This window comes from Rhodococcus sp. AW25M09, from assembly GCF_000333955.1.
In the GTDB taxonomy this organism is placed as follows: Bacteria; Actinomycetota; Actinomycetes; order Mycobacteriales; family Mycobacteriaceae; genus Rhodococcoides.
Genome location: NZ_CAPS01000040.1, coordinates 1 through 113083 on the forward strand (window position 1 = coordinate 1; position 113083 = coordinate 113083).

The window sequence follows — 113083 nt, forward strand, 5'->3', positions numbered from 1 at the left end:
GCCGATCGCTGACGACAGCACCGCTGCACCGGTGTCCGGTAGATGAGATCCGATCCGACCCCCGCACCGACCCCCGCACGACCCCCGTACCGTCATCGGATACCGCTGGCGAATCCCCACCGACATCAGCCAACCGTCCGGATTCACACCCACGCCCAGCTGCGGGGACCTCCGGTGACGACTCCCCTCAGCGGCGCCTGCAATCACTGACCTCCGCCGCAGCCCTGTTCTGCACCCACACACCCGTCGGCCGGGGCACACGGCACAGCTCTGCCCTCGACCTCGGAGCACTGACGGCAGCGGCGAGCAACCACACCAAGCCCGCAGTCCACGGCCTCTACCTCGGCAACGCATCACTCGCCGCGGCCCTCGAAGCCGCCATCGCCGCCGACCCCACCCTCGGAAAATCCGTCGACCGCGACCCGCTCACCGACCGAGCCCTCATCTACCGACCCGACGCCCTCACCACCGCAGCCGTCCGACTACGCGACCGACACTGCCGATTCCCCGGCTGCCGCCGACCCGCCGCACGCTGCCAACTCGACCACATCGTCGCCTTCGACCACGCCAACCCACTCGGCGGCGGCTGGAGCACCCTGGGCAACCTCCAATGCCTCTGCGAATACCACCACACCGTCAAAACCGCCGGCTACTGGAAAGCCACCATGCTCCCCGGCGGCGCGATCCTCTGGCGATCGACCTCCAACACCCGAATAACCCTGCCCACCAACGGAACCAGCGTCCCCATTCTCGGCAACGACCTCAGGCCGCACATCCCCACCCAACCCCGACGATCCGGCATCATCGCCTACCCCAACCCACCCGACAACGAACAGCCCGAGACAGACGACTCGGCAGCACCGCCGTTCTAGGTGATGCTGCCGAGGGGGCCCGAGTCGCGAAGCAGGTTCGGTCAGATCAGGTGCTGGATATGGTCGCGCGTGAATTCGATGCGCTCGTCGACCCGGCCGTCGCCGACCTTGTTCACCCACTCCGGATCGGACAGCAATGCGCGGCCGACAGCCACCAGATCGAACTCGCCGCCCTCGAATTGACCGACGAGCGCGTCCAATCCGGTGACACCCGACGCGGCGTCTTCCGACCATGCCGAAGTGAACACCGAGTCGAGACCGACCGATCCGACGGTGATCGTCGGAACTCCGGTGAGCTTGCGCGTCCAACCGGCCAGGCCCAGTTTTCCGTCGCTACCGTCCAATTCCGGAAACGCTGGATCCCAGTGGCGCCGGGTCGAGGCATGCAGTACGTCCACTCCGGCGTCGACGAGGGGCGTCAGGACACGTCCGAGCTCCTCGGGGTTCTGCGCGATCCGAGCGTCGAAGTGGTTGCTCTTCCACTGCGAGAATCGGTACACGATGGCGAAGTCCTCGCCGACCGCCGCGCGGATAGCAGCAACGACCTGCGCGGGGAAGCGGGTCCGGGCCTCGAGCGAGCCGCCGAACTCGTCGTCGCGCACATTTGTTGTTGCCCAGAGGAATTCGTCCAGCAAGTAGCCGTGTGCGCCGTGTAGCTCGAGGCCGTCGAAGCCCGTGTTCTTCGCATTGACCGCGGCCTGCACCCACTGTGAGGTCAGTTCGTCGAGGTCGGCGTCGGTGAAGGCTCGACCCACGGAGGAGCCGTCGAGTGCAATTCCCGACGGGCTGACGGTGGTGACGTCAGGGAACAGGCTCGGCTCGGTGCCGCGCTCGACCCCGAGATGCCACAGCTGCGGGATGATCGCGCTTCCCTCGGCGTGCACTGCGTCGACGACGCCCTTCCAGCCCTCGAGGCTGGCGTCGCCGTAGATCCGGGGAACGCGGGTGTGGGGACCTGCGGCTGGGTCGGGGATGTAGGTGCCCTCGGTGATGATGAGGCCGGTGCCGCCGGCGGCGCGCTTGCGGTAGTACTCGGCCACCTCCGGGCCGGGGATGCCGTCGGGCGAGAAGGCGCGCGTCATCGGGGCCATGGCGAAGCGGTTACGCAGCTTCAGCGACTTGACCTCGAACGACTCGAAGAGCCCCGCGGTGGACAGATGCTGGGTTGTGGATGCAGTGTCGGTCACGCCTGCGCACAACCTGGACGAACACCGAGCTATTCCCGCCATGATATTTCGACAGTGGTCCTGTTAGCGTCGGAGGCTTATGAGCCCATCGCCGCTGATTTCCGCCGCCGAATTGCACGATCTCTTCCAGATGGGACGGGCTCCGATCGTCCTCGACATCCGGTTCACGCTGCAGACCGGCAGCGACAGAGCAGCTTACGAGGCCGGGCATGTCCCGACCGCACAGTTCGTGGACCTCGATGCCGAACTGGCGGCTCCGCCGGATCACCGCGGCCGCCACCCACTGCCCGACGCGGAGACGTTCGTTGCAGCAATGCGCGGTGCCGGAGTGGACGACGACTCCTCGGTGGTTGTGTACGACGGAGGACCCGCGACAGCAGCTTCGCGTGCCTGGTGGTTGCTTCGCTACTACGGACACCGCGACGTGCGGGTCCTCGACGGCGGCTTGGCCCGATGGGTTGCCGAAGGCTTCGTCACCGGAACGGAGCCGTCGATCATCGCAGCTGGATCGTTCACTGCCCGGCCCTCCCTGGCACGTGTTGTCGACGTCGACGATGTGCTCGATTTCGCACGGGACAACGTGCTGCTCGACGCCCGCGCACCCGAACGCTTCCGTGGGGAAGTGGAGCCGGTGGACCCCGTGGCCGGCCACATCCCTGGAGCGGTCAATCGACCGACGACCGAGAACGTCGATTCGGACGGACGATTCCTGGCTCCGGAGGTACTCGATGGCACATTCGGTGGACTTGTGCCGGACGGGAAGGACGTCGCCGTCTACTGCGGATCCGGGGTGACCGCCGCGCATCAGATTCTCGCGCTCGAACTGGCCGGCATCGATGCTGCGTTGTACCCCGGCTCGTGGTCGGGATGGATCACCGATCCGACGCGTCCGCGCGCCTGACGCATGGCCTCCGACCAGCGAGTCCATGTATAGAGGGTTGAACTTGAATCTGACTTCAACTATACCTGGGGGATGAAGGTTGAAGGCAAAGTTGCCATCGTCACCGGCGGTGGTGGCGGAATCGGCGGGGCCATCGCCGCCCGACTCACCGAGCACGGCGCACGCGTCGTCGTCTCCGACCTCGACGGAAACACCGCCGGATCCGTGGTCGACGCCATCGAACGAGACCGGCCGGGGACGGCCGTCGCCGCTGCCGCGGACGCGTCGAGCATCGCGGATATCGAGCGGCTGATCGCGCTGGCCGAGGACTCGTTCGGCCCGGTCGATCTCTACTTCGCCAACGCCGGCATAAGCGGCGCCCCCGGGCTCGACGCGGCCGAGAAGGACTGGGACCTCTCGTTCGACGTCAACGTGCGTGCGCACATTCGTGCTGCGCAGCTGTTGGTGCCGGGTTGGCTCGAACGCGGTGAGGGCTACTTCGTCAGCACTGCGTCCGCGGCGGGGTTGCTCACCCAGATCGGTTCGGCGACATACGCGACGACCAAGCATGCCGCCGTCGGATTCGCCGAGTGGCTCAACGTCACCTACGGCAACCGGGGCATTCGCGTCAGCTGCCTGTGCCCGATGGGCGTCAACACCAAACTGCTCTACGAGGGACGCGAATCCGGGGATGCGTTGGGGGCGGCGGCCACTGCTGCGGTGCTCAGTGCCGGTGCCGTACTCGAACCTCTCGACGTCGCCGATGTCGTGTTGGACGCGATGGATCGCGAGCAGTTCCTGATCCTGCCGCACGAAAACGTACTGGACATGTACCGCAACAAGGGTGCCGACTACGACCGGTGGCTGCGCGGCATGCGTCGCTACCAGGACAGCTTGCTCGACAGTCAGCCGCTCGACAACCAACAGGGGAATTGAACCGTGGCATTTTTCGAGACCAGTGACCGGGCAAAGAAGTACGAGTCGGATCTGTTGGAGTTCATGGACTCTCACGTCTATCCGGCCGAGGCCGTGTACGAGCAGCAGATGCTCGAAGCCGGGGACCCGCATTTCCATCCGCCGATCCTCGAGGATCTGAAGAAGGAAGCGCGCTCGCGTGGACTGTGGAACCTGTTCCATCCGCACCCCGAATGGGGTCCGGGTCTGACCAACCTCGAGTACGCGCCGCTGGCCGAGATCATGGGCCGCAGCATGCTCGCCCCCGAGGCCTGCAACTGCAACGCACCGGACACCGGCAACATGGAGGTGTTCACGCTCTTCGGCACCGACGAGCACAAAGAAAAGTACTTGAAGCCGTTGCTGGACGGCACCATTCGTTCCGCCTTCGCGATGACCGAGCCCGACGTTGCCAGTTCCGACGCCACGAATATCGCGATGAAGATGGACCCCGATGGCGACGACTTCATCTTGAACGGGCGCAAATGGTGGACGTCGAATGCGATGCACAAGAACTGCAAGGTTCTCATCGTCATGGGCAAAACCGATCCCGAGGCAGCGACGCACCGTCAGCAGTCGATGCTGGTGGTGCCCATCGATGCACCCGGTGTGACCGTCCTGCGCAACCTGCCGGTGTTCGGCTACGTCGATCGCGAAGGCCACGCCGAGGTGCTGTTCGAGGATGTGCGGGTGCCGGCGAAGGACGTGTTGAAGGGGCCGGGTGAGGGCTTCGCCATCAGTCAGGCCCGCTTGGGGCCGGGCCGTATTCACCACGCCATGCGCACCATCGGTGTGGCAGAACGTGCGCTCGAATTGCTCTGCCGCCGTGCGGCATCGCGAGTGACCTTCGGCAAGCCGGTGGCAATGCGCTCGAACATTCAGGACTGGATTGCCGAAGCGCGCATCGAGATCGAGAAGACGCGATTGCTCACGTTCAAAGCGGCTTACCTGATGGACACTGTTGGGAACAAGGAAGCGCGCACGGAGATCGCAGCCATCAAGGTGGCCGCACCGGAGATGGCGCTGAAGATCATCGACCGTGCTATCCAGGTGCATGGTGGCGGGGGCGTGTCCAACGACTTCCCGCTCGCGATGATGTACGCACACATACGGACGCTGCGGCTCGCGGACGGTCCCGACGAGGTGCACAAGATGTCGATCGCGAAGATGGAGCTGAAGAAGTACCTCTGAACGTGGGTTACCGACCCGGCCGCCAGGCCGGGTCGCGGCCGATGAAGGCCACGAATCGGTCCTGCGCAGAGGCGTTTTCGGGGACGGGGACGGCGGGGCCGTACTGTCCGCTGCTGCGCAGCATCTGTTCGATCGGTCGCATGGCCTCGAGAGCTGCAGCGCAGCGTTCCCGACCCAGATCGAGCTCTCGGCCAAGGGCTTTCGCCAGGTCCCAGGAGTGCATCCAGATGTCGGCGGTGTAGAACATGTCGATCGCCTTGTCCACCGGCATGTCTCCGGTGTGTGGGTTGCTCAGTATCCGGCCGGCCGGGTCATCGAGGGTCGCTTGGATGTCGGCGACGTGCTGCTTCCACGCGGCGAGCGGGTCGGCGTCGATGTCCAGGGTCTGGAACTCGATGCCTGCGCCGCCGGCGAGAAAGCCGCGGGACCACTCGATCAGGTGCCGGACGACATCCAAGGCCGTCCACTCTGCGACCGGGCTCGGGCGCGACCAGTCTGTTGGGGAGGCGGACTGGACCAATGCGGTGAACGCGGCGGCATCTCGGGCATGTCGGCCGGCCGGTCCCGAAAGCAGCGCCTCGAGTTTCTCGTAGCCCTCCTTCACTCCGATGTCCATACCGCTCGACAGCATGCCGTCGCGGGTAGCGAAGTCCGCGTGAACACTCAACACTCGTAGTCGCGTACCGCCGCCGTCGCTGGTCTCGAAGGAGAGCGTCTCGAGTGCAACGGAATCGGGCTGGCCCTCGTAGGTGAAGGTCCACACGATCCTCTCGTTCGCCCGGACCTCGTGGAAGCTGCCGTAGAAGGCAGCGATCTCGTCACCGTCTCGGTCGCTGGCGAACGCCCACGCACCGCCGGTATGGGCCTCCCACTTCACAATTCGCGTGGTCAGCGACCGTGGACCCACCCATTGCCGATACAACTCGGCGTCGACGTGGGCGCGGAACACCTGCTCCGGTGTCGCGTCGAACCCTCGGATGATTTCGATCGTGGGCACTTTCTCGTCCGCAACGATCTCGGTTTCGTGTGCGGTCATGACACTTCTTTCGTCTGGGTTGTCTTGTCGACTGCGATGGTTCCCAACAGGGCGTCGAGGCGTCGATAACGTTGCTCTGCCTCCTGGCGATAGCGCTCGATCCATTTCGTCATCAGGCCGAATACCTCGGCATCGAGATGCACCGGGCGCCGCTGGGCATCCTTGCTGCGCGTGACCAATCCGGCCTCCTCGAGCACCTTGACGTGTTTGGAGACGGCTTGCAGGCTCATCTCGTACGGCTCGGCCAGGTCGCTGACGTTCGCGTCACCGCCGGCGAGGCGGGCGACTATGTCACGTCGAGTGGGATCGGCCAGGGCCGAAAACGTTCTGTTGAGCTGCTCTGTTCGATCGTCCATGAGGTTCCTCGCTGTGCGTTGTTGCCGAGAATAGGCTCGGTTATCGGCGTAGTCAACCATTTGGTTGAATACGTCCAGTGGCTTACTCTCGCCGCATGGGTGCAGGCAACGACATGGTGGGCGACGTGCTCTCGCGAGATCCGGGGCATCCGCTACGGGTCGCGATCGACGGTGTGACCGCGTCGGGAAAGTCCACCTGCGCTCGGCGGCTGGTGGACTCCATTGCAGTACAGGGACGTCCGGTGGTTCACGTATCGATGGACGGTTTTCATCACCGGCGTGATCATCGGTATCGACAGGGCCGGACATCGGCGATGGGCTACTACCGAGACGCGTACGATTTCGAGGCGCTGCTTGCGAATGTGCTGATCCCGTTGGGGTCGAACGGAAGTAACGCAATTCGACGTCGGATCATCGATCTGGCTTCGGATGAGCCGGTGGACGATCTGCCCGAAGTAGTGGCCGCCGATGCGATCGTCGTGGTGGATGGAACGTTCCTGCATCGTCCGCCGCTGCCCGACTATTGGGACTACTCCGTCTTCGTCGACACTCCCTTGGACATTGCGCGAGCCCGCGGTATCGCCAGGGATGCGGATGCGCTCGGTGGCACGGAGGCGGCAGGTAGGGCCTTCGACCAGCGCTATCACGCGGCATGTCGGATCTATCTCGACGAGGTGGATCCGCGCGCAAAGGCAACGCGAGTGCTGTCGATCGACTCGAGTGCTATCGGATGACCATCATCGTTCGTGCATTCAGATGTACGGGCGGTGTCACCGACGACTTCCCGCGCGCGACGGTGCGGTCGAGTGCCATCCAGCGCACTCGACCGCATCGCTGCCTGCAACTTCAGAAATGAATCACCCCGCGCATGTTCTTACCGTCGCGTAGGTCCTGGTAGCCCTCGTTGACCTGCTCCAGGGAGTAGGTCGTGGTGATCAGTTCGTCCAACTTCAACTGGCCGGCGTCGTAGAGACGCAGGAGGCGCACGATGTCGTACTGCGGGTTCGCAGAGCCGAACAGTGTGCCCTTGATCGTCTTCTGGTTCAGCACCAGATCGGTGCCGGACAGGTGGACCGTCAGCTTCTCCGGATCCGCGAGGCCGGTGATGACGACGGTGCCGCCCTTGCCGATCGCGGCGGTGGCCGCCTGTACGACTCCCTCGTCGACGGTTCCGACGAGTATCAGTGCCTGATCGGCTCCCTGGCCCCAGGTCAGCTCGGTCAGCTTCTCCTGAGCGGACTCGTAGTCCGCAAACGCGTGAGTCGCCCCGAACTTCAGGGCCTGGTTGCGCTTGAACTCGAGCGGATCGACGACGAGTACATACTTCGCACCCGAATGCACTGCTCCCTGAACGGCATTGATGCCGAGGCCGCCGATGCCGTAGATGATCACGGAGTCGCCTGCGCGGACACCGCCCGTGTACACCGCGGTACCCCAACCGGACGGGACGCCGCAGCCCACGAGAACTGCTGTCTCCAAGGGCAACCAGTCGTCGACCTTGACGACGGAGTGCTGCGAGATGGTGGCGCGCTCCGAGAAGGTGCCGAGCATGCACATCGCTCCGAACTCGGTGCCCTTGCTGTCCCGGCGACGGAAGGTGCCGTCCGGCATGCAGCCTTCGAGGATCGTTGCGCCCATGTCGCACAGGTTCTGTCGGCCGGTGGAACAGTAGCGGCAGGTGCCGCAGTTCGGGATGAACGAACAGACGACGTGATCGCCGGGCTTGACCTTGGTGACGCCGGGACCGACCTCCTCGATGATGCCGGAACCCTCGTGGCCGCCGACGATCGGGAAGCGCGGTGGAAGGTCGCCGTCGAGCAGATGTAGATCCGAATGACACAGCCCTGCCGCCACATACTTGATCAGGACTTCGCCGGGGCCGGGGCCGTCCATCTCCAGTTCGATGATCTCGAACGGCTTGTGCGGCTCGAACAGTACTGCTGCTTTGGTCTTCACAGAGATTCTCCTCGGGTTGATTCAGCGGTAGATGTGATTCAGCGGTAGATGGATTTGACGTGTTGGAAATTTCCGATGGCGTCGGGTCCGAGCTCGCGCCCGATTCCGCTGTCCTTGACGCCGCCGAACGGGGACGACGGATCCACCATGTAGTGGTTGATGCCGATGGTCCCGGTGTGGATTCGTTTGGCCACGTCGAAACCTCGCTCGTCGTCCGCGGTCCAGACGGATCCGCCGAGCCCGAAATCGGAGTCGTTGGCAATGCTGATCGCCTCGGCTTCGTCGCCGTACGGGATGATCGACAGGACGGGACCGAAGATCTCTTCCTGCGCGATGGTGTGGTTGTTGTCGACGTCGGCGAAGATCGTCGGCTGAACGAACCAGCCGCGGTCGAGGTCTGCGGGCCTACCGCCGCCGGTGACGAGCCGAGCGCCGTCGCCGCTGCCTTTGGCTATGTACCCCTCGACGCGATCTCGCTGGCGCTCACTGGCCATCGGCCCGATCTGGGTGGCTGGATCGAGTGCGTCGCCGACGGCCAGTGAATTCGCGAACGCTTCCATCATGCCGACCACCTCGTCGTAGCGGGAGCGCGGCGCGAGAACTCGGGTGCCAAGGAAGCACGTCTGGCCGTTGTTGAGAAACGTTGCCCCGAAAAGGTTCTCGCCGATCTCGGCAAGATCGAGGTTGGCGTCGTCGAGGATGATCGACGCGGACTTCCCGCCCAGTTCGAGAGTCACCGGGCGCAACAGTCGACCACATGTTTCGGCGATGGACCGCCCGGCTGCGGTGGAGCCGGTGAACGCGACCTTGTCGACGCCTCGATGCGAGACCAGATGTGCGCCGATCTCCCGCCCACCGGGGACGATGTTGATGACACCGGGCGGCAGCCCGGCAGCAATGACGGCCTCCGCCAACACAACCGAGTCGAGCACCGTCTCCGGAGACGGCTTGAGTACGACGGTGCAGCCGGCTGCGAGGGCCGGTGCGTACTTGAACGCGGCCAGGGTCTGGGGAAAGTTCCACGGTGCAATGGCTCCGACGACGCCGATCGGCTCTCGTCGAACCGTTGTCGTCCCGCCCAGCAGGTGGGGGTGTGATTCCTCGAACTGCGCAGTTCTCGCCAGCCCCGAGAAGTACCGCATCACTGCGACCGGGAAGCCACCTTCGAGCTGTTGCGCAATGGAGATCGGCATGCCGTTCTGTGCAGACACGAGCCGGGCGAGCTGGTCCCCTCTCTTCTCGTACTCGTCGGCGAGTCGATCGATCGCGTCGGCGCGCCTCGACGGCTCCCACCGACTCCAACCGCTGGGGTCTTCGAATGCGCGACGGGCAGCGGCCACTGCGGCATCGACGTCGGCTTCCTGCGCCTCTGGTACCGATCCGATGCGTTCTTCGCTACTCGCCGAACGGACTTCGATGCGCGCGGACGAGCTGGGTTCCACCCACTCGCCGCCGATGAAGAGCGACTGTGCGTCGAGCTGCTCTCGTATTGCTGTCTGTGCATCCATGCATACGAGTGTGACCCCGATCACGGGCAACGAGTGTTCAGAAAGTGGACAACCTCAGCCGAGGATGCCGAACTCGCGCATCCGCTTGTACAGCGTTGTTCGGCTGATTCCGAGGCTCTCCGCCGTCGTACGTTTGTTGCCGCCCTGCCGCGCCAGCTCGTGCACGATAGCGTCGCGCATCGCGGTGTCGAGTGTGCTCATCCGAGTAGTCGACGCGTTCTTGTGCGGTCGGACCAGTTCTCGCTCGGTGATATCTCCGACGGATCGACGCGACGCGGCCTCGGTGACCTCGGCTCGGAGTTCGCCGATGTTGCCCGGCCAGTCGTAGTCGATCAACGCCGACAACGCTGCCGGCGTGAAGTGCGCGCGCGATTCGAGCTCGGCCATGATGGCGCGAACCAAGTCCGGGATTTCGTGTCGGCGAGAGCGCAACGGCGCCAATTCGATGGTCTCGGCGCACAGTGAGAGAAGCTGGCGGTGTTCGAGATCGACCGAGTCGGTGGCCGAACTGGACAGCGCGTACCACCCGGTAGCGGACGACAGTATCGAATGCAGTCGGCTCGACACCGGGCCCGTGAGAAAGTGCACGTTCTTGACCACCACATCGTGTGCCGCCCCGACCTGATGTTCGACGCCTGCCAACCACTCGGCCGGAGTCGTCCCCACCAGGTCTGTTGCGTTGAACCAGTGCGGTGACGCCGATGCTGTCAATCGGGCGAGGGTGGTCGATTTCCCGGTGCCGGGTTCACCGATGACGCACAACGGCTTTCGCACCTTCGGTGCGGGCGTAAGGGTGTGCACGGTGTCGTGAGGATCGATTTCGATGACGATGCCCGCGGCCGATACCGGACGTTCCCAGCGCACGGTCGCGTGCCGTCCGGAATTGAGGATCACATCGTGGACGACGCCACTGCGCCGGACCGAATCGTCGGTGAGCGAGCGCAGTACGGCGTGATCCACGGTGTCGACCATCGCTGCAGCGCTGGTGTTTTCGAGCAGAATCTCGTCGGCTAGCGCGATGACGGGCGCACCGCGGCGCTGCGAGGATGCGCACTGAAATGCCTGGAACAGTCGTTGTTCGCCGGAACGGGTTTCTTCGAGGAGCCTGCCCTGAATGTCCTGTGCGGCATGGACGAGCATCGGTTTGAGAAGCGGGTTGTCGCCGGAGGCAAGGAAGGTGATGTCGAGGACGCCCTCGATGCGGCGTGTGACGGGATGAATCAGGGGGTGGCCGTAGCAGCTGAAGGTTTTCATCGACTCGATGTAATGCTCCTCGGCATGCACGGCGCAGGGAGCGCGCATCTCGAAAGTCGTCGAGATCGAATTTGTGCCCGACGACTGTTCGGTGAACGAACGGCCGACAACCGCGCCGACCGAGGACACCGCATCTCGCAGAGAATGGGTTCCGAAGCGGAGATCGACCAGCCGGGCATCGCGGTCCGCGAGCAGGACGCAATACCCGGAGCCGTCGAGCACGCTCTCCATCCGATCGAGGATGGGATTTGCTGCGGCGAGGAGGCGGCTGCGACGGTCGACGTCACGCAAACTTGCCTGCTCGAGGGTATCCGCCGGTGCGAGGCCGCTCTGGGCTGATCGTTGCCAAGACTTCGCAATGGAGTCTCGGAGTTTCTCGGCACCGCTGTACATCGCGCATACCTCCGTTGGCCGGCGCAGGATAGTTGTGACGCTAGCGCCGACTGCTCTGATCGACGGACGTTTCGACAGAACCTGCCCGATTGGGTAGGGCAGCATTGACAGTGTGCTGTCATCTACGCAAAGATGACAGCACACTGTCTGATTCTGGAGGCTCTGAAATGACAACCATCGCTCTGTACGCCTCCGACACCATGGCCGACTGGGAGTACGGATATCTCACCGCAGGCCTGGCCATGGCTCGTGAACAAGACCCGGACGCCAACCGGTTGGTCGTCGTGTCCGACACGGGGGAGACCGTCACGACGATGGGAGGGTTGAGAATCGCTCCCGACGTCTCACTCGCCGGTCTTTCCACCCTCGATGCATTGATTCTGCCCGGAGCGGCCAGTTGGAACGTCGGCCACGACGCGGCTCTCGGTCTGGCCGCGGATCTCATCGCGGCAGGGACACCCGTTGCGGCGATCTGCGGTGCCACGTACGGGCTGGCCCGAGTCGGCCTGCTCGACGACCGTCCGCACACCTCGAATGCGGCCGAGTTCCTCACGCAGGCAGCCGATTACCGTGGTTCAGAGCATTACCGAGACGAGAAGGCAGTCTCCGACGGCACGGTCATCACCGCTGGGGCTACGGCACCCATCGAATTCGCCAAGTTGGTGTTCGAGCGTCTGAACGTATTTCCGCAACCCATCGTCGACGCGTGGTACGGCCTCTACACCACCGGTGAACGCAAGTACTACGACCAGCTGACGGGCGCATGATCGAGCGAAGCCCGGCGGGTGATGCGCTGACTTCGGTAGTACTGCCTGTCTTCGAGCTCAACGGTGAGTTTCTCGCTGCCGCACAGGACATCACAGCCCCGACGGGTCTGACACCGGCCTGGTGGCAGGTTCTCGGGGCTACTCTCGACGAGCCGTTGTCGGTCGCCGACATCGCGCGACGCGTCGGGCTGGGATTGGCACGGCAGAGCGTGCAACGCACCGCAAATCTGTTGGTGGACAAAGGGTGGGCGGTCTATACCCACAATCCTCACCACAAGCGGGCCAAGCTACTCGAACCCACGCCGAAGGGTCGCGATACCGTCGCTGCACTGCGGAATGCGCAACACGCGTGGTCCGACGCCGTGGGGGCTGTAGTGGGAGAGGACGAATTGCGCTCCTTCGCAGCAACCCTGGAGAAAATCCTCGTAGCATCCCGGCAGTACCGAGGCGGCAGTGCATAATTCGGGCATGTCTGCGCTCGCGATTGTGTTGTCCGGACTTCTGGCCGGGTTGTTGTCGCAATCCGACGGGGTCGATGTCTTCGGGAACGCCGGTCTCGGTGGTGGGCTGTTCTTCAGCGTCGGCGGGGGAGTCGCGATTGCTGTGATCGTGGCGTCGGCTCTCGCGATGGTCGTTCGTCGGCACAGCATTCTGGCGGGACTGTCCATCGCCGCGGCCGCAGTCGCCGGAGTGATGGCGGCGCTGTTTCCGTCCGATGTCGCGGCGGTGTTCGCAGGCGGGGTGCTGCTGGGATGCACCGCTGTGTGGGCGAGCAGCGAGCGAGTTCTGCAGGCAGTGCTGACGGCATCGTTTCTACTCGGACTGCTCAGCGTCGGAGCAGTGGAGGCCCTGCAATACGGAGATGTTCCGCGGCGCTACGCGGACTACCTCACCGAACCCGATGTAAGTACACCCGTGGTCATTCCGGTGCTCTGCGCCCTCGTGGTGCTGGCGACGGCGTGGGGAGTTCGAGGAGGCCCCGGCCGGCAGGGTCCGCCGCCCGATCGCGATATCCGCACGATCGGGGCGATACTGCTGGTCCCTATCGGTGGCCTGCTGCTCAATGTTCTGTTCGTGCACAATCTGTTTCAGAGCTCGTACGGGTTCGGTGGACACTGGTACTTCGGACTCTTCGTCGTACCCGTCCTGTTCGCGGCCGCCGCTCTGTTGCCGGGACGCGGCGGCACCATGGTGCTGGCCGGGGTGGCCGTCCTGCTCACCTCGACCACTGTCGCCCGGGTAGGTATCGAGGTGTCGGACGGAGTCTGGGTGCTCGGCCTCGTGGCAGTCACCGCGCTCGCCGTGGCAGCCGGTGCCGCACTCGGGGTGCGGTGGGGTCGTCCCCTCGCTGGCTTCACGATCCTGGCGGTGGTCTGCGTGACGGCACTGTTCGAGAGCCCACCGCTGGACAACGTGAACTACGTGGCAAGTCTGGTGCTCTTCCCGGCTGCCGCGGCCTACCTGTACGTCGCGTGCACGTCTGCCGACCCGACGCCCACGACACTCGGGCTCGCGGTGCCGGTAGCGATCACGGTGCCGATGGTCGTCACCTATGGATGGACGGCCTACACGCCGCTGACCTCGATCGACACCAGTGCATATTCGCCCAGCGTCGACCTGTGGCTCTCGACGGGCGCGGCATTCGCAACGGTCGTCCTCGCCTGCGTCGGTACCTGGTTTCTCGGTCGTCGGCCGCTACCGAGCTCGGCTGTAGACGACGTGTAGCACCTGGTCCGATCCCTCTACTTCGGTCCGCTCCAACGTAGTGCGATCCCAGCCGTCGTAGATCGGTTCTCCGCCGCCGAGGATCACCGGCGAGACTGCAAGGTGGAGGTGGTCGACCAGTCCTGCGCTCAGGTACTGCCGAACCGTCGACGCTCCGCCGCCCAAGCGTACGTCCTTGCCTGTGGCCGCCTCATGAGCACGATCGAGCACTGATTCGATGGGATCGTCGGTGAAGTAGAAGGTGGTGCCGTCCATCTGGAGCGGCGGGCGCGGATGATGGGTGAGCACGAAGACCGGATGATGGTACGGCGGTTCGTCTCCCCACCAACCGCGCCAGTCGTAGTTCGGCCATTCGCCCCTGACCGGGCCGAACATGTTGCGGCCCATGATGGTTGCGCCGATATTCTCGGTGCCGAGGTCGAGCATTCGTTGATCGGCGTCCGAGTGCTCGGCGAACACCCACTGGTGCAGCGCCATGCCGTCGACCCCCATGGGGTCGCTTCGGCTCTGATCGGGACCGGCGGCGAAACCGTCCAACGAGACGGACAGATTGTGTACGCGAAGTGTCATACTCGAGTAGACCAGCAGCGGTTCCGAAAGTCATCGGAGTAACGTTTTTTCCATGGCTTACAGATACCTCGGAAACAGCGGACTCAAGATCTCGGAGATCACGTACGGCAACTGGCTGACGCACGGATCGCAGGTCGAGAACGACATCGCCACCCAGTGCGTGCGCGCGGCCCTCGATGCCGGCATCACCACATTCGACACCGCCGACGTCTACGCCAACGGAGCCGCCGAAACCGTCCTCGGCGACGCGCTGAAAGGGGAGCGTCGGGAATCGCTCGAGATCTTCACCAAGGTCTACTTCCCGGTCGGACCCAAGGGCCCCAACGACACCGGACTCTCTCGCAAGCACATCCTCGAAGGGATCGACGCGTCACTGCGTCGGCTCGGTACCGACTACGTCGACCTCTACCAGGCACATCGCTACGACGTCGAGACTCCGCTGGAGGAGACCATCGCCGCCTTCGGTGACGTCGTGCGACAGGGGAAGGCGCTCTACATCGGCGTCTCCGAATGGACCGCCGATCAGCTGCGCGCCGGGCAGGAACTCGCCCGTCAAAACGGCTTCTCGATCATCTCGAACCAGCCGCAGTACTCCGCACTGTGGCGCGTCATCGAGGATCAAGTGATCCCGACGTCGAAGGAATTGGGCATCTCGCAGATCGTTTGGTCTCCCATCGCCCAGGGCGTGCTGACCGGCAAGTACCTGCCCGGCCAGCCCCTGCCAGACGGCTCGCGCGCCAAGGACGACAAGGGCGGCGACAAGATGATCGCGCGCTACCTCAACGACGAGACGCTCACTCGGGTGCAGCAATTGAAGCCGATAGCCGACGATATGGGAATCACGATGGCGCAGTTGGCGGTCGCGTGGGTCTTGGCGAACGACAACATCGCCGCGGCCCTCGTCGGGGCCTCGCGTCCGGAGCAGATCGCCGAGAACATCAAGGCCTCCGAGGTCACACTCGACGCGGATGTGCTCGCCAAGATCGACGACGCCCTCGGCGACTCGGTCGAGCGTGACGCCGGCAAGACGGGCTCGCCGGAAGCACGTCTGGTCTAGTGCCTGCGGCAGTGGTGCGGTCGAGTGCCGCAGAGGGCACCCAGGAGTGGAGCCTGCGGAACGACCCGAGGACTCAGTCGCGCCACTGCCGAAGGCCCTGTAGTAATGAGTTATGGACACGATCACCGTCGATACACCTCAGGGCCAGGTTCGCGGTCGGACCGACGCAGGCGTCACTTCGTTCCTCGGAGTGCCCTATGCCGACGCACCGTTCGGGACCCGTCGATTCCAAGCACCCTCACGGCCGCCCACCTGGGACGGAGTGCGCGACGCACTCGAGTTCGGGGCCACCGTTCCCAAGGTGGGCTATCGGCCGCCGACCAGCGAGATACTCAGCGAGCCAGTGGTACCCGGTGAGGACTGCTTGAACGTCAACGTCTTCACTCCCGATGTCGGCGGGTCGGCACCGGTGTTCGTCTGGATCCACGGCGGCGCATTCGTCAACGGCAGCAACGCTATCGCCACCTACGACGGTTCCGCGTTCGCACGAGACGGTGTCGTGGCCGTGGTCATCAACTACCGGCTGGGAGTCGACGGTTTTGCGCTGATCGACGGTGCCCCGGCCAACCGCGGGATGCTCGACCAGGTCGCGGCTCTCGAATGGGTACGTGACCACATCTCTGCCTACGGCGGCGACCCGGCCCAGGTGACCATCGCGGGTGAGTCCGCGGGGGCGATGAGCGTCGGCACCTTGATGTCGATGCCCCGTGCCGAGGGCCTCTTCCAGCGCGCGATTCTGGAGAGCGGAGCGGGGCACCACGTCATCACCGCCGAGACCGCCGCGAAGGTCTCCGCCGCGATGGCGTCCTCGCTGGGCGTCGAGGCGACGGTCGACGGTTTCGCGTCGGTGTCGGTGGACGCGTTGGTCGACGCGCAACGCGAACTGTCCGATCGCATCACTGCCGAAGCCCCGACCGGCGTATGGGGTGAGCTGGCCCTGAACGTGATGGCGTTCGAGCCCTACATCGACGGTGATGTCGTTCCGGCGCTCCCGTTTTCCCGGATCATCAGTGACGGCGCGAGTGCGCAGGTCGACGTATTGATCGGAACCACCAGCGAGGAGCATGCGTTCTTCATCGTTCCGGCCGGGCTCGTCCCGCATCTCACCGAGGACTACGTGAAGATGGTCCTCGCCGGGTACCGGGCCGATCCCTCGGCGCTGGACCGGTACCGCGAACAGCTGCCCGACGCCTCGGCGGGCGAGCTGATGATCGCCGTCATGACCGACTGGTTCTTTCGCATCCCGGCCACGCGATTGGTCGAGGCCCGCTCCGGCAACGCGTTCGTCTACGAATTCACTTGGCGCTCCTCGCTGTTCGACGGCGCTCTCGGTGCCTGCCACGCGCTGGAGATCCCGTTCGTGTTCGACATGCTGCACAAGCCCGAGACCGCACGCATCACGGGCGCCAATCCGCCCCAGCAGGTCGCCGACCAGATGCACCGCTCCTGGGTCGATTTCGTGCGCGACGGCTCTCCCGGCTGGGACCCGTACGGCTCCGACCGTGCGGTGATGATGTTCGGCAACGAACCGGGCGTCACCTTCGACCCGAGGCCGGCAACCCGCGAGGTGTGGGACGGGGTGCGCTGACCTGTGAACGGTTGACGGCGAGGTCCGTTTTCTTCGGTGAGTTCCCCACAGCGGCAGCGACGGTTCCATGTCGCGCGCTAGGGTTGAGATATGCGCAAATTCGGTCGTAGTTTCCGCACAACCGCCCCGCTACCAGCGACTCCTGCCAGAGTGGTGGTGGTCGGCGGAGGCTTCGGTGGGTTCTACGCGCTGCGCAAGATGCAGAAGCTGTTGGGACCGGAGCGCGCATCCTTCACGCTCGTCGCGCCGAACGACTACCTGCTCTACAGTCCGCTACTACCCGAGGTGGCGACCGGCGTTCTCGATCCCCGGGACATCGCGGTCTCCACCCGGCAGACGCTCCGGCGTACCAAGCTCGCCCTGGGGCATGTCACCTCGGTCGACTTCGAGCAGCATCGCCTGAAGGTCTCCGGGCCCGAGAGTGACACCGAGTTATCCTGGGACAAGCTGATTCTCGCACCCGGTTCGGTTACCCGTCAGTTCGACATACCTGGTGTCGCTGAGCATGCACACGGACTCAAGACCCTCAGTGAGGCCGTGTTCATCCGCAACCACGTTCTCGCACAACTCGACGCGGCAGACGAGCTTCCCGATACCGAGGCAGGTCGCGCCGAGCGTAAGGAGCGGCTGACCGTCGTCGCGGTCGGTGCCGGATACACGGGCACCGAATTCGTTGCGCAGATGCAGAATTGGATCCGCGGTATCGCCACGCGCTGGGCGAGTATCGACCCGAGTGAAATTCGTTGGCTGCTGATCGACCTCGCGCCCGCGGTCCTGCCGGAGCTCGGTGAGAAGCTGGGCAAGGAAGCGATGGACGTTCTCGCCGAGCGAGGTGTGGAAGTGCGTCTCGGCGTGACGGTGGCGTCGGCCACCGCAACCTCGGTGACGCTGACCGACGACGATGTGGTGCCTGCCCGCACGCTGGTGTGGGGTGCCGGTGTAGCCCCGAGTCCGTTGATCGCGCAACTCGAATTACCGACCGAGAAGGGTCGTCTCGTCGTCGATCCCGATATGACGGTTCCCGGGGTTGCGGACGTCTGGGCGATAGGCGACGCCGCCGCCGTGCCCGATCTCGCCGCAGATCCCTCGAAGCCGACGCCGCCGACCGCGCAGCACGCGCAGCGCCAGGGGATTGCGGTGGCTCGCAAGTGGCCGCCTCTCTCGGCGTCGGAGACGGACGCCCGTACAAGCACAAGGATCTGGGTCTGGTAGCTGACCTCGGCGGATTCGACGGTGTGGCAAAGCCTTTGGGGATCCCTCTGACCGGACCGGTCGCGAAGTTCGTCGCCCGCGGCTATCACCTGTACGCGCTGCCCACCGTCTCGGCCCGAGTGCGGGTGGCCACCGATTGGTTGTACTCCTCGGTGCTCGCGACGCGAGTGGTCAACCTCGACCAGGTGAGGTCCGAGGATGCCTTGATCTCGAAGGCTCAGTCGACGGGCGTGTACGACTGAGTGCCTGCGCCAGCGGTGTGGTCGAGCCCCTCAGAGGGCGCTCGACCACACCATTGCGTCACCGAAGGTGGTGCACTTCCTGCAGCCCGTAGACCGGGGTCTCGATGCCCTCGTAACGCGCCTTGATCTGCAGCGCGAGGTACAGCGAATAGTGGCGCGACTGGTGCAGATTGCCGCCGTGGAACCAGAAGTTCTCCTGCTGAGTCGGCTTCCACATGTTGCGCTGTTCGCCTTCCCAGGGACCGGGATCCTTGGTGGTGTCCGAGCCGAGGCCCCAGCACTTGCCGACCTTGTCGGCGGTCTCCTGATCGATGAGGTCGGCGACCCAGCCGTTCATCGAGCCGTAGCCGGTGGCGTAGACGATGAGGTCGGCCGGTAGCTCGGTACCGTCCTCGAGCACCACGCCGGTCTTGCTGATCCGGTCCACCTGCCCGGCAACGAGTTTGATCTTGCCGTCCGCGACCAGCTCCGAGGCACCGACGTCGATGTAGTAGCCCGAGCCGCGCCGCAGATACTTCATGAACAGGCCGGATCCGTCGTCGCCGAAATCGTGTTGGAAGCCGGCCTTCTCGAGGCGATCATAGAAGTCCTTGTCCTGCTCCGCGATCTGCTGGTACACCGGAATCTGGAACTCGTGCATGATCCGGTACGGCAGTGAGGCGAACGTGAGATCGGCTTTGGCCGTGGTCATTCCGGATTCGACGGCTCGCTCGGAGTACAGATCGCCCAACGCGATCTCGCACAGCGAATCGGACTTGACGATGTGCGTCGACGAGCGCTGCAGCATCGTCACATCGACACCCGTCTCGTACAGCGCCTTGCAGATGTCGTGCGCGGAGTTGTTGGAACCGACCACCACGACGCGCTTGCCGACATAGGCGTCGGGGCCGGGGTGTTCGCTGGAATGGTGCTGCTCGCCCTCGAATTCGTCCATGCCGGGGAAGTTCGGAACGTTTTTCTTGCCCGACATTCCGGTGGCCATCACCAACTGCTTGGGCCGCAGGATCACTTCCTCACCATCGCGATCGACGACGACGGTCCACTCCTTCGCAGTCTCGTCGTACGTAGCGGACTTCGCGGTGGTCTTGCTCCAGTACGGAACTTCCATGACCTTGGTGTACATCTCGAGCCAGTCGCCGATCTTGTCCTTCGGGGCGAACACCGGCCAGTTCGGCGGGAACGGCAGGTACGGGAGGTGGTCGTACCAGACCGGGTCGTGCAGGCACAGCGACTTGTAGCGTCCGCGCCACTGATCGCCGGGGCGTTCGGCGCGGTCGACGACGATCGCAGGCACACCCAGCTGCCGGAACCGAGCCCCGAGCGCGATACCGCCCTGACCGCCGCCGACGACGAGGACGTACGGCTGCACGGTGTAGCCCAGTTCGGACTCCTCGATCTCCTTCTTCTCCGCCCAGTTCTGGGTATCGGCGTTCGAGCCGTGCACTGCGCCCTTGATGCGAGTGCTGCCCTGGCGCTCCTCGTGGCCTTTGAGCTCTTGCATCGTGGTGAGCAGAGTCCACGCGACATCGTCGCCGGTATCGGCGTCCGTGGTCAGGCGGAGATGTCCTTTGCCGCGGCTCATCGCGGTCTCGAACTCGATCCACGCCGATACGACGCCGTCGGTCTCGTCGGGAACCTCGGTGGTGTGAAAGCCCGTCGGGTCGGTGTCATCGAGGCGCTCGGCGAGCATGTCGGCGACGCCGTCGCGACCCTCGACCGTCTTGAGATTCCAGGTGAAAGTAACGAGGTCACGCCAGAAACTGCTGACGGCGAACATGCCGGCCGCGCGAGGAATGTCTCGGGCGACCAGCGCGTCCTCGAATGTCGCCAGCCAGGCGTCGACCCTCTCCTGTGGGGTTTTCGGGCGGGTGATCGTTGTCGGCTCGATGGTCTGGGTCATACCAACTCCTTGCGATGAAAGTGCGCTCGTTCTGTGACCCAGCACACTCTCTTGGGGTGCTGGGGTCGAGAGTTGCAGTGGGTTGCACGGTGAATGCAGCCGCGCCGGATTCGGCTCAGGCCGGTGCGAGCTTCTTCAATCCCAACGACTGGAAGCCGACGACGTAGATCAGCGTCCACAGCACCAGCCAGTCGACGAAGCCCAGTGCGTTCCCGGAGATACCGGCGGCAACGACGGGCTCGTGCAGGGTGTGCTCCGCGACGACGAAGTAGTAGGCCAGAAACGTGCCGATGGCCAAAGCGAAGGTCAGCAGCGCTCGCCCCGCTGCGGGGAAGCGGTTGCCGAAACCATTGGCCCAGAAAATCATCCAGAATGCCCAGCAGACGCCGATCTGCGCGGGGAACTGGTTGATCACGCTACCGAGCTCTGCGGTGGCTTCGGACCCGAGGAGCAGCTTGGCCAGTGGAACCATCAGGAAGTAGATCGCGGTACCGAGAACTGCGTTGCCGACGGTGGCAGCCAGAGCGGTTCGCCCGCCGCCCCCGGCCAGCTTCCACGGCCAGTTGTCGAGTGTCTGGCCGGTGAGTATTACCGAGACGACTATGGAGTAGAACCAGCCCAGGACGGTGTCGACGGACATCAGTGGATCGGTGGCCGAGAGCGAGACCGACGGTAGCCCGAACACGAAGTACAGCGCGAGGGTCGGAACGGCGACGAACGCGATCTCGCACATCCCGATCAGCGGTTGCTTCATGCGCAGGACCGTCCACGGCCAGTGCTGCCAGTTGAGAACCACCATCACCCAGGTGCCGAAGCCGAACAGCACGAACAGTGCTCCGGCGAAATAGCCGAGTCCACCCTCGCGAGAGCCGGCGAAATCCGGATACAGCGCGCCGAGCCCGCTGCCGAGTATCCAGGTCACTGCGACAGCGAATACTGCCGTCGAGACCAGGATGGCGAGGCCACGAGTCGGTTGCTTCAGGGAGTCGAATCTGGCGAATTCGCAATCGAATCCGATGAATACGATGAAAAGAATTGCCCAGAACAGGGCGGCGTTGAACGGCAGCGGATAGAAGTTCCACGGGCTGGTGATGGGGTCTGCCAGCAGATACCACGTCGCCAGTGAGATGACAGCGACGACAACGAGGTTGGCGACTCCGACCAGAATCCAGTTGCCGTCGGGTGCAGCGACTTTCGGCTTCTTCAGTGGGCGATCTGCGGTTGCGGTCATGGGTGCTCGATTCGAATGAGTGGCGAGGTGACGCCGTCACTATGAGCTGAATCACACCCGGCCGTCAGGGTTGCCGGAGGTTGCAACCATGCCGACACAGTGCAACGCGCTGCAACCCTGGCGGTTGTGCTCCGGGTCACATAAACCTGTGTGCATCCAATCGATCAGGAGTGAACCGATGCGTGCAGCTGTCTACTACGGCCCCAACAAGGTGGAGATCACCGACGTTCCCGAGCCCAATCCCGGTGCAGGCCAGGTCAAGGTCAAGATCGGCTTCAACGGAATCTGCGGAACCGACCTGCACGAGTACTACGCGGGCCCCATCTTCATCCCCACCTCGCCGCACCCACTCACGGGCCAGGAGATGCCGCTGATCCTCGGGCACGAGTTCTCGGGAACCGTCACCGAGCTCGGCAGCGGCGTGACCGGCATCGCGGTCGGCGACCGGGTGGCCATCGAGCCGCTCTACCGCTGCGGCCATTGCGGACCGTGCCGGGCCGGCAACTACAACATCTGCGCACAGATCGGTTTCCACGGACTGATGTCCGACGGCGGAATGGCCGAATACACCGTGGTCCCCACCGACATGATCCACGCCTTGCCGGACAACGTCTCGCTCGAGCTCGGCGCGCTCGTCGAACCGATGTCGGTTGCCTATCACGCTGCAACACTGGGAGATCCGAAGCCCGAGGACACCGCGATGGTGTTCGGGGCCGGCCCCATCGGGATCGGACTGTGGTTCGCGCTGCGCGGCAAGGGTCTCGACAACGTCTACGTCGTCGAACCGTCGCCGACGCGTCGAGCATCGATCGAAGCCCTCGGCGCGAAGACTCTCGATCCGACGGCCCTCGACATCCCCGCCTACATCGCCGATCTCACCGACGGCAACGGTGCCGACGCCATCTACGACGCGGCCGGAGTGCAACCGGCCGTCGAGGCTGCGCTCGGATGCATCGGAGCGCGCAAGCCTCTGGTCAGCGTCGCGATCTACGAAAAGCCTTTGACCACACCGCTGCAGAAGCTGGTGATGAACGAATCTCGAATTCAGGGCTCGCTGTGCTACACCTCCGCCGACTACGAGGCCGTGATCGACCTGATGAGCCAGGGCCACTACGACACGGCCGGGTGGGTGGACAAGATCACCCTCGACGGCGTCATCGACGATGGTTTCGAGGCATTGCACGCCGGTACCAAGATGAAGGTCCTGGTGGACCCGTCCACCGGAGCAGCGTCATGAGCGCGGTGTTGGTGACCGGTGCCGGTCAGGGTATCGGCCGGGCCATCGCGTTGCGGTTGGCATCCGACGGGCACGACATCGCCCTGGCCGACCTGAACGAGGACAAGATCGCCGGCGTGGCCGAGGAGGTTCGTGAACGTGGCTCGAAAGCAACGACATTCGTGGCCGACGTCAGTGATCGTGATCAGGTGTTCGCGGCCGTCGAGCATACTCACGAGAAGCTCGGTGGTTTCGACGTCATCGTCAACAATGCCGGAATTGCGCAGGTCGCCCCGCTCGACGACGTGCGGCCCGAGGACGTCGCGAAGATCTGGGCCGTCAACGTCGACGGTGTGCTGTGGGGAATACAGGCTGCCGCAGCGAAATTCAAGGCCCTCGGCCAGAAGGGCAAAATCATCAACGCGTCCTCGATCGCCGGTCACGACGGGTTCGCGATGCTCGGGGTCTACAGCGCAACGAAATTCGCCGTCCGGGCACTGACTCAGGCTGCGGCCAAGGAGTACGCCGCCGAGGGGATCACGGTCAACGCCTACTGCCCCGGCGTCGTCGGCACCGACATGTGGGTGACCATCGACAAGCGCTTCGCCGAGCTGACCGGTGCTGCGGAGGGTGAGACCTACGACAAGTTCGTCGGCGGCATCGCTCTCGGTCGCGCGCAGACGCCCGAGGACGTCGCGGCCTTCGTCTCGTATCTCGCCGGACCCGACTCGGACTACATGACGGGCCAGGCACCGTTGATCGACGGCGGTTTGGTCTATCGCTGAGTTGGTTCGATCGGACCCCCGTCGATATCGATTTGTGAGCTGAAGCACACTTGACTGTAATGACGCAGTCGACAGGCCCTGAACCTGCGCTGGCGGCCGGTGAAGACCCGCGCCGCTACGCGCAGATTCTCACGGCCGTGTACGACGCGACCATGACCGGTGGCAAGTCGCCTGCCCGTCCCCGCGAGGTCATCGGTGACTCGTGGCGACGGTTGCAGACCTTGGGCATCGACCACGAACTGGGTAACCCCGGCGAGACGCAGATGGACATCTCCGACCTGGAGCTGAGCCGTCGGGAATCGGGATTGTTCGACATCCTGGACGATCTGGCCCGCGGCCTGGAATCGGTGGTGCAGGACGGCGACAACATTCTCGTCGTCGCCGACCGGCACGGCCGAGTGTTGTGGCGCAGTGGATCGACCGCGGTGCTCGATCGTGCCGACGACCTCGGCTTCGTGGAGGGCGCGAACTGGGCCGAGGACTCCGTCGGCACCAACGCCATCGGCACGGCGCTGGTCTCGCGGCGCGCGGTGCAGATCTTCTCGGCCGAACACTATGTGCGCAGCCATCATTCGTGGACCTGCGCCGGTGCACCCATTCGCGACCCGCGGACCGGTCGGGTACTCGGGGCCATCGATGTGAGCGGTCCGGCGAAGACAGTGCACCCCACCACCATCGCATTGGTCGACGCAGTGGCGAGGTTGGCGGAATCTCAACTGCGCGAACTGCACCGAGGCACTCTCGATCGACTGCGTTCGGTGGCCGCACCGATGCTCGCTCGGCTGCAGTCGCCGGCACTGGCGGTCGACGCGAACGGATGGGTCGCGGCCGTCGAATCGGTGGCGCTGCGCAATCGCATTCTGTTGCCCGAGGATCTTGCGACGGGGCGTTTCTGGTTGCCGACCCTCGGCGTCTGCGACTTCGAGCCGCTACCCGGTGGGTGGCTAGTCCGGCCCACCACTACCGCAGACCCCGGCGTCTCCGACGTGGGATCCACCAGAATCAGTATCGACCTTCGGCAGTCGCAGACCCGCGCATCGAGGTGCGAAGCGAAGTGGGGGAGTGGACTCACGAGCCGACACCCCGGCACGCGGAGATTCTGTACCTGCTCGCCACGAATCGGCAGGGGCGCACCGCCGCCCAGATGGCTGCCGATCTGTTCGGTGACGACGGCCGCGCCATCACGGTGCGGGCCGAGATGTCGCGGCTGCGCAAGCACCTCGCCGGGATCATCTCCACCCAGCCGTACCGACTGGACGAGTCGGCGACGGTCGAGTTGCTCATGCCGTCGGACATGAGTCGATTGCTGCCGCATTCGTCGGCACCGGCCATCCGCGCAGCACGAGAGACCGCCTCGTAGCGCAGAATCGGGGAATGAACCGCCTCGCCCGCATTCTCGACGCCTCGGATCCGGGGCAGGTACGGCTGCGCGGCGCGTCGGCGACGACTCTGACGGTGTTGCTGGCGATGGTGGTTCTGTTGCTGATCACGCGCGCTATCGGTCAGCCGGTCACGGTCGCGATGCTCGGCACCGTGGTGGCGATGCAGGCATCGGCGGCGGTGAAGGACAAGGATCAGCACGCCAGGTTGATCACCACCGTCCTGATGGCGCTGCCGGCCTCGGCGGCAGTGACATTGGCGGCGTTGCTCTCCACACTCGGCAAGGTGGCCGACATGGGATTCATCGCGGTGCTGTTCGCGGCTGTATGGGTGCGCAGATTCGGCCCCCGCGGCACTGCGCTGGGAATGGTCGCGTTCATCTCGTACTTCTTCGCGCTGTTTCTGCGTGCGACTCCGGGTCAGCTGCCGATGCTCATCGCGGCGATCCTGGGCGGTTTGGCGATCGCATTGTTCGTACGAGCAGTCATCTTTCCGGATCGGCCCATCGTGGAAGTCCGTCGGCTGCTGTTCGCCATGCGGGCGGTGTCGGTGTCGGTGCTCGAGGTGGCGTCGGGGCGAGAGGATCGCGACCTGAACCTGTTGCGCCGCAGACTCGACCGGCTCGGTAACACCGCATTGATGATCGACGACTGGCTCGACCGACACGATGCCGGGCAGCTGCTCAGCGTCACCAGTACCGACCTGTCACTCCGCGTGTTCGACGCCCAGATCGCGACCGAACAGCTCGTCAGCTCACTGTGGGCTCTGGATCCGGCCAAGCCCTGGCCGACGGCACTGGGGCAGGCGACGACGGCCCTCGGATCCGTCCTGCAGAACACACCGTCCGCGGAACAGCTGCGGGCAGCCCGGCGCCTGGCGACGACGGCGGCCGAGCGGGCCGACCCGTCCACCCCGGCGGGAATCGCAACGGTCTCTGCGCAGCGAGCCGTCCAGGCTCACATCGCCATTCATCACATCACCACCAATGCGGTCTCGGTTGCGGCCGGCCCTCGGGCGTCTGCGCCTGAGCCTGCGACCAAGGACGAGCCGAGTGGACTGAACCCCAGCACCAAGGCTGCCATCCAGGTCGCCGTCGCCACCAGTGCGGCGACGGTGCTGGGTGAACTGGTCTCGCCGGACCGCTGGTACTGGGCGGTGCTGACGGCATTTCTGGTGTTCACGGGAGCGTCGACCCGGGGTGAAATCCTCACGCGCGCAGGCCAACGCGTCCTCGGCACCATCGCAGGTGTTCTCGCCGGAGTGGTGATTGCAGCATTGGTGGGCAGCAATCAACCCCTTCAGTTGGTCTTGATCGTCGTCTGCGTCTTCTTCGCGTTCTACCTGGTGACGGTGGCGTATGCGCTGCTGTCGTTCTTCGTGACCATTCTGCTCGCGATGCTCTACGGGCTGTTGGGCACGTTCAGCATCGCGGTACTCGAGCTTCGTATCACCGAGACCGTCGTCGGCGGTGTCGTCGGCATCGTCTCGGCCTACTTCATCTACTCGACGGGTACTCGAAAAACTTTGGTGGACAAGGTCGACACGTACCTCGAACAGTTGGATGCGCTGATCGGCACCAGCGTCGAAGCGGTCATCGCGCCGGGAAGCGAGACCGACCTGGTGGCGTCGACACGCGCGCTCGACAACGCGTTGAAGGAGGTCGTCACGGCCGGGAAGCCGCTGGTGCTCGGGCCGACCACCCGCAGCAGGCGAGGCGCGAAACGACTGCTGCGAGTGTTGGCGGTCAGCGGCCGGTCCGCACACGCGCTGGCCCGAGCCGGCGTACTGGCCTCCCGCGCCGATGCACAGACGGCTCCCTCGGTCGCTACCGCGCTGGCTCTGCGCGACGCGGCGGCACTGGTTCGCGAGACCGCACGCGACGTGGAGGCGGCCGTTGCCGGAAGGTACGTCGAGCCGCCGGAAAAAGTCACCGAGACAACGGTATTGGACGTGCTGCTGACCTCGACCAATGCGCCCGGTCCGCTACGGGGTGCGGTGCGCGCACTGAACACGATGAATCGCACCCTCGCCGATGTATTGAGTAGGGCTTGACCTGGAGCTGCCGCTGATCTCGGCCCCGGCAAACGCGCGCGCATTCGCCAGATGCTCGCGGATTTGTCTTCGATCGCCGGCAATTCTGCACGCATCTGACAGACGCGCGCGCGTTTGCCAGATGCGGCCACGAAGTTGTGAAGAAGCTTGACCCTCACACAGTGACAAGGTCTTGGCTGAACCGTATGAACGCCGCACTCGAACACAGCAATCCGTCGGCTCGGTTGCGGGCCGCGCTCGATATCGGAACGACGCCGGATCCACGGCTTCTCGGCGCACTGCTGCAGCGGTGCGCCGTCGAACCGGACTTTCAGGTGCGTGAGATGTTGACGTGGGCGCTGACTCGGCTGCCCACGTCGCTGACGGTTCCACGACTGATCGATCAGGTGCGATCCGGTGGCGCGCAGGCACGCAGCCAGGCGCTGCATACGTTGTCCAAGGTCAAGGATCAGGCGGCGTGGCCGGCGATCACCGAACAGTTGATCTCCGACAGCGACGACGAGGTGGCGCGCAGCGCGTGGCGGGCCGCGGTGGTTCTGGTTCCGGCGGGTAGCGAAGGGCAGCTGGCTCGGATGCTGGCGACCCAACTCGGGCGAGGCGAACGGGAGATCCAGCGCAGCCTGAGCCGAGCGCTGGTGACGCTCGGATCGGTGATCGAGCCTCTGACGCGCGAGGCCGCGTCGAGCAAGAATGATCGTGTTCGCGCGCACGCACAGGCCACCGAGGCGATGCTGCTCGACCCGGATGCGGGGTTCGCAATTTCCGAGGCCAAACGTGTAGATGCGCTTGGTGTCGAGGGCTCCGCGGGGTGAGATGGTCGGATGTTGATCGGTGACGTAGCGCGCAGGTCCGGAGTCAGTGCGCGGATGCTGCGGCACTACGACAGGATCGGGCTGGTGCAGCCGACTTCCCGCAGCAGCACCGGATACCGCGAGTACTCCCCGGTCGATGTGCGACGCCTGTTCCACGTCGAGTCCCTGCGCTCACTCGGGCTTTCGTTGCACGATGTGGGGCGGGCGCTCGACGATCCGAGTTTCGCGGCCTCGGGACTCGTGGACGAGCTCGCGACCCGTGCCGAAGAGCGCATCGCGCGAGATACCGAGTTGCTTGTGCGGTTGCGTCGTATCAGCGGTGTCCGACCCGAGGACTGGGAGGACGTACTCGGCACCGTCGCGATGCTCGGCGATCTGGGGTCGGTGAGTGCCGGAAAGCGGCAGTCTGCGGCGCTGTCGTCCGTGGGAGATCGGTCGATCCCCGCGGATGCCCTCGCCGAGGCAGTGCTCAGTGAGCCGGCCACCAACGTGGCCGGCGCACTACGGTGGGCCCTCGCCCAGACGGGCGGCGACGCGATTGCTCCGCTGCGGCAGGGCCTGAACTCACCGGACCCCGAGGTCCGCCGCCGCGCCGTCGACACCGTCGTCGAGATTTCGCACCCCGACGCCACCGAAGTACTGCGGGAGGCGCTGATCCACGACGATCAGCAGGTCAGGCGTGTCGCTGCGCTGGAACTGGCGGCCCGAGGGAAGGCCGATGCCATCCCGACGCTCATCGAGATGGTGCACGACGGAACCAACGATGTGGATGCCGCAGATGCACTCGGAATGCTGGGATCCGACGCGTCGACAGTTGCCGCGTTGATGAACGAAGCCGACGACTCGGCTGTGCGACTACGAGTGACGCAGGCGTTGGCGAGCATCCCGGGGCCGGCGGCAGTGCAGGCTCTGCAGGAACTGACCCACGATGCAGACCGGTCGATTGCAGTGACGGCCGACTACATCCTCGGTCGGAGGGACTGAGCGATGTGGGTACCGTCGGAGGTATGAAGGCATTCGGACTGCTCGCGGCTCTGCTCATCACACTCACCCTGACTGCCTGCTCCACAGCTACCACCCCGGCCGCACCCGCCGAACCCGTCGCCGCTAATCAGGTCACCGTCGCCGACCGGATGTATTCGCCGAAGATGTTGACGATCTCGGTGGGGGACACCGTCACCTGGGTGTTCGCCGACCGAGGCATGGCCCACAACGTGGTCGCCGACGACAACTCGTTCCGCAGCCAGGTGATGCCGACGGGGCAGTTCACCCACACCTTCGACACCGCGGGCACCTTCACCTATCACTGCACCCCGCACCCGGACATGACCGCAACGATCGTCGTCGAGCCGTAAAAGCTTCTAGGCTCACGGGTATGACGGCACCGACCCGAGGACGCAGCATTGCCGCACCCCTCGGTGCTGCTGCTGCAGCGGTCGGCGGAGCCGTGATGCTGCACGTTCGTGATCCCCGTACCTCGACATACCTTCCGTGCCCGTTCCACGCCCTCACCGGACTGTGGTGCCCGGGATGCGGTGCCACCCGGGCTCTCGGTGACCTCACTCGCGGTGACCTCGCGGCGGCCGCGTCGAGCAATATTTTTGCCGTAGGTCTCGCCGTCGTTGCGGTCGCGGTGTGGGCGCTGTGGCTTCGAGCGCGCTGGACCGGCCGATTGCTTTCGCTGCCGCGCATCAACCGTCCGACGACCATCGCCCTGATCGCTGCCCTGACCGTCTTCACCGTGGTGCGCAACACCCCGTGGGGCACCGCGATCGCCCCGACCTGACATCCCCCGAGCCGAGATCCCTAGGAGTGGCAGTGTTACTGGAAATCTTCTCGATCATCGTGCTGCTGGGCGTTCTCATCGCGCTCATCCCCACGGCCCGCCGCGTGTTCAAGAAAGGTGACGACGAATGAGCGACTCCCTGAGGGACCGGGTGCGGGCGAAGCTGCTCGCGCAAATCGCCGACGACGGTGGGACCGCCGCCGAACAGGCAGAGGGAGACGACCCGCGCCTGAACGCTTTGCACGACGACCTCGAAGCTCTCGACGCGGCGCAGGACGGCGATCCGGTGATCGACGACATCGCAGCACGACACTGGGTGCCCTGACTTCGTTCGCCCCTTCGGCCGCCTCGGGTAGTCAATGTGACGTTCAGTGGACCGGAGTGGAGCCTGTGGAACGACCCAGAGGCGCAGTTCGGGGGTCAATGTCACGTCGAGTGGACTTCCTGATGGGCTGAAATTGGTGCACACTTTAGGTGCATCTAGTATCTATGTTGTGTCCGAGACGAAATCTGCCGCCGATACGGCGTATGTGACGGTCAAGGAGCTCATTGTCTCGGGTGATCTGCCCGGCGGTGAGCTCGTCAGTGAGGGCGAGATCGCGTCTCGCCTCGAGATCAGTCGCACTCCAGTACGCGAGGCGTTTCTGCGTCTGCAGGTCGAGGGTTGGATGCGGCTGTATCCCAAACGCGGGGCCCTGGTGGTGCCGATCGCGGTGGGCGAGGCGGAGAGTGTCGTCGACGCGCGTCGGCTCGTCGAGGCAGGCAGCGTCCGCGCGTTCATCTCGGACGAGGGGGCTCGCAATACGGTCGTGCAAGAACTGCGCGAGAACCTGCAGCTGCAGGAGACATTGGCGGTCGACGGCACCGCCGCACAGTTCAGTGCCGCCGACGCCGACTTTCATCGCATCGTCGTGCGCGCCGGTGGCAACCCCTTGCTCGACGCGTTCTACGACGGACTTCGTGAGCGTCAGCGCCGGATGACGGCAGCCTCGGTCACGCGTGATCCGGGCCAGATCTCACGCATCGTCGACGATCATCGCCGCCTCGCAGACCTGATCGAATCGGGAGATGCAGACGGATTCGAGCGGGACGTCGAGCAACACATGATCGGTGTGCACGGATTGCGTTCTGGCAAAGGGGAAACACGATGAGCGAGACGATGACCAACGATCGAGATGTCGAGACGACAGCGCGACGCTGGCTGCTGGTGGCGTCGGGCATGTTCGCCGTGGCCTGGGGCGGTAACGAGTTCACGCCGCTGCTGGTGATGTACCGACTCGATCACGGCTTCTCGGCCGTGGTGGTCGATACGTTCCTGTTCGCGTACGTCCTGGGCATCATTCCGGCGATGCTGATCTGCGGGCCGCTCTCCGATCGGCTCGGCCGACGCCCGATCATGTTGCCCGCCCCCGCAATTGCCGCGGCGGGGTCGATCCTGATCGCTCTCGGACCCGACAACGCCTATCTACTCTTCGGCGGCCGGGTGCTCAGCGGTATCGCACTCGGTATCGGTATGGCCGTCGGCGGAAGCTGGGTCAAAGAGCTTTCGAGCCGCGACGCCACTGCCAAGCCGGGTGCCGGAGCTCGTCGAGCTGCGATGTCACTGACTGCGGGATTTGCCCTCGGTGCCGGAGTGGCGGGTGTACTCGCACAATGGGCACCCTGGCCGACGCACCTCGCCTACAGCGTGCACGTACTCATCTGCATCGTCGCCAGTGTCGGCATGCTTTCGGTGCCCGAAACCCGCACTGCTGCAACGGAGAGCAAGCGGCTGCTCGACGACCTGAGGATTCCGTCCGCATCGCATCGGCGATTCCTGTTCGTCGTGTTGCCGTTGGCGCCGTGGGTCTTCGGTGCCGCCAGCGTCGCCTATGCAGTGTTGCCGTCACTGATGGCAGATGCTCTCGCCGACGAGCCAGGGGGCGGCTACCCCGTTGCGCTTTCTGCCGCGATGGCGGTGATCGCTCTCGGCTCCGGCTTCGCGATCCAGGCCGTGGGGCGTCGGATCGACACTCCCGCCAACGCGCGAGGCGCACTGGTCGCGCTGACCCTCCTGGTGCTCGGCATGGGTGTCGCGGCATGGGCGGCGTCGGTGTTGACCATTGCCGCAGCCCTGATTGCGGCGGCCGTTCTCGGGTGTGGTTACGGAATGGCACTGGTGTCGGGTTTGCAAGAGGTGCAACGCATTGCGGGTCCAGACGACCTGGCCGGACTCACCGCGGTGTTCTACTCGCTGACGTATCTCGGCTTCGCGGTGCCGGCTGTGCTGTCGGCGCTGACCGAGACGTGGCCCGGCGTGGTCACCTATCCGATCATCTTCGGTGTCGGAGCAGTGGTGGCCGCAGTCTGTGGGCTCGTGGTCCGGTCGAAGACGTCGGCTCACCTGCCCTAGGGGTCGTGCGCCTTTTGCACCCCCAGAGGGGCGCAAAAGGCGCACGACGGTAGGGGTAGGTGCCACGCCGTTTGGTTCGACGAAGCTCTGGGTAGCCCTCAGTGCATGACTACGAACGGACGTGCTCCCGCTGGTCGGCGTCGCCTCGTCGGCTCAGATTCGATGAAGACAGCATTTGCGGCTCTTGCGACGGTCGGCGCTCTCGTCGGCTGCTCGAACGACCCGGCCACTACGCAGGACTCCGGCGCAGCGGACGAAGTCGGCAACATCGAGTTGCAGAACGTCGTGGTGCAGGCCGAGCTGACCGGTGCGACGCCCAACAGTTCGGCCTCGGCGTACGGCAACGCGACGCTGGCATTCACGGCTGTGAACGTCGCCGCGACCGGCACCGACCGACTACTCGAAATATCCTCTCCTGCTGCGTCTTCGGTGACGATCGACGCCACCGCGGAACAGCTCGTCATCGAGCCCTCGACATCCATCGCGGCCGGTCAGGCAGTCGAGAACCTGGACAGCGGAGACGACGGAGCCGACCGGCCGTTCACCGTGGCGCTCGAGTTGGCCGATGGAGAACTCGCGCCGGGAACCTTGATTCCCGTGACCTTCGAGTTCGAACGCGCTGGATCTGTTGCTTTCGACGCACCGTTCGACGTGTACGAACCAGGAGAGTTGACCGAGACGGCGCGGCCGCTTCCCCCGGAGGTCACCCCCTCGCCGTGATCCATGACGGTCCGACCCGAGTAGACCGCTGCGATCGGATCGGTTCGGCTCTAGGATCAGCGGCATCATGCTGCAGTCCGCGCGCACTGACCCGCCGCATCGGGTACCTCCGACGGTGGCGCTTGCCGGTGCAACCGTATGGAATCGGCGCGAAGCCTGTTGGTTTCTTCTCGCGGTGATCGTGCCGGCCGCATGTTGGTCGAGCCATTCCGCCCTGGTGCCGTACGTCTTTGCTGTCGTCCTACTGGGGGCTCTGGTGCTCCGCGTCGGGACGGTCATGAAGTGGGTGTCGTTGCTGCGCTGGGGAATGATCGCCGACATCGAGAGCGTCGACACCGCGCTACGCGGCGAGAGCAACCTACGCCTCGCACACGCCACCGGATGGACTGTCCAACGGCGTTGGTACACAGGCGTTGTGACAGAGTCCGCGGTGAGGTACCGGGCCGGGGAAGCGCGCGGTCACCTGTTCGTTCGCGGTCTACCGTTCACCACCGGTGTAGTGCTCGCGCACTCGAAACAGCCGACGTTCGCCATGGCTATCAGCGATTTCCCCTGCGATCTGCGACTGGACGGCAAAGGTCGTTGGGCGGCCTCGTTCCCGACGGGCTTCTGGCGTCAGACACTGGCGACGGCGGCGATGTACGCCTACGCCGTGGTCGGCCTGATCGTCTCGCTCGGGTATCGCTGAGGCTCCGACGGCGATCGGCTCCCCGGACTTGGATCCAGGCCTCCGATTGCAGGCCGATATCCGAAACCGAGGAGCCGATCAGCGGTGCGGGGCTACGGCAACGACGGCAATTGCTTGTCCACCAGCCATGCGTCCCAAAAGCTTCGGGGGCAACCGAAACGGGAGGCGAGGTCGGTGAAGTCGGCGGTCGCCACCGTCGAGTAGCGGTACTTGGAGGTCCATTCCTGGATCAGCCCGAAGAAACTCTCGTCACCGATGGTCCGTCGCAGTGCGTGCAGGGCCAGAGCCCCGCGCTTGTAGACGCGGTCGTCGAAGATGTTCTCGGGCCCGGGGTCGGTGAGTTGCAGGTCCATCTCCAGGTCGAGCTGCGTGGTGTGCGCCCGTTTGGCCTTGTCGTGAGCCGTTGCGCCGCCGGAGTTCTCGGTCCAGATCCACTCCGAGTAGCAGGCGAAGCCTTCGTGCAACCAGATGTCGGCCCATTTACCGAGGGTCAACGAATTGCCGAACCACTGGTGTGCCAACTCGTGCGCGACCAGGCGCTCGTAGTGCCGGGAACCCGAACAGTGATTGGCTCCGAAGATCGACAGCCCCTGCGCCTCGACCGGAATCTCCAGATCGTCGTCGGTGACCACCACGGTGTACGACGCGAAAGGGTACGGGCCGAAGAGCCGCACGAACGTATCCATCATCTGCGGTTGACGGCCGAAATCGTGATCGAACTGATCGCGCAACCGCGGCGGGGTGATCGCATTCATCGGCACCGGCCCCGTGCTGACGACGCGGTGCTCGTACGGACCGATCTGAATGGTGGCGAGATAGGTCGCCATCGGCTCGGGCTGCTCGTACACCCAGGTGGTGCGGCTGGAGCGAGTCTGCTTACGTACCAACGTTCCGTTGGCCACTGCGTAGTACGGCGAATCGGTGGTGATGGTGATGCCGTAGCTGGCTTTGGACACCGGATGGTCGTCGCACGGGAACCACGATGCGGCACCGTTCGGTTGACTCGCGACGATCGATCCCTCGGTGAGCTCTTCCCAGCCGACCTCACCCCAGAGTCCGTCGATGGGCTCGGGAGTTCCGTTGTATGTCACCGCCACCACCAGGGCCGCACCCGACGCGATGGGCTTGGCGGGAGTGATCTTCAGCTTGCCTCGCTGTTGGCTGAACTTCACCGAGCGTGAACCGTTGACCGATACCTTCGTCACGTTCATCGCGGGACCGAGATCGAACTCGAACTTCGACACCGTGGCCGTGGTGACGGCGGTGATCTTCGCTTTGCCGGCCAGCCGGTTGCTCTCGACCTTGTACTCGAGGTCGAGTTCGTAGCGCGAGACGCGATAGCCGCGGTTGCCGTTCTGTGGAAGGTACGTATCGATCGGATTGTCACTGGATTCGACGTCGAACACCGGTTCCACGAGCTTGTCTGGCACGGAAGATCACCCCTCGCTTCGGTCGTCGCGAATTCGCGGAAAGGGATCGCCCTTGGCCCACGGCGCGATCGGATTGCCCTGCCAACGAGTATGCGCGGGAACCGTATCGCCGCGCATCACCAGGGAAGCAGGCCCTACGGTCGCACCGTCACCTATACCCGATGCAGGCAATGCGACACAGTGCGGCCCGAGGGTTGCGCCTTCGCCGAGATCGACAGTGTCCATGGACATGATCCGATCATGGAACAGGTGTGTCTGCACAACGCACCCTCGGTTGACCGTCGCACCGTCGGCCAACGTCACCAGATCTGCCTCCGGAAGCCAATAGGTTTCACACCACACACCTCGGCCGATGTCCGCGCCGAGCCACCGCAACCACATGTTCAACACGGCGGTGCCCTCGGCAGCGCGCGCGAACCAGGGCGCGGCGACGGTCTCGACGAACGTGTCGGCCACCTCGTTGCGCCACACGAACGAACTCCACAGCGGATGGTCGGTCTTGCCGATTCGGCCCACCCACAGCCACTTCGCCGCTGCAGACACTGCCGCAGCCACGAAACCGGCGATGAGCAACACGACTCCGCTGAGCAACGCCGCCAGCCAGTACCCGACGGAGTCGGCCAAGGCGGTGAGACCGAACAACACTGCGAGCCCGATGCCGAACGTGACGACGACGGGAATCAACCGGCACGTCTCGACGAGCGACCGAGCGACCTTCAATTTCGTCGGCGGATCGAACGTGCGTGACGAGTCCGCGCTACCGGCGGCCCGGCGCAATCGCACCGGCGGGCTGCCGAGCCAGGAGGAGCCGGACTTGGCCTTGTCCGGCGTCGCGGACAGCACAGCGACGAGACCGTTCTTCGGTACGGTTCGCCCGGGTCCGGTCATTCCGGAGTTGCCGAGGAACGCCCGCTTGCCCACTTTGGCGTCGCCCAGATGCATCCAGCCACCGCCGAGTTCGTAGCTGGCGACCATGGTGTCGTCGGCCAGGAAGGCACCGTCGGCGACCGTGGTGAACTTGGGGATCATCAGTACCGTCGACGCCTCGACATCCTTGCCGATCTTCGCGCCCAGGAGCCGCAGCCAATGGGGCGTCAGCAGCGAGGCGTAGAGCGGAAACAGGAACGTGCGGGCCGAGTCCATCAGCCGTTCGGTGGCCCAGACCTGCCAACCGATTCGGCTGCGCACCGGGTGGTAGCCGCCGACGAGTCCGATGCTGAGCAACCGCACCGCGACGACGGTGATCAGTGCGAACACAGCCAGTGAGACCAGCGTGGCGACGGGCAACATCACCAGGCCGCGGTCGAAGGCGTCGAGCACCGAGTCGGCGGTGTGGATCCACCAACCCATCAGTACCAGGCTGACGCCGATGGAGAACAGTGCCATGCCGGACAGGAACAGCGACGCGACGCCGTATGCGAACACCCATCGGGTGGCGCGCGGCGGTGCTTCGGCGGGCCACGGGTGATCGGCCTTGCCGACCTTCTGGGCCGGCGAACCGGACCACATCTGCCCGGCTTTGACTCGTCCGACGACGGCCGACCCGGCGGTGACGACCGAGTTCTTGCCGACTTTGGTGCCGGGCAGCAGGGTCGAGCGTGCGCCCACGGTGGCACCGGCACCGATCTCGATGCCGCCGATGTAGACGAGATCTCCGTCGATCCAGTGCCCGGACAGATCCACCTCGGGCTCGATGGAACAGCCGTCGCCCAATTCGAGCATGCCGGTCACCGGCGGCATCGTGTGGAGGTCGACGCCCTTGCCGATCTTCGAGCCGAGGGCGCGCGCGTAGTAGACCATCCACGGCGCACCGGAGAGGTTCGACGCACCGCTGGCATCGGTCAATCTGGTTGCCGCCCAGAGTCTTATGTGCATGCTCCCGCCGCGCTTGTACGCACCGGGTTGCAATCCAGCCAAGAGGATGCGAGATCCGATCACCGAGATCGCCATCCGTCCGACCGGAGTGATGAACAAGACGAACGCGACGAGAATCCACCACCACGACAGCGTCGGAGCCCAGGACACGTCGCCGAACCACGACATGACGTTGAACAGCAAACCGAGCCAGGTGACCCACTGCAGACCGGTCAAGGTGGTCAACGGAACCGTCGCCAGAATCTGCGCCCATTGCGCGGTGCGCGAGGTGGGGGCCACGTCGCGCGGAATTGCTTCGACGACCGGCTTCAAATCGTCGAGGTACCGCGCCAGCGAACCCAATCGTGGATGGTCGTACAGCTGCGCGACGGTCACCTCGGGGAACCGCTCGCGTAGTGCCGTCACCAACTGCGCGGCCGAGAGCGAACCACCCCCGTTGGCGAAGAAATCGGCGTTCTCGTCGGTGACCTGCGCACCGAGGATGTTGGCCCACAGTTCGGCCACCCATCCCGCCGTCCCGCCGAGCGACGAGGCCCCGGCCGAACCGGGCAGGGGCCACGGAAGGGCATTGCGGTCGACCTTTCCCGAAGTACGCGTAGGCATCTCCTCGACCAACGCCAGTCGGGGCACCAGCGCCGACGGCAGTTGCTGCGCCAGCAACACGCGAGCGGCCTCGAGATCGAAATCGGGATCGGTGCTGGCGAGATAGCCGACCAGAACCGAGTTGCCGGCACCGGTCTTCCGAATGGCCGCAGCCGCACCACTGACACCCGGAAGTGCTTGCAGCGCATTGTCTATCTCGCCGAGCTCGATGCGCCGACCGCCCAGCTTGACCTGGTCGTCGGCGCGGCCCTGGAACAGCAGCCCTTCGAGTTCGAGCTTGACCAGATCGCCGCTGCGGTATGCCCGCTCCCACCCGAGAGAGGGCATCGGCGCGTACTTTTCGGCGTCCTTGGCGGGATCGAGATACCGCGCGAGTCCGACGCCGCCGATGACCAACTCGCCGACCTCGCCGACCTGGACCGGAGTGCCCGAAGTATCGACCACCGCCAGGTCCCAGCCGTCCAGCGGCAGACCGATCCGGACCGGGCCGGTGCCGTCCATGATCGCTGCGCATGCGACGACCGTGGCCTCGGTGGGGCCGTAAGTGTTCCAGACCTCGCGACCTTCCACAGCGAGCCGCTCGGCCAGCTCCGGCGGGCATGCTTCGCCGCCGAAGATGAGCAGCCGCACCGCTTCCAGAGCCACCGCGGGCCACAGCGATGCCAGCGTGGGCACCGTCGAGACGACACTGATGTCGCGGGAGACCAGCCATGGTCCGAGATCGAAGCCGGATCGCACCAGCGACCGAGGCGCGGGCACCAAGCACGCACCGTGCCGCCACGCCAACCACATCTCCTCGCACGAGGCGTCGAACGCAACCGACAGGCCCGCGAGCACTCGGTCGCCCGGCCCGAGCGGATCCTGCTGCAGAAACATGCGCGCCTCGGCGTCGACGAACGCCGCCGCATTGCGATGACTGACCGCGACGCCCTTGGGCGTGCCGGTGGAGCCCGAGGTGAAGATGACCCACGCGTCGTCCTCGGGGGTGGGTGGACCGGCGTCGTACTCGGCAAGTTCCTGCTTGGGAGCGGTACCGGCCGCGATGCCGCCCGCGGTGACGATGGCCGTGACCTTCGCCTCGCCGAAGACCAGTTCCGCGCGCTCTTCGGGATCGTCAGCGTCGACCGGAACGTACGCGGCACCGACCGCAAGAATGGACAGAATGGCGACGTAGAGCGAGAAGGAACCGGACGGCATGCGGATACCGACGCGGTCGCCGCGCCTGACCCCGGCATCGGCGAGCCACTGCGCGCCCTCGGCGATGTCGTCCGACAACTCGGAGTAGCTGACCGATACGGCACCGTCGTCGATGGCAGGGGCGTCGGGAAAGCGGTCGGCGGTTGCGCGGAGAACGTCGATGAGTGTCCGGGCCGGGGCGGCGAGCGAGGAGCGAAGGTACTGGGCGGGAGTGGAGCCTGCGGAATGACCTGGAAGGGCAGGAGCGGCCGTGATCTCGAGTTCTGGGGTTGCGGAATGACCATCGGATTCGTGCACAGAAAACCAGGTGTCCTTCGTGTTCGTGGGGCAGTGGAGCGCTTGTACAGCTGCGTCACAGGATCCGCAGCGTCGTTGGTTATCTCACGTTCGGTTTGCCGGAAGGTGAACGGACTCTCTGTCGCACTGCGGGAATCCTACTAGCGAATATCTTCGAGGTCGGGCTTGACAAAGCTGCAGCGAGTTTGCAAGTGTCGTCTCCACGGTCACGAGTACCAGCATCAAGCCCCGGCTCGCTGGTCGGCAACCCTCCTCCGCGGTGGGGTGCTCCGGGTGACGACCAGGCTGTAGCCGGAGAACCGGCGCGGCAAGCGCGGACTCGTTCACCAACTGCTTCGGTCGCGGGTCCCTCGAACGTGAGGGCTTGATCTGTCATGACATCTGTACTTTCCCGCCCCTGCGCTCCTTTTGCCCCTGTTTCGGGCACGGAGTTGCAGGTACCCCTGGTGCAGGGCGGCACCTGCGCGTACGCCAATTTCGACTGTGCGGCCAGCGCGCCGGCCTTGACTGCGGTGACCGACCGAATTTCGGAACTGCTGCCGTTCTACTCGAGCGTGCATCGCGGTGCCGGCTACGCGTCCCGGGTCTCGACGGCGGCGTACGAGAAGGCTCGGGTGACGGTTGCCGATTTTGTTGGTGCGCAGACGGATTCGGTTGTGGTGTTCACCCGGAACACCACCGACTCGCTCAATCTGCTGGCCGCATGCGTGCCGGGCGATACGGTTGTCCTCGATATCGAGCACCACGCCAACCTTCTTCCGTGGCGTGATCGCCGAGTGGTGGTGGCCGCGTCGACACTGGCCGAGACCATCACGCGACTCGATGAAGAGTTGACGACGAAACCGGCTGCACTGCTGGCTGTCACGGGCGCTTCGAACGTCACCGGTGAAGTTCTGCCCATTGCGGAACTTGCGGCTCTGGCGCATCGACACGGTGCCCGAATCGCGGTGGACGGTGCCCAGCTGGTTCCGCATCGGCGCGTCGACATCGCCGCACTCGATGTGGACTACCTGGCGTTCTCCGGACACAAGCTGTACGCCCCGTTCGGCGCGGGAGTGCTTGTGGGAAAGCGTGATTGGCTCGATCTCGGACAACCACACCTGGCCGGCGGCGGTGCGGTGCGCACTGTGAGTATCGGCTGCACCGACTGGGCTCCGGCGCCGCAACGGCACGAGGCGGGCACTCCCAACGTGCTGGGGGTCGCCGCCCTCGCCGCGGCGTGCGAGGCGATTGCCGGATTCGACGACGCCGCACTACAGGCACACGAGAAGGAACTGTCGTCCCGGCTGTGCGAGGGCCTGGCCGCACTCCACGGGATCGAGCAGCTGCACGTGTGGGCCGACGCACCCGAGCGCGTCGGCATCGTCACCTTCACCGTGGCCGGACGCGACCCCGGTGAGGTCGCCGCGTACCTGTCTGCCGAGCACGGTATCGGCGTCAGAGACGGAAAGTTCTGCGCTCATCCGCTGCTGGCCAGGCTGGGTCACGCGGCCGGAGCGGTTCGAGCCAGTATCGGTCTCGGCAGCTCGTCGGCCGATGTGGACCGACTGATCGACGCTCTGGCCACCTTGGTCGAGTCCGGACCGAGCTGGAATTACGCCGAGGATGCCGGCTGGTGGAATCCGGTGCCCGACCCCCGGCCGTTCCCCGAACTGGTCGGACGGGTGGACGGGGTGAGTGGGCCCAGCGCTGCTGGGGTTGGATCCCCCTGCACCCTCGCAGACGGTTAGCATGGCGTCATGACCGTGAGTGTCGCGTGGTCGGGCAACCGCCACTGGTGCAACAGGTATGTGGATCTGTGCCGCACTGCGTCCGGGTCGTGTTCGAGTTCGGCTCCGCTCCGACCGAATGCAACCTACTTCGAGAATCAGGATCACTCATGTCGCACACTTACACCCGGGTCGCCGTCGAATTCGTCGGCGTTCGGACCGAGCTGACTGCCGCGTCCGACGCGCATGTAGTCCGCATCCAGGCCCCCGACCTACGCGAAGCTCAGCAGCAGCGGGCGCGGTTGCGCGCCGAAGCCGTCGAGCGCGGTGAATCGGCCGACAGCACAGCGGTGTTTCTCGACCTCGAGATCCACATCGCGGCGGATGCTCGGACGGCCCGTCGGGAATTCGCCGCACTCGATGCACCGGCCGATCCCGCCTCGATTCGCTACATCGGCACCCCATCGGGACTCGCGAGCCTGATCTCCGACGTCACCGCGGCCGATGTCGCCGACGGCGTGACGCTGCTGGTTCACGACTCTGCCGACAGACAGTCGATCTTCCTGAGCGGCGGGGTACTTCCGTTGCTGGGATCGCGTGGCACGCGATTCGACATCGACATCGTCGATGCGGTCCTGGGCGCACCGCACATCGCCCCGACCCTGGCATCCTGACGGCCGCTCGCGTCCTGAGGGCTCAGGTCCTGACGGACGCGACAGCGGTCAGGTGACGTCGATCGCCAAACCCGCGGTGATTCGCAACAGCTCGGTGAATGTCGACCGGAAGATCGTGTTGGTGTGACCCGCAGCAGCCCACACCTCGGTGTACTCGGCCAGGTCCTGGTCGAGGAAGGTATCCAGATTGGTGGGGTGACCGACCGGGGCGATCCCTCCGATCGGCTGCCCGGTGGCATGCTTGGCCGTGGCGAGATCGGCGCGCGTCAGAGTGCCGCCGAGCCGCTCTCCGGTGTGTTCGAGATGAACGTTGTGGGCTCCCGACACCAGCAGAAGAACCGGCTCGTCGCCCAGCAGGAACACCATCGACTTCACGATCGCGCCCACAGCGACGCCCAGCGCCGCAGCGGCATCGGCAGCGGTGTGCGTTCCCTCGGGACTGTTCACCACCACCCCGTGATGGCCGCGAGAAATCAGGGTGTCGGCAACATGGGCTGCATTCGGATGAAGTAGCCGGGACATTCCCCAACCCTATTGCCCCGCGACCTCCGCCGCAGAAGGCTTGCTCATCCGGTCATTCCGCAGGCTTCACTCGTGTTGTTTTTGGTCATTCCGCAGGCTTCACTCCTGTTGTGTTTGGTCATTCCGCAGGCTTCACTCCTGCAGATCACCGAACAGTCTCAATCGCGCCATGCCCCCGTCGGGATAGATGTCCATCCGAACCTCCGACACCGGGGCATCGTGGTCGAGGACGAAACGATGCCGGGTGTCGGGCTGCAGCGTCGTGCGCGGCAACAACTCGATCCACTCACCGTCGCCGAGCCGTCCGCGAAGCGATGCGGAACCCGGCGCGTTGCCGAGGAAGCAGGTGGTGTCGAGCTCGGCGAGGCGGATGAGACCGGTGCCCGCCAGCTGTACCTGCACCCAGTCGTTGGCGTCGTTGCGTCGACGCGAGGTCTCCCAGCCCTCACCCATCGACCGCGGGGGACCGGGGAACAGCAGATTGTTGGGGGAGCTGTAGAACATGTTGGAGCACGCCGAAACATAGGCACCGTTCTCGAGTGCAGCCAGGTCGACCGGCCCCGTGGCGAGAAACTTGGGGTCCGGCGTGCCACGGCCGAGTACCCGCAGCCGCGCCACACCGCCGTCGGGGTAGATCGAGAGCTTCACGTGCGTCCACCGCGCGTCGGACGCGACCTGGAATCTGTTCTCACTGTCGCCGTTGACCGGGCTGCGGGGGACGATGGTGGTCCATTCGGTCTGCGTGCGCAGTTCCTCCGGGGACGGAAAACCGTCCACCTCGGCGGCCTCGACCGAGATCTCCGGTGGATAGTTTCCGGTGAACCACGAGGTGTCGACGACGATCGCGGAAACGACGCCGGGTGCTCCCAGCCGCACGATGGCCTCGTCGAATCCGGCCTCGCGTCGTCGACGCGTCTCCCACCCGTCGTAGATCTGCCCCTTGTGCCCGAACGTTGCCGTCGAATAATCGGCTTTGCCCGGACTGACGAGATTCTCCTTCTCCGCGAACGTTTCGTCGTTTGCCCACACGACTGCGCCTCCGAGTGTGCGGACGGCGAGATCGGGCAGCGGCAGCGGGAAGTTGGCGGTCATGGGACCACACTTTACTGGCTGAGCGGCGACGCGCTCGCGGTGTGGCGACGTCGGACGAGCGCCGCTGCGCCCAACAGCGCCGCGCCGACGACAATGTAGAAAGCCAACCCGAGAGCTGGTTGCCCGACGCCGGTGCCGGAGAAGTACACGATGCTGCGCACCCCCTCGGTGCCGATGCCCGGGGTGATCCACCGACCGATCGACGCGTAGAGCGACGGCAGCACCTCGGACCCGAAAGCGCCTCCCGCGCTGGGATTCCCCAGGATGACGAACAGTACGATCGCAGCGGGCACGGCGGCGACGCCGATCAGTGCGCGCAGGCCCATGGTGAACAATCCGGTAGCGAAGACCACGCCGGTGCCCAACAGCGTGAGTGGAAACCAATGGCCGGCAAAGGTTTCCAGGACGTGCGTGGTGAGGAAAGCTCCGAGCGCGCCCGACAGGATCGCATACACCGCGAGAATGCCGACATGCATGCAGGTTTCGCGACGCGATGTCGGTGCCCCGATCAGCAATCCGAATGCGGCGGCCAGGAGGTAGCCGCCGACCACCCAGCCGACCGAGAGGTAGAAGCCGGACAGCCCGCGGTTGTCGTGCACACCGACCGGGATCTCGTCGCGAACAACGAATTGGCGGCCCTGCGCGGCGTCGACCTCGGTGAAGATCGACTGCAGCGCGGTCGCGACGGAACTGCCGGCGGCGCTCGCGGTGATGAGAGTGTCGGTTCCGTTCGCGCCGATCACGTAAGCCCCGAGAATGTCTCGATCGCGAAGCAGCGAACGAACCTCGGCCGTATCGACGGCGGTGCGTGTCTCGAGCGGAGTGCCGTCGATGGCGTCGAGACGATCGGCGGTCTGCTGGTCGAGTCCTTCGGGGAGTCCGGCTTCGGCCACCACCGCGATCGGGATGTTGTGCGGCGTCGGCTGATGAAATGCCGAGACGTAGCTGAGGATGAAGCCGAGTTGCAGCACCAGAACCGCGACGGCGAGCAGTGACATCTTGCGCATGGGTGACTCCTGAACCTTGTCGATACCCGAGGTATTGAATACTCTAGGTATCGTGAATGCCGCCGAGCAAGAAAAGTGGGAGCCGCCACAGCCGCAGCGACGACCCCAGCGCACCGACGTACGAGATCGACTGCTTGCCGCGGCGGCTGACGAATTCACCGAACGCGGCTATGCCGCAGCCAAACTGACGGACATTGCCGATCGTGCCGGCTTCACCAAGGGGGCCGTGTACTCCAACTTCGAGTCCAAGCAGGCGCTGTTCGCCGAATTGCTGGCTCAGCGATCGCTCGACCTGGCCGCGCGCGTGTTGGCCCACATCTCCGATCTCGACCCGACCGCCGCGGCCGGAGCCGGCGGCGGCGAGATCGCGGCCTGGGTGGTAGCCGAGCCGCGCTGGCCGTTGTTGACCGTCGAATTCGGAATCCTGGCCGGCCGTGATCCGGCTGTCGCCGAGCGCTACCGCACCGACCGTCGAGCGCTGCGGCGCGAACTCGAACGCCTCATCGCCGAACGCGCAGACCACTGGGGCGTCGGCGAGAGGTTCGATGCCCGACGCCTCGCGACGTCACTGGCGGCATTGATCTCCGGATTGGCCGTCGAACATTCGGTGGATCCGCAGGATATCGACGAGCAAGTCATCGCCGACGCGGTGGCCGAACTGTTCGCCGGAGCGATAGCTAGAGCACATCTCGATTGAGGGATGGCGCACCGGGTAAACGCGCATCATGAACGCTCAGAATCCGGATCCGAACGACACCGCAGGACTCGAAGCAGGCGGCGGCGTCACACCGGGAGACACCCCTCCCGCCGAAACGTCGGCAGGCGGCCCGAACCACGAGCCGCCGCAGCGAAGCCGGCTGATGCCGATCATCGTGATCTGCTTCGTGGCATTGCTGGCGATCGTGATAGCCGGTGGATTGATCGGTCGTGTCGTCGGCCTGTTCGGCTGATCCGGCCAGCACGCTGATCCGGCCAGCACGCTGATCCGGCCAGTACGCTGATCCGGCCAGTACTCAGTACTGTGGCCAACCGCCTTCGGGGCCGAGCAAGCGATCCAACCGAATGTTGTTGATCTTCGCCAGCTCGTTGCGCATGACCTTGCGCTCGGTCTGATCGTGGTTGTCGAGTCGGTGACCCAGATCCACCAGGATCTCGCGCGGCTCGAAGCCCTCGGGCTCGAACATCCGACCCGAGACGTATAGATAGCCGAACCGCCGCTGGTACGCGCGAGCGGCGGTTTCCAATGCCCCTCGCGTGTCGGAGTCCATCGCGGCGCACACCTTGCTGGGCTGGGGAAGCGCTGCCGCCAGCGTATCCACGTCACCATCGGACAACTCGGTCAGTTCTGCGTCGGCTGCAGAGAACAGTTCGGCACGGGAGCGGAAGCTGCGGCGGTCGGCCACCCGTGACGCCCAGGTCACCGAGCAGCAGCACTCGTAGAGGGCATGCACCGCTTTGCGACGTGGCAGGTCGTTGAATGTTTCGAGGCCGAGTCCCTGATGCATCAGCATGGATCGATGATGGGCCGGATCTGTCACATGCACCAGAGCTGAGCAGGGACTTAGCCCAGACGTTACGCGCCGTAACATGCGGTGCGGCAATCCGTGCAGGCCCCGCTAGGCTCGCAGGCATGACGGAACGTACCTGGAAAGCCTTCTCTGTCGAGATCGCGGACCACATCGCGCAAGTGACACTTCTCGGGCCCGGCAAGGGCAACGCCATGGGGCCCGACTTCTGGAGCGAGAGCACCGAGCTGTTCGCGCAGCTCGACACCGACCCCGAGGTTCGGGCGGTCGTGCTCGCCGGCTCCGGCAAGAACTTCACTTACGGACTCGACCTGGCAGCGATGGCAGGGACGTTCGGTCCGCTCATGGCAGACCAGGCTTTGGCCGGTCCGCGAACGACGTTCCACGACACCATCAAGACGATGCAGAAGGCGATCAATGCCGTCGCGGACTGCCGCAAGCCCGTCGTCGCGGCCGTTCAGGGCTGGTGCATCGGTGGTGGCGTCGATCTCATCACCGCCGCCGACGTGCGATACGCCAGTGCCGACGCGAAGTTCAGCGTCCGAGAGGTTCGGGTCGCGATCGTCGCCGACATGGGGTCCATGGCCAGACTGCCGGCGATCATCGGCGACGGACACATGCGTGAGCTCGCGTTGACCGGCAAGGACATCGACGCAGCTCGCGCCGAGAGGATCGGGCTGGTCAACGACGTGTTCGAGGACCACGCCGCTGCTCTCGCCGCCGCTCGCGAATGCGCGGCGGCCATTGCCGCGAATCCGCCTCTGGTGGTGCAGGGCATCAAGACCGTTCTGGACCATTCCCGATCCTCCGGCGTCGACGACTCGTTGCGTTTCGTCGCGGCCTGGAACGCGGCTTTCCTGGCCTCGCATGATCTGACCGAGGCGGTCACCTCGGTGTTCGAGAAGCGGCCGGCTCAGTTCACCGGTAGCTGAGATGGTCGAGTTCGCCGAGCAGTTGGGCACCCAGTTGCTTCGACTGCAGCGCTTGCGCGAGCGAAACATCGCTCAGATCTCGTCGTCGGACGGTGTCGACGGTGCCGCGTACGTATGCTTGTTCAGGCTGCTGCGTGACGGGCCGATGCGGTCGAGTGAACTCGCTGCGATGGTGAACTCGGATCCATCGACGGTCAGTAGGCAGGTGACGCAGCTCGTCGAACGGGGGCACGTCGAGCGGCTTCCCGACAAAAGGGACGGCAGGGCCTTCGTTCTCGCTGTGACGGAGTCGGGTCGAGAAGTGGCCGCGGCGATTCAGCAGCGTCGGACCGACACCCTCGGGAGAGTGATCGGGGGTTGGGAACTCGACGACCGCGCGTCGCTGGTTGCGTTGTTGGATCGATTCTTGACCGATTACGAAACCATCAGGACGGACCAACCGGACCGGCGCGCCGGTAACGTCTGAGCAGTCCGTAGTCGATGGCCGGGCGATCGTGGAGACGCACTGTCGCTTCCCAGTGAGCGGGGATGGAGGGGATGCGGTGCCAACCGGGCGCTATACGTCGCAACTGTCGGTCGACGCGGGATCTCGTCCGGGCTCGGTTCGGCTCGAACGTAAGGTCGCGCGCGGTATTTCCCTTCTGGTGCCCTCGTTCGGTCTGATCGGTCTGATCGTGATGATGTCCTCCGACGGTCCCGTGGGAGTGGCGGCAGTGACCGTCTGCACGGTGGTCCTGCTGTCGACTCTCCCGGTGGGAGCCTGGTGGTGGCTCCGTTCTGTCGACGCCTCCCACATGCCCGGATGGTTCGTGGTGTACGCAGACGTCGGTGTGTCGGCGATGCTGTTCACCTTCGCCGACCGGCATCTCGCTCTGTACGGATCGGCTCTGTTCGCGGTGATCGGCATTTACATCGCGTACTTCTCGCGGCGGAACGTGCTCAAATTCCATACCGCGTTCGTCAATGCCGTCATTCTCGTCCTGGCGCTGCTGGCCCTGCTCGAGCAACCGGACGATCCGGCGGCGGTCCTCGCTCGGGCACTGGTGACGGTTCTGGTGGTCAACTCCGTTCTCGTGTTCCGCGCGGTGATTCGACGCCAACTCGATCTCGCCAACACCGATTCACTGACGGGCCTGCTCAACAGACGCGGCTTGGAACTTCGGCTCGAACGCATGATGGCCTCGCTCGATGCGCAGAGCTCGGTGGCCTTGATGGTGGTCGACCTCGACCAGTTCAAGCTGGTCAACGACACGTACGGCCATGCGGTGGGCGATGACGTGCTGCGCCGCACGGCCCGCAGGCTCGATGCTGCCACGGGTCGGCGGCCCTGCGTGGCCCGGACCGGAGGCGAGGAGTTCACCATCGCGATGTCGGTCGGGAGTGCCGCCGTGCACCGGTGCGCCGACGAGATCCGCGAGTCGATCCACGATCCGCTCGACGAGGTGCCGGTGACCGTCAGCGTCGGTGTGGCGCTGGTCGACGGCAGCCGCTGGTCCACCGCCGCAGAGTCGGGTGGCAGCTCGGACCTGCTGCACAATGTTCTGCTCGACGCGGATACCGCAATGTACGAGTCGAAGCACGCGGGCGGAAACAGAACAACGGTGTATGCAGGCGAATGATTCGCCGGCGTACACCGTTGTCTCGTCCTGGGGAGAACTGTCAGCGCAAGGCGCTCTTGGGGTCGTTCCACAACTGATCGGTGAAATCCTCCAGCGCGACGAGCACGATGGTGTCCTCGGTGCGGCGCAGGATCGACTTGCTGGCGCGCACCTGAACGATGTCACCGGTCTTGTCGGTCATCCGCCACAGGGAATCCGCACGGGTGGCCACCGTCGTGAGAAACATGTCGGCGACGTTGACGCCCTCCGGTGCCCGGTCGGGAAAGATGTCGTGCAGGTGGAAATCCACACGTTCGGTGCGGTCGAGACCGAACAGATCGTCGAAGGCCTCGTTCGCGAACACGATTGCACCGGTGGGATCGACAGCGAGGATCGGCACGGGAATCCGGTCGAGGACGACCGTCACCGGCAGATCGGGAAACTGCGTCGGATCCGAGATCGGCCGCGATTCGAGATTGCGCCGGTCACCGGCGGTGCCGTTGGAACTGCTGTCGGTCATAGGTCTCCCCAAACTGTGTCTCGTCGGCGCACGGCCGCGGCGAGGTGTGTGAAACGAAAACGATCAGTGACCCGGATTGTCTGCCAAACGCTTGATCGACGCGGCGATTTCGGCCTCGGCCTCGGCGCGCCCCACCCAGTCTGCACCGGTGACGTGCTTGTTGGGTTCGAGATCCTTGTAATGGACGAAGAAATGCTTGATCGCGTCGAGTTCGAACGTCGACACGTCGCTCAGATCCTGGATGTGATCCCAGCGGGTGTCGCCTGCGGGAACGCACAGGACCTTGTCGTCGCCGCCGGCCTCGTCGACCATCTTGAACATCGCGACGGGGCGGGCCTCGACGATGACGCCGGGAAAGACGGACTCGGGCAGCAGCACCAGTGCGTCCAGCGGATCGCCGTCCTCGCCGAGCGTGTTCTCGATGAATCCGTAGTCGGCTGGATACGCCATCGCGGTGTAGAGGTAGCGGTCGAGACGAACACGTCCGGTGACGTGGTCGACCTCGTACTTGTTGCGCTGCCCCTTGGGGATCTCGATGGTGACGTCGAACGGCACGTGCTGTCCTCACTGTCTTCGTCGAGCCGGAGGGGCTCGAGTCGTTGCGAATGTGTCGATGGTGGCGGCGCAAAGGCTACCGGACCCGAGGATACTGTTGACTGAACGATCACGGGTACGACCACGGCAGTAACGGAGGAACGGTGGCGGGGCTGACACGACGGTTCCTCGGTCCCACAGCGGGTCGACGGCGCAGGAAGAAGCGGTTGGTCCTGACGCTGTGCGCTGTGTTCACCGCGATCCTCGCCGCGACGACCGTTGCGCTCGTACTTCCGTCGGTGCCAGGAGTTGACGACACCGCCATCGAGCCCCCACCCGAGACAGTGTTGCCCGATCCGAAGATCACCCCGTTCCCGGGTTCTGCGCCCTCGCCCAGCTCGGCGGGACTTGCGAACGCACTGGCCCAGGCGGTCGACGATCCAGGCCTCGGTACGTTCACCGGAACCGTCGCCGACGCGCAGACCGGCCAGGTCCTGTGGTCCCGGAACCCCGATGCGCCGATGACGCCTGCATCGACCACCAAGGTGCTCACCGCCGCTGCCGCGATGCTCTCCCTCCCCGCGGAGCACCGAGTCACCACCCGTGTGGTCCAGGGGAGCGGCGAGGGCAACATCGTCCTGATCGCGGGCGGTGACCCCACGCTCACTGCACTGCCGGTCGGTACCGACGGGTTCTACCCCGGCGCCGCGCGCATCGACGACCTGGTGGAGCAGATCCGTCGCAGCGGAACAGCAGTGAGCAGCATCGCCGTCGACACCTCGATCTACACCGGCGACACCATGGCACAGGGCTGGTTCCCCGCCGACATAGCAGCCGGGTCGATCACCCCGATCGAACCGATCATGCTCGACGGTGGGCGATCGCAGCCCCTGGTCGACGAGTCGCCGCGCAGCACCACCCCGGCCCTCGACGCGGGCCGCGCACTGGCAGCGGGACTGGGCGTCGACCCGGCTGCGGTGACGACGGGTACGGCCGCCGAGGGGGCCGACCAGATCGCGTCGGTGCAATCCGCCCCACTCCGAAACCGCCTGCAGCAGATGATCTATCGGTCCGATAACGTGCTCGCCGAGGCCATCGGACGCGAACTCGCGATCGAGATGAACACGGCGCCGAGCTTTTCCGGTGCGGTCGCGTCCATCGGGCAGACCCTGTATTCCGCAGGCTTCGACATGGCCGGGATGACGCTGCAGGACGCCAGTGGGCTGTCGGTGGACGGCAGGATTCCGGCCAGGCTGCTCGATCAGGTGCTGACCTCGGCCGCCGGAGCAGAGCAGCCGACGCTCCGTCCCATGCTCGACTATCTGCCCGTTGCCGGTGCCACCGGAACGCTGTCGGATCGATATGCCTCGGGGGATCGCACCGGGGCGGGATGGGTGCGGGCCAAGACCGGAACCCTTTCTGCTGCAAGTGCTCTCGCAGGATATGTCGTGGACGTCGACGGTCGAATCCTGACCTTCGCGCTGATGTCGAACGACCGGCCCCCCGAGGTCAGTCGCCCCGCCCTCGATGCCGTGGCATCGACCTTGAGATTGTGTGGTTGCCAGTGAATATCGAAATCCCGGCGAATACCGAAGCAGCAACGAGTGCCGAGGACGACGAGGCAACGTCCGGTTTCGCCGGTGCAGTCGACTGGTCGGTGGCCGCGAAAACCGGTGCCAAGCTGGCCCGTAAGGGTCCCGCCACCTCCCGCTACACGGCCGAGGCGGCCGTGGAGGAGCTTGCCGCCGCATCGATTCGAGCCGAGGGGCCGGTTCGTGACACCACCGGCCTGGCCGACGGACTTCCCGTGCCCGACGCCCAGGTGGTCGACCGAGCAGGCTGGATCGCCGCGGCCGCGGCGTCGATGAAGCACCTCACCGGAGACGACGATACGTCGCCGTCCGGGCTGCTCGGCGGAAAGCCCGCCGGACTGCAGGCCGGAGCGATGCTGGCGTTTCTGTCCAGCGCCATTCTCGGACAGTACGATCCGTTCACCGGGGAGAACGGAACGCTGCTGCTGGTCGCGCCCAACGTGATTGCCGTCGAGCGGGCCCTTCGAGTCTCGCCGAGCGACTTTCGGCTGTGGGTGTGCCTGCACGAAGTGACGCACCGAGTGCAGTTCTCCTCCGCGCCGTGGCTCGGCGGATACATGCGCGAGAACGTGGGGGTGCTCTCCGGCGGCAGCGACGAGCCGCTCACCGACGTCGCCAACCGGCTGACCGGCGCGTTGAAGGCCCGCCGGAATCCGACCGGGGCAGCCAAGTCCGAGGACGCGGGCATCGTCGGCCTGCTGCGCGCCACCCAACCGCAGCCGCAGCGCGACGCGATAGACCGACTCCTGGTTCTCGGCACTCTGCTCGAGGGCCACGCCGACCATGTGATGGACGCCGTCGGACCTGCCGTCGTGCCGACCGTGGCACAGATTCGCGGCGCGTTCGATCAGCGTCGTCGACGCAAGGTCAGCCCGCTGCAACGCGTCGTGCGGGCACTGCTGGGCATGGACGCGAAAATGGCGCAGTACGTGCGCGGCAAGGCATTCGTCGACCACGTCGTCGCCGCGGTGGGGATGGAACGGTTCAACACCGTATGGACGGGACCGGGCACCCTGCCGCTGCTGTCGGAGATCGAAGACCCGGACGCTTGGATCGCTCGGGTCCTGGGTTAGCAGTGGTTCCTTCCCACCGCCCTGCGCTGCTGCCGGAAGGGCCGGCGTTGCTCGAGATTCGGCGGGCGGTGCGTGCGTGGCTGGTGGCCCATCCCGGCCCGGTCGTCGTCGCGCTGTCCGGTGGCGCGGATTCGCTGGCTCTGACGGCGGCGACCGTGGCCGAGGCTCCGAACGTGCGTGCGTTGATCGTCGACCACGGGCTTCAGGTCGGCTCGGCGGAGGTCGCCGCGACGGCAGCGGCCCGCGCCGTGAAGCTCGGTGTGGTCGATGCACGCGTGCTGCGGGTGCAGGTGTCCGGTTCGGGTGGGATGGAGGCCGCCGCACGAAAAGCCAGGTACGACGCGCTGAATCTCGCTCGTGGCGACGCATCGGTGCTGGTGGCCCACACCCTCGACGACCAGGCGGAGACGGTGCTGCTGGGGTTGGGGCGCGGATCCGGACCGCGGTCGATCGCCGGCATGGCGGCCTTCGATGCCCCCTGGGGTCGGCCGTTGCTCGGAGTCAGGCGCGGTGTCACCCGGGCGGCCTGCGTCGAGTTGGGACTCGAGCCGTTCGAGGATCCGCACAACACCGACACCGAGTTCACGCGGGTGCGATTGCGTCACGAGGTACTGCCTCTGCTCGAGGACGTGCTGGGGAGCGGCGTCGCCGCTGCACTCGCTCGAACGGCCAAGCAGTTGCGCGAGGACGGCCGGGTGCTCGACGCGATGGCCGAGTCGGTGCTCGACGCGGATGCGGCCGAGATCGAGGTCTCCGCGATCGAGACCGTCGAGCCCGCCGTTCGTCGTCGAGTTCTGCGGCGCTGGCTGCTCGGCCGGGGTGTGACGTCGCTGACCGATCGGCAGATCCGGGCCGTCGATGCCCTCGTCGGACGGTGGACCGGACAGGGTGGGGTTGCGCTGCCTGGGGGAACGCCCGAGGCGAGGTTGGTGTGCTCGCGTCGACATGGCAGGCTGAGCGTCGGCCTGGAGAACTAATGAAGGGAAACCCCGTGTACGAGGGCGACATCGAATCGGTTCTCATTTCCGAGGAACAGATCAAAACGCGCACCCAGGAACTCGCAGACGAGATCGCCCTGCGGTATCCCGAGGGCTCGCCCGAAGGCGACTTGCTGCTGGTCGGCGTTCTCAAGGGCGCGATCATGTTCATGACCGACTTCGCCCGAGCCCTGCCGATCCCGGCGCAGCTCGAGTTCATGGCGGTCAGCTCGTACGGCTCGTCGACATCGTCGTCCGGCGTCGTGCGCATTCTCAAGGACCTCGACCGCGACATCACCGGACGCCACGTGCTGATCGTCGAGGACATCATCGACTCCGGTCTGACGCTGAGCTGGCTCAAGCGCAATCTCGCGACCCGTTCGCCCGCCTCGCTCGCGGTGGTGACGTTGCTGCGCAAGCCCGACGCCATCAAGGTCGATGTGGAGGTCGCGAACGTGGGCTTCGACATTCCCAACGATTTCGTCGTCGGATACGGCCTCGACTACAACGAGCGCTACCGGGATCTGCCGTACATCGGGCTGCTGGACCCGAAGGTGTACAGCTGAGATCGGTTCCTTCGGTTCCTTCGGTCCGCCCGGTTCGCGTGAATGGACCATCGACGCGCTCAGACGTATGCAACGGTCCATCGATGCGGATAGGGTGCCCGAGAAGGTGGGGAACTGCCGGGGGAGTGCAGTCGTTGGAGGGGAAGAAGCGTCGACGCCGACAGGTGCGTGGACGCAGAGCGCCAGGTATGAGCGAGTCCGATGTCCGGGTCTCGCGGTAACCTGGAGCATCCGGCGGGCAGGGAGCAGCCAGCGCGCGGGAGCGGACTGAAAGGACACGGCCGAGTCGGCTGAAGCTGTATGAATCGGAAGACAGTAATACGAAATCTCGCCATCGTTTTCGGCATTCTGTTGGTGATCTATGCCTTCAGTTACTTCGGTAACGACACGCGGAACTGGACGACGGTCGACACCTCGGTGGCGATCGCCCAGCTCGACGACCGCAACGTCGAGTCCGCGCAGATCGACGACCGCGAGCAGCAGATTCGGCTCACCCTCAAAGAGGCCTCCGACGCGACGGACAATCAGAAGCAGATCATCGCCAAGTACCCGGATTCGGCGTCCGAGCAGATCTTCGACAAGGTCGATTCGCAAGGTCTCGACAGCTACAACACCACCGTCACCCAGGAGAGCTGGTTCAGCTCGTTCCTGCTGCTGATTCTTCCGATGGTGCTGATCCTCGGCGTGATCATCTTCGTCATGAGCCGCATGCAGGGCGGCGGCCGCGGCGGCGTAATGGGCTTCGGCAAGTCCAAGGCCAAGCAGTTGACCAAGGACATGCCCAAGACGACCTTCGCCGACGTCGCGGGTGCGGACGAAGCCGTCGAAGAGCTCTACGAAATCAAGGACTTCCTGCAGAACCCGGCGCGCTACCAGGCACTCGGAGCCAAAATTCCGCGCGGCGTGCTGCTGTACGGCCCTCCCGGAACCGGCAAGACGCTGCTGGCGCGTGCCGTCGCAGGCGAGGCAGGCGTCCCGTTCTTCACCATCTCGGGCTCGGACTTCGTCGAGATGTTCGTCGGTGTCGGTGCGTCCCGCGTGCGCGACCTCTTCGAGCAGGCCAAGCAGAACAGCCCCTGCATCATCTTCGTCGACGAGATCGACGCCGTCGGACGCCAGCGCGGTGCAGGCATGGGCGGCGGGCACGACGAGCGTGAACAGACGCTCAACCAGCTGCTCGTCGAGATGGACGGCTTCGGGGAGCGCACCGGCGTCATCCTCATCGCCGCCACCAACCGCCCCGACATCCTCGACCCGGCCCTGCTCCGTCCGGGCCGCTTCGATCGCCAGATCCCGGTCGGTGCCCCCGATCTGGCCGGCCGTCGGGCAATCCTGAAGGTGCACTCGGCAGGCAAGCCCGTGGCACAGGACGCCGACCTCGAAGGTCTCGCCAAGCGAACCGTCGGGATGTCCGGTGCCGACCTGGCCAACGTCATCAACGAAGCAGCATTGCTCACCGCTCGCGAGAACGGCACCGTCATCACCGAGGCCTCGCTGGAGGAATCGGTGGATCGAGTCGTCGGCGGCCCGCGGCGCAAGAGCCGCATCATCAGCGAGCACGAGCGCAAGATCACCGCGTACCACGAGGGCGGACACACCCTCGCTGCGTGGGCGATGCCCGATATCGAGCCCGTATACAAGGTCACCATTCTCGCTCGTGGTCGCACCGGCGGTCACGCGATGACCGTGCCCGAGGACGACAAGGGCCTGATGACGCGCTCGGAGATGATCGCTCGTCTGGTCATGGCCATGGGTGGACGCGCGGCGGAGGAACTCGTCTTCCACGAGCCGACCACCGGAGCATCCTCGGACATCGATCAGGCCACCAAGATCGCCCGTGCGATGGTGACCGAATACGGCATGAGCAGCAAGCTCGGAGCCGTCCGGTACGGACAGGAACAGGGCGACCCGTTCCTCGGCCGTTCGATGGGTCAGCAGTCCGATTTCTCGCACGAGGTCGCCCGCGAGATCGACGAGGAGGTGCGCAAGCTGATCGAGGCGGCGCACACCGAGGCATGGGCCATCCTCAACGAGTACCGCGATCTGCTCGATACCCTGGCCACCGAGCTGCTCGAACGAGAGACGCTCACTCGCAAGGACCTCGAGAAGATCTTCCACAGCGTGACCAAGCGGCCGCGGATCACCCTGTTCAACGACTTCGGTGACCGCAAGCCATCGGACAAGCCGCCGGTGAAGACTCCGCGTGAACTCGCCGCCGAGCGCGGCGAGCCGTGGCCTCCGGTGCCGCCGGCCCCGAAACAGCTTCCGCCGCAGCAGGTTCCACAGCCCAGCTACTCCGGTTCGCCGCAGATGAGCAAGGGTGGCTACCCGAACGGAAGTAACGGGTACAACGGCAGCCAGCCCAACGGCGCACCCACGAACGGCGCACCCACGAACGGCGCACCGACGAACGGGATGCCGTCGAACGGTGCACCGAACACCGGTGGCGGGCGACGCAGTGCCCCGGCCGCCGGTGACTACAACGGCGGCGGCCGCAACGGTGGCTACGGCGGACCGGTCAACGGTGGTGCTCCCAACGGCGGCGGGTACTCCGAGGGCTATCGCCGACCCGAACCTCGTTCGGGACCCAATCAGGGTTCGCGACCGGACTACGGCGCCCCGGCCGGATGGTCGGCTCCCGGCTGGCCTCCGCGTGACCAGCCGTCGGTGCCGCGCTACCAGGGCCCGAGCGGTCCGCCGCCTCAGGGTCCGCCGAGCCGCGACCAGCAGGAATCGGATCGACCGGAGCCGAATCGGTACGAACCGCCGCAGGGGCAATCGGCGTACGAGCAGCACCCGACGTATCAGCAACCCCAGGCCTACCGGCCGCCAGGCAACCCGCAGCCGGCCTACGAGCCTCCGCAGTATCAGCCGGACCCGTTCCGGCCGGATACACGCGATCAGGGCCGGCCGTCTCGGCACGCCCCTCCGTACGGTGAGAACACCGACAGCGGAGCAGCGGACGAGTCGTCTACCCCGACGTGGGAGGTTCCCGGCCCGTCGCAGAACTACCCTCTACCCGGCGACGACCGGGCCGAGAACGTTCCGCCCGAGGACTCCCGACGCGATGAGCACTTCGAGGGCGACGGCGACGAAGGTCCGCAGACGCAACGCTGGGAAGGGCCGGGCGGTTCTTACCGCTGAGCCGATCATTAGGCTTACTGGGTCGACTGTCACGGTCGGCCCAGTACGTCGTTCGAACCGTTCGCTGTGTCGACGCAATGGTCCTCTCGGGACTGTCGCACTCGGCCCAGCTGTCACATTCGCGGAGCCCAACCGGAGGTAAGTTCACGTGTCAGTCAATCGGACCGACGAGTCGACAAGCGACTCGGCAGAAGTCCCGGCAGTGGAACAGAGAGCACCGGAACCGCGTGCAGTCGAACAGACCGTCGCCTACGCCACCGGTGCCGTCTTCGATCAGCCTCGCGCCGAGGCCGCCGTGCGCGAGTTGTTGATCGCTATCGGCGAGGATCCCGATCGCCAGGGCTTGCTCGACACCCCCGCACGGGTCGCGCGCTCCTACCGCGAAATCTTCGCCGGTCTCTACACCGACCCGGACACAGCGCTGAACACGACGTTCGACGAGGGGCATCAGGAACTGGTCCTGGTTCGCGACATCCCCATGTTCTCCACGTGTGAGCACCACCTCGTCTCGTTTCACGGGGTCGCCCACGTCGGGTACATCCCGGGTAAGAGCGGCAAGGTCACCGGCCTGTCGAAGCTGGCGCGTGTGGTCGACATGTACGCCAAGCGTCCGCAGGTGCAGGAGCGTTTGACCAGCCAGATCGCCGACGCGTTGATGCGCAAGCTCGACCCGCGCGGAGCGATCGTGGTGATCGAAGCCGAGCACTTGTGCATGGCCATGCGAGGAATTCGCAAGCCGGGTGCCAGTACCACCACCTCGGCCGTGCGGGGTCTGTTGCAGTCCAGCGCAGCATCGCGTTCGGAAGCACTGGACCTGATTCTGCGGAAATGATGCAACCGGTCGATTGCCGATGAGTACTGCGCGAAGTATCCCCCCGGCACCCGTCGTCATGGGCGTTCTGAACGTCACTGCCGATTCCTTCTCCGACGGGGGTCGGTACCTCGACGTCGATGCTGCCGTCGAGCACGGATTGGCGATGCATCGTCGCGGAGTCGACGTCGTCGATGTCGGTGGTGAGTCCACCCGTCCCGGTGCCGACCGGATCGATCCGGTCGTCGAGGCTCGGCGCGTGGTGCCGGTGATCACCGCACTGGCTGCCGAGGGCGTGGTGACCAGTGTGGACACGATGCGCGCCTCGGTGGCCGAAGCAGCTATCGAGGCCGGGGTGTCGATCGTGAACGACGTCTCGGGTGGCCGAGCCGATCCGGCCATGGCTGGGGTGGTGGCAGAGGGTCGGTTGCCGTGGATCCTGATGCACTGGCGGGCCGCTGGATCCGAGTACCGACACTCCGGTCCGGCCGATCGCTACGCAGACGTGGTCGCCGACGTCCGCAGGGAACTGCTCGAACAGGTGGATCACGCGGTGGCTGCGGGGGTCGATGCATCGGCACTCGTGCTCGATCCCGGCCTCGGATTCGCCAAGAACGCCCAGCACAACTGGCAACTGCTCCGTGGTTTACCAGACTTGGTGGCGGCGGGATTCCCGGTTCTCGTCGGTGCTTCCCGTAAACGTTTCCTCGGATCGCTGCTGGCCGACGCAGACGGTTCGCCGCGTCCACCGGATGGACGTGAAATCGCCACTGCCGTGGTGTCGGCTCTGGCGCTCGCAGGCGGAGCGTGGGGTGTGCGTGTGCACGACGTCCAAGCGTCACTCGACGCGGTTGCCGTCGTCCGGGCATGGCAGGGTGATCGGGCATGAGCGAGATCAGTGGCCGCGAAATCAGTAGCCGCGACGGCATCGGAACGCGTCGCGGCGACCGCATCGAACTGCGTGGCCTGACGGTGCGCGGCAATCATGGAGTCTTCGACTTCGAGAAGCGAGACGGCCAGGATTTCGTCGTCGATATCACCGTGTGGATGGATCTGCGTCCCGCAGCCGAGACCGATGATCTGACCAGGACGTTGCACTACGGAGAGCTCGCCGAGCGCGCCGCGGCCGTCGTCTCGGGTCCGTCGAGAGACCTGATCGAGACGGTCTCCGCCGAGATCGCCGACGTCGTGCTGGCCTACGACTCCCGCGTCCACGCGGTGGAAGTGGTGCTGCACAAGCCGTCGGCCCCCATCCCGCTGACATTCGCCGACGTGGCCGTGGTGGCCTACCGGGAACGGCCGTGACCCGTGCGGTGCTGTCCATCGGCAGCAACATCGGTGATTCTCTGGGCCATTTACGGTCTGTGACAGAACAACTGGGTTCGCGAGTGGTGGCCTGCTCGCCTGTCTACCGATCTGCCCCTTGGGGCGGCGTCGAGCAGCAGGACTTCCTCAATGCGGTCGTGGTGGCCGCCGACGATGCATACGACGCCTGGGATTGGTTGCGCATGGGTCAGGGACTCGAGGAGGCGGCGGATCGCGTCCGAGTGCAGCACTGGGGTCCACGAAGTCTCGACGTGGACGTGGTGGCGTGCGACGACCTGGTCAGCGACGATCCTCGCTTGATCCTTCCGCATCCCCGCGCGCACGAGCGGGCCTTCGTCCTGCTGCCGTGGTTGGACATTGAACCCGACGCCACCTTGCGGGTCGGAGACCGTGATGTCCCGGTGCCGGAGTTGCTGAAGCGATTGAGTCCGCAGGAGCGTGCGGGAGTGGTGAAGCAGGAGTGGAGCCTGCGGGAACGACCAGACAAGCAGGATGAAATCACAGGTGAATCGTCGTGGTGACCAATCCCACCAAGGCCTGGGATGTAGTGGGCATTTTCCTGGTTGCCTCGGTTGGGACCTGGCTGCTGGTCCGGGTGTTCTACGGTTCGTTGCCACCGATTCCCGTGTATGCCGGGGCGTCGTTGTATCTGGTAGCGGTGGTTGAAGTGGTGACCGCAGTGATCGTTCGCAATCGCATCGCCGAGCATCGCGTGGGTACCGGGCTGCATGATCTGCATCCGTTGACGGTGTATCGGGCGTTGGTGCTGGCAAAGGCGTCGTTGCTGGTGGGGACCGCTGTTGCCGGGGTATGCGTCGGGTTCTTGGTGTACGTACTCCCCCGAGCGGCAACGGTGCGCGCCGCGTCGTCCGATCGGGCCGGGGCGATCGTGGCGCTGGTCGCGGGAGCGGCCGTCGTCGCTGCCGCGGTATGGCTCGAGCAGTGCTGCCGCACCCCGAAAGACCGGGACGACGAGCATTCTCGGTAACGCACCGATCATTCGATTGTTACCTCGGTTGTGTAGGCGATCGGTCGAGGATGACTATTTGCGATCGATTTGCCGGTTACCCTTGTGAACATGACAGATCAGACTCGCGCAAAGAAAGGACGCCGTGGCAGGCGTAGTGCGAGCCAGCTGTTCCTTGCGGCACTCGTCGTGTTCGGCATCGTCGCCAGCGTGCTGTTGCTGTTCAGCGAGAGCGTGCAATGGATGCGGGTCGGTGTTCTTTCGGCTCTGTGGGCTGCGGTGATCGGTGCCTTCGCGATGACGAAGTATCGCCGGGAAGCGGCCGCCGACCAGACCAAGGCCAAGGACCTGCAAACGGTGTACGAGTTGCAGTTGGCTCGGGAGATCTCGGCGCGACGAGAGTACGAGATGAACGTCGAGGCTCGGGTGCGCGGCGAATCGCGGATGGAGATCGACGAAGTCGCAGCGCTGCGCAACGAATTGGCCGCACTCCGTCAGAACCTGCAGGTGCTGTTCGACGGCAATTTGCCGACCGAACGCGTCGCATTGCGGGCCGAGGCGATGCGGATGCAAGAACTGGGCGGTCGACGGTACGACAGCTATCAGCCTGCGCCGTCCGGCCTGTACGTACCGGGGGGCGGGAACGGCAACGGCCCGATGGGTCCGGACTCCGGCCTCAACGGCGTCGGCACTCCCTACGACGAGCCCGTCACCGCCGAGACATCGGTGGTGTATCCCGAGGATCCGGACCAGATGCCGCAGGCCACCGCCGCGTCGACGGTTCCGGAGTCGCAGGATCGGTACGCCGAGAACTCGTCCGAGTCCGAGGAACCGAGCTACAACTCGGTTGCACCCGAAGCGGGAGCGGCCGATCCGTACGAGCGACCCGCTGCGCAGGCGCGTCCCTACAGCGCCCCCAGACAAGCCGCGCGAGTCACTCCGCCCAGTTCTCCCTTCACGGCGTACAACTTCGAGGAGACTCGTCCACCGGTCGCGCAGCCGGAACCGACGACGGATGACGAACCGCAGACTGCGGCCGAGCCTGAGCCCGCCGAGCCTCAGCCCACCGATACCTACGCCGCCGAGCCCTACCCGGCCGAGCCTGCAACGGACTACGCGTCGGAGCCTGCATACGGATCGGGCTCGGCCCAGGACGGCGACGCGTATCCCACGACCAGCAGCTCGCTGCGCGACTCGGCGGACGCATTCTTCTCCGCCGATCGCGACGACGAGCCGGCCGCAGAGGACACCTCCAGTGCGCCTCGACGCGGGCGTAGGCGCACAGGGTCCACCGACGACGATGCCACGGGAGCACACTCGAACGGCCGATCCGTTGCCGAGATCATGGCCGGCCTGCAGGGTGGGGACGGCTCCGATGTGGCCACCACCGATCCAGGTACGCGTCGTCGCCGCCGCCGCTCGGACTGAGAACCAGATCACACCGTCTTCCCTGGCACCTGAGGGGTCGCAGTAGCTAGGGTTCCCTGCAGGACGTCTGGTACCCGCCGTGCGGGACTGGAACGAACGAGAGGAAGTTTGCGGTGACCTCATCAGGGTTCACTGGCGGTCTGTCCCCGGCTCGCTTGACGGTTGGCGTCGTCTCGGCCGGTCGCGTGGGTACTGCGTTCGGTGAGGCGCTCGAACGCGTCGGGCACGTCGTCGTGGGTGCGGCTGCCGTATCGGATGCGTCCATTGCACGGGTTCGCGCCCGGTTGCCCGAGTCGCAGATCCTTCCGGTCGACGAGGTAGCTCGCCGCGCAGAGTTGCTGATTCTTGCTGTCCCCGACAACGAGCTGGCGTCGATCGTCGCCGGCCTGGCCGCTACGGGGGCGGTGGCACCGGGCAAGTTGGTGGCTCACACCTCCGGTGCCAACGGCGTTGCAGTACTCGAACCGCTCACCGCCCTCGGGGCCGTACCGCTGGCCATTCACCCGGCCATGACCTTCGGTGGCGGCGTCGAGGACACCGATCGGATGACGGCGGCGTGCTTCGGCATCACCGCAGGCGACGACATCGGATACGCGGTGGCGCAGGCACTCGTACTGGAGATCGGCGGCGAGCCGGTGCATGTGCCCGAGAGCAATCGGGCGCTCTACCACGCTGCTCTCGCGCACGGAAGCAATCATCTCGTCACACTCGTGGTCGATGCCGTCGAAGCGCTTCGGGTTGCGTTGGCCGGACCGGGATTTCCTGGCTCGGACGCGGTACGCGGCGTTCCCGAGCGTGTTCTGGCTCCGCTGCTCGAAGCTGCGCTGGACAACGCCCTGCGCAATGGGCAATCGGCGCTGACCGGCCCGGTGGCCCGAGGTGACGCCGCTGCAGTCGGTAGGCACCTCGAGGTGCTCGAAGCCGTGGATTCGCGTATTGCTGCCGGCTATCGAGCGCTGTCGCTGCGATCTGCGCAGCGCATCGGTGCCACGGCAGATTTGATCGAGATTCTGGAAGGGAAGAAATGACCCTCGCGGGTAGCTACACCAAGGGGCAGTTGATCGTTCACCACGACCCCGCGGTGATCACGTCGGTGTCGAAGGCATTGCGGGGAACCGGGAAGCAAGTGGCGCTGGTGCCGACCATGGGCGCACTGCACGCCGGTCACCTCCAGCTCGTGCGGCAGGCAAAGCTCACCGGCGCGGTGGTGATCGTGTCGATCTTCGTCAACCCGTTGCAGTTCGGCGTCGGCGAGGATCTCGATGCCTACCCGCGCACTCTCGACACGGATGTCGAATTGCTCCGAGAGGAGGGCGTCGAACTGGTCTTCGCCCCGTCCGCGGCCGAGATGTACCCGTCCGGCCCTCGCACCACGGTCCAGCCCGGTCCGATCGGCGCTGAACTCGAAGGTGGCAGCAGGCCGACGCATTTCGCGGGCATGCTCACCGTCGTCGCCAAACTTTTGCAGATCGCAGCGCCCCACCGTGCGTACTTCGGGGAGAAGGACTACCAGCAACTGACGTTGATTCGGCAGATGGTTCGGGATCTGAACTTCGACGTCGCTGTCATCGGGGTCCCGACGGTGCGCGAGCAGGACGGTCTCGCCTTGTCCTCGCGCAACCGATATCTCGACCCCGAGCAGCGGGAGGCGGCGATGGTGCTGTCGGCCGCGTTGGTGGCCGGTGCGCATGCGGCAGCCGGGGGAGTCGAGGCCATCATCGCCACTGCCCGTGCCGTACTGGACGAGGCCCCGCTGGTCCAGGTCGACTACCTGGAGGTGCGCGACCCGCACCTGGGGCCGGCTCCCGAACGTGGGGACGGCAGATTGCTCGTGGCGGCCAAGGTCGGGACCACGAGATTGATCGACAATGTCGGTGTCGCCGTCGGCACCGGTTTTCTGGAGGCAGCAGTGGAGCCTGCGGAACGACCAGAAACGAATAGTCCAGACGATCCGAAAAACGGAGAGTGACAGCATGTTTCGAACGATGATGAAATCCAAGATCCACCGCGCTACCGTCACGCACGCGGACCTGCACTACGTCGGTTCGGTGACCGTCGACCAGGATCTGATGGAGGCCGCCGATCTGCTGGAAGGCGAGCAGGTCACGATTGTCGACATCGACAACGGAGCGCGGCTCGAGACGTACGTGATCACCGGTGAGCGGGGCAGTGGCGTCATCGGAATCAACGGAGCCGCAGCACATCTGGTGAATCCGGGTGACTTGGTCATCTTGATCGCCTACGGGGTGATGAACGAACAGGAAGTTGTCGATTATGCACCGCGAGTGGTGTTCGTCGACGAGAAGAACCGGCCGGTCGAGCTCGGTACCGATCCGGCCCACGCGCCTGCGGGCTCGGGTCTGATCACTCCGCGCGATCTGCGGGCCGATTCCGTGCTGGTCTGATCCGATGCTTCTCGCGATCGATGTACGCAACACCAGTACCGTGGTCGGATTGTTCACCGGCACCGGCGATCATTCGAAGCTGCTGCGGGACTGGCGTATCCGGACCGATCCGCATGTGACGGCCGATGAGCTCGCCCTCATGTTGCGGGGGTTGCTCGGAGCCGAAGCAGACCAGATCACCGGAATCACGGCGCTGTCGACCGTGCCGTCGGTGCTGCGCGAGATGCGGACCATGCTCACGCGCTACTGGGATCACGTGGTGCACGTGGTGGTCGAACCGGGCGTGCGGACCGGTGTTCCGCTGCTGGTGGACAATCCCAAAGAGGTCGGTGCCGATCGCATCGTCAATACCCTTGCCGCACATGACTTGTACGGATCCGCATGCATCGTGGTGGACTTCGGAACCACCACGTGCGTCGATGTCGTGTCGGCCAAGGGGGAATTCCTCGGCGGTGCCATCGCCCCGGGGCTCGAAATGTCGGCGTGGGCGATGTCGACCCGGACCGCCACGCTGCGCGAGGTGGAGATGGTCAGGCCCCGCTCGGTGTTGGGTAAGAACACCGTCGAATGCATCCAGTCGGGCACCATCTTCGGGTTCGCGGGCCTAGTGGACGGGCTCGTCGGACGGATCAGGCGAGAGGTTCCCGAGCTGACCGGCACGGATGTCGCGATCATCGGCACCGGGGACATCGCCGCGTTGATCCTGCCCGAATCGACGACCATCGAGCATCACGAACCCGACCTGACCCTCGAGGGTCTCCGGCTGGTCTACGAACGGAACATGGCAAAACGTCGCCCGCGGTGAGTGTCTCGGAGCCACGTGTTTCGGACGAGCGCTGGCGCATCCTGCGTTCGTGTGTCAGAATTCTCCGCGTGATGACGTGCATGGCCACCCAGGAGTGTTGTCGAGGCTGACCCCTGCCTCGTTCGTTACACACCCCTGGAGTAGAGCTTCATGCTTTCCACACCTGTCCTTTCTGCACCCTCGCGAATTTCATTGTCACCGCGGTCGATATCGACTCTGCCGACGCGATTGCGGCCACATGACCTGCTGCGCGTCACCGATCAGAGCGCGTCGGACGTCCTCGAAGGCCGCCTCGATCATCTGCTTCCAGACGGCGGCCGCTGGCCGATCGGCGAGCGTTGGGCGAAGCGACTGCACTCCGACGACGACCTCGACGTCTGGTTGATCAGCTGGGTTCCCGATCGCTCCACCGAACTGCACGATCATGGCGGGTCACTCGGCGCTCTGACCGTTCTGAGTGGATCTCTGCTCGAATATCGTTGGGCTGGTACCGAACTGAAGCAGCGTCGCCTCGACGCTGGTGATCAGGCGGCGTTCCCGCTGGGTTGGGTGCACGACGTGATGCATGATCCGGCGTCCGCCACGACCGGCCCCACCCTCAGCGTGCACGCCTACTCACCGCCACTGACGGCGATGTCCTATTACGAAGTGACCGAACGGTCCACGCTTCGCCGCACCCGCAGCGAGCTCACCGACGCACCCGAGAAGGCCACGCTGTGACCATCCAGACCATGACAATTGTCGAAATGCTCGAATCTGCCCGCGAGACCATCGATCGCACCACAGTCTTCGAACTTCGCGACGCCGTCGATCGCGGCGCCGTCGTCGTCGATATCCGACCGCAGGCGCAGCGCGCCGTCGAGGGGACGCTGCCCGGCGCACTGGCCATCGAACGCAACGTCCTCGAATGGCGCTTGGACCCGACGAGCGATGCCCGGCTGGCGATTGCCGTCGACCACGATGTCGAATGGATCGTCATCTGCTCCGAGGGCTACACCTCCTCCCTTGCGGCCGCATCGCTTCAACTGCTGGGACTGCACAAGTCCACCGACCTGGTGGGTGGCTATCAAGCTCTGAAGTCGGCGGGTTTGCTCGGAGTGCTGACGCAGGCTCAGCACTGCGTGCGTGAGGCGGAGACGGTCGCCGCGCACTGATCGTCCCTACAGCGTTGCGCTGTAAGGTGTGTGCGCGTGACTGACACAGCTACTACCCAGCCGGCCGACGACACCCCGGAGCAACTACGGATTCGTCGTGCCAAGCGCGCTGCTCTGCTCGAGCGCGGGGTCGAGGCGTATCCCGTGTCGGTTCCGCGGACCCATTCTCTGCTCGAGATCCGAACCGAGTTTCCCGAGCTCGAAGCAGACACGACGACCGGTCTGATCGTCGGAGTCGCCGGCCGCGTCATCTTCGTGCGCAACACCGGCAAGCTGTGCTTCGCCACCCTGCAGGAGGGCGACGGCACCCAGCTGCAGGCCATGATCAGCCTGGCAGGTGTCGGCGAAGAGGCCCTCGCAGCATGGAAGTCCGACGTCGATCTCGGTGACTTCGTGTTCGTGCACGGAGAAGTCATCAGCTCACGACGCGGCGAGCTCAGTGTCATGGCCGACGAGTGGCAGATCGCGTCGAAGTCGTTGCGGCCGTTGCCCGTCGCACACAAGGAACTGAACGAAGAGACTCGTATCCGGCAGCGGTACCTGGATCTGATCACCAACCCGACCGCACGGGAGACCGCACGCAAGCGCATCGCCGTCGTCCGCGAACTGCGCAACGCGCTCGAACGTCGCGGCTTCCTCGAGGTCGAAACCCCGATGCTGCAGACCCTGCACGGCGGAGCGGCCGCCCGGCCCTTCGTCACCCACTCGAACGCCATGGACACCGACCTGTATCTGCGGATCGCACCGGAACTGTTCCTCAAGCGCTGCGTCGTCGGGGGCATCGAGAAGGTCTTCGAGATCAACCGCAACTTCCGCAACGAGGGTGCCGACTCGTCGCACTCGCCCGAGTTCGCGATGCTCGAGACCTACGAGGCCTACGGCACATACGACGACTCGGCGAAGATGACCCGTGAGCTCGTCCAGGAGGTGGCCGTGGCCGCCCTCGGCTCGACTGTCGTGACGTTGCCCGACGGCACCACCTACGACCTCGGTGGCGAATGGACGACGTTGGAGATGTACCCGTCGCTGTCGACCTCGCTCGGGTTCGACGTCACACCCGACACCACCGTCGATGAACTGCTCGCGATCGCGGACAAGGTCGGAGTCGAGGTGCCCCGCAAGGACGGCGTCCCGATCTACGGTCACGGCAAGTTGGTCGAAGAGCTATGGGAACACCAGGTGGGCGACGCGTTGACCGAACCGACGTTCGTTCGCGACTTCCCGGTCGAAACGTCCCCGCTGACGCGCCAGCACCGCAGCAAGCCCGGCATCACCGAGAAGTGGGATCTCTACGTCCGTGGGTTCGAACTCGCCACCGGGTACTCCGAGTTGGTCGATCCGGTCATCCAGCGCGAACGATTCGAGGACCAGGCGCGCCAAGCCGCAGCGGGCGACGACGAGGCCATGGTGCTGGACGAGGACTTCCTCGCGGCGATGGAACAGGGCATGCCGCCGACCACCGGAACCGGCATGGGCGTCGACCGGTTGCTGATGGCACTGACCGGGTTGGGTATCCGCGAAACGATCCTGTTTCCGATCGTCAAGCCGTCCCAGGCCTGATTCGACGGTAGAGAACTGTTCGCCAGCAGCGGACAGTGAATGGGAAACGTTTTGCATTGTGCCTGCGTTATGAACAGTAAGCAGGCAAGGCAGTCCGAATTCGTGGGCGGTCGCGCAGCATTTCAGGGGTGGAGGGTCGGCGTTCGTCACGTCGGCCAACTACAGTGAGACTCAGTCTTACCTTCAAATGCACAAGCGACCGTAGCGTTACGGACACTGCGGCGCTAGAAGAACCGGTGGGCGAGCTACCACCCGCCAAGAAGTGAGGGAGAGCGATGTTCGAGAGGTTCACCGATCGCGCGCGGCGTGTTGTCGTCCTGGCTCAAGAAGAAGCCCGGATGCTCAACCACAACTACATCGGCACGGAGCACATTCTGCTCGGCCTCATCCACGAGGGCGAAGGCGTCGCAGCCAAGTCCCTCGAGTCGCTGGGCATCTCCCTCGAAGGAGTCCGCAGCCAGGTAGAGGAAATCATCGGTCAGGGCCAGCAGGCTCCGTCCGGTCACATTCCGTTCACCCCGCGCGCCAAGAAAGTACTCGAGCTCAGCCTCCGCGAAGCGCTGCAGCTCGGCCACAACTACATCGGCACCGAGCACATCCTGCTGGGTCTGATCCGCGAAGGCGAAGGCGTCGCAGCTCAGGTTCTGGTCAAGCTCGGAGCCGACCTCAACCGCGTCCGGCAGCAGGTCATCCAGCTGCTCTCGGGTTACCAGGGCAAGGAGCCCAGCGAGTCCGGCAGCGGCCGCGGCGAAGCCGGCACCCCGTCCACCTCGCTGGTTCTCGACCAGTTCGGACGCAACCTGACCCAGGCAGCGCTCGAGGGCAAGCTCGACCCGGTCATCGGGCGCGCGAAAGAAATCGAGCGCGTCATGCAGGTGCTGTCGCGTCGTACCAAGAACAACCCGGTTCTCATCGGTGAGCCCGGTGTCGGTAAGACCGCGGTCGTCGAAGGCCTGGCACAGGCCATCGTCAACGGCGAGGTCCCGGAGACGCTCAAGGACAAGCAGCTCTACACCCTCGACCTCGGCTCGCTCGTGGCCGGCAGCCGCTACCGCGGTGACTTCGAGGAGCGCCTGAAGAAGGTACTCAAGGAGATCAACACCCGCGGCGACATCATCTTGTTCATCGACGAGCTGCACACGCTCGTCGGCGCAGGTGCTGCCGAAGGTGCCATCGACGCAGCGTCGATCCTCAAGCCCAAGTTGGCTCGTGGCGAACTGCAGACCATCGGTGCCACCACCCTCGACGAGTACCGCAAGTACATCGAGAAGGACGCCGCACTCGAGCGTCGGTTCCAGCCCGTTCAGGTGGGCGAGCCGACCGTCGAGCACACCATCGAGATCCTCAAGGGTCTGCGTGATCGCTACGAGGCTCACCACCGCGTCTCGATCACCGACGGTGCCCTCGTCGCGGCCGCCACGCTGGCCGACCGGTACATCAACGACCGGTTCTTGCCCGACAAGGCAATCGACCTCATCGACGAGGCGGGCGCGCGGATGCGCATCCGCCGGATGACCGCGCCGCCAGACCTGCGCGAGTTCGACGACAAGATCGCCGACGCGCGCCGGGAGAAGGAATCGGCCATCGACGCACAGGACTTCGAGAAGGCTGCGAACCTGCGCGACAAGGAGAAGACGCTCGTCGGTCAGCGTGCCGAGCGCGAGAAGCAGTGGCGTTCCGGTGACCTCGACGTCGTCGCCGAGGTGGACGACGAGCAGATCGCCGAGGTTCTGGGCAACTGGACCGGCATCCCCGTCTTCAAGCTCACCGAGGAGGAGACCACCCGTCTGCTCCGCATGGAGGACGAGCTGCACAAGCGGATCATCGGCCAGGTCGAGGCAGTCAAGGCTGTCTCCAAGGCGATCCGTCGTACCCGTGCAGGTCTGAAGGACCCGAAGCGTCCGTCGGGCTCGTTCATCTTCGCCGGCCCCTCGGGTGTCGGTAAGACCGAGCTGTCGAAGGCTCTCGCGAACTTCCTCTTCGGCGAGGACGATGCGCTGATCCAGATCGACATGGGCGAGTTCCACGACCGCTTCACCGCGTCACGCCTGTTCGGTGCTCCTCCCGGATACGTCGGCTACGAAGAGGGCGGTCAGCTCACCGAGAAGGTGCGTCGCAAGCCGTTCTCCGTGGTTCTGTTCGACGAGATCGAGAAGGCCCACTCGGAGATCTACAACACGCTGCTTCAGGTGCTGGAAGACGGTCGACTCACCGACGGCCAGGGACGCACGGTCGACTTCAAGAACACCGTGCTGATCTTCACCTCGAACCTCGGTACCGCAGACATCTCGAAGGCTGTCGGCCTCGGCTTCTCCTCGGGTGAAGGCACCGGATCGAACTACGAGCGGATGAAGCTCAAGGTCAACGACGAGCTGAAGAAGCATTTCCGGCCCGAGTTCTTGAACCGTATCGACGACATCGTCGTGTTCCACCAGCTCACGCGAGACGAGATCATCCAGATGGTCGATCTCATGCTCAACCGAGTCGAGGGTGCGCTCAAGAACAAGGACATGGCGATCGAGGTCACCGAGAAGGCGAAGTCGTTGCTCGCCAAGCGTGGATTCGATCCGGTACTGGGTGCGCGGCCACTGCGTCGCACCATCCAGCGCGAGATCGAGGACGCACTGTCGGAGAAGATCCTCTTCGGCGAGATCGAGGCCGGCCAGATCATTCTGGTCGACGTCGAGAACTGGGACGGCGAAGGCGCAGGCGAGGACGCGAAGTTCACGTTCCGCGGCGAGAAGAAGGCCATCATCGTCCCCGACGAGGTCCCGGTCGACCTGGCCAAGGCCGCTGGAGACAGCGACAGCGAGTAAGTTTCACAGCACAACGAGCACGGGCGATCCTCTTCGGAGGGTCGCCCGTTGTCGTATGTCCGCCCGCCCCAGCCCGCCGCCGCATACCGTCCCCGCCCGTCCGCCCCATCCCGTCCCCGCCCGCGTCAATGGACCCTTGCACCGCTCAGACGTATGCAGTGGTCCATTGACGCGACGACAGGCGAGCGGCGAGAGCAGCAGCGATGACGAACAATTCCGCGAGCACGATCCAGAACAGCAATGCCACATCGGGAGCCCAGCGGGTCAGGATCGAGATCGGCGCACCGGCCGATGCCGGCAGCGTGAAGTACAGCGCGGCCCCGGCCGCGAGGGCAATCAGAATTCGGGTTCGTACCCATCGGCCCGGGGCAGCCCCGAGGTGGAGCAGGATTCGCGTCGCACAGATCGCGAGCAGCGTCGCGAACAGGCTCGACGCGATCAGGGTGGCCTCGTAGAAGCCGAAGGACGAAGCACGAGGTTCGTCGATTCCGAGTCGAGCCAGTACGAGAGAACGGGCCGCGGAAGCGAGCTTGTCGGCCTCGAGTTCTCCGTACCGGTTGGTCGCGAACACGACCGCCAGATGGCGCTCGGGGATCAGCGCGACGTGAGTGAAATAACCGGGGACTGCCCCGGAGTGCCATCGCATCTCGGTTCCGTCGGGCAAGGTCTCGACGTACCAGCCGAATCCGTAGGCGGTCCCGGAGCCCGTCGGCACCGTATCGGAACTGTTCGACGCGGCAGCCGTGAGTTGCCGGGATGCATACCGCGAGAGCTCGTCGATGGAACCACCGAGGTAGCCGTACCCGAGTCCAGCGGCATCGGTCCCGGTGTCGATGCGTCGTGGGAACGTGAAGAACGGAACATGCCCGGGCGCAACTGCGCCGGCGGTGTGGACCCCGGTTTCGCGAGCCGCGACGTCAGCGAAAGGTTTGGCAGTCGTCTTCTCGACGATCGCTTGCAGCAGTAGATAGTTGAGGCTCGAATACTCGAACGTGCCGCGGTCGTCCGCGCTGACCTCGAGAGTGGGTACGACGTCGAGTGCTCGCTGCGTTCGACCCCACACGTCGAGCTGGACCACGTCGTGCGGGAGTCCGCTGGTGTGGTGGATCAGATCGTCGATGGTGACGTTCCCGGGAAGAATCGAATTACTTTCCGGTAGAACCGAATTCACGGATGCGTCGAGTCCGAGGCGGTGTTGCTCGACCAGCCCGTACACCGTCGCCGCCGTCACCGACTTCGATACCGAACCCCACACGAACGGCGTGCCGTCGTCGATCGACGCACCGTCTCCGTCCACCCCGTACTCGATGTTCTCGATCACCTCGCGCTCGGAGACGACCCGGAAAGCCGCCCCCGGCAGGCCCAGCTCCTCGGCGACAACCCCGACGTCCGACGCGGTGTCACCGCCGGACACGGTCGGGGATGCTGTGAGGAGTGCTGCGACGGTCAGTAGGGCGTGCACGATTCGCATGGGTGGAGTGAACCAATTTCACCGAGACCGACGCCTCCGTGAACACCCTGATTTTTGACCTGACCTGACCTCAGCGAACCAGCCCGGCGATCCAGGGCAGGACGTCGGAGTATGCCGCCAGGGACGCGGGTTGGTGGTTGACGCCCTTCAACGGGATGGCCGGGAATCGGTATTCACGGTAGGTGATGTCGTCGGCACCCAGGTCCTGCCAGCGCCGAAGCAGCAGGCGACTCTGCTCGATGGGTACGGTGTCGTCCTGCGCTCCATGCGAGAGGTACACCGGGATGGCGGGGGCTATGCGTCCGAGGGTGTTGTCCGCAGTTATGTCGGCCAGAGTCGGGCTGTTCAGTTGCTCGGAGAACGGGCGGCCGTCGCGGGTGAGTTCGCTGGTGCTCACGACGGCGGTTGCCGCGGCGTCGGTGCTGCACCAGTTCTGTGCGGCGTCGAGCATGGCGACCCCATCGGAGTCGAAGAGGCCACGGATGCTCTCGGCCTGTTCCGGATACGCGTTGATCATGCCGTCGACGGCGAAGAGCACTGCGCTGCCGAGTGTGGTGTTGTCGAGGGGGGCGATGTTGAGTGTCGGATCCGCTGGTGGCGCGCCGACATACGCTCCGACAATGTTCAGTTCCGGGGCGTAGGTGGCGGCGAGTTCGGCTGCGGATGCGGAAGCGAATCCGCCTTCGGAGTAGCCGAACAGCATCACCGGGGTAGCGGGGTCGGCCTCTGCGGTCCTGGCGGCGTCGAGCAGAGCTCTGCCCGAGGCCAGTCGGTTCAGGTACGTATGTCCGCCGGGGGTGCCAAGCCCCTGGTAGTCCGTTGCAACGACGCGGTATCCGGCCAGGAGCAGCGGCAAAATGGCGGGGGACGAGCCGACGGTTCCCAGCACAGCCGATCCGGCGCAGCGATCGGCCATACCGGAGGTGCCGGGCGCATAGGCGATCACCGGTCTCGGGCCGGGGCCAGGCCACGGAGCGATCGGGGTCGCGGTGTAGCCCGAGACGATCATGGGGTTGTCGTGAGTGTCGGTGGACCGATAGAGAATCCGCTCGATGTCGAAGCCCAGTCCGAATCCTTTGGGCGAGTCGAAGGGCAGGTCTCGGACCACCTCGCCGGGGGCCGCCGTACCGATCGTCGCCACCGGCGCGCTGTAGAAATCGCTGAGCCGATCGGCCTGGGCCGTCGTCGTCGACGCAGCGGTCAGCAGCAGAATCGCGCTGGACAGGAGCGTTGCCGATCTCGAGAAGTACTTCACCCGTCGCACCCTTCGTGTCGAGATTCCCGCACTCGATGGCCCGGTGACCTCGCTGAGGTTAGCCTGAGGATTGGTCCTACACAGGGCCGACAACGGAAGGAATCGGTTCGATGCCAACTCGTACTTCACGCACAGCTTGGAACGGCACTCTGGAACAAGGTTCCGGCCAGGTAGAGCTGTCCAGTTCCGGCGCAGCGACTTTCGACGTGTCGTTTCCCAAGCGCGCGGCCGAGAACGCCGACGGCACCACCAGTCCCGAGGAATTGATCGCCGCGGCGCATTCGAGTTGCTACGCGATGCAACTGTCGGCTCTGATTGCGGAGGCCGGCGGCACTCCGCAGAGCCTCGAGGTCACGGCCGACGTCTCGCTGGGTCCGGACGAGCCGGGGTTCAAGTTGACCGGCATCAAACTGACCGTTCGAGGCGAGGTGGACGGTCTCGACGCCGATGGTTTCGCGAAGGCAGCTCAGGCGGCCAAAGAAACGTGTCCGGTCAGCAAGGCGCTCACCGGCGTCGAGATCACCTTGGACGCGGCTCTGGAGGGCTGAATGCGGCGAACTACCCGATGCGAGACCAGTGAGCCATCGTCAGGTTCGAATTAGTTCATCGTTGAACCCATCTATGGATGATTCGGTGACGAATTGTGGTCAAACGTCGGGTTCGGTCGGTTGACGCATACAGACGGGGTGCGTACCGACTGGCCTAGGAAGGATCGGCCCAACCATGTTGTGGACGCGCTTCCTGGGCCTCGGTGCGCTCATGGTGGTGGCGTATGCGTTTGTTCCGAGTGGCGCACCCCGAAATGCGGTCTATGCGATCGTGGTCCTGGCCACATTGGCCGCATTCGTGCACCGCTATCTCCGTGAACCCGGGCGGGACAAGCAAACGTGGAAGTACATGGCCCTCGGTATCGGCTGCTGGGGTATCGCCGATGCGCTGATAGCACTGATGGAAGTCGACGGCGGTCGAGTACCGATGTTCTCGGCCGCGGATGTGTTCTACCTCCTCGGCTACGTGATCATCGCTGTCGGCTTTGCCCGAGCGGCCGACGAGAATGGACTCGTATTCAGGCGCGAAGAGCTGTTCGAATGTCTCATCGTCGCCAGCGGCGTCGGCCTCGCCACCTGGATGTTCGTCATCTCCGACGATTCGGTTCGGTCTTTGCCATCGGCGATTGCGACATTGCCGGCCACGGCGTACCTCACGGTCGACGTGTTTCTGCTGACGCTGGTCTGCAGTCTGTACCTGCTGACTCGCTCGACCACCGTTCCCTTCTTCGCGGCCGCGACAGGCGTGGGCTTTCTCGTGCTGGCGGACTTCCCGACCTACGCAGCCGTGAGCAATTCCGAGCTCTACCGATCGACGCTTCTGAACATGCTGTGGATGGCGGCCTACGTGTGCTTCGGAGTGATTGCACTACACGTCCCGGGTAGGGCAATCGCGCGCGTCGAAAGATCGAGCCCGTTCAAAATCGGGCGCATGAGATTTCTCGGGCTGTCGGTGGCGATCGCCGTGACGCCGCTGACGATGGCTGTGCAGCTGGCCCGCGGGGTTCCCGTCGGGCAATGGGGTTGGGTCATCGTGGCTTCCTCAGCGCTCGTCATCGGCCTCGTCGGGTGCCGGATGGCATACTTCCTCGGGACGTTGCGTCGGCAGGCCGAGATACTCCAGGACGTCGCTCGGACGGATGCGGTCACCGGACTTGCCAGCCGTCGACGGCTCCGAGAACAGTTGGACACGATGCTTGCCACGAGAGGCGACTGCGACGTCTTCACGCTGGTGGTGGACATCGATCGCTTCGCACAGATCAACGAGACGTTCGGATACAGCGTCGGAGACACTGTGCTACGCGAAATCGGCCATCGACTCGTCGCGTCGGTTCGATCCGAGGACGTCGTGGGCCGCCTCGGAGGTGATCAGTTCGTGGTTGCGATGCGCAGACACCCCGCCCAGATCGACATCACCGACACTGCCGAGCGGCTTCAGTTCGCAGTCAGGCGAACGATGTTCGTGCACGACATCAACGTGGCCCTCGACGCGGCGGTGGGAATCGCGTCGACCGAGGATTCTGTGGAGTGCCCCAGTCGAACTGGGGAGCTGGGCGCGAGTCAGGTGGATGGGGAGGCGATGTTGCAGCGTGCTCACGTGGCGCTGACGGCCACCAAGGCCGGCCACGCCCGCCTAGGTCGATACGAACCCGAAATGGACCGCGACCGCCACGATCAGATGCGGTTGCTGGGAGAGCTCGATACTGCAATCCGCGAGCGTCAGCTTCGAGTGTTCTTCCAACCGTGCCTGGATCTGGCGTCCGGCAGCGTGGACCGCGTCGAAGCACTGCTGCGTTGGCAGCACCCACGTGAGGGTTTGATCGGTCCGTCGATCTTCCTGCCGGACGCCGAGCGCACCGGCATGTTGCCCGCCATCACCGCGCTGGTGCTGGACGAGGCGCTGGCGCAGTGCAGTGCACTGCGTCGACGCGGGGTGAACCTTTCGGTTTCGGTGAACCTTTCGGTTCGAAACCTGCTCGACGAGACGCTGACGGAACAGGTCTCGGCAGCGCTGGCCAAGTACGACGTTCCCGCGCATGCCCTGGAATTCGAGGTCACCGAGACGACCGCGATGACCGATCCGATTCGTTCGGTGAAAGCACTGACATCGCTGCGCGGCCTGGGTGTCACTCTTGCGATCGACGACTACGGCACCGGCTACAGCTCGTTGACCTATCTGCAGAGCCTGCCGGTGCAGACGCTGAAGATCGACCGCACGTTCGTGTCCAAGATGAACACCGACGACACCGACGCATCGATCGTGCGCTCGACCATCGACCTGGCTCGAAGCCTCGGGGTGCGCGTGCTGGCGGAGGGCGTCGAGGACGCAGGCACTCTCGATGCGCTCCGGCTGTTGGGCTGCGACGGTGCCCAGGGTTATTTCCTGGGTAGGCCGATGCCCGCGGAGTTCCTGGCCGAGGCCGTGGCGAAATTGGATTCCGAGATGCCGACGAAACTCGAGTGGGAGCTGGCCCGCCAACACGTGTGAGCGGACGCGACTGCTCTCACGATGTTGCAGGCACGTCCAACACGACCTCGAACTCGAGCAACGATGCCCCGGACGACACCGGCTTCGCTGGGCGCTCTCCGGCGTGAGCTTCCCTCGACGGACCTGCCGACCACGCCTGGAACGACTCCTCGTCTTCCCACTGCGTGACGACGAAGTAGCGCGACTCACCTTTGACCGGCCGGAGCAGCTGAAATCCGAGGAAGCCAGGGGAGCCGTCGACCGAGCCGGCACGGGCGGCGAAACGCTTTTCCAGCTCGGGACCTGCGCCCTCGGGTACGTCGATCGCGTTGATCTTCACAATGGCCATGCCGGCGAGATTACTCCGTCGTTATGCTCGGCGGTGATGCTCTACGACGAGGGTGGATCCGGCCGTTCGATTCTGCTGCTGCACGGGCTGATGGGGAGCGCTGCCACCTGGCGCCGCCAGGTTCCGTGGCTTCGAGAATTCGGCCACGTGCATACCTACGACGCTCCCGGCCACGGGCGGCCACCGCCGTCGGAGCTCACCACCGAATTCTTCGTGGCCGACCTGCTCGAGCACCTGGAGTCGCTCGGTCCGAGTGTGTTGATCGGTCATTCGATGGGTGCCCTGCACGGCTGGTGCGCGGCGGCGCAGCGACCGGACTTGGTGACTGCACTGGTGGTCGAGGACATCGCACCCGATTTTCGGGGCCGCACCGCAGAGAACTGGGCGGCGATGATGCGGGCATGGCCGCAACCCTTTCCCGACGCCGATGCGGTGCGTCGATACTTCGGGGATGTTGCAGGGCAGTACTTTCTGGATTCCTTCGTACGGTGTGAGGACGGTTGGCTACTGCACGGTGAGGTCGACACGTTCGAGGCGATCTCGCAGGAATGGGGGACAAGGCACTTCTGGGACCAGTGGGACGCCGTCCAGGCTCCGGTGCTCCTGATCGAGGCCGAGCACACCATCACCCCGGCCGGTCAGATGAACCGGATGCACGTACGCAAGCCCGGATCGATGTACGTACGGATCGACGAGTCGGCGCACCTGATCCACGACGAAGCCCCCGGGCGGTATCGCATGGCGGTCGAGGAGTTCCTGCGCGCACTAGGATGATCCAGATGCCGATCGCGAAGCTCAACGGAATCGACCTCAACTACGACGTCACCGGCAACGGCCCACTCGTGGTGATGGTGATGGGTACCGGAAGCCCGGGACGGGTCTGGAAAACCCATCAGGTTCCGGCCCTGGTGAAGCAGGGCTACCGAGTCGTCACCTTCGACAATCGCGGTATCGCACCGTCTTCCGAGTGTGCGGGCGGGATGACACTCGACGACCTGGTTGCCGACACCGCGGCCCTCATCGAGCACCTCGGCGGCGGCCCGGCACGCGTCGTCGGCACGTCGATGGGTGCTCGGGTCACCCAGGAATTGGCCCTGGCCAGGCCGGATCTGGTGTCGCATGCAGTGATGATGGCCACCTTCGGCACGTCCACCACCTTTCGCGCGCAGATGTCGAAGGGCGAGAAGGACCTTCACGACGCGGGAGTCGAACTACCGGCCTCGTACCGCGCGGTAATGACTGCGATGCAGAACTTTTCACCGAAGACTCTGGCCGACGACGCCGCGATCGGTGATTGGCTCGCGGTACTCGAATACTCGGGCGGCAGGAAGACGGCGGGTGCCCGAGCGCAGATCGGACTCGAAATGCGCGCTGGTACAGATCGATTGGCGGCGTACCGAAGAATCTCGGCCAAGTCCCTGGTCATCGGATTCGCCGACGACCGCATGATCCCGGTGCAGCAGTGCCGAGACGTGGCCGCCGCAATACCCGGTGCGCGCTTCGTCGAGATCGCCGATACCGGCCACTTCGGCTACCTGGAGCGTCCGGATGCAGTCAATGCGGCCATCGTCGAGTTTCTGGCTCAGTAGCCGGTCCTTCTTTCACGAAGGAATGCGACGCAGCATCCCGCCGTCAGTGCCATTGCCGTGGCCATCGCGCAATACGCCAGGCGAAAATTCGTCAGCCCGGCGGTGGCGGTGAGTACCGCCAACCCGATTGCACCACCGAACTGCTTGCACGTGTTCATCAGTCCCGAGGCGGCTCCTGCGTCACGGCGCGCGACCCCGCTGGTCACTGCGGTGGCGAGAGGAGTGTTGAGCAAACCGCCACCGGTTCCGATCAGAATCGACGGCAGTGCCACTGCCACCAGGTAGCTCGAAGAATCCGAGGCCACGGCCAGGGCGAGCAGTCCCACTGCGGCCACTGCTGCTCCCGCAGCAGCCACCAGGTGCGGTGGATATCGGCGCATCAGGCGCGGCGTGACGGCAACGCCGATCACGACAAGAGCGGTGGTGAGCGGTAGGAACCCCACCGCGGCCTGTAGCGGCGATCGCTGGAGGAGCTGTTGCATCTGGTACGTCAGGAACAACCAGATCGGTATCTGGAACACCGCACCGGTGAGCAAGGTCAGCAGATTTCCGGCAACGACGGTGCGATCGGCGAACAGCCGCAACGGGATGAGCGGTGCTGTCGATCGATGTTGCCGGATCAGGAACCCGATCAGTCCGGCACTTGCGACAAGGGTCATCGACAGTGACAACGGTCGCGAGCCTGCTGCTCCGAAAGCAGTGACGGCCACGGTGGAAGCCCCGAGAAGCGCGGCCCCCGAGACTGCGCCGATCGGATCGAGTGACGTGCGAGGCGACTGCGCCTCGCGTCGGTGCGTGGGTAGGTAGCGAAGGGCGGCCGTCAGCACGACGAGCCCGATGGGCAGGTTGATCAACAGCACCGACCGCCACGTGAGGTATTCGGTCAGCGCACCGCCGACGATGTTGCCGACTCCGCCGCCCGCGACGCTGATCGCAGTCCATACCGCGACTGCACGCGTGCGGATCGGTCCCTCGGGGTAGGTGACGGTGAGCAATGTGAACGTTGCCGGTGAGACGATCGCTGCCGCCAATCCCTGGCCCACTCGGGCGGCCACCAGCATCGATCCGGTGGGTGCCACTCCGCCGGCCACGCTGGCCGCGATGAACAGCGAGGTGCCGAACAGAAATACTCGGCGGATTCCCCAGCTGTCCGCTGCGCGTGCCCCAGTGAGAAGGGCAGCAGCGAACGCGACGGTGTATCCGCTGGCCACCCACTGCACGTCTCGATCGGCGATGTCCAGCGCCGAAGCGATGTGCGGCAGTGCGACGTTGACGACCGAGATATCGAGCACCACCAGGAGTTGGGCCATACATGCCACCGCGAGAACGCCCAGCGACCGTCCGTTCATCGAGTGCCACCTCCAGTTTTGGTACAGCTGTATAACCGATGCTTGATACAGTTGTACCAAAATTCGGGGAGGTGCGTGAACGATGACCGTCGAAGATCGACGAGAGCAGATTCTGGCGGCCGCAGAGCGAGTCACCACAGTCGATGGGCTCGAGGCTTTGACGATGCGGAGTGCCGCCACCGCAGCCGGCGTGTCGCTGCGGTTGGTCCAGTACTACTTCCATTCCAAGGCAGGTCTGCTGGACGCCGTTCTCACCCGACTTTCGGAGCGCGGTTATGCGAAGTCGGCAGCCCGGATCGAGGCGATCGACGGTGCCTCGGCAGCTGTTCGGCTGAGGATGTTCGCTCGTTCGGTGCTGCCGACCGATGAGGAGGGCAGGCGTTTCCATCGGCTCGGGGTGTCGTTTGCCTCTCTGGCCCTCCGGGAGCCGGCCGTGGCGCAGTCGGCATACAGCGCCAATCTTGCTGGGCTGGAGGCGGTTCTGACTCGCATGATCGATGACGCCGCCGCCGAAAGCGGTACCGATCGGATCGACGCCACTGCGGAAGCTCGAATTTTGATGTCCGCGTTGCACGGTCTGGGGACGATGGTGATGGTGGGGCGCATCGGCGAGATCGAGGCGACGGAACTGGTGGAGCAATTACTGGACGGCAGAACGTGGGCCGATGCCCCGGACCGGTCCTAGCCGTCCGAACCCTCACCCGCGAGGGCGAACAATCCCGATTCGGTCTGTTCGATCAATCCGTCGGTCAGCAGAGAATCGAGAGCACGGTCGCGCTGCGTGGGGTCGGTGGGCCAGACGATGTCGAGCTGCGCCCGCTCGACGGGACCGGTGCTCTCGCGCAGGACCGACATGAGCTTCCCGCGAACCTGACGGTCGGTGCCCGCGAACTTCTGAACCTTCTTCGCGGGACCGGTGTACGCGGGCCTACCGGCCTCGATCCACGCGCACTCCGGCAGCGGGCACAGCAGGCACGCCGGATTCTTGGCGGTGCAGATCAGTGCGCCCAGTTCCATCAACGCTGCCGAGTAACGGGCCGCACGGGGGACGCTGGTCGGCAGCAGCTGCTCCACATCGGCCAGATCCCTTGTGGTGGAGGGATTTCCAGGCTCTGCGTTGCCGTGCAACCCGCGTGCGACGACGCGTCGAACATTGGTGTCCACCACAGGAACCCGCTGACCGTAGGCGAAACACGCAACGGCCCGCGCGGTGTAGGCCCCGATGCCGGGTAATCCCAACAGTGTCTCGACATCCCCGGGCACCTCGTCGCCGTGATCATCGGCGAGTACTCGAGAGCACTCGTGCAGCCGCAGTGCCCGACGCGGATAGCCCAACTTGCCCCACGCACGCAGCACTTCGGCCTGCGAGGATGCGGCCATCGCCGAGGGCACCGGCCACCGCTGGACCCACTGCTCCCAGATGGGCGCAACCCGTACCACCGGCGTCTGCTGCAACATGATCTCGCTCATGAGGATCTGCCAGGCGCTCACGCCGGGCCTGCGCCACGGCAGATCGCGCCCGTCGGTGTCGAACCACCCGAGCAGAGCCTCGGCATCGATCGGCAACTTCTCGTGCCCTTCTTCTCGGTATGCAATCGCCCCCCACACTAGTGAACCCGACTCGCCGGTAGCTCGATTCACGTGCACCCGACTCGCCGCGCGCCCGTTGCGCGTGCACAATGATTCCCATGCCTGCCTCGAATCCGATCGCTGCCTGGAAGTCACTCAAGGAAGGCAACCAGCGGTTCGTCTCCGGAGAGGTGCTGCACCCCTCCCAGGGCATCGAGGACCGCGCTCGCCTCGAGGCTGCTCAGCATCCCGGTGCCATCCTGTTCGGCTGCGCCGACTCCCGCGTTGCCGCTGAGATCATCTTCGATCAGGGCCTGGGCGATATGTTCGTCGTGCGCACCGCCGGCCATGTGGTGGACTCCGCAGTTCTGGGCTCCATCGAGTACGGCGTTGCGGTGCTCAAAGCGCCGCTGATCGTGGTGCTCGGCCACGATCACTGCGGCGCGGTTCAGGCAACCGTCGATGCCCTGGAGAGTGGTGACGTCCCCGGCGGCTATATCCGCGACGTCGTCGAACGCGTCACCCCCTCGGTTCTCTCGGCCCGCCGCGACGGTCACGAAGCCGTCGACGAGTTCGAGGCCCGGCACGTCCAGGAGACCGGAAATCTGTTGATGCAGCGCTCCCGCATCGTCGCCGAGAAGGTCGAGGCCGGGGAACTGGCGATCGTCGGCCTCACCTACCAGCTGTCCAAGGGCCACGCGCAGCTCCGTGAGGTCATCGGCGACGTCGGCGAACAGCCTGCCTGAAACGGCACGGAACCACTTGCTCGCGAGTTCGCTCGCGCGACACGCCGCGTGGGCTCAGGGATAGGTTGCCTCCGGCCGCATACGGTTGATTCGTGTTGGAACCGACAGGGCCATTGCCTCCCGAAATCTACTGGCGACGCCGCGCGCTCGCCATCGGTGCGGCCGTTGTCGTCCTGGGCTTGATCGTGTGGTTCATCGCCTCGCTCAGCGGCGGTTCCGACGACACCGAGGCCGCTCCCGCCGGTGTCGTTGCGGCACCGGCAACATCCTCGGCTCTGCCGTCACCCAGCTCATCTGCCACCCCTGGTGATTCAGGCGGCTCCGGTGGCTCGGGCGGTGGTTCTGGAGGTTCAGGTGGTTCCGGCGGCTCGGGCGGCGGTACCGACTCCGCAGCGGGTAGTGGTGGTGCAGCGACCGACAGCGGTACCCCGGCTCCGGTGATCTCCAACCAGTGCCCGGATCAGTCGCTCGCGATCAAGGTGACGCCCGAGAAGGCCACCTACCGGCTGGGTGAAGAGCCTGTGTTCACCGTGGTCATCACCAACATCGGCTCGAAAGAATGCCAGCGCGACGTCGGTGCCGGGCTGCAGCAGGCGCTCGTATACACCCTCGACAACCAGCGCATCTGGTCCAACATCGACTGCTTCCCCAACGCCGCGTCCGATCTACGGACCTTCAAGCCGGGCGAGCAAGCAGGCTTCACGGTCAAGTGGTCCGGCACCAACTCGGTTCCCGGCTGCGGTGAGGAACGCATCCCGGTGGGCGTCGGTGCGTACCAGGCGATCGCGCAGCTCGGTGAGCTCAAGAGCGTGCCGGAGCCGTTCAACATCACCGGCTGATGTCCGTCACCGGGAGATTTTCGGCTCTGTCACCGAATCCGGGCACGTCCTTGTACCTTCGGTAACCATGACCACCCCGACCGCGCTTGCCCGCGCCGCCTATCGAACGCTCGAGCCCTTTCACGTCACCGCCTACTTCAATCCCGAGTTGACGTCGGCCTACGAGGACACCGGTCTCGATGGTCACGCGTGGTACGTCGGCGCACGGGCGGCCCCGATGGGTCCGTGCGCAGCAAGCGTCGTTGCGGCTGCTTTCTACAACTTCAATCCGGTGCTCATCGAGCGCGCGTGGCCCGCCGCCGTTGAGGTCGGTCTCGACTCGGTCTCCGATCGTCGATGGGCGTTGCTCGATTCCGTCCTCGGCACCGCATTGGGCACCCTTGCCGCCGACCCCGAGGTGGTGACGATCGCCGATCGACTTCGCGACATCGGCGACGCGGCATCCTTCGCGGGCCGACCACTCGCGGCAGCGTGGCATGCCGCCGATCGACCCGAGGTACCGCATCTCGCCCTGTGGCACTCGATCACCGTCCTCCGTGAATGGCGTGGGGATGGACATCTCGCCGCATTGATCGACGCAGAACTCGACCCGGCCGAGGCGGCGGTATTCCACGAAGCGAATCGGCAGGCCCCGCAGCCCGGCCGCCGCGCGCTCGGCAAGCGCATCACGCAGCTGACTCGCCAGTGGTCCGAGGGCGAATGGGACTCCGCTGCAGAACGACTCGCGACGCGCGGATTGCTCACCACATCGTCCGAAGGTGAGACATTGACCGAAGCCGGCGTCGCTCTGGATCAGCACATCGAGGATCGCACCGATGTCATGGCGTCGGCTGTGTGGAGGAACGTCTCGGATGCCGAGCAGTTGATCGCGAGCGCGCGACCGTATGTGAAGGCCGTGATCGACGCAGGCTTCCTGCCCGGCACGAAGAAGCCGCCGACAGTGTCTTGAGTCGTCCGGCGTCGGGGTGCGAAGGGCCTAGTCGTACGGCCCAGAGATCGAGGCCTCGGCCAGCCGGGACAGTCCTTCCCGAATGTGCCGGGCCCACAGTCCACCGATTCCGTCGACCGACTGCAGATCGGCGGCAGTGGCGGCGAGCAGCCCCTGCAGCGTGCCGAAAGCGCCGACCAGACGATGAATCTGGCTGAACTGCAAGCGCGGAACTCGGGTGAGCACCCGGTAGCCGCGGGGGCTCATCGGTGTGTCGAGGGCCTCGATGGTCGCGGGATAACCGAACGCGCGGGCCAGCGTCGTCAAGTCCAGCAAATCGACGTCGGTCAACTTGTCGAGCGCGGCGAGCGCCTTCTCGACGCCGGTGGTGCTCGACGGTTCGTTGCCGGCCAGGTAGTCACGCACTATCAATTGACGATCGACGTCGTTGTCACCCAACAACTCTTCGAGCTGTAGGGCGAGCTGGCGGCCGTCGGTGCCGAGTTCGAGGACGTTCTGCTCGATCTCCACCGACACCCGCCGCACCATCTCGAGCCGCTGTGCGACGGTCAAGGCGTCGCGCAGAGTCACGAAATCCTCGATCTCGACCACCGAGAGTTGGCGAGTGTTCTCGTCGAGCCGCGCCTTGTACCGCTCGAGGGTCGCGACGGCCTGATTGGCGCGCGAAAGGATGGTGGCCGAGCCCTCGACGACGTGTCTGATGCCGCCGATGTAGACGCTCACGATGCTCATCGATTGGCTCACGGAGACAACGGGATAGCCGGTTTGCATCGCCGTGCGCTCGGCGGCTCGGTGCCGGGTACCGGACTCGACGGTGGGGATCTTGTGGTCGGGGACCAGCTGTACGTTGGACCGAACGATTCGCTTGCCATCGGTCGAAAGCACCACTGCGCCATCCATTTTCGACAGCTCGCGAAGCCTGGTCGGTGCGAACTCGACGTCGAGCTCGAAACCGCCGTCGCAGATCGCTTCGACTTCCTCGTCGTAGCCCAGCACGATCAAGCCGCCGGTGCGACCGCGCAGAATTCGTTCGAGGCCGTCACGCAGGGCGGTTCCCGGTGCCAGCCGAGCGATGGTCTCGCGCAACGCTGGGGACGGCGTGGTGCTGTCCATGGCGAACCCCCCTCGTGTCATGTCAGCAGGTCGACCGAGCGCGCGGTCGGATTTTCTCGTGCGAACAAAGAGTACTGCCCGGTGTCATACGGGCCGCATACGCGTGTAGGTCAACGCCTCGCCGACGTTGGTGACCGTCTTGACTTTGATGCCGTCGGGTATCGGACCGGCGTCCTCGGGGACGATGGCGTAGTTGAAGCCCAATCGGGCCGCTTCGGCGAGACGGCGGCCCAAACCGGCCACCCGGCGCACTTCGCCCGCCAGACCCACTTCGCCCAGAATGACCATGCCCGCCGGTAGGGGTTGATCGCGAACGGCCGACGCGACTGCCGCAGCCAAGGCGAGGTCGGCGGACGGTTCGCTGGTGCGCATGCCGCCGACGGTGGCCGCGTAGACCTCGGCCTTGGACACCTTGACCCCGCATCGTCTTTCGAGGACGGCCAGGATCATCGCCACGCGGGCGTGATCGAGTCCGCTGACCGCACGTCGCGGAGACGGCATCGCGGTGTCGACGATCAACGCCTGCAGCTCGGCCAAGAGTGGCCGTTTGCCGTCCATGGTGACGGTGACGGCCGTACCGGGGACCGCATCGCCCCGGTGATGGAGGAACAATCCGGACGGATCGCTGATGCCGACGATCCCGGTTTCCCGCAACTCGAAGCAACCGACCTCGTCGGACGCACCGAACCGATTCTTGACGCCCCGGATCATCCGCAGAGTGGAGTGCTTGTCACCCTCGAAGTTCAACACCACGTCGACGAGATGCTCGAGGGAGCGCGGGCCCGCCACCGCACCTTCCTTGGTGACGTGGCCGACGAGCAGAACCGCGACTCCGGTGGTCTTGGCCAGGGTGGTCAAGGCGCTGGTGATGGCGCGAACCTGAGTGACACCGCCGATGACGCCGTCGACGTCCGCAGCGAGCATCGTCTGTACCGAATCGACGATCAGCAGGCTCGGCTTGACCTGCTCGACATGGCCGAACACCGTGGCCAGATCGGACTCGGCGGCGAGGAAGACTCGCTCGTGCACGGCACCGGTGCGGTCGGCACGCAACCGGACCTGCCCCGCGGACTCCTCGCCCGTGACGTACAGCGCGCGGCGATCGGGGGCCCATCGAGCCCACCGATGCACGACCTCGAGCAGCAGAGTCGACTTGCCCACTCCGGGTTCACCGGCAAGCAGGACGACCGAGCCGGGAACCAATCCGCCGCCGAGTACGCGATCGAACTCGTCGATGCCGGTGGTGTTGGCCTGAGAGGTGGCACTGCTGATCGTCGTCAGAGCCGCTGCGGGCGTCGTCGGAATCATCGCCCCGCCCCCGGAGCGCAGCGCTGACGCGCCCGCTCGGGTGGTCAGGGGTGCGGCGACGGCCTGGACCTCGTCCATGGAGCCCCAGTCTCCACATTCGGGACAACGACCGACCCATTTCGAGACGGAGTGACGGCATGCAGAACAGCGGTAGCTCGACTTCGGTTTGACCACGTCGGGAGCCTAACGATCTGCACCGACAAGCTCGAGCGACCTGGTGCCCGAGGTTGCTATTCGCCGCCGTGCTCGGATACTGCAGCTTCGGAGCGCTCGAGCTCGTGACCGGCATCGACCGGGACGTTGACGACGACCTCGCCGGCCTTCGCGAACTCGAACGTGACCGGCAGCGTCAGGCCCGGTCGAACGTTCTCGCTGATGTCGGCCATCTCGACCTTGATCAGCTGGATCGGCAGCAGCGGATCGTCCAGCTGAGTGTCCGCGGGGGAGCCTGCACCCAGCGCGGTCAGCGGGGCGATCTCGGTGCTACCGGATTCGGCTTCGTCGACGATGGTGACCTGCGCCTCGGGTGACGAGATGTCGGTCAGTTCGTCGGCGTCGGCCGGGCTGGAGTTGATGGCCGTGAAGCCGAGCTCGACGGTTCCGCCGGGCTCGATGCTGTATTCCTGCGAATTGGGGTACACGACATGGACGTTGCGTAGCTGAATGTCTCCGACGTCAGCGGAGCTACCGTTGACCGCGGCCACCTGAGTGGCCGTCTGGGAGATCTGACCTGCGCCGCACGCCGTGAGGGCGAACGCGCCACCGGCGAGGAGAGCGAGGGCGGTGGCCGTCCTTCTGTGGCGGCCAAGCGGTGTCGCAGTGTCGATTGCAGTCACTTCGGTCGTCCTCCATGTGGTGCCGGGCCGGCTCGGTCCATCTACGTCCACTAGGGAGAGTAGTAGTTCTCGTCCGTCGGCCGCTCGTGGGGTCCACCAGCCGTCGAAGGATGCCAGGTAAGGATGCCTTTCACCGGTGCGGCCTGCAGAACGACCAAGGCGGAAATGTGGCCCCGGATACACGTCGGCGAGTCTGTGTCAACCCCTGATTCGGCGTCAGTATGCCCCTGACCTGCACCGTTGATATTAGGCGTGGTATTCTGGGTAAATCGAAAGGGGCACTTGTCACATGATTTTCAAGGTCGGAGACACCGTCGTTTACCCCCATCACGGAGCGGCGCTGATCGAAGCGATAGAGACACGCACCATCAAGGGTGAACCGAGAGAGTATCTCGTTCTCAAGGTCGCGCAAGGCGACCTCACCGTTCGAGTCCCCGCGGACAACGCGGAGTACGTAGGCGTCCGCGACGTCGTCGGGCAAGAAGGTCTCGACAAGGTCTTCCAGGTGCTTCGCGCGCCGCACACCGAAGAGCCCACCAACTGGTCGCGCCGCTACAAGGCAAACCTGGAGAAGCTGGCTTCCGGTGACGTCAACAAGGTAGCCGAGGTCGTCCGCGATCTGTGGCGACGCGAACAGGATCGCGGATTGTCGGCAGGCGAGAAGCGCATGCTCGCCAAGGCACGTCAGATTCTGGTCGGCGAGCTGGCACTGGCCGAAGGAACCGACCAGGCCAAGGCCGACACCATGCTCGACGAAGTTCTCGCAACAGCTTCGTAGAGTGAACGGTACTGCCGGCGACGTAGTCGCCCTGGTACCCGCTGCAGGCAAAGGCCTTCGGCTCGGATTCGACGAGCCGAAGGCATTCGTCTGTCTGGGTACCGACTCCCTTCTGACGCGATCCGTCGACGGGCTTCGAGCGTCCGGTGCCGTCGATCGCATCGTCGTCATCGTTCCCGCAGATCTGGTCGAGGCTGCCCGCGATCATGTCGGTGCCGATGTCATCGTCGTGGCGGGTGGCGTCGAGCGCACCGATTCGGTGCGCGCCGGCCTCGCTGCCGTCGGCGACGCCTCCGTCGTTCTCGTCCACGACGCCGCGCGGGCTCTCACCCCGCCGACCCTGATCGCCCGCGTCGTGGCCGAGGTCCGCGCCGGCCGGTCTGCCGTCATACCGGTTCTGCCGGTCGTCGACACCATCAAGTCCGTCGACCTGATGGGTGCCGTGGTCGGGACTCCCGATCGCGCGGGCCTGCGCTCGGTGCAGACCCCGCAGGGCTTCGAGTCCGATGTCCTCCGCCGTGCCTACGACGCGACGACCGACATCTCCACCGACGACGCCGGCTTGGTCGAGCGCATCGGCGAGACGGTGCACACCATCGTCGGCGATGCGCTCGCATTCAAGATCACCACTCCACTCGACCTGCTACTTGCACAGGCCCTTATATGAGAGGTCAGCCATGAGAGTCGGCATCGGCAGCGACGTCCATCCCATCGCCCCCGGTCGGCCGTGTTGGCTGGCCGGATTGCTGTTCGAGGACGCGGACGGACTCGACGGGCATTCCGACGGCGATGTCGCCTCCCACGCTCTGTGTGACGCGCTGTTGTCCGCGGCAGGCCTCGGCGACCTCGGGTCGGTGTTCGGTACGGGGCGTCCGGAATGGGACGGGGTCAGCGGAGCTGTCATGTTGACCGAGGTCAAGCGGCTGCTCGACGCCGACGGGTTCGCAATCGCAAACGCTGCGGTGCAGATCATCGGCAACCGCCCCAAGATCGGACCGCGGCGGGTCGAGGCGCAGGAAGTTCTCACGAGGGTGCTCGGTGCACCGGTATCGGTGTCTGCGACCACCACCGACGGGCTCGGACTGACCGGTCGCGGCGAAGGAATCGCGGCCATCGCGACCGCACTTGTCATGGCGGGGTAAAACCACCGGTAGCATTGCTGGTCGTGACCCTTCACCTACACGACACCGAGACGAGGGCCCTGCGGGAATTCACCCCCTTGGTCCCTGGCCATGCATCGGTGTACCTGTGTGGTGCGACGGTGCAGGGCGAACCGCACATCGGCCACGTGCGCAGCGGCGTTGCCTTCGACGTACTACGTCGCTGGTTGCTGGCGCACGACTATGACGTCGCCTTCGTTCGCAACGTCACCGACATCGACGACAAGATTCTCAACAAGGCCCGTGACGCGGGCCGGCCGTGGTGGGAGTGGGCCGCGACGTACGAGCGTTCCTTCACCTGGGCCTACGACCGACTCGGAGTCCTTCCGCCGTCGGCAGAGCCGCGCGCTACCGGGCACATCACGCAGATGGTCCAGCTGATCGAGCGGTTGATCGAACGCGGACATGCCTACGCAGACGAATGCGGCGACGTCTACTTCGCCGTGCAGAGCTTTCCTGGCTATGGCGCGCTGTCCGGCCACAAACTCGACGACGTGCACCAGGGTGAGAGCGTTGCCGAGGGCAAGCGGGATCCTCGCGACTTCACCCTGTGGAAGGGCGCGAAGCCAGGCGAGCCGTCGTGGCCGACGCCGTGGGGATCCGGCCGTCCGGGCTGGCACCTCGAATGCTCGGCGATGGCGGAGAACTACCTCGGCCCGGATTTCGACATCCACTGCGGCGGACTCGACCTGGTGTTCCCACATCACGAGAACGAGCGGGCGCAGTCGATGGCGGCCGGTGACGGCTTCTCGCGGTACTGGCTGCACAACGGCTGGGTGACGATGGGCGGCGAGAAGATGTCGAAGTCCCTCGGCAATGTGCTCTCGGTACCGAATGTGCTCAAAAAGGTTCGCCCGCAAGAGCTTCGGTTCTACCTCGGCGGCGCGCACTACCGCTCGATGCTCGAGTATTCCGACACGGCGCTCGAGACCGCGGCCGTGACGTATCGGGGCATCGAAGGGTTCGTCAAGCGAGCCGTCGAGCGGGCCGGTGAAGTACCGATGGGCAAGTGGACCGCCGGATTTGCCGAGGCTCTCGACGACGACCTCGGGGTTCCCAAGGCATTGGCCGAGATTCACGCCACCGTCACCCTCGGCAACACCGCGCTCGAGTCCGGAGACATGGCTGCGGCCGTGGAGTACGCCGCCAGCGTGCGGGCGATGCTGGACATTCTGGGCGTCGACCCACTCGATCCGCACTGGATCAGCGACGGTGGTTCCGACACAGCAGCTATCGGCGCTTTGGGGGTTCTGGTCGAGGCCGAGCTGGAGCGTCGGGCAACGGCAAAGGCGACCAAGGACTGGGCCGCCGCAGACGACATACGGACAAGACTGGCCAAGGCCGGAGTCGACGTGACAGATACACCCAACGGGCCCGAATGGTCGCTGGGTACGAGTAAGACCGACGAAGCAGGTTTGTGATGGCAGGCAATTCGAGTAGGCGCGGCGCAATCCGCAAGGACGGCACCAAGAAGGGGCAGGTCGCCGGATCCGGAGGCAAGCGCCGTAAGGGTCTCGAGGGCCGTGGCGCGACGCCTCCCGCCTCCGAGCGCACCAAGCATCCCGCGGCGCGTCGGGCGAAGCTCGCCGAGAAGTCGGCACAGAACCGTGGCGGCGCTGCCGGCGGCCGCGCCGGTGGGCGTCCGGCCGGTCGTAAAGCAGAAGACGGTCCAGAGGTGGTGCTCGGCCGCAACCCCGTCGTGGAATGCCTACGCGCGGGTGTGCCCGCCACCGCCCTGTGGGTTGCCGTCGGAACGGACAGCGACGAGCGGCTCAAGGAGGCCGTGCAGCGTGCCGGAGACGCACGCATCTCGATCCTCGAAGTGCCCCGCTCGGATCTGGACAAGCTCAGCGCCAACGGATTGCACCAGGGCCTCGCCCTGCAGGTGCCGCCGTACCGCTATGCGCACCCCGACGATCTGATCTCGAACGCGCGCACGCACCAGGAGCCGGCACTGTTCGTGGCTCTCGACAACATCACCGACCCACGCAACCTCGGTGCGGTCGTGCGATCGGTGGCTGCGTTCGGCGGCCACGGCGTCGTGATCCCGCAGCGGCGCAGCGCGAGTGTGTCGGCGGTGGCGTGGCGAACCAGCGCTGGAGCCGCTGCTCGCCTGCCGATCGCGCGTGCAGTGAACCTGACTCGCACACTGAAGGATTGGCAGTCCAAGGGCGTCACCGTCGTCGGCCTCGACGCAGGTGGCGACACCGAACTCGACACCTTCGACGGTAAAGGCCCGGTCGTCATCGTCGTCGGATCCGAGGGCAAGGGGCTCTCCCGGTTGGTCAGCGAGACCTGCGATCACATCCTGTCGATCCCGATGGCCGGTCCGGTGGAGTCACTCAACGCATCCGTCGCGGCGGGCGTCGTGTTGGCCGACATCGCTCGGCAACGTCGGGCCTAGTCGGTTCGTCGGCGCGGCTGCCTGGGTGGCCGACTCAATCGACAGCGCGGAAATGCACCAGGCTGCCGGGGGTGAGTTGCGCGGCGGCGGACACGTCCGCTGCCGTGACGACGGCGATCACCGGGTAACCGCCCGTGACGGGGTGGTCGGCGAGAAACAGCACCGGCTGCCCGGACGGCGGCACCTGGATCGCCCCGAGAACCATTCCTTCGCTGGCCAGTTCCTGGTCGATTGCGCGGTGCAGGGGCTCGGCACCCTCGAGCCTGATTCCGACGCGATCAGCGTCCACAGTCACCGTCCACGGTTGCTGCAGTAGCAGTGCCCTGGCGTGTTCTGTGAACCACTCATCACGCGGCCCGAAGGTGACGCGTAGGTCCTGTTCGACGGCCGGTGGAGGTACGAAATCGGCCGCGGGCCAGTCTGATCGCGCGTCTCCGACGGCGAGCACCGTGCCGGGGGAGAGCGCTGCGGGCCCGAGGCCGGACATCGTGTCCCTCGATCGGCTGCCGAGGACTTCGGGGACGTCGATCCCGCCGCGCACGGCGAGGTAGCTGCGCAGGCCCGATGTCGGCGTGGACAATTGCAGTTCCTGTCCGGCTCGGATGATGATCGTCGAGTTCAGTCCCTGTGCGATGCCGTCCACCAGGCAGATCACCTGCGCACCGGTGACGGCGGCCAGGGCGTCGAACTCGGCGCGCACTCTCAGGCCGCCGAACGTCACTTCCAGTGTGGCGGCGTCGGACTGGTTGCCCACCAGTCTGTTCGCTGCATCGTGAGAGCGCAGATCGGCCGCACCGGAGCGCCCCACTCCGATCGACGCGTGCCCTGGTCGGCCACGGTCCTGGACGGTGCACAGCGGTCCCGTCTGCAGGACGGTCAGGGCTCTCATGCTCGCTCGAATCGTACGGTGGTTCCGGGGCGCAGCAGGGCCGGTGGATCACGATCGAGGTCCCACAGCTGAGCGTCGGTGCGCCCGATCAACTGCCAACCGCCGGGCGAGGACCGCGGGTAGATGCCCGAGAACTCCCCGGCCAGTCCCACTGAGCCAGCGGGAACACTGGTCCGCGGCGACGTGCGCCGCGGGACGTGCAGTCGTTCGTCGGCACCGATGAGATAGCCGAAGCCGGGGGCGAAGCCGCCGAACGCGACGGTCCACGTCTGGTCGAGATGGGCCGCAACGACTTCCGTGGTGGACAAGCCGGTCAGACGCGACACCTCGTCGAGGTCTTCGCCGTCGTAGACGACGGGAATCGTGACGGTCTCCGAACGGTCGCTGGTTCCGTCGACGGGCTTCATGCGGGAGATCCAGTCCACTATCGGCTGCCGTGGCCCGTCGAACATCACCAGGACGGTACGGGCGGCCGGAACGAGATCGACGACGGCGGGCGGCGGATCGGCTACCAGTGCGCGGTAGTGCGCCATCGCCTCGTCGAGTCCATCGAATTCGACGAGGAGGGCGCTCTCGCCGGCCGAGAGGATGCGCATCAGACGAAGGCGGTGATATCGATGTCGTTGGCTTGCAGCAGTTCCGACACCGCGGTGGCCATTGCGACCGCATCGGGGGAATCGCCGTGCAGACAGATCGACTCGGCCTGGACAGCGACGTGTGAGCCGTCCGCCGCTACGACGGTGCCCTCGGTGATCATGGTCAGCACTCTGTGGGCGACCGCGTCGGGCTCGGAGAGCACCGCACCCGGCTCCGAGCGAGAGACCAGCGTTCCCTGTGGGGTATAGGCGCGATCTGCGAACGCCTCTGTGACAGTGCGCAACCCGGCTCGTTCGGCCTCGTCGAGAAACACCGAACCGGGGAGACCGAGCACCGGCAGTGTCGCGTCGTACGCGGTGACGGCGTCGACCACGGCCTTGGCCTGCTCGCGGTGGTGCACGATCGCGTTGTACAGCGCCCCATGCGGTTTGACGTAGGCGATGGCCGAACCGGCGACCTGGGCGAGGGCGTCGAGTGCCCCCATCTGATAGATCACATCGGCGGTGAGATCGACGGGGGAGACGTCGAGGAAGCGGCGACCGAACCCGGCGAGGTCGTGATAGCCGACCTGAGCTCCGATCCGTACGGCTGCCTTCGCGGCCGTACGGCACGTGCGCAACAGCGTGGTGGGATCACCGGCATGGAAGCCGCACGCGACGTTGGCGCTCGAGACGAGGGCGAGCATGGCGTCGTCGTCCCCGAGAGTCCACGCGCCGTAGCTTTCGCCGAGATCGGCGTTGAGATCGATGGACGTCACCCTCGATATCCTAGGCGGCGACGAGCCGTCCGGAATTGGCCTTACGGGTTCGGCCGATGGCGCGGCAGCCGAGGTAGATGACGAACGAGATGGTCGTGACGAACGTCGAGACCGGCAGGCCGGGAGCGAGGGAGAGCAGGATGCCCCCGACGGCGGCGATCTCGGCGAACAGAACGGACAACAATGTCGCCTTGAGCGGGCTCGCGGTCAATCGAGCGGCGGCAGCGGCCGGGGTGATGAGGAGCGAGAGCACGAGAAGTGCGCCGACGATCTGGACGCCGAGCGCACACGCGACGCCCACGAGCACAGCGAACACGACCGACAGCGCGCGAACCGGAACTCCGCGGGCCAGGGCCACCTCGGGATCGGTGCTGGCGAACAGCAGCGGCCGGTAGACGAAGGCGAGCACGATCAGTACCACCACAGCGCACACCAGTAGCAGCTGAATTCCGCTCTGCCCGACGCCGACGATCTGACCGATGAGCAGCGAGAAACTGGTGCCGGTTCGGCCGGGGTAGAGCCAGATGAACAGTACCGACAGTCCGAGGCCGAAGGACATGATGACGCCGATGACCGAGTCGCGGTCGCGCGCCTTGTTGCCGAGCAGCGCGAACATCACCGCCGCGACGACCGATCCGACGATGGCTCCGAGGCCGACGGTAATGCCGACGAGCAGTGCCGCGGACGCACCCGTGAGCGAGAGTTCACTGGATCCGTGCACCGCGAAGGCCCACTGGCGGCTGACGATCAACGGTCCGAGCGCGCCGGCGAGCAGCCCGAGAATGGCGGCCGCGATCAAGGCCTGCTGAACGAAGTCGTACGTCAGCAGGTTGGCGGTGGTGTGGAAGTCGAGCATCTTCGAGAATGCGTCGAGAACCTTCTCGTTCATGCCTTGTCTTCTCTGTCGTGCGGCACGGGTGGGTGGTGTGCGCCGGCCGAGCCGAGCGCGTCGATGGAATCGCCGGTCCCGACGACGACCAGCCGGCCGCGGACCTTCAGGACCTCGACCTCGGTGCCGTAGAGCTCGGAGAGCACCTCGGTGGTCATGACCTTCTCAGGAGTTCCGATGCGGAACCGACCGTCGACGATGTAGACGATGCGGTCGACGAGCGGCAGGATCGGGTTGATCTCGTGGGTCACGAACAGCACTGCGGTCTGATGCTCCCGCCGTCGGCGATCGATGAGGCTCGAGACCAGGGATTGGTTGGCGAGATCGAGGCTGAGCAGGGGCTCGTCGCACAGCAGAACCGACGGATCGCCGACGAGTGCCTGGGCGATCCGCAGCCGCTGCTGCTCACCGCCGGACATCGAGCCCACGGGTGCGCCCGCGAACGAATTGGCGTCGACCTGGTCGATCGCCCGCTGCACTGTCTCCTTGCGCTGCCGCATACCGCGCAGACCCATGCCCCACCGATGACCGTCCCAGCCGAGCCCGACGAGATCGCGCCCGCGCAGCGGCAGATCGTCGTCGATGTTGCGCTGCTGGGGGACGTACCCGACGCCCGACTGGCCGCGACGGACGGGATTGCCGTCGATCGCGGCCGTACCGGACGTGAGGTCGTTCTGTCCGAGCAACACCTTGAGCAAAGACGTCTTGCCCGACCCGTTGGGGCCGAGAACGGCGACGAACTCGCCCTTCTCGACCGCCAGGTCCAGGTTCTGCCACAGCGTGCGCTCGCCGAATGCCAGTCCGGCATCGCGCAGTTCTACAGCAGGCATGTACTACAGCTTTCCATCACGCCGAATCGGTCTAGGAGGCGGTCGTGAGCGCGGCCTGCAGATCGGTCGCAGCCTTGGTCTGCCACTCGATGTAGGTCATGCCGGCGGGGAGCGTTTCGGTGACCTCGACGACAGGGATGCCGGCAGCCTCGCTGGTGGAGCGAATGTCCTGCGTGACTGCATCCTCGGTCTGGATGTTGTAGACCAGCGCGCGAACCGACTTCGAGGTGAACAGGTCTCTGGTCGCGGCGATGGAGGCCGGCGACGGGTCGTTGCCTTCCTCGATGGAGTTCTTGAAGTCCTCGGGAGTGCGATCGTCGAGATCGGACTCCTCGATGAGGTAGTGCGCGATCGGTTCGGTCTGCGCGACCGGGGCACCGGGGAAGTCGGCGGCGATCTTCGCCGTCACATCGGTGATCTCGTGGACCTGCTCGTGAAAGGTCTCGGCGTTGGCGGTGTACTGCGCGGCGTTGTCCGGGTCCAGCTGGCCGAGCTTGTCGGCGATCTCCTCGGCCGTGTGCGCAGCGACTTCGGCGTTGTACCAGACATGCTCGTTGACCTCCCCGTGTGCATGGCCGTCCTCTGTCGACGGCTCGGAGGTGGCGTCGGAGGTGGGCTCGGAATCGTGGTCGTGGCTGTCGTCGAGCAAGGTGAAGGCATCGACCGACGGCACGTCTGTGCCCACGGATCCGAGGATGTCCTCGATGAACTGGTCGTAGCCGCCGCCGTTGTAGACCACCAGTGACGCTTCGGCGATGGAGGCCGCGTCGGTCGGGCTCGCCTCGTAGGAGTGCGGGTCCGCAGAGGGATCGGAGATGACCGATGTCACGGTCGCGAGGTTGCCCGCCACTGCTTCGGCGACGCTTCCCCACACGTTCGTGGACGCCACGATCGTGATCGGACCGTCGACCGGGGTTGCCGGGGCGGACTCGGTGCTCGCGGTGTCGGTGGAGCTGCAGGCGCTGAGAGTGAGCGCTGCTGCACAGGTCAGGCCCAGTATGGACGTGATCTTGACCCGGGACGAGCGATGGATGGACGACATCGATGTACTCCTGATGAGCGGAACTAGACGCTAATGGAAACCGTTACCGTTGTACTCTAGCGCGCAGTGGGTCGTCGATCGAATCGGACGATCGCGACCTCCAGTTTCTCTGCGGTGCGTAATGGGACTAACGTCCCGGTAATGGTCAGGTCGAGCGAACCGCGACGTCAGGCGACGTTGGCGTCGATCGCTGCCGAGCTCAAGGTCTCTCGCACCACCGTCTCCAACGCCTACAACCGACCCGATCAGCTCTCCCCGGAGCTCCGCGAACGCGTTCTGCAGGCCGCCAAGCGCCGCGGCTATGCGGGCCCCGACCCGGTCGCGCGATCGCTGCGCACCCGCAAGGCCGGTGCCATCGGCCTGCTCCTCACCGAAGCGCTCAGCTACTCCTTCCGCGACCCCGCGGCGATGAGCTTCCTCGCCGGACTCGCAGAATCCTGCGAAGCCGCCGGGCAGGGCCTGCTGCTCATCCCCGCCGGAGCCGAACGTGACGACGTGCAAGCCGCCGCCGTCGTCCAGCAGGCAGGCGTCGACGGATTCGTCGTCTACTCCGTCGCCGACGACGACCCGTACCTCGCCGCGGTACGCGAACGCCACCTACCGATCGTCGTCTGCGATCAGCCACGCAACATCCCCGAGGCGGCCCTGGTGGCGATCGACGACCGCGGAGCAATGAAAATGCTTGCCGCACATCTGATCTCACAGGGACACGACCACCTCGCGGTGCTGTGTATGAGGCTCGGACGCGACCGACGAGATGGCGTCGTACCCCCGGGGCGGCTGGCGGAGAGTCACTTCCACGTACAACGTGAACGCATCGCCGGAGTGCAAGCCGCCATGATCGACGCCGGACTCGACCCCGACACCCTCACCGTCGTCGAACGCTTCGACCACACCGTTCGCTCCGGCCACTCCGCCGCCGCCCAAGCGCTCCAGGCGAACCGCGAGACAACGGCTCTGCTGTGCACCACCGACGTCATCGCCCTCGGCGCACTCAACTTCGCGAAAGTCTCCGGAATCGATGTGCCGGGCCAACTCTCGGTGACCGGCTTCGACGGCATCTCCGACGCAATCCGCGAGAACCTCACCACCGTGCGCCAGGACGCCGAGGAAAAAGGCCGTCGAGCGGGAACGTTGGTGCTGTCCTCCTCGCACTCGGGCATCGCCGCCGCCGAAACCCTGCCGACCGAACTCTTCCGAGGCCGAACCGCAGGACCACCGCCGGAGCAACCGCCCGCTATCGCCTGAGCTGCCCCCGCCCGACTACTATGCCCGCCCCCCGTTCGCGTCAATGGACCATTGCACTGCGGCTCAGACGTATGCAGTGCGCCATTGACGCGAAGCCGGGGTAGGCGGGGGGTCTGGGGGGCGGACGGGCGGCTAGGCGCTGAGCAATCTGGCGCAGCGCAGCAGACCCAGGTGACTGTAGGCCTGCGGGTGGTTGCCGAGAGAGCGTTCGGCGATGGGGTCGTATTCTTCGCTGAGTAGGCCGGTGGGGCCTGCAGCGCTGACGAGTTGCGCGAACAGAGCCTCCGCTTCCTCGCGTTGGCCGACCAGCAGGTAGGCCTCCACGAGCCAGGCTGCGCAGAGGTGGAAACCACCTTCTCCGCCGGGCAGGCCGTCGTCGTGGCGATACCGATATACCGTCGAGCCGCTGCGCAGTTCGGCTTCGGTGGCTGTGACGGTAGCGGCGAAGCGCGGATCGGCCGGATCGATCAACCCGGACAGGCCGATGTACAACGTCGCGGCGTCGAGATCGGTGCCGTCGTAGGCGGCGGTGAAGGACTGGACCTCCTCGTTCCAGCCGTTGGCGAGTACTTCCTCGCGGATGGTCTCGCGCAGCTGCGCCCAGCTCGATTCTGCTGTGCGGCCGAAGGTTTCGGCGAGTCCGATGGCGCGGTCGACGGTGATCCAGCCCATCACCTTCGAGTAGACGTGGTGGCGGGGGTTGTCGCGGATCTCCCAGATGCCGTGATCGGGCTCGAACCAGCGGCGCTCGACGGCCTCGACCATGGCGCGGACGAGTTCCCAGTCGTCGTCGGACAGGCCGTTCTCGACGCCCTTGTCTTTGCGGGCGTGGGCGAGGGCGGAAACCAGCTCCACGATGGGGCCGAAGACGTCCAGCTGAACCTGTTGGTTGGCAGCATTTCCCACGCGTACCGGACGCGAACCGGCGTAGCCGGGAAGTTCGTCGATGACGGCTTCCGGGGGAAGTCCGAGGCCCCAGATGGTGTACAGCGGGTGCAGACGCTCGGGTCCGGACACCGATTCGAGTACCCCGTGGATCCAGGCGAGGTAGTTCTCGGCCTCGGCGACCGATCCGACGTCCACCAGTGCGGACGCGCTGAGTGCCGCGTCGCGGAGCCAGCAGTAGCGGTAGTCCCAGTTGCGCACTCCGCCGATGTCTTCGGGTAGCGAGGTGGTGGCGGCTGCCATGATCGAACCGGACTCCGCATGCACCAGGCCGCGCAGAGTCAGCGCCGAACGTTTCATCAGATCGCGCTTGAGCGGCGGTAGGTCGAGGCCGTCGGCCCAGTCCCTCCAGTAAGCTTCGGCCGACCGGCGACGCTCCAACTCGGTCGAGGTGTGCTCACTCAGATCGTCTGTCCCGAGCCGCAATTCGAGAACGATCGGCCCGTTCGAGGGATCCACCTCGGCGTGCGCGGTCTGCTGTGATCCGTCGGAGACGATATTCCAGGTGACGCCGGGGCTGCGCAGCACCATCGGGTCGGCAGTGCCCAGGACTCGCAGGCCTTCGGCATCGGGTTCGAGTGAGGCCCAGGCCTTTCCGAACTCCGGACGCGGTGCGAACGTCACCACCGCAGTGGCCTTGCCGGTGATGACGCGGGTCAGTGCCGTCTGACCCTGGCCGATGTCGTGCGGCAAGTAATCGGTGACCTGCAGGCTGGACCACTTGGTCTGCACCGTCATCGTGCCGTCCACGTACTGCTGACTGAGCGGCAGCGATGCGCGGGTGGGTCCAACACTGAAGTGACCGGCCTGGTCGCCGCCCAAGAGGTGCGCGAACACCGCCGCGGAATCGGGCTCGGGGTGGCACAGCCAGGTGACGTCGGCGTCGGGAGTGAGCAGTGCAACGGCGTTGGGGCTGGCCAGCATCGTCAGTCGTTCGATGCGGGGGGCGTCGGCCCCCCGAGAGCCACTGCCGACGCTCCTCCAGGAGGAACGCCAAGGCCAGAGCGACCTGCTCGGTACTGTCGATACGGAACTCGGCGAGGGTGTCTCCCGGCCCGATCTTGACGCCGATATCGGGGCCGTGCAGGTGCCCGAAGGCCTTCTCGTCGGTGACGTCGTCGCCGAAAAAGACTGCGGCAGTCGACGCTTCTTGATGACGGAGGATATCGAGGGCGACGCCCTTGTCGGTGACGATGACGGCGAGCTCGATCACGGACTTGCCTTCGGTGACCTGAACCCCGTCCCGCGCAGCCGCGCCGGAACGCACGGCCGCGAGTGCCTCCTCACCGGCCGCGGACTCGGCATTGCGTACGTGCAGCGCGACACTGGCGGGCTTGGTCTCGATGCTGACGCCGGAGTGGCCGTCGGCGATGTCCTGCAGTTCACCGGTGATGACGGTGAGGAGCTTCTTGGCGTCGTCGTCGATGGCGTTGACGAACCCGGCGTCGAACTCGCTGCCGTGGCTGCCCACGAGCTGCACCTCCGAGGGCAGCCGCGAGAGAATCGCGAGATCACGAAGCGCGCGGCCGGAGATGACAGCGGCGTTGGTGCCGTCGAGTGAGGCGAGTCCCCGCATCGCGCTGACCGACTCGGGGTGCGGAAACGCCTTTTGGGGGTCGGAGACGATGGGGGCCATGGTGCCGTCGTAATCCGAGGCGACCAGCAGGCGCGGAGTCCGAGCTACTCCAACGAGCGCGCGGCGAAGTTCGAGCGGCAATTCGAGAGCAGTCACCCGTCGAATCTAGGCGATGGACCTCGGGTCGGTGTACCTGGCTTCGGGCACCCGGTGTATCACTGCTGGTCGGGGACCAGACCGGGCGACGGCGTCACACCCGAGGCCGCCGACATCGATGCTGCGGACTTGGTGACGATGGCCAACATGGCCCACTGCGCGGCGTCGGCGTCGCCGGACTGGATCGACGAGGCGACCACGCCGTGCAGACGGATGGCTTCCGGATCGGCCTGCCGCGACATCAGGGCATGTCGAGTGCGTCCGGCGAGCACCTCCACCACGATGTCGGACATCGACCGCAACATCGGATTGCCCGACGCAGCGAGCAACGTGCGATGGAAGTCGCAATCGTGCTCGAGGTAGGCCTCGGAGTCGGCGGCGCGGGACGTCGACGACATGCCGATGACGGCAGCCGTCAACGCACCGCACTGTTCGGGCGTCGCTCGGTGAGCGGCCAGCTTGGCAGCCAAAGGCTCGATGCCCGAACGTAACTCACTGAGCAGGAGCAGCTGCTCGGCGCGCGCAGGCCCGGCCAGTTGCCAGCGGATGACAACCGGGTCGAGGGAATTCCAGTTCTCGGAACCGAGCACCGTGATCCCGACGCGCCTACGCACGGTGAGCAGTCCGAGCGACTCCAGCACACGGACGACTTCGCGGACCACGGTTCGAGACACGGTGAACCGAGCGGCGACGTCGTCGGCCGAGATTCGGGTTCCGCTGGGGACAGCGCCGCTCACGATGTCGCGCCCGAGCTCGTCGAGCACCGAATCGTGCAGTTGGCGGAAGTCGTTGGTCTCGCTCATGTCCCATCGATCGTCCCACGGGTTGCCCGGTTTCTCGCGTCTGTCCGATCCAAACGGGCTCGATGGAGCAGTATCGAGGGATGGCATCACAGACGACAGGCAGAGCGCATCATCCGGTTCTCGTGGTGATGGGAGTGTCCGGATCGGGAAAGTCCACCGTGGCGGGCATCCTCGCGGGAGCATTGAAATGGGACCTGCAGGAGGGCGACGACCTGCATCCGGACGCCAACGTGGCAAAAATGGCGGCCGGTGAGCCACTGACCGACGAGGACCGATGGCCGTGGCTGGAGGTGATAGCGGAGTGGATCACCGATCACACCAGCACCGGCCGATCGGGCATCGTGACGTGCTCGGCCCTCAAGCGGTCGTATCGAAATGTGCTGAGCGCCGCGTCCGAGGAGGGAGCCGAGGTGATCTTCGTTCATCTGGCCGGAACCAAGGACCGGATCAGCGGACGCCTCAATGCCCGAATGGACCATTTCATGCCGTCGTCATTGCTCGACACGCAGATCTCCACGCTCGAGCCACTCGGTGAGGACGAGAACTCGATCGTCGTCGACATCGGTCCGCCGCCGACCAAGATCGCCGAGCAGGTTCTCGTCGAGCTGGAGAAGCGTGCGGGAATGTCGGAGAGTCACTGATCTGTTCGCCGCCTCGCGGTGCCCCGGTTCCCCGGTTCGGATGATGTCCCCCGGTTCGGATGAATGTGACATTCAGTCGCTCAGACTTTGTGAATGGGACATTCATCCAGTTTTGGCGATCGTAACCGGGCCGGTGAAGCCCGAGCAGCGTCAGCGCAAGCCCATTTCAAGCAAGCATGCTTGCTTTTAAGTACTACGAATTGTTGAAAGAACTTGTAAAAGTATGATGAATGCGGGAGAGTGAGCTTGTTCACCTTTCAGTGAGGAGACAGCTCATGGTGCGAGGCGCACCCGCCAGGCCGGTTCAACTTCCCGTTCCCAACGCAGATGTCTGGGACTGGCAACTCGACGGCCTGTGTCGTGGATTGGACTCGTCCGTGTTCTTCCACCCCGAGGGTGAACGAGGACGCGCGCGCACCTCGCGGGAGAAATCCGCCAAGCAGGTCTGCGGCCGCTGCCCGGTTCTCGAACAATGCCGACAGCACGCCCTCGAAGCCAACGAGCCCTACGGCGTATGGGGCGGCATGTCCGCTCACGACCGCGCCGACTTCTACCGCGGAGCCGTCCGCACGGCTTGATTCTGCGAGGGCACGTCGGTGCGGTGGCAGCGGGGTGCAGCGGCAGCTTGGTGCAGAGGCAAATGCGCGCGCATTCGCCAGACGCGTTCACAATTGCCAACGATCGCATAGCGATTCCGCGCGCCCCTGGCAAATGCGCGCGCATTTGCGGGGACTTGGGGGCGGGCAAGACGGGGCCGCAGCGAGGCGGGCGCGCGCATTCGCGAGGACTGGGGGGCGGGCAAGACGGGGCCGCAGCGAGGCGAGCGAAACCCGCAAGTCTCCTCGGCCCGGCAGCCGGCACACTCACCGTCGACACTGCTCGAGCGCTCGGCCCGATCGATATCGACGGCGACCAGGCCATCGTTCGCGTCGCCTTTGCTTCTCGACCGTCGCAGGCTTCACCGAACTTGTCGGTGGCCTCGTGTTTCATGACGACCCATGAATAAGGTCCTACGTGCGACGCTCGTCAGTGCGGTCGTCATCACCACTGTCATCGGAATTGCATCGTTCGTGCTGAGTTTCGCGGCACTGTGGGATCTCGCCACGATGGCAGGCGTGCCACGCTCGCTGTCGTGGCTGTGGCCGGTGATCGTCGACGGCACCATTCTCCAAGCCACCATCTCCGTCATCGCACTCGCTCAATTCGAGGATCAACGCAGTGGCCGACGCTTCTTCTGGGGAGTTTTGATTACCGCGGCCTTGGTCAGTATCGGCGCAAATGCGATGCACGCCTTCATCTCCGAAGCCGGCACACTGCATCCGGCCTTGTCGGCGGCCATTGCCACCGTCGCCCCGGTCAGTCTGTTGGCCGCGACGCACGGGCTGGGCATCCTCGTCCGCATACCTGCTGAACTGCCGAAGGCTATCGATGTTCCTGACACCCAGGTACCTGCCTCCGAGGAACGTGCGACCGACGAACGTGCGGCCGACGAACGTGCGGCCGACGAGCGTGTTGCCGTCGCCCCGAGAGTCGCCCCCGCGGCACCTGCGCCGCGAGTCCCCACACCGGAGATTTCGGTGCCCGCACAGCCGGTCCGGTCGGCCCCGCTACCGGATCGGGAACCCATCGAGCCAGTCCGCATCGAGCAACCCGTGCCTCCGGCTTCGGCGCGCACCGTCGAGCCTCTGGACGAGGTCGATCGCTGGATTCTCGACGAAGAACGGGTGGATGATCTCTATCCCGTCGACGCCCCGTGACATCCGGTGGCACCATCGAAGGATGAGTGCACACTTGCCGAGATCAGTCGTACCGGAAAAGCCGAAGCCGGGCCAGGAGTCGGTCTGGGATTACCCTCGTCCGCCGCGGTTGGAGTCCTCGAACCGTTCCCTCGTCGTCCGGCTCGGCGGCGAGGTGGTCGCCCGCACCACCGCCGCGTACCGAGTTCTCGAAACGAGCCACCCGCCGACCTGGTACATCTCTCCCGCTGACGTCGTCCCCGGCGCATTGACCCCCTCGGCGGCGCGCTCGACGCACTGCGAGTGGAAAGGTGCCGCCACGTACTGGGACGTGCACGGCGGAGACGCCGTCGCCGAGGCAGCCGGATGGAGCTACGAGAACCCCACAACCCAGTTCACCGATATCGCCGGCTACCTGGCGTTCTCGCCCAGTCGCTTGGACTGCGAGATCGACGGGGAAGCAGTCCGCCCGCAGGAAGGCGGGTTCTACGAGGGCTGGATCACCGACGACGTCGTCGGCCCGTTCAAAGGAATCCCGGGCTCCTACGGCTGGTGACGTTCAGCTGCCGGGCAAGTCGTCCCGAGCGATGATCTGAATCGAACTCGCGGCACCGGGGTCGCTGCCGGTCACCAACACGTCCCCGGTCCGCGGATCGACCGCGACGGAATTGGCCTGCGTGACCGTCGGAACGTCGCCCAGGGTGCGGGGCGCAGCGGGATCCGACACGTCGACCACCCGCAGCAAGTTCGACGCGGTCAGTGTCACGAACAACAGCGCGCGCTCGGGATCCACCGCAAGACCGTAGGGGTTGCCCGGCGCGTCGATCGACGAGATCTGCCGAATGCTGCCGGCAGCGTCGACCGATGAGAGAAGCACCGCCCCGCCGTCGGTGTCGGCGAACCCGGCCGTCGTCTCGTCGACCGTCACCGCGTGCGTGAGCTTGACGCCGATCGGGGCCTGGGCCACCTCCTGACGCGTCGAACCGTCGTAGACCCACACGCCGTTGCCCTGCACGTCCGCGACGGCGGCGTACCGCCCCAGAGCGGCAACTCCACCGGGTTGGACCGGCCCCGGCGGTAGTTCGGAGACCACGGAGCCGTCGCGCAGAAATATCACTCCGCCGCCCATTTCGTTGGTGGCCACGATCGTGCCGTCGGAGGTAGAGACCGCATCGTGTGGCTGGCGGCCGACGCCGGTGGCGGTCGAGAGGATTGCGCCGTCGTCGAGTGAAACCTCGACGAGCTCGTCACTGCCCTCCAGCGGTGCCAGCACCGGGCCGTCGGGTCCCGCGAGCGAGAGGTGCCGCGGCGCGCCGGTTGTCGGGACCATCTGTCGCACTGCGCCGGTTGCGGCGTCGAACAGCACTACACCGTCGGGCTCACGGACCGCTGCGGCAGCGATGCCGGACGTACCGACCACGACGCCTTCCGGCGCACCGGGGAACGGGACGACGGTGCCGATCGGGTCGGCCGAATCCGGGGCCTGCGCGGGTTCTGCGGCGGGAGTCGTTGCCGGAGTGGATGGTTCGGGGGCCGACTCGGCAGCAGAGCATCCGGCCAGCACCACGCAGAATGTCGCCGCGGCAACCAGGCGGGCCCTCATCGGCGGTACTGCTCGAAGTGAACGGCGTCATCGAGGGGGCGACGAGTGCGCCAGCCGAACCGTTCCAGATCGGGTACTTCCTGGAACGACTCGACCGGGCCCACACACAGCCACGCGATCGGACGGACGGGTGCAGGGATGTCGATCATCTCGGTGAGGAACTCCTCGTCGTAGAAAGAAACCCAGCCGACGCCGACGTTCTCGGCTATCGCTGCCAGCCAGAGGTTTTCGATGGCCAATACGGCGGAGAACAGCCCGGTGTCGTCGACGGTGTCACGGCCCAGAACGTGCTGTCCGCCGCGGTCCGGATCGTAGGTGACCACCACTCCGGTGCCGCTGGTCTCGATTCCCTCGACGCGAATGGGGTCGAACGTCTTTCGCCGTTCCGGGTCGAGCTTGTCCGCGAAATCCTGACGGCAGGCCGCGACATGTGCTGCGAAAGCCTTCAGCGTGTCGGGCTTGCGGACCACGACGAAATCCCAGGGCTGGGTGTTGCCCACGCTCGGTGCCTGATGCGCCGCGCCGAGGATGCGGCGCAACGTCTCGTCGTCGACGACGGTTCCGTCGAACTCCGCGCGGACGTCGCGACGAGATCGAATCGCGGCGTACACCGACAGTGCTGCCTCGGTCATGATATCCGTTCTTCTGTCGCAGTTTTCAGACAATTGTTCACGTCGGCGATGAGGGCGGGCAGCCGGTCGGGCGAGGTGGGTCTGCCCAGGTGGTAACCCTGGGCCAGCCCGCAACGCAGTTCGCGCAACGCTGTCATCGTCACCTCGTCCTCCACACCCTCTGCCGTCACCGACAACCCCAGCGTACGGGCGAGTTCGACGGTCGATCGCACGATGGCGGCGTGCGCCGGGTTGTGGGTCATGCCGGCGACGAAGATTCGGTCGATCTTGAGTTCCTGCACCGGCAACCGCTCGATGTAGGCGAGCGAGCTGTAGCCGGTCCCGTAGTCGTCGATGGCGACCTGCACCCCCATGGCGTGCAGTACCGAGAGCACCTCGGTGGCCCCCGCCGGATTTGTCATGGCCGAGGTTTCGGTCACTTCCAACGTCAATTGATCTGCAGGGCAGTCGAATTCTGCCAGGACAGCGCGAACCTGGTCGATCAGGGCGTCGTCGAACAGGTTGCGGGTCGAGATGTTGACGGCGACGCGCAGGTGCAGGCCGCTCAGTGCCCACTGTCTGCGTTGGGCGAGCGCGCGGGTGAGCACGTACTTCGTCACCGGCCTGATGAGTCCGGTGCGTTCGGCGGTGGGCAGAAACGCGCTCGGGGGCAGGACTGCGCCGTTCGGGTGGTGCCACCGCAACAAAGCCTCCACGCCGACGACCGTCATCGACGAGAGATCGACCTGAGGCTGATACAGCAGGTGCAGCTGGTCCGATTCGAGCGCTGTGGTGAGCTCGCCGAGCATGATCAGCTGCTCGCTACTGTCTCGGTCCATCGTCCGGTCGTAGAACGCAATCCGCGTTTGGGCCGCCTTTGCGGCCTGTACGGCAAGGTCGGCGCGCTGCACCAGGCGATCCGGCGTGGTCTCTTCTTCTCCTTCGCCTTCAGGTGAATTCGACGCCACGCCCACGCTCACCTCGATCAGCAGCGTCACGCTCCCCACCTCCAACGGCGTCGCGAACCGGCGTTGGATCTCGTGAGCCATCGTCACGGGGTCCATCGACTCCGTCGTCCCACACAAGGCGAATTCGTCACCGGCCAAGCGCGCCAGCAGAATCGAATCGTCGGCGACGCCTCGCAGTCTGTCGGCGACCACGATGAGAACCTGGTCGCCCAGGCCGCGTCCGAACGTATCGTTGACTTCTTTGAAACGGTCGATATCGACCGTCAGCAAGGTGGTGTCACCCGCGTTCTGCCAAATCCTGTGTTCGAGGGCTCGCAGGTTGGCGAGACCGGTGAGGTGATCGGTGTCGGCGGCGGCGCGAAGCCGCACAGTTTGGGAGTGCAGCAACCGCAGCAGGTCGGTGATGCGGAGGATCACCAGGATCACCAATGCCACCGCGCAGAGCATTACCGCCCAGCCCCATTGCGAGATCGGCTCGGCACGAATCACCTCGATGTACATCACGATCGGAGCAGTGAGGGTGGCCGCGGTGAGTACGACGACCGTAGGCGTGGTGAAGGACGCCATCAGGTGTGCGTCTGATTCGAGGGTAGGGCTCGTGATTCGCCGCATGGATGGATGCAGGGCCGCGACGCCGATGAGGACGTAGGACATGGTCCACCCGACGTCGAGCAGTGAACGATCCGAGGTCGATTCCGAGATGATCGAGAAGTTGTTGGCGATGTCGGTGACGACCAGCAGCAGAACTGCCGCAGTGAGCAACCGGTAGGACAGAGCGCGCCACTGCCGCGACCCGACGAAGTGGGCCAGCAGCCCCAGCAGGAAGATGTCCATGGCGGGGTATGCGATGTCGACCAGGGCGGCGGTTCCGGAGATGCCGCCGTCGCCGAGCGACGGTTGGACAGCGAACACCCAGGTCAGCAAACCGAATGCCACCATGACGATGGCGCTGTTGGCGACGTGTCCGCGTTCGCTCGATCGCCATTTGTGCCGGACCAGCAGAAACAGGCCCCAGCCGTAGACCGGATAGGCGACCAGATAGACCGCGTCGGCCGGCGAGGGATAGGGAACGCTGCTCCGTGTGCTGCTGATCCACTCGTACACGATGTCGCCGAGAACCCAGAGCGCCGTGCCCACCGCGATGGTCAGCCACGCAGTGCGATTGCGCGGCCGGTGCATTCTGGTGCCGATCACGGTGGCCGCGACGGCGGACACGCCGACGAGAACGAAGATGGACCGAGCCCAGACGATGCTCGGAACGACGAAGTAGGCCGCGCAGCCGAGTACGCCGAGCGCTGCGTACCACCGCCACCAGGCTGTCACGATTCTTCTCCAGCCGTTCACGCCGATCCGACGACTTCAACAATGACACATTCGGTGATCTGGGTCACTTCGGTTGTCCCTCTCGGTCGGATTGTGCCATCCGAGTATGTCGGTAGTCCGTGCGAGCATTGTTTTCGTGGAGTCGAACGTTCCGAATCTGGCGAGCATCATGCACGCCGACCTGGATTCGTTCTATGCCTCGGTGGAGCAGCGCGACGATCCCCGGCTGCGCGGTAGGCCGGTCATCGTGGGCGGGGGAGTGGTGCTTGCTGCGAGCTACGAGGCCAAGGCGTTCGGGGTGCGCACGGCGATGAGTGGTGGGCAGGCTCGGGCGGTGTGTCCGCAGGCCATCGTGGTGCCGCCGCGCATGGAGGCGTATTCGCAGGCGAGCAAGGACGTGTTCGACGTCTTCCACGACACCACGCCGCTGGTGGAGGGGATTTCCATCGACGAGGCGTTCCTCGATGTCGGCGGGCTGCGGAAAATCGCGGGTAGTGCCCTCGAGATCGGCGAGCAGTTGCGGCAGGACGTCGCCGAGCAGGTGGGTCTGCCCATCACCGTCGGGATCGCCACCACCAAGTTCTTGGCCAAGGTGGCCAGCGCCTTCGCCAAGCCCGACGGCCTGCTGCTCGTGCCGCCCGGTGGCGAACTCGAGTTCCTGCACCCGCTGAACATCGAAAGGCTCTGGGGCGTAGGCAAAGTGACCGCCGACAAGCTGCACGTCCTCGATATCAGGACGGTGGGCGACATCGCGGCCTACGGCGAGAGGTCGTTGGCCTCGGTACTGGGCAAGGGTGCGGGAGCGCACCTGTATGCACTGTCGATGGGCCGAGATCCACGTCGGGTGCAGCCTGGGAAGTCGCGTAGTTCCATCGGCGCTCAGCGGGCGCTCGGCCGCGGTCGACACGACGCGGCAGAGGTGGAGGCGTCGTTGATCGGGCTGGTGGATCGCGTCACACACCGAATGCGCGGTGCGCAGCGAACCGGGCGGACTGTGATGCTGCGCGTACGTTTTGCCGATTTCTCCCGCGCCACCCGATCGCACACCCTCGATCGCGCCACCGCCGACACCCGGGACATCCTCGACGCGGCACTGGAGCTGCTGCGTGAGACCGCTCCGCTGATCGCGGAGAAGGGCATCACCCTGGTCGGAGTCACCGTGTCGAGTATCGACAAGGGAGGCGCGGAACAACTCGAGCTGCAGTTCGATGCGCCCTCGGTTCGGACGCCGCCGGAGGCATCGGCTCTCGATCGTGCCCTCGATGGGGTGCACAAGAAGTTCGGCTCCACGTCACTGACGCGCGGGGTGCTGCTCGGGCGAGATCCGGGAATGTCGGTACCGCTTTTGCCGGACTGATCACGTCCGGAGCGATGGCGTGACGCGGAAGCCGTCGGGCATCATGGTCAGTCGTTCCGTGACCTTCAGGCGATACGACGGGTCGGCCCGCAGATCGAAGCGCTGCAGAATGGTTCCGAGCACCAGCACTGCCTCGTGGATGGCGAATTGTCTTCCGATGCAAGCGCGTTCGCCGGTCCCGAAGGGTTTGTACACGTGCGCCGGGCGGGCTTTGATGCGAGCGGGGAGGAAGTTGTCGGGATCGAATGCGTCCGGCCGATCGCCCCACACCGGATCGCGGTGCAGCGCAGTCGCGAGAACGATGGCCCAGTCCCCGGCGGCCATGGGGTAACCGTCACCGATGACGGTGTCGGTTCGTGCGCCTCGGCCGAACGCGGGAACCGTCGGCCACAGACGCAGTGATTCGTCCAGGACCCGGCGGACGTACCGAAGTTTGGGGACCTGACCGAACTCCGGCTTGCCCGTGCCCCAGATCTCGTCCACCTCCGCGCGGGCGCGTTCGAAGACCTCGGGATGGGTAGCCAAGAAGTACAATGCGAAAGACAATGCGCCCGAGGTTGTTTCGTGCCCGGCGATCAGGAAGGTCAGAATCTGGTGGCCGATGTTGGCTTCGCCGAGTGCATTGGGGTTGTCGGCCTCGCGCGCCGCGTCCATCATGATCTGCAGCAGATCGGTGAAGTCCTCGGTGGACTGTCGACGAGTGCGGACGACGTCGGTGAGTACCTCGGCCAGGTACTTCTTGTTCTGCTCGTATCGGCGGTCGGATCGGGCGAACAGCGGGGCGGCGAACGCCGGGATCGACACCATTGCCCGCCGCTGGTTGTACGTCAGTGCACCGACCATCGCGGACACGAACGGGTGTGGTTCGGCGCGGGTGAACGAGCCGAAGCTGTAGCTGAATCCGGTGCGTCCGATGGTCTCGAGCGTCAGCTTCGTCATGTCCGAGGACACGTCGGTCGTCGACGCGTCGCGTGAACGCTCGGTCCAATGCTCGATCAGGTCGTCCGCGACGTCCACCATGATGGCGTGGTACCCGCGCATGGCTCCGGCAGTGAACGCCGGACGCAGCAGATCGTGGGCGCGTTGCCAGTTGGGCTCGTGGTTGTAGGCGGTGAACAAGCCGTCGGCACCGATGTCGCGGAGGCGCTCGACACCCGGCGGCAGAAACTTCTCGAAACGAGTCTCGTCGCACAGATCGCCGACCGCGTCGGCACCCGAGGCGAAGACGAAACGCTTGCCGAGGATGTGGCGCTCGAACATCGGGCCCAGCCGGGCGGCCATGACGGTCGAATCCTGGATCGGAGAGCGCGGGTCGACGCCGATGACGTCGCCCAGTATCGGTAGCCGATACGGCGGATGCGGTAGCACGCCGTCTCGCACTGCGAATTCCGCAGACATGAACGCTCCCTCGTCCCCGAACCGGATCCTGTTGAACCGGTGTCAAATAGTGACGGTACTCACTGTTGAACCGGTGTCAAGTAACATTCGGGGCCCATGACCACACCTCGAAAACGCATGACGCCGGACCAGCGGCGTGCGCAGTTGATCGAGATCGGGTCGAGTCTGTTCGCCGAACGTCCCTACGAGGACGTGTGGATCGAGGAAGTCGCAGACCTCGCCGGAGTCTCGCGCGGCTTGATGTACCACTACTTCCCGTCCAAACGAGAATTCTTCGTCGAGATCGTGCGCACCGAATCCGAGCGCAACCTCGCAGTCACCGCCCCCGACACCTCGCTACCGATCCTGGACCAGATCGCGGCCGGACTCGACGCCTACATCGCGTACACCGACGAGCACGCGCACGGTGTTCGGGCCGTCAATCGAGGCGCGCTGCTCGGAGACGGCCGCATCAACGACATCCTGACGCGCGAGTTCGACATTCAGCAGCAGCGCATTCTGTCTGCGCTGCCCGCGCAATTCCACGACGACGAGATGGTCAGGGCTGCTCTACGAGGATGGGTGGCGTTCGTCCGCGCGGTCTGTCACGACTGGGTGGAACGCAGAACTCTGGGGCGAGAGCAGGTTCGCGAGCTGTGTCTGAAGGCGGTCGCGGGTCTTCTCGAGGTATGAGCTGCGGGTCTATCGTCGGGTCATGTGCCGAAACATCACCACCCTGCGGGGGCTGGAACCGCACGCCACCGACGAGGAGATCGAAGCGGCCGCGCGTCAGTACGTCCGCAAGATCAGTGGCGTGCAGAAGACGTCCGACGCCACCCGCGACGCCTTCGAGCTGGCCGTAGCGGAGGTGACGGCCACGACGCATCGACTCCTGGACGCCCTGCCGGACCGGCGTCGGCCACCTCCCACGGTGCCGCCGCTCAGGCGTCCGGAAGTGCAGGCGCGCATTGCAGCGAAAGCCGGCGCTTAGGGCCGGCTCCTCGAGCTGAGGAGGTTCCGCGGCTCCTCGGGCAGATCGAATGCCCGCCCGGTTCGATCCGCCGCGGAGCGAGCCGGCTCCCAGAAGCCGCTGCTGCCGCACCATCACCGACTGCTTCGAACGCATGGTTTTATGCACAACCGCCAGCGTGATCGCAGCCTCGGTGGCAAACTGGATTGCCAGGCGGAGGGGGTGGAGATGACCGATCGTCGACGACGAACGTTCGATTCACGAGACGGTGACGCAGAGGTGGTGGAACCGTTGCTGCGCGCGGTGCTGTCCTTCGCGCCGCGGGACGAGTCGCCCATGCCGCATCCGTCCGAGGGAATCACCCTCAGGGCAGAGAACGGCTCGGGCAACGTTCGGCTCGAACTCGTGATTGCCGGCGACCTCGGCCCCGGTATTCCAGGGCCGTTCGGGTCCAGGTTCTACGAGTGCGAATCATTCGAAGTCATTGTGCCGCAGCGAGATCCCCGGGAAAACGCACTGCTGATGGTCCACTTGCTCAATTCGAGGGCACCGCACAGATTCGAGTTCGCCACATCGATGCCGCCCCGGTGGAGTCTGCGGCTCGAGCACGACGGTTCGGTGTCGGTGCTCGACGAAGGCGGCGAGGCCGTCGTGTTCATCGGCCGCCCGTGGGCATTCGACGCCGATCTACAGCCGGTTCCCGTGTACTACACGATCGAGAACGGCCTGCTGGTGCAGAACATCGTCGCCACCGCCGACACCGGATATCCCATCCTGATAGATCCTGATCCCGACGCAATCATCACCGGCGACGGTCGACTCGTCACCGAGGCGTGGACTCCACGGCTGGTGGCCGGAGAAGCGATCGAGAGTGCCCCTCCGAGGTCGTTGTCCGGCTGAGCAATTACAGCGTCAGGCAGTTCAGAACGGGTCGTGCTGAACGTGCTCCATCGGCGTACCGACCTTGCGGAGGGCGTAGAGCGTCGTACGGACCATCGACGGCGAACCGCAGATCTGAATCTGTCGATCGGCCCACGACCCGAACCGGGTGACCACCTTGCCCACCGCACCGTGCAATCGCTGGTGCATTCCCCATGGCAGTTCACGCGGCGCGCCGGAATACCACCACGGATCCTCCGGCTCCTCGGTCACCGGAACGACCGTCAGCCACGGATTCGACAGCGACAACTGCCACAGAGTGTCCAGATCGTAGAGATCGCACGGATACGTTCCGCTGACGAACAGATGCACTCGCGGATTGTTGCTGCGCTGAGCCATGTCCATCACCTGCGCACGCAACGGTGCCAAACCGGTGCCGCCGGCGATCATCAGCACATCCTCGCGGATCGCCCGATCGACGACCATCCCGCCGAGCGGCGGACTGATCGACCAGCGATCACCGACGGCGGTCTCGGTGACCATCGCCGGAGACACCCAGCCACCGGATACGCGTCGAACATGGAACTCGATCTCGCCGTACGGGTTGCTCGGAATGGCGGGGGACAGGTAGCGCCACAGCTTGGGTCGCTGCGGAATCTGCACACTGACGTACTGCCCGGGAAAGTACGGGATCTCGCCGTCGGTCTTGAGCCGCACCACCGCGAGATCGTCGAGCAGGCGCTGATGTTCGACGACGGTGGCACTCCAGTACGGCGGCAGTTCGTCGTTGTCCGCGGCGACGGCCATCGCGCTGCTCACCACCGTGAGCGCGTCGTGCCACGCCTTCTCGACCTCGTCGGTCCACACCTCGTTGCCCGCGAAAGAACGGAACGCGGCGATCAGGGCCGAGCTGCCGGCGCGAAAATGAGCGCCCGAGATTCCGTGCTTGCGGTGGTCTCGGCCGAGTTGCTCGAGGAACGGCTCGACGCGGTCTGCGTCGTCGAGGTGCTCGAAGACGTAGCCCAGTGCCATCACGAAATGTTCACGCAGCGCGTCCATCGAGGCGGGGAACAGGCTGCGGAAGTCGGGGTACTCGGCGAAGAGATGGGCGTAGAACGACCGGGACAGCCGCGCCGGACCGTCCTGAGCGGCCACGACCGATTTGAATCCCGTGCGCACCAGGGAGATCGTCCGCGCGTCGAGCATCGATCTACCTCCCCCCGAATCACCACTGACACCGCCACTGTCGACCGACACCAAAGTAGACCGATCGAGTCCATCTCGCACGGGCTTCGCCCTCGTGCGC

The 113083-nt window shown here is 65.3% G+C and carries 109 protein-coding genes, 2 pseudogenes and 1 riboswitch; of the genes and pseudogenes, 73 read left to right on the forward strand and 38 right to left on the reverse strand.

Translation table 11 applies throughout. From position 1 onward, the window contains the following. A partial coding sequence (locus tag RHODMAR_RS26895) for an HNH endonuclease signature motif containing protein (RefSeq protein WP_008712889.1) occupies positions 1–872 on the forward strand: 872 nt, incomplete at its 5' end. 41 nt (positions 873–913) lie between these two features. Here the strand turns inward: RHODMAR_RS26895 and RHODMAR_RS07130 are convergent. Next, positions 914–2059 (reverse strand): NADH:flavin oxidoreductase, encoded by a 1146-nt coding sequence (locus tag RHODMAR_RS07130; RefSeq protein WP_008712891.1) that lies wholly within the window; start codon positions 2057–2059, stop codon positions 914–916. A gap of 79 nt (positions 2060–2138) precedes the next feature. Here RHODMAR_RS07130 and RHODMAR_RS07135 point away from each other — a divergent pair, with 79 nt between their 5' ends. The 3 genes from RHODMAR_RS07135 (at position 2139) to RHODMAR_RS07145 (ending at position 5084) form a co-directional block, all read left to right on the forward strand. Next, on the forward strand, positions 2139–2960 hold the full coding sequence (locus RHODMAR_RS07135) for a sulfurtransferase (RefSeq protein WP_008712893.1): 822 nt from the start codon (positions 2139–2141) through the stop codon (positions 2958–2960). Between the two features lie 72 nt (positions 2961–3032). Continuing rightward, a complete protein-coding gene (locus RHODMAR_RS07140; RefSeq protein WP_008712895.1) occupies positions 3033–3875 on the forward strand; it encodes an SDR family oxidoreductase in 843 nt (280 codons plus the stop codon). A gap of 63 nt (positions 3876–3938) precedes the next feature. After that, entirely contained in the window at positions 3939–5084 is a 1146-nt protein-coding gene (locus RHODMAR_RS07145; protein WP_442970038.1) for an acyl-CoA dehydrogenase family protein, read from the forward strand. A gap of 7 nt (positions 5085–5091) precedes the next feature. Here RHODMAR_RS07145 and RHODMAR_RS28955 read toward each other — a convergent pair whose 3' ends face one another. Together RHODMAR_RS28955 and RHODMAR_RS07160 are read right to left on the reverse strand one after the other, a co-directional pair. Then, positions 5092–6120, reverse strand: a complete 1029-nt coding sequence (locus RHODMAR_RS28955) for a TIGR03086 family metal-binding protein (RefSeq protein ID WP_008712898.1) — start codon at positions 6118–6120, stop codon at positions 5092–5094. Next, on the reverse strand, positions 6117–6476 hold the full coding sequence (locus RHODMAR_RS07160) for an ArsR/SmtB family transcription factor (RefSeq protein WP_008712901.1): 360 nt from the start codon (positions 6474–6476) through the stop codon (positions 6117–6119). Before RHODMAR_RS07160 ends, RHODMAR_RS28955 begins: the two co-directional genes overlap by 4 nt. Positions 6477–6571: 95 nt before the next feature. On the opposite strand from RHODMAR_RS07160, the gene RHODMAR_RS07165 reads away from it, so the two are divergent. Further along, positions 6572–7210, forward strand: a complete 639-nt coding sequence (locus RHODMAR_RS07165; RefSeq protein ID WP_008712902.1) for a uridine kinase — start codon at positions 6572–6574, stop codon at positions 7208–7210. Positions 7211–7322: 112 nt separating this feature from the next. Here the strand turns inward: RHODMAR_RS07165 and RHODMAR_RS07170 are convergent, their stop codons facing one another. From RHODMAR_RS07170 to RHODMAR_RS07180, 3 genes are read right to left on the reverse strand one after another with little or no spacing between them, the layout of a single operon-like run. Further along, on the reverse strand, positions 7323–8432 hold the full coding sequence (locus RHODMAR_RS07170; protein WP_008712904.1) for an NDMA-dependent alcohol dehydrogenase: 1110 nt from the start codon (positions 8430–8432) through the stop codon (positions 7323–7325). A 38-nt stretch (positions 8433–8470) separates the two neighbouring features. After that, positions 8471–9940: an aldehyde dehydrogenase gene (locus RHODMAR_RS07175; RefSeq protein WP_008712906.1), complete on the reverse strand. Its 1470-nt coding sequence runs from the start codon at positions 9938–9940 to the stop codon at positions 8471–8473. A gap of 54 nt (positions 9941–9994) precedes the next feature. Then, positions 9995–11587, reverse strand: a complete 1593-nt coding sequence (locus tag RHODMAR_RS07180) for a sigma-54-dependent Fis family transcriptional regulator (RefSeq protein ID WP_008712908.1) — start codon at positions 11585–11587, stop codon at positions 9995–9997. A 167-nt stretch (positions 11588–11754) separates the two neighbouring features. Between RHODMAR_RS07180 and RHODMAR_RS07185 the strand changes: the two genes are divergently transcribed. Genes RHODMAR_RS07185 through RHODMAR_RS07195 form a run of 3 tightly spaced genes read left to right on the forward strand, consistent with a single transcriptional unit; the run spans position 11755 to position 14079 of the window. Then, on the forward strand, positions 11755–12354 hold the full coding sequence (locus tag RHODMAR_RS07185) for a DJ-1/PfpI family protein (protein WP_008712909.1): 600 nt from the start codon (positions 11755–11757) through the stop codon (positions 12352–12354). Then, a complete protein-coding gene (locus RHODMAR_RS07190) occupies positions 12351–12815 on the forward strand; it encodes a MarR family winged helix-turn-helix transcriptional regulator (RefSeq protein WP_008712912.1) in 465 nt (154 codons plus the stop codon). The genes RHODMAR_RS07185 and RHODMAR_RS07190 overlap by 4 nt, the downstream gene beginning before the upstream one ends. A 7-nt stretch (positions 12816–12822) precedes the next feature. Beyond that, entirely contained in the window at positions 12823–14079 is a 1257-nt protein-coding gene (locus RHODMAR_RS07195; protein ID WP_042938322.1) for a hypothetical protein, read from the forward strand. Here RHODMAR_RS07195 and RHODMAR_RS07200 read toward each other — a convergent pair. After that, on the reverse strand, positions 14050–14649 hold the full coding sequence (locus RHODMAR_RS07200; protein ID WP_008712916.1) for a dihydrofolate reductase family protein: 600 nt from the start codon (positions 14647–14649) through the stop codon (positions 14050–14052). The genes RHODMAR_RS07195 and RHODMAR_RS07200 overlap by 30 nt on opposite strands. Positions 14650–14701: 52 nt before the next feature. Here RHODMAR_RS07200 and RHODMAR_RS07205 point away from each other — a divergent pair, with 52 nt between their 5' ends. The 4 genes from RHODMAR_RS07205 (at position 14702) to RHODMAR_RS28635 (ending at position 18748) form a co-directional block, all read left to right on the forward strand. Beyond that, positions 14702–15706 carry an aldo/keto reductase family protein gene (locus tag RHODMAR_RS07205; RefSeq protein ID WP_008712917.1) on the forward strand — a complete coding sequence of 335 codons (1005 nt, stop codon included), beginning with the start codon at positions 14702–14704 and terminating at the stop codon, positions 15704–15706. Positions 15707–15818: 112 nt separating this feature from the next. Next, positions 15819–17294: a carboxylesterase/lipase family protein gene (locus tag RHODMAR_RS07210; RefSeq protein ID WP_008712919.1), complete on the forward strand. Its 1476-nt coding sequence runs from the start codon at positions 15819–15821 to the stop codon at positions 17292–17294. A 90-nt stretch (positions 17295–17384) separates the two neighbouring features. Continuing rightward, on the forward strand, positions 17385–18506 hold the full coding sequence (locus tag RHODMAR_RS07215) for an NAD(P)/FAD-dependent oxidoreductase (protein WP_198289411.1): 1122 nt from the start codon (positions 17385–17387) through the stop codon (positions 18504–18506). Continuing rightward, complete coding sequence (locus RHODMAR_RS28635) at positions 18443–18748, forward strand: hypothetical protein (RefSeq protein ID WP_008712923.1); 306 nt, start codon at positions 18443–18445, stop codon at positions 18746–18748. Before RHODMAR_RS07215 ends, RHODMAR_RS28635 begins: the two co-directional genes overlap by 64 nt. 58 nt (positions 18749–18806) lie before the next feature. Here the strand turns inward: RHODMAR_RS28635 and RHODMAR_RS07220 are convergent, their stop codons facing one another. Then, a complete protein-coding gene (locus tag RHODMAR_RS07220) occupies positions 18807–20648 on the reverse strand; it encodes a flavin-containing monooxygenase (protein ID WP_008712925.1) in 1842 nt (613 codons plus the stop codon). Between the two features lie 115 nt (positions 20649–20763). Continuing rightward, entirely contained in the window at positions 20764–21879 is a 1116-nt protein-coding gene (locus tag RHODMAR_RS07225) for a hypothetical protein (protein ID WP_008712927.1), read from the reverse strand. A 178-nt stretch (positions 21880–22057) separates the two neighbouring features. On the opposite strand from RHODMAR_RS07225, the gene RHODMAR_RS07230 reads away from it, so the two are divergent. From RHODMAR_RS07230 to RHODMAR_RS07290, 13 genes and pseudogenes are all read left to right on the forward strand, one after another. Next, positions 22058–23116: a 2,3-butanediol dehydrogenase gene (locus tag RHODMAR_RS07230; protein WP_008712930.1), complete on the forward strand. Its 1059-nt coding sequence runs from the start codon at positions 22058–22060 to the stop codon at positions 23114–23116. Further along, complete coding sequence (locus RHODMAR_RS07235) at positions 23113–23880, forward strand: acetoin reductase (protein WP_008712932.1); 768 nt, start codon at positions 23113–23115, stop codon at positions 23878–23880. The genes RHODMAR_RS07230 and RHODMAR_RS07235 overlap by 4 nt, the downstream gene beginning before the upstream one ends. A 59-nt stretch (positions 23881–23939) precedes the next feature. Continuing rightward, positions 23940–25240 (forward strand): annotated as a pseudogene (locus RHODMAR_RS07240) (GAF domain-containing protein). Between the two features lie 14 nt (positions 25241–25254). Next, positions 25255–27312, forward strand: a complete 2058-nt coding sequence (locus RHODMAR_RS07245; protein ID WP_042938323.1) for an FUSC family protein — start codon at positions 25255–25257, stop codon at positions 27310–27312. A 185-nt stretch (positions 27313–27497) separates the two neighbouring features. Continuing rightward, complete coding sequence (locus tag RHODMAR_RS07250) at positions 27498–28124, forward strand: HEAT repeat domain-containing protein (protein ID WP_051047852.1); 627 nt, start codon at positions 27498–27500, stop codon at positions 28122–28124. A gap of 9 nt (positions 28125–28133) precedes the next feature. Then, entirely contained in the window at positions 28134–29108 is a 975-nt protein-coding gene (locus tag RHODMAR_RS07255) for a HEAT repeat domain-containing protein (RefSeq protein ID WP_008712940.1), read from the forward strand. 23 nt (positions 29109–29131) lie between these two features. Further along, positions 29132–29479 carry a plastocyanin/azurin family copper-binding protein gene (locus RHODMAR_RS07260; RefSeq protein WP_042938347.1) on the forward strand — a complete coding sequence of 116 codons (348 nt, stop codon included), beginning with the start codon at positions 29132–29134 and terminating at the stop codon, positions 29477–29479. A 20-nt stretch (positions 29480–29499) separates the two neighbouring features. After that, positions 29500–29910: a DUF2752 domain-containing protein gene (locus RHODMAR_RS07265; protein ID WP_008712944.1), complete on the forward strand. Its 411-nt coding sequence runs from the start codon at positions 29500–29502 to the stop codon at positions 29908–29910. A 127-nt stretch (positions 29911–30037) separates the two neighbouring features. After that, a complete protein-coding gene (locus RHODMAR_RS07270) occupies positions 30038–30235 on the forward strand; it encodes a hypothetical protein (protein WP_008712946.1) in 198 nt (65 codons plus the stop codon). A 169-nt stretch (positions 30236–30404) separates the two neighbouring features. After that, a complete protein-coding gene (locus RHODMAR_RS07275; protein WP_008712947.1) occupies positions 30405–31061 on the forward strand; it encodes a GntR family transcriptional regulator in 657 nt (218 codons plus the stop codon). After that, positions 31058–32302 (forward strand): MFS transporter, encoded by a 1245-nt coding sequence (locus tag RHODMAR_RS07280; protein WP_008712949.1) that lies wholly within the window; start codon positions 31058–31060, stop codon positions 32300–32302. The genes RHODMAR_RS07275 and RHODMAR_RS07280 overlap by 4 nt, the downstream gene beginning before the upstream one ends. A gap of 162 nt (positions 32303–32464) precedes the next feature. Then, positions 32465–33022 (forward strand): hypothetical protein, encoded by a 558-nt coding sequence (locus tag RHODMAR_RS07285; RefSeq protein WP_008712952.1) that lies wholly within the window; start codon positions 32465–32467, stop codon positions 33020–33022. A gap of 67 nt (positions 33023–33089) precedes the next feature. Next, a complete protein-coding gene (locus RHODMAR_RS07290; RefSeq protein ID WP_008712954.1) occupies positions 33090–33710 on the forward strand; it encodes a hypothetical protein in 621 nt (206 codons plus the stop codon). A gap of 92 nt (positions 33711–33802) precedes the next feature. Here RHODMAR_RS07290 and RHODMAR_RS07295 read toward each other — a convergent pair whose 3' ends face one another. Next, positions 33803–35140, reverse strand: a complete 1338-nt coding sequence (locus tag RHODMAR_RS07295) for a M1 family metallopeptidase (protein ID WP_008712956.1) — start codon at positions 35138–35140, stop codon at positions 33803–33805. Between the two features lie 6 nt (positions 35141–35146). Further along, a complete protein-coding gene (locus tag RHODMAR_RS07300) occupies positions 35147–39070 on the reverse strand; it encodes a Pls/PosA family non-ribosomal peptide synthetase (protein WP_051047865.1) in 3924 nt (1307 codons plus the stop codon). 246 nt (positions 39071–39316) lie between these two features. Continuing rightward, positions 39317–39432: riboswitch (SAM riboswitch) on the forward strand. A gap of 54 nt (positions 39433–39486) precedes the next feature. Between RHODMAR_RS07300 and RHODMAR_RS07305 the strand changes: the two genes are divergently transcribed. Further along, complete coding sequence (locus RHODMAR_RS07305) at positions 39487–40842, forward strand: aminotransferase class V-fold PLP-dependent enzyme (protein ID WP_042938326.1); 1356 nt, start codon at positions 39487–39489, stop codon at positions 40840–40842. A gap of 149 nt (positions 40843–40991) precedes the next feature. After that, a complete protein-coding gene (locus tag RHODMAR_RS28960) occupies positions 40992–41495 on the forward strand; it encodes a hypothetical protein (protein ID WP_008712962.1) in 504 nt (167 codons plus the stop codon). A 48-nt stretch (positions 41496–41543) separates the two neighbouring features. Here RHODMAR_RS28960 and RHODMAR_RS07315 read toward each other — a convergent pair whose 3' ends face one another. From RHODMAR_RS07315 to RHODMAR_RS07325, 3 genes are all read right to left on the reverse strand, one after another. Beyond that, complete coding sequence (locus RHODMAR_RS07315) at positions 41544–42017, reverse strand: YbaK/EbsC family protein (RefSeq protein WP_008712964.1); 474 nt, start codon at positions 42015–42017, stop codon at positions 41544–41546. A 132-nt stretch (positions 42018–42149) separates the two neighbouring features. After that, positions 42150–43109 (reverse strand): allantoicase, encoded by a 960-nt coding sequence (gene alc, locus RHODMAR_RS07320; RefSeq protein WP_008712967.1) that lies wholly within the window; start codon positions 43107–43109, stop codon positions 42150–42152. Between the two features lie 11 nt (positions 43110–43120). After that, positions 43121–44116, reverse strand: coding sequence for a hypothetical protein (locus RHODMAR_RS07325; protein ID WP_008712968.1), 996 nt, complete (start codon positions 44114–44116; stop codon positions 43121–43123). Between the two features lie 52 nt (positions 44117–44168). Between RHODMAR_RS07325 and RHODMAR_RS07330 the strand changes: the two genes are divergently transcribed. After that, positions 44169–44813 (forward strand): TetR/AcrR family transcriptional regulator, encoded by a 645-nt coding sequence (locus tag RHODMAR_RS07330; protein ID WP_008712970.1) that lies wholly within the window; start codon positions 44169–44171, stop codon positions 44811–44813. A 28-nt stretch (positions 44814–44841) separates the two neighbouring features. Then, positions 44842–45066: a DUF6480 family protein gene (locus RHODMAR_RS07335; RefSeq protein ID WP_008712972.1), complete on the forward strand. Its 225-nt coding sequence runs from the start codon at positions 44842–44844 to the stop codon at positions 45064–45066. A 63-nt stretch (positions 45067–45129) separates the two neighbouring features. Here the strand turns inward: RHODMAR_RS07335 and RHODMAR_RS07340 are convergent, their stop codons facing one another. Continuing rightward, complete coding sequence (locus RHODMAR_RS07340) at positions 45130–45627, reverse strand: 2-oxo-4-hydroxy-4-carboxy-5-ureidoimidazoline decarboxylase (RefSeq protein ID WP_042938327.1); 498 nt, start codon at positions 45625–45627, stop codon at positions 45130–45132. Between the two features lie 119 nt (positions 45628–45746). Between RHODMAR_RS07340 and RHODMAR_RS07345 the strand changes: the two genes are divergently transcribed. From RHODMAR_RS07345 to RHODMAR_RS07355, 3 genes are all read left to right on the forward strand, one after another. Continuing rightward, entirely contained in the window at positions 45747–46574 is an 828-nt protein-coding gene (locus RHODMAR_RS07345) for a crotonase/enoyl-CoA hydratase family protein (protein ID WP_008712974.1), read from the forward strand. 1 nt (position 46575) lies between these two features. Continuing rightward, the gene (locus tag RHODMAR_RS07350; RefSeq protein ID WP_008712975.1) at positions 46576–47040 is read left to right on the forward strand and encodes a MarR family winged helix-turn-helix transcriptional regulator; all 465 of its coding nucleotides are present in this window, start codon (positions 46576–46578) and stop codon (positions 47038–47040) included. Positions 47041–47116: 76 nt separating this feature from the next. Then, a complete protein-coding gene (locus tag RHODMAR_RS07355; protein ID WP_008712978.1) occupies positions 47117–48193 on the forward strand; it encodes a GGDEF domain-containing protein in 1077 nt (358 codons plus the stop codon). A gap of 40 nt (positions 48194–48233) precedes the next feature. Here the strand turns inward: RHODMAR_RS07355 and RHODMAR_RS07360 are convergent, their stop codons facing one another. Continuing rightward, on the reverse strand, positions 48234–48692 hold the full coding sequence (locus RHODMAR_RS07360) for a PAS domain-containing protein (RefSeq protein ID WP_008712980.1): 459 nt from the start codon (positions 48690–48692) through the stop codon (positions 48234–48236). 63 nt (positions 48693–48755) lie between these two features. Further along, on the reverse strand, positions 48756–49247 hold the full coding sequence (locus RHODMAR_RS07365; protein ID WP_008712983.1) for an inorganic diphosphatase: 492 nt from the start codon (positions 49245–49247) through the stop codon (positions 48756–48758). 143 nt (positions 49248–49390) lie between these two features. Between RHODMAR_RS07365 and dacB the strand changes: the two genes are divergently transcribed. The 19 genes from dacB to RHODMAR_RS07460 all read left to right on the forward strand — a co-directional run bounded on the left by dacB (position 49391) and on the right by RHODMAR_RS07460 (position 69850). Next, positions 49391–50794: a D-alanyl-D-alanine carboxypeptidase/D-alanyl-D-alanine endopeptidase gene (gene dacB / locus RHODMAR_RS07370; protein WP_042938329.1), complete on the forward strand. Its 1404-nt coding sequence runs from the start codon at positions 49391–49393 to the stop codon at positions 50792–50794. Positions 50795–50796: 2 nt separating this feature from the next. Continuing rightward, complete coding sequence (locus RHODMAR_RS07375) at positions 50797–51891, forward strand: zinc-dependent metalloprotease (RefSeq protein WP_442970039.1); 1095 nt, start codon at positions 50797–50799, stop codon at positions 51889–51891. Continuing rightward, complete coding sequence (tilS, locus tag RHODMAR_RS07380) at positions 51867–52868, forward strand: tRNA lysidine(34) synthetase TilS (protein WP_042938332.1); 1002 nt, start codon at positions 51867–51869, stop codon at positions 52866–52868. Before RHODMAR_RS07375 ends, tilS begins: the two co-directional genes overlap by 25 nt. Positions 52869–52882: 14 nt before the next feature. After that, on the forward strand, positions 52883–53434 hold the full coding sequence (hpt, locus tag RHODMAR_RS07385) for a hypoxanthine phosphoribosyltransferase (RefSeq protein WP_042938354.1): 552 nt from the start codon (positions 52883–52885) through the stop codon (positions 53432–53434). A 300-nt stretch (positions 53435–53734) separates the two neighbouring features. Then, a complete protein-coding gene (gene ftsH / locus RHODMAR_RS07390; RefSeq protein WP_051047854.1) occupies positions 53735–56578 on the forward strand; it encodes an ATP-dependent zinc metalloprotease FtsH in 2844 nt (947 codons plus the stop codon). A gap of 202 nt (positions 56579–56780) precedes the next feature. After that, positions 56781–57410, forward strand: a complete 630-nt coding sequence (gene folE, locus RHODMAR_RS07395) for a GTP cyclohydrolase I FolE (protein ID WP_042938358.1) — start codon at positions 56781–56783, stop codon at positions 57408–57410. Positions 57411–57429: 19 nt separating this feature from the next. After that, positions 57430–58278 carry a dihydropteroate synthase gene (gene folP, locus RHODMAR_RS07400; protein ID WP_008712994.1) on the forward strand — a complete coding sequence of 283 codons (849 nt, stop codon included), beginning with the start codon at positions 57430–57432 and terminating at the stop codon, positions 58276–58278. Beyond that, positions 58275–58694, forward strand: a complete 420-nt coding sequence (gene folB, locus RHODMAR_RS07405) for a dihydroneopterin aldolase (protein WP_008712995.1) — start codon at positions 58275–58277, stop codon at positions 58692–58694. The genes folP and folB overlap by 4 nt, the downstream gene beginning before the upstream one ends. Continuing rightward, positions 58691–59236 (forward strand): 2-amino-4-hydroxy-6-hydroxymethyldihydropteridine diphosphokinase, encoded by a 546-nt coding sequence (gene folK / locus RHODMAR_RS07410; RefSeq protein WP_008712997.1) that lies wholly within the window; start codon positions 58691–58693, stop codon positions 59234–59236. The genes folB and folK overlap by 4 nt, the downstream gene beginning before the upstream one ends. Beyond that, on the forward strand, positions 59233–59703 hold the full coding sequence (locus RHODMAR_RS07415) for a DUF3180 domain-containing protein (protein ID WP_042938362.1): 471 nt from the start codon (positions 59233–59235) through the stop codon (positions 59701–59703). Before folK ends, RHODMAR_RS07415 begins: the two co-directional genes overlap by 4 nt. 90 nt (positions 59704–59793) lie before the next feature. Then, positions 59794–61110: a DUF6779 domain-containing protein gene (locus tag RHODMAR_RS07420; protein WP_051047868.1), complete on the forward strand. Its 1317-nt coding sequence runs from the start codon at positions 59794–59796 to the stop codon at positions 61108–61110. Between the two features lie 113 nt (positions 61111–61223). After that, complete coding sequence (locus tag RHODMAR_RS07425; RefSeq protein ID WP_008713005.1) at positions 61224–62138, forward strand: Rossmann-like and DUF2520 domain-containing protein; 915 nt, start codon at positions 61224–61226, stop codon at positions 62136–62138. Further along, the gene (panC, locus tag RHODMAR_RS07430; protein ID WP_008713007.1) at positions 62135–63079 is read left to right on the forward strand and encodes a pantoate--beta-alanine ligase; all 945 of its coding nucleotides are present in this window, start codon (positions 62135–62137) and stop codon (positions 63077–63079) included. The genes RHODMAR_RS07425 and panC overlap by 4 nt, the downstream gene beginning before the upstream one ends. Positions 63080–63083: 4 nt before the next feature. Next, the gene (gene panD, locus RHODMAR_RS07435; protein WP_008713009.1) at positions 63084–63515 is read left to right on the forward strand and encodes an aspartate 1-decarboxylase; all 432 of its coding nucleotides are present in this window, start codon (positions 63084–63086) and stop codon (positions 63513–63515) included. A gap of 4 nt (positions 63516–63519) precedes the next feature. Next, positions 63520–64320, forward strand: a complete 801-nt coding sequence (locus tag RHODMAR_RS07440) for a type III pantothenate kinase (RefSeq protein ID WP_008713012.1) — start codon at positions 63520–63522, stop codon at positions 64318–64320. Between the two features lie 150 nt (positions 64321–64470). After that, a complete protein-coding gene (locus tag RHODMAR_RS07445) occupies positions 64471–65040 on the forward strand; it encodes a cysteine dioxygenase (RefSeq protein WP_008713013.1) in 570 nt (189 codons plus the stop codon). A gap of 11 nt (positions 65041–65051) precedes the next feature. After that, positions 65052–65474: a rhodanese-like domain-containing protein gene (locus RHODMAR_RS07450; protein ID WP_042938364.1), complete on the forward strand. Its 423-nt coding sequence runs from the start codon at positions 65052–65054 to the stop codon at positions 65472–65474. A gap of 36 nt (positions 65475–65510) precedes the next feature. Further along, positions 65511–67034, forward strand: coding sequence for a lysine--tRNA ligase (gene lysS / locus RHODMAR_RS07455; protein ID WP_008713017.1), 1524 nt, complete (start codon positions 65511–65513; stop codon positions 67032–67034). A 275-nt stretch (positions 67035–67309) separates the two neighbouring features. Next, complete coding sequence (locus RHODMAR_RS07460) at positions 67310–69850, forward strand: ATP-dependent Clp protease ATP-binding subunit (RefSeq protein ID WP_042938333.1); 2541 nt, start codon at positions 67310–67312, stop codon at positions 69848–69850. 145 nt (positions 69851–69995) lie between these two features. On the opposite strand, the gene RHODMAR_RS07465 is transcribed toward RHODMAR_RS07460, so the two are convergent. After that, positions 69996–71321 (reverse strand): serine hydrolase domain-containing protein, encoded by a 1326-nt coding sequence (locus RHODMAR_RS07465; protein ID WP_008713020.1) that lies wholly within the window; start codon positions 71319–71321, stop codon positions 69996–69998. Positions 71322–71391: 70 nt separating this feature from the next. Then, complete coding sequence (locus RHODMAR_RS07470) at positions 71392–72576, reverse strand: lipase family protein (RefSeq protein WP_008713022.1); 1185 nt, start codon at positions 72574–72576, stop codon at positions 71392–71394. A gap of 110 nt (positions 72577–72686) precedes the next feature. Here RHODMAR_RS07470 and RHODMAR_RS07475 point away from each other — a divergent pair, with 110 nt between their 5' ends. Both RHODMAR_RS07475 and RHODMAR_RS07480 read left to right on the forward strand, forming a co-directional pair. Next, complete coding sequence (locus RHODMAR_RS07475) at positions 72687–73124, forward strand: OsmC family protein (protein ID WP_008713025.1); 438 nt, start codon at positions 72687–72689, stop codon at positions 73122–73124. 175 nt (positions 73125–73299) lie between these two features. Next, positions 73300–75612 carry a putative bifunctional diguanylate cyclase/phosphodiesterase gene (locus RHODMAR_RS07480; RefSeq protein ID WP_008713026.1) on the forward strand — a complete coding sequence of 771 codons (2313 nt, stop codon included), beginning with the start codon at positions 73300–73302 and terminating at the stop codon, positions 75610–75612. A 16-nt stretch (positions 75613–75628) separates the two neighbouring features. On the opposite strand, the gene RHODMAR_RS07485 is transcribed toward RHODMAR_RS07480, so the two are convergent. Then, positions 75629–75940, reverse strand: a complete 312-nt coding sequence (locus RHODMAR_RS07485) for an antibiotic biosynthesis monooxygenase family protein (RefSeq protein WP_042938334.1) — start codon at positions 75938–75940, stop codon at positions 75629–75631. A 36-nt stretch (positions 75941–75976) separates the two neighbouring features. Between RHODMAR_RS07485 and RHODMAR_RS07490 the strand changes: the two genes are divergently transcribed. Both RHODMAR_RS07490 and RHODMAR_RS07495 read left to right on the forward strand, forming a co-directional pair. Next, complete coding sequence (locus RHODMAR_RS07490) at positions 75977–76714, forward strand: alpha/beta fold hydrolase (RefSeq protein ID WP_008713028.1); 738 nt, start codon at positions 75977–75979, stop codon at positions 76712–76714. Positions 76715–76719: 5 nt separating this feature from the next. Next, a complete protein-coding gene (locus RHODMAR_RS07495; protein ID WP_008713029.1) occupies positions 76720–77529 on the forward strand; it encodes an alpha/beta fold hydrolase in 810 nt (269 codons plus the stop codon). Here RHODMAR_RS07495 and RHODMAR_RS07500 read toward each other — a convergent pair. Next, positions 77523–78878, reverse strand: a complete 1356-nt coding sequence (locus tag RHODMAR_RS07500) for an MFS transporter (RefSeq protein WP_008713031.1) — start codon at positions 78876–78878, stop codon at positions 77523–77525. The two genes, RHODMAR_RS07495 and RHODMAR_RS07500, sit on opposite strands and share 7 nt — an antisense overlap. A gap of 82 nt (positions 78879–78960) precedes the next feature. On the opposite strand from RHODMAR_RS07500, the gene RHODMAR_RS07505 reads away from it, so the two are divergent. Next, positions 78961–79563 (forward strand): TetR/AcrR family transcriptional regulator, encoded by a 603-nt coding sequence (locus tag RHODMAR_RS07505; RefSeq protein ID WP_008713033.1) that lies wholly within the window; start codon positions 78961–78963, stop codon positions 79561–79563. Here the strand turns inward: RHODMAR_RS07505 and RHODMAR_RS07510 are convergent. Next, positions 79560–80444 (reverse strand): A/G-specific adenine glycosylase, encoded by an 885-nt coding sequence (locus RHODMAR_RS07510; RefSeq protein WP_008713035.1) that lies wholly within the window; start codon positions 80442–80444, stop codon positions 79560–79562. The two genes, RHODMAR_RS07505 and RHODMAR_RS07510, sit on opposite strands and share 4 nt — an antisense overlap. Before the next feature lie 122 nt (positions 80445–80566). Between RHODMAR_RS07510 and RHODMAR_RS07515 the strand changes: the two genes are divergently transcribed. The 3 genes from RHODMAR_RS07515 (at position 80567) to RHODMAR_RS07525 (ending at position 82981) form a co-directional block, all read left to right on the forward strand. Continuing rightward, positions 80567–81193 carry a carbonic anhydrase gene (locus tag RHODMAR_RS07515; RefSeq protein ID WP_008713037.1) on the forward strand — a complete coding sequence of 209 codons (627 nt, stop codon included), beginning with the start codon at positions 80567–80569 and terminating at the stop codon, positions 81191–81193. 92 nt (positions 81194–81285) lie between these two features. Then, positions 81286–82032: a hypothetical protein gene (locus RHODMAR_RS07520; RefSeq protein ID WP_042938336.1), complete on the forward strand. Its 747-nt coding sequence runs from the start codon at positions 81286–81288 to the stop codon at positions 82030–82032. Between the two features lie 67 nt (positions 82033–82099). Beyond that, positions 82100–82981 (forward strand): SCO6745 family protein, encoded by an 882-nt coding sequence (locus RHODMAR_RS07525; RefSeq protein WP_008713041.1) that lies wholly within the window; start codon positions 82100–82102, stop codon positions 82979–82981. Between the two features lie 27 nt (positions 82982–83008). On the opposite strand, the gene disA is transcribed toward RHODMAR_RS07525, so the two are convergent. From disA to RHODMAR_RS07540, 3 genes are all read right to left on the reverse strand, one after another. Further along, positions 83009–84094 carry a DNA integrity scanning diadenylate cyclase DisA gene (gene disA, locus RHODMAR_RS07530; protein ID WP_008713043.1) on the reverse strand — a complete coding sequence of 362 codons (1086 nt, stop codon included), beginning with the start codon at positions 84092–84094 and terminating at the stop codon, positions 83009–83011. 84 nt (positions 84095–84178) lie between these two features. Further along, a complete protein-coding gene (radA, locus tag RHODMAR_RS07535) occupies positions 84179–85576 on the reverse strand; it encodes a DNA repair protein RadA (RefSeq protein WP_042938338.1) in 1398 nt (465 codons plus the stop codon). Positions 85577–85632: 56 nt separating this feature from the next. Then, the gene (locus RHODMAR_RS07540) at positions 85633–86238 is read right to left on the reverse strand and encodes a hypothetical protein (RefSeq protein ID WP_008713047.1); all 606 of its coding nucleotides are present in this window, start codon (positions 86236–86238) and stop codon (positions 85633–85635) included. A gap of 289 nt (positions 86239–86527) precedes the next feature. On the opposite strand from RHODMAR_RS07540, the gene RHODMAR_RS07545 reads away from it, so the two are divergent. The 5 genes from RHODMAR_RS07545 to rlmB are packed head-to-tail and all read left to right on the forward strand — an operon-like array spanning position 86528 to position 90580. After that, a complete protein-coding gene (locus RHODMAR_RS07545; protein ID WP_027494344.1) occupies positions 86528–87016 on the forward strand; it encodes a CarD family transcriptional regulator in 489 nt (162 codons plus the stop codon). 1 nt (position 87017) lies between these two features. Further along, positions 87018–87683, forward strand: coding sequence for a 2-C-methyl-D-erythritol 4-phosphate cytidylyltransferase (gene ispD / locus RHODMAR_RS07550; protein ID WP_008713048.1), 666 nt, complete (start codon positions 87018–87020; stop codon positions 87681–87683). Positions 87684–87693: 10 nt separating this feature from the next. Beyond that, positions 87694–88158 carry a 2-C-methyl-D-erythritol 2,4-cyclodiphosphate synthase gene (gene ispF, locus RHODMAR_RS07555; RefSeq protein WP_008713050.1) on the forward strand — a complete coding sequence of 155 codons (465 nt, stop codon included), beginning with the start codon at positions 87694–87696 and terminating at the stop codon, positions 88156–88158. Positions 88159–88181: 23 nt separating this feature from the next. Then, positions 88182–89597: a cysteine--tRNA ligase gene (gene cysS, locus RHODMAR_RS07560; protein WP_008713051.1), complete on the forward strand. Its 1416-nt coding sequence runs from the start codon at positions 88182–88184 to the stop codon at positions 89595–89597. Then, positions 89597–90580, forward strand: coding sequence for a 23S rRNA (guanosine(2251)-2'-O)-methyltransferase RlmB (gene rlmB / locus RHODMAR_RS07565; protein WP_008713053.1), 984 nt, complete (start codon positions 89597–89599; stop codon positions 90578–90580). Before cysS ends, rlmB begins: the two co-directional genes overlap by 1 nt. Positions 90581–90614: 34 nt before the next feature. Here rlmB and RHODMAR_RS07570 read toward each other — a convergent pair whose 3' ends face one another. The 6 genes from RHODMAR_RS07570 to RHODMAR_RS07595 are packed head-to-tail and all read right to left on the reverse strand — an operon-like array spanning position 90615 to position 95584. Then, positions 90615–91469 carry a biotin-dependent carboxyltransferase family protein gene (locus RHODMAR_RS07570; protein ID WP_008713055.1) on the reverse strand — a complete coding sequence of 285 codons (855 nt, stop codon included), beginning with the start codon at positions 91467–91469 and terminating at the stop codon, positions 90615–90617. Further along, a complete protein-coding gene (pxpB, locus tag RHODMAR_RS07575) occupies positions 91466–92065 on the reverse strand; it encodes a 5-oxoprolinase subunit PxpB (protein WP_008713057.1) in 600 nt (199 codons plus the stop codon). The genes RHODMAR_RS07570 and pxpB overlap by 4 nt, the downstream gene beginning before the upstream one ends. Continuing rightward, positions 92065–92823, reverse strand: coding sequence for a LamB/YcsF family protein (locus RHODMAR_RS07580; RefSeq protein WP_008713058.1), 759 nt, complete (start codon positions 92821–92823; stop codon positions 92065–92067). Before RHODMAR_RS07580 ends, pxpB begins: the two co-directional genes overlap by 1 nt. Before the next feature lie 10 nt (positions 92824–92833). Continuing rightward, on the reverse strand, positions 92834–93712 hold the full coding sequence (locus RHODMAR_RS07585) for a metal ABC transporter permease (protein WP_008713060.1): 879 nt from the start codon (positions 93710–93712) through the stop codon (positions 92834–92836). Next, a complete protein-coding gene (locus RHODMAR_RS07590) occupies positions 93709–94542 on the reverse strand; it encodes a metal ABC transporter ATP-binding protein (protein ID WP_008713063.1) in 834 nt (277 codons plus the stop codon). Before RHODMAR_RS07590 ends, RHODMAR_RS07585 begins: the two co-directional genes overlap by 4 nt. 31 nt (positions 94543–94573) lie before the next feature. Further along, the gene (locus RHODMAR_RS07595; RefSeq protein ID WP_051047856.1) at positions 94574–95584 is read right to left on the reverse strand and encodes a metal ABC transporter solute-binding protein, Zn/Mn family; all 1011 of its coding nucleotides are present in this window, start codon (positions 95582–95584) and stop codon (positions 94574–94576) included. Between the two features lie 141 nt (positions 95585–95725). Between RHODMAR_RS07595 and RHODMAR_RS07600 the strand changes: the two genes are divergently transcribed. Then, the gene (locus tag RHODMAR_RS07600) at positions 95726–96832 is read left to right on the forward strand and encodes a LacI family DNA-binding transcriptional regulator (protein WP_042938340.1); all 1107 of its coding nucleotides are present in this window, start codon (positions 95726–95728) and stop codon (positions 96830–96832) included. A 132-nt stretch (positions 96833–96964) separates the two neighbouring features. On the opposite strand, the pseudogene otsB reads toward RHODMAR_RS07600, so the two are convergent. Together otsB and RHODMAR_RS07610 are read right to left on the reverse strand one after the other, a co-directional pair. Continuing rightward, positions 96965–99509, reverse strand: a pseudogene (gene otsB, locus RHODMAR_RS07605) (trehalose-phosphatase). 59 nt (positions 99510–99568) lie between these two features. After that, the gene (locus tag RHODMAR_RS07610) at positions 99569–100312 is read right to left on the reverse strand and encodes a FadR/GntR family transcriptional regulator (RefSeq protein WP_008713075.1); all 744 of its coding nucleotides are present in this window, start codon (positions 100310–100312) and stop codon (positions 99569–99571) included. A gap of 80 nt (positions 100313–100392) precedes the next feature. Here RHODMAR_RS07610 and RHODMAR_RS07615 point away from each other — a divergent pair, with 80 nt between their 5' ends. The 4 genes from RHODMAR_RS07615 (at position 100393) to RHODMAR_RS07630 (ending at position 103245) form a co-directional block, all read left to right on the forward strand. Continuing rightward, a complete protein-coding gene (locus tag RHODMAR_RS07615) occupies positions 100393–100953 on the forward strand; it encodes a gluconokinase (RefSeq protein ID WP_008713077.1) in 561 nt (186 codons plus the stop codon). 275 nt (positions 100954–101228) lie between these two features. After that, entirely contained in the window at positions 101229–101531 is a 303-nt protein-coding gene (locus tag RHODMAR_RS07620; RefSeq protein ID WP_008713079.1) for a WhiB family transcriptional regulator, read from the forward strand. 420 nt (positions 101532–101951) lie between these two features. Next, complete coding sequence (locus RHODMAR_RS07625) at positions 101952–102710, forward strand: DUF2637 domain-containing protein (protein WP_008713081.1); 759 nt, start codon at positions 101952–101954, stop codon at positions 102708–102710. 22 nt (positions 102711–102732) lie between these two features. Further along, the gene (locus tag RHODMAR_RS07630; RefSeq protein ID WP_008713082.1) at positions 102733–103245 is read left to right on the forward strand and encodes a DUF427 domain-containing protein; all 513 of its coding nucleotides are present in this window, start codon (positions 102733–102735) and stop codon (positions 103243–103245) included. A 3-nt stretch (positions 103246–103248) separates the two neighbouring features. Here the strand turns inward: RHODMAR_RS07630 and RHODMAR_RS07635 are convergent, their stop codons facing one another. From RHODMAR_RS07635 to RHODMAR_RS07645, 3 genes are read right to left on the reverse strand one after another with little or no spacing between them, the layout of a single operon-like run. Further along, entirely contained in the window at positions 103249–104292 is a 1044-nt protein-coding gene (locus tag RHODMAR_RS07635; RefSeq protein ID WP_008713084.1) for a hypothetical protein, read from the reverse strand. Then, positions 104289–104909 carry a 5,6-dimethylbenzimidazole synthase gene (bluB, locus tag RHODMAR_RS07640; protein ID WP_198289413.1) on the reverse strand — a complete coding sequence of 207 codons (621 nt, stop codon included), beginning with the start codon at positions 104907–104909 and terminating at the stop codon, positions 104289–104291. The genes RHODMAR_RS07635 and bluB overlap by 4 nt, the downstream gene beginning before the upstream one ends. Before the next feature lie 11 nt (positions 104910–104920). After that, the gene (locus RHODMAR_RS07645) at positions 104921–107194 is read right to left on the reverse strand and encodes a putative bifunctional diguanylate cyclase/phosphodiesterase (protein ID WP_008713088.1); all 2274 of its coding nucleotides are present in this window, start codon (positions 107192–107194) and stop codon (positions 104921–104923) included. Between the two features lie 106 nt (positions 107195–107300). Here RHODMAR_RS07645 and dinB point away from each other — a divergent pair, with 106 nt between their 5' ends. Continuing rightward, entirely contained in the window at positions 107301–108551 is a 1251-nt protein-coding gene (gene dinB, locus RHODMAR_RS07650; protein WP_051047861.1) for a DNA polymerase IV, read from the forward strand. On the opposite strand, the gene RHODMAR_RS07655 is transcribed toward dinB, so the two are convergent. Continuing rightward, positions 108552–109949 carry a cytochrome P450 gene (locus RHODMAR_RS07655; RefSeq protein WP_008713093.1) on the reverse strand — a complete coding sequence of 466 codons (1398 nt, stop codon included), beginning with the start codon at positions 109947–109949 and terminating at the stop codon, positions 108552–108554. A 96-nt stretch (positions 109950–110045) separates the two neighbouring features. On the opposite strand from RHODMAR_RS07655, the gene RHODMAR_RS07660 reads away from it, so the two are divergent. The 3 genes from RHODMAR_RS07660 (at position 110046) to RHODMAR_RS07670 (ending at position 111798) form a co-directional block, all read left to right on the forward strand. After that, positions 110046–110621, forward strand: a complete 576-nt coding sequence (locus RHODMAR_RS07660; RefSeq protein ID WP_042938341.1) for a TetR/AcrR family transcriptional regulator — start codon at positions 110046–110048, stop codon at positions 110619–110621. A gap of 22 nt (positions 110622–110643) precedes the next feature. After that, on the forward strand, positions 110644–110919 hold the full coding sequence (locus tag RHODMAR_RS07665) for a DUF2277 domain-containing protein (protein ID WP_008713096.1): 276 nt from the start codon (positions 110644–110646) through the stop codon (positions 110917–110919). Positions 110920–111126: 207 nt separating this feature from the next. After that, a complete protein-coding gene (locus RHODMAR_RS07670) occupies positions 111127–111798 on the forward strand; it encodes a hypothetical protein (protein ID WP_157226025.1) in 672 nt (223 codons plus the stop codon). A 21-nt stretch (positions 111799–111819) separates the two neighbouring features. Here the strand turns inward: RHODMAR_RS07670 and RHODMAR_RS07675 are convergent, their stop codons facing one another. Then, positions 111820–112983 (reverse strand): globin domain-containing protein, encoded by a 1164-nt coding sequence (locus RHODMAR_RS07675; protein WP_008713100.1) that lies wholly within the window; start codon positions 112981–112983, stop codon positions 111820–111822. Between the last annotated feature and the right edge of the window lie 100 nt (positions 112984–113083).

What these genes read in the sequence shown, in the direction of transcription:
- RHODMAR_RS07135 (WP_008712893.1), top strand. Translation starts at nt 2,139, where the DNA reads ATGAGCCCATCGCCGCTGATTTCCGCCGCCGAATTGCACGATCTCTTC.
- RHODMAR_RS07140 (WP_008712895.1), top strand. Translation starts at nt 3,033, where the DNA reads ATGAAGGTTGAAGGCAAAGTTGCCATCGTCACCGGCGGTGGTGGCGGA.
- RHODMAR_RS07145 (WP_442970038.1), top strand. Translation starts at nt 3,939, where the DNA reads ATGGACTCTCACGTCTATCCGGCCGAGGCCGTGTACGAGCAGCAGATG.
- RHODMAR_RS28955 (WP_008712898.1), bottom strand. Translation starts at nt 6,120, where the DNA reads ATGACCGCACACGAAACCGAGATCGTTGCGGACGAGAAAGTGCCCACG.
- RHODMAR_RS07160 (WP_008712901.1), bottom strand. Translation starts at nt 6,476, where the DNA reads ATGGACGATCGAACAGAGCAGCTCAACAGAACGTTTTCGGCCCTGGCC.
- RHODMAR_RS07165 (WP_008712902.1), top strand. Translation starts at nt 6,572, where the DNA reads ATGGGTGCAGGCAACGACATGGTGGGCGACGTGCTCTCGCGAGATCCG.
- RHODMAR_RS07175 (WP_008712906.1), bottom strand. Translation starts at nt 9,940, where the DNA reads ATGGATGCACAGACAGCAATACGAGAGCAGCTCGACGCACAGTCGCTC.
- RHODMAR_RS07180 (WP_008712908.1), bottom strand. Translation starts at nt 11,587, where the DNA reads ATGTACAGCGGTGCCGAGAAACTCCGAGACTCCATTGCGAAGTCTTGG.
- RHODMAR_RS07185 (WP_008712909.1), top strand. Translation starts at nt 11,755, where the DNA reads ATGACAACCATCGCTCTGTACGCCTCCGACACCATGGCCGACTGGGAG.
- RHODMAR_RS07190 (WP_008712912.1), top strand. Translation starts at nt 12,351, where the DNA reads ATGATCGAGCGAAGCCCGGCGGGTGATGCGCTGACTTCGGTAGTACTG.
- RHODMAR_RS07195 (WP_042938322.1), top strand. Translation starts at nt 12,823, where the DNA reads ATGTCTGCGCTCGCGATTGTGTTGTCCGGACTTCTGGCCGGGTTGTTG.
- RHODMAR_RS07200 (WP_008712916.1), bottom strand. Translation starts at nt 14,649, where the DNA reads ATGACACTTCGCGTACACAATCTGTCCGTCTCGTTGGACGGTTTCGCC.
- RHODMAR_RS07205 (WP_008712917.1), top strand. Translation starts at nt 14,702, where the DNA reads ATGGCTTACAGATACCTCGGAAACAGCGGACTCAAGATCTCGGAGATC.
- RHODMAR_RS07210 (WP_008712919.1), top strand. Translation starts at nt 15,819, where the DNA reads ATGGACACGATCACCGTCGATACACCTCAGGGCCAGGTTCGCGGTCGG.
- RHODMAR_RS07215 (WP_198289411.1), top strand. Translation starts at nt 17,385, where the DNA reads ATGCGCAAATTCGGTCGTAGTTTCCGCACAACCGCCCCGCTACCAGCG.
- RHODMAR_RS07220 (WP_008712925.1), bottom strand. Translation starts at nt 20,648, where the DNA reads ATGACCCAGACCATCGAGCCGACAACGATCACCCGCCCGAAAACCCCA.
- RHODMAR_RS07225 (WP_008712927.1), bottom strand. Translation starts at nt 21,879, where the DNA reads ATGACCGCAACCGCAGATCGCCCACTGAAGAAGCCGAAAGTCGCTGCA.
- RHODMAR_RS07230 (WP_008712930.1), top strand. Translation starts at nt 22,058, where the DNA reads ATGCGTGCAGCTGTCTACTACGGCCCCAACAAGGTGGAGATCACCGAC.
- RHODMAR_RS07235 (WP_008712932.1), top strand. Translation starts at nt 23,113, where the DNA reads ATGAGCGCGGTGTTGGTGACCGGTGCCGGTCAGGGTATCGGCCGGGCC.
- RHODMAR_RS07245 (WP_042938323.1), top strand. Translation starts at nt 25,255, where the DNA reads ATGAACCGCCTCGCCCGCATTCTCGACGCCTCGGATCCGGGGCAGGTA.
- RHODMAR_RS07250 (WP_051047852.1), top strand. Translation starts at nt 27,498, where the DNA reads ATGAACGCCGCACTCGAACACAGCAATCCGTCGGCTCGGTTGCGGGCC.
- RHODMAR_RS07255 (WP_008712940.1), top strand. Translation starts at nt 28,134, where the DNA reads ATGTTGATCGGTGACGTAGCGCGCAGGTCCGGAGTCAGTGCGCGGATG.
- RHODMAR_RS07260 (WP_042938347.1), top strand. Translation starts at nt 29,132, where the DNA reads ATGAAGGCATTCGGACTGCTCGCGGCTCTGCTCATCACACTCACCCTG.
- RHODMAR_RS07265 (WP_008712944.1), top strand. Translation starts at nt 29,500, where the DNA reads ATGACGGCACCGACCCGAGGACGCAGCATTGCCGCACCCCTCGGTGCT.
- RHODMAR_RS07270 (WP_008712946.1), top strand. Translation starts at nt 30,038, where the DNA reads ATGAGCGACTCCCTGAGGGACCGGGTGCGGGCGAAGCTGCTCGCGCAA.
- RHODMAR_RS07280 (WP_008712949.1), top strand. Translation starts at nt 31,058, where the DNA reads ATGAGCGAGACGATGACCAACGATCGAGATGTCGAGACGACAGCGCGA.
- RHODMAR_RS07285 (WP_008712952.1), top strand. Translation starts at nt 32,465, where the DNA reads ATGAAGACAGCATTTGCGGCTCTTGCGACGGTCGGCGCTCTCGTCGGC.
- RHODMAR_RS07290 (WP_008712954.1), top strand. Translation starts at nt 33,090, where the DNA reads ATGCTGCAGTCCGCGCGCACTGACCCGCCGCATCGGGTACCTCCGACG.
- RHODMAR_RS07305 (WP_042938326.1), top strand. Translation starts at nt 39,487, where the DNA reads ATGACATCTGTACTTTCCCGCCCCTGCGCTCCTTTTGCCCCTGTTTCG.
- RHODMAR_RS28960 (WP_008712962.1), top strand. Translation starts at nt 40,992, where the DNA reads ATGTCGCACACTTACACCCGGGTCGCCGTCGAATTCGTCGGCGTTCGG.
- RHODMAR_RS07315 (WP_008712964.1), bottom strand. Translation starts at nt 42,017, where the DNA reads ATGTCCCGGCTACTTCATCCGAATGCAGCCCATGTTGCCGACACCCTG.
- alc (WP_008712967.1), bottom strand. Translation starts at nt 43,109, where the DNA reads ATGACCGCCAACTTCCCGCTGCCGCTGCCCGATCTCGCCGTCCGCACA.
- RHODMAR_RS07325 (WP_008712968.1), bottom strand. Translation starts at nt 44,116, where the DNA reads ATGCGCAAGATGTCACTGCTCGCCGTCGCGGTTCTGGTGCTGCAACTC.
- RHODMAR_RS07335 (WP_008712972.1), top strand. Translation starts at nt 44,842, where the DNA reads ATGAACGCTCAGAATCCGGATCCGAACGACACCGCAGGACTCGAAGCA.
- RHODMAR_RS07340 (WP_042938327.1), bottom strand. Translation starts at nt 45,627, where the DNA reads ATGCTGATGCATCAGGGACTCGGCCTCGAAACATTCAACGACCTGCCA.
- RHODMAR_RS07345 (WP_008712974.1), top strand. Translation starts at nt 45,747, where the DNA reads ATGACGGAACGTACCTGGAAAGCCTTCTCTGTCGAGATCGCGGACCAC.
- RHODMAR_RS07350 (WP_008712975.1), top strand. Translation starts at nt 46,576, where the DNA reads ATGGTCGAGTTCGCCGAGCAGTTGGGCACCCAGTTGCTTCGACTGCAG.
- RHODMAR_RS07360 (WP_008712980.1), bottom strand. Translation starts at nt 48,692, where the DNA reads ATGACCGACAGCAGTTCCAACGGCACCGCCGGTGACCGGCGCAATCTC.
- ftsH (WP_051047854.1), top strand. Translation starts at nt 53,735, where the DNA reads ATGAATCGGAAGACAGTAATACGAAATCTCGCCATCGTTTTCGGCATT.
- folP (WP_008712994.1), top strand. Translation starts at nt 57,430, where the DNA reads ATGAGTACTGCGCGAAGTATCCCCCCGGCACCCGTCGTCATGGGCGTT.
- folB (WP_008712995.1), top strand. Translation starts at nt 58,275, where the DNA reads ATGAGCGAGATCAGTGGCCGCGAAATCAGTAGCCGCGACGGCATCGGA.
- RHODMAR_RS07420 (WP_051047868.1), top strand. Translation starts at nt 59,794, where the DNA reads ATGACAGATCAGACTCGCGCAAAGAAAGGACGCCGTGGCAGGCGTAGT.
- panC (WP_008713007.1), top strand. Translation starts at nt 62,135, where the DNA reads ATGACCCTCGCGGGTAGCTACACCAAGGGGCAGTTGATCGTTCACCAC.
- panD (WP_008713009.1), top strand. Translation starts at nt 63,084, where the DNA reads ATGTTTCGAACGATGATGAAATCCAAGATCCACCGCGCTACCGTCACG.
- RHODMAR_RS07440 (WP_008713012.1), top strand. Translation starts at nt 63,520, where the DNA reads ATGCTTCTCGCGATCGATGTACGCAACACCAGTACCGTGGTCGGATTG.
- RHODMAR_RS07445 (WP_008713013.1), top strand. Translation starts at nt 64,471, where the DNA reads ATGCTTTCCACACCTGTCCTTTCTGCACCCTCGCGAATTTCATTGTCA.
- RHODMAR_RS07450 (WP_042938364.1), top strand. Translation starts at nt 65,052, where the DNA reads ATGACAATTGTCGAAATGCTCGAATCTGCCCGCGAGACCATCGATCGC.
- RHODMAR_RS07460 (WP_042938333.1), top strand. Translation starts at nt 67,310, where the DNA reads ATGTTCGAGAGGTTCACCGATCGCGCGCGGCGTGTTGTCGTCCTGGCT.
- RHODMAR_RS07465 (WP_008713020.1), bottom strand. Translation starts at nt 71,321, where the DNA reads ATGCGAATCGTGCACGCCCTACTGACCGTCGCAGCACTCCTCACAGCA.
- RHODMAR_RS07475 (WP_008713025.1), top strand. Translation starts at nt 72,687, where the DNA reads ATGCCAACTCGTACTTCACGCACAGCTTGGAACGGCACTCTGGAACAA.
- RHODMAR_RS07480 (WP_008713026.1), top strand. Translation starts at nt 73,300, where the DNA reads ATGTTGTGGACGCGCTTCCTGGGCCTCGGTGCGCTCATGGTGGTGGCG.
- RHODMAR_RS07485 (WP_042938334.1), bottom strand. Translation starts at nt 75,940, where the DNA reads ATGGCCATTGTGAAGATCAACGCGATCGACGTACCCGAGGGCGCAGGT.
- RHODMAR_RS07490 (WP_008713028.1), top strand. Translation starts at nt 75,977, where the DNA reads ATGCTCTACGACGAGGGTGGATCCGGCCGTTCGATTCTGCTGCTGCAC.
- RHODMAR_RS07495 (WP_008713029.1), top strand. Translation starts at nt 76,720, where the DNA reads ATGCCGATCGCGAAGCTCAACGGAATCGACCTCAACTACGACGTCACC.
- RHODMAR_RS07500 (WP_008713031.1), bottom strand. Translation starts at nt 78,878, where the DNA reads ATGAACGGACGGTCGCTGGGCGTTCTCGCGGTGGCATGTATGGCCCAA.
- RHODMAR_RS07505 (WP_008713033.1), top strand. Translation starts at nt 78,961, where the DNA reads ATGACCGTCGAAGATCGACGAGAGCAGATTCTGGCGGCCGCAGAGCGA.
- RHODMAR_RS07515 (WP_008713037.1), top strand. Translation starts at nt 80,567, where the DNA reads ATGCCTGCCTCGAATCCGATCGCTGCCTGGAAGTCACTCAAGGAAGGC.
- RHODMAR_RS07525 (WP_008713041.1), top strand. Translation starts at nt 82,100, where the DNA reads ATGACCACCCCGACCGCGCTTGCCCGCGCCGCCTATCGAACGCTCGAG.
- disA (WP_008713043.1), bottom strand. Translation starts at nt 84,094, where the DNA reads ATGGACAGCACCACGCCGTCCCCAGCGTTGCGCGAGACCATCGCTCGG.
- RHODMAR_RS07545 (WP_027494344.1), top strand. Translation starts at nt 86,528, where the DNA reads ATGATTTTCAAGGTCGGAGACACCGTCGTTTACCCCCATCACGGAGCG.
- ispF (WP_008713050.1), top strand. Translation starts at nt 87,694, where the DNA reads ATGAGAGTCGGCATCGGCAGCGACGTCCATCCCATCGCCCCCGGTCGG.
- rlmB (WP_008713053.1), top strand. Translation starts at nt 89,597, where the DNA reads ATGGCAGGCAATTCGAGTAGGCGCGGCGCAATCCGCAAGGACGGCACC.
- RHODMAR_RS07570 (WP_008713055.1), bottom strand. Translation starts at nt 91,469, where the DNA reads ATGAGAGCCCTGACCGTCCTGCAGACGGGACCGCTGTGCACCGTCCAG.
- pxpB (WP_008713057.1), bottom strand. Translation starts at nt 92,065, where the DNA reads ATGCGCATCCTCTCGGCCGGCGAGAGCGCCCTCCTCGTCGAATTCGAT.
- RHODMAR_RS07585 (WP_008713060.1), bottom strand. Translation starts at nt 93,712, where the DNA reads ATGAACGAGAAGGTTCTCGACGCATTCTCGAAGATGCTCGACTTCCAC.
- RHODMAR_RS07590 (WP_008713063.1), bottom strand. Translation starts at nt 94,542, where the DNA reads ATGCCTGCTGTAGAACTGCGCGATGCCGGACTGGCATTCGGCGAGCGC.
- RHODMAR_RS07595 (WP_051047856.1), bottom strand. Translation starts at nt 95,584, where the DNA reads ATGTCGTCCATCCATCGCTCGTCCCGGGTCAAGATCACGTCCATACTG.
- RHODMAR_RS07600 (WP_042938340.1), top strand. Translation starts at nt 95,726, where the DNA reads ATGGTCAGGTCGAGCGAACCGCGACGTCAGGCGACGTTGGCGTCGATC.
- RHODMAR_RS07610 (WP_008713075.1), bottom strand. Translation starts at nt 100,312, where the DNA reads ATGAGCGAGACCAACGACTTCCGCCAACTGCACGATTCGGTGCTCGAC.
- RHODMAR_RS07615 (WP_008713077.1), top strand. Translation starts at nt 100,393, where the DNA reads ATGGCATCACAGACGACAGGCAGAGCGCATCATCCGGTTCTCGTGGTG.
- RHODMAR_RS07620 (WP_008713079.1), top strand. Translation starts at nt 101,229, where the DNA reads ATGGTGCGAGGCGCACCCGCCAGGCCGGTTCAACTTCCCGTTCCCAAC.
- RHODMAR_RS07625 (WP_008713081.1), top strand. Translation starts at nt 101,952, where the DNA reads ATGAATAAGGTCCTACGTGCGACGCTCGTCAGTGCGGTCGTCATCACC.
- RHODMAR_RS07630 (WP_008713082.1), top strand. Translation starts at nt 102,733, where the DNA reads ATGAGTGCACACTTGCCGAGATCAGTCGTACCGGAAAAGCCGAAGCCG.
- RHODMAR_RS07635 (WP_008713084.1), bottom strand. Translation starts at nt 104,292, where the DNA reads ATGAGGGCCCGCCTGGTTGCCGCGGCGACATTCTGCGTGGTGCTGGCC.
- dinB (WP_051047861.1), top strand. Translation starts at nt 107,301, where the DNA reads ATGTCGGTAGTCCGTGCGAGCATTGTTTTCGTGGAGTCGAACGTTCCG.
- RHODMAR_RS07655 (WP_008713093.1), bottom strand. Translation starts at nt 109,949, where the DNA reads ATGTCTGCGGAATTCGCAGTGCGAGACGGCGTGCTACCGCATCCGCCG.
- RHODMAR_RS07660 (WP_042938341.1), top strand. Translation starts at nt 110,046, where the DNA reads ATGACCACACCTCGAAAACGCATGACGCCGGACCAGCGGCGTGCGCAG.
- RHODMAR_RS07665 (WP_008713096.1), top strand. Translation starts at nt 110,644, where the DNA reads ATGTGCCGAAACATCACCACCCTGCGGGGGCTGGAACCGCACGCCACC.
- RHODMAR_RS07670 (WP_157226025.1), top strand. Translation starts at nt 111,127, where the DNA reads ATGACCGATCGTCGACGACGAACGTTCGATTCACGAGACGGTGACGCA.
- RHODMAR_RS07675 (WP_008713100.1), bottom strand. Translation starts at nt 112,983, where the DNA reads ATGCTCGACGCGCGGACGATCTCCCTGGTGCGCACGGGATTCAAATCG.